This is a genomic window from Streptomyces sp. NPDC021093, assembly GCF_044333135.1.
Classification (GTDB): domain Bacteria; phylum Actinomycetota; class Actinomycetes; order Streptomycetales; family Streptomycetaceae; genus Streptomyces.
Window position 1 is genome coordinate 509,796 of sequence record NZ_JBIRQJ010000004.1, and the last position, 110,093, is coordinate 619,888.

A 110,093-nucleotide genomic window follows, 5' to 3' on the forward strand; every position below is an offset into this window, starting at 1 on the left:
CCTCGGTCGACGAGGCTGACTTTAAAACGCTCCGCGACACCATCGAGATCACGGACTCGGCCCTGTCCAAGCAGATCGCCCTCTTGGAGCAGGCCGGGTATGTGAAGGTCCGCAAAGCCTTCGTCGGCAAGCGCGCGCGTACCTGGCTTTCCCTGACAAATAAGGGCCGTGTGGCTTTCACTCGTCACTTGTATGCCCTCCGCGACATTGCCGCGTGGGAGCCTGAGCAGGAAAATGGTCTCGGGCACTCTGCAACGTGAGGCAAGGGCGCGGCACTGCCCAGAGGACTTCGTCCCTGGGCTATGTCAACAGAGTGCTTCACTCTAGGGCCGCCGGCGGGTGGACGCGTTCAGCGCCGGTGGTTGGGCGCGTCCTGCGTGTGCCGGAACGCTGCCTTGACCGAGAGCATGTCGATGTCGCCGAAATTCCACGTCCTTGACGTGGAGTCAGAACTGACCCCCACCGATTGGGGCGCTCGCAAGTACTTCTTCCCCGTGGCCAGTTCGACGTCTGAGACGGCACCCAGGTAGCGTGGCAGAATGGTGGTATCCAGGTACTGCACATTGCCGGAGACGTTCTCCCTCCGGATCTCCTCGAACCGCCGGTACGCGGCTTCGGCCTCACCCCGCAGACCTTGTACAACCGGATCGGGGCCCGCGGTCCGTGACTCTGTTCTGGACGGCACCCTCGTCCGATGCGATCGCACAGGGGGAGAAACAGCGCGCGGCACCGATCTTTGGTACGCGATCCGGATCAAGCACTTCGCCGGCAACGTGCAGTTCCTGGCCACGTCCGACGGAACACCCCTGTGGGTCTCCGAGGTCGAGCCCGGCAGTACCCACGATTTGGTGGCGACCCGCATCCATGCGCTGCCCGACCTCTACCGGGCGGCCCGCGACGGCCTGCCCACACTGGCCGACATCGGCTACCTCGGCGCGGGCGGCGGCATACACGTTCCCGTCCGCAAGCACCCCGACCTGCCCGGAGATATCGGATTCGGCAATCAGACCTACAACAAGCTTCTCCGCGGGCTGTGCTTCCCCGGCGAACGCGCCATGGCCGTACTCAAACAACGCTGGCGCACTCTCCAGCACGTCACCCTCAGCCCCAGCCGGATCGGTGCCATCACCCAAGCCGCCCTCGTCCTCAACAATGCCTGGCGATGATCCCTGAGATCACCTCACTGAGCCTCACGGTGTCTACCCGGTGAGCGCGCGGACACTTTCACACTGCTCAACTTTGAAGATCCAGTTAGGCTGCAACGCCAAATTTGGGCACGGCCTATTTCAGTCCCCCACGCCGAAGTAGCGAACGGCATTAGAGTCTCTTTTTAGGACTGAAATATGGATCCTATTTATCTCCGGGGAAGGGTCCAGTCCGAGAGAATTCTTGAAGGTTTCCGTAGCTGTTTTGAAAGCTTCCAGGGATTTTGTTATATTTCCACTGAGGTAGTATGCCCGAATTAAATTCACCCAGGACTTCTCTCTGTGCGGATCGGTGTCGAGGATGGCGAGGATTTCGGGAAGGAGTTCGGTCGATTGTCCAAGGGATAGGAGTGATTCGATCTGACCTTCTTGGGAGGCGAGCTGTAGTTGCTCAAGGGCGTCAAATTTTATCCGGACCTCGTTTGAGATCCTGCAACCCTGGCCGATGGGGCCGCGCCATAGGCTCAGTGCTTGAGCGAAAAACGCACTGGCTTGCGCAGGGTGGCCAGTTCTTAACTCCTGGAACCCCTTGTTTGCCAGCATCTTGAATCGGGTGAAATCTATTTCTTCTGGGCAGGTTCTGAGGTGGTACCCTCCCGCCTCGCCTTCACTCCCTCGGACTGTGGAAATCCTGTTGCTAAGACAGGGGTCGATTGAACTGAGTTGATTTCGTAGGCGCGAAATGTGAAGTCTTAGGTTGTTGGTGGCTGAGTAGGTTGGGTCATCCCACATTCTTCGCAGCAGGGTGGAGGTATTTACTGGCTTTCCTTCATCGATGAGCAGAGAGAGGAGAGTTGTCCTTACCGGGGCTCTCTCTATGGTGAATACCTGATCGTTGTTTTGGATTTGGAGGGGGCCGAGTATCGAAAAGAGCATTTACTCCTCCGGCAGGGCAGGGCAGGGCAGGGCAGGGCGGGACGTGAGAGGGGAAATTTGCTCGCGCGGTTGGTGCGGTTCGTCGCCTGAATGCAGCCTGCACCTAGTGTCTCGGGGCACAGTTTGTGTCACTTTGAATTGTTTGCCACGAGTTATGTGATGTTTGTCTGGGTGAGTCGGATCTTCGACAGGATCTCTTCGGGGGCGGTCCACGTGAACGGTTTGGCCTCGGAGCTCCAGTGGCCGATGCAGGCGCGTGGAATCACGGACAGGCGACACGCTTAGGGCAGCCGACTCCGCCGGAGCCACACCCCAATTGACATCTCGAGCACTAGCAGCAGCGGTGCCTGCTACATCCACAGCGCCAATGCCAGCCAGCAGCACGCCGGGGGTAACCCCGGGGCAATCCATGTCTTGAACATGCCGTTCCCTCCCGGTGGGCCCCAGGTATCCACCGATACAGCGAATGGAGAATCCGACTACCTGGCACGACGGCAGAGTTGACCCATACAGCCCACAAGGCGCGAGTGCCCCAGTACGGCACTCATTCCGTTGCATGACGCCTTGCTGTCGTCACACTCAGTAGGCTGTCCCAACTGGTTAAGTCCAGACAAGCACTTGCCGGGGTCGCATCTGCGCATGCGCAAAAAATCAGGGGGCAAAGGGTGATGAAAAAGGACATCAAGGTTGAATCGGGGAGGTCCTTCGGGCCGGGTCGGCTGTCGCCGGCTGCGAGGGAGGCTCTGGAACTCATCCGCACCCATCGGTACCCCGACCCCTCCCACCCTGGAGTAGCCGAGCTCCAGGAGCGCAGGATCATTGAGGCGGTTCTGGTAGAGGGCCCCGAAGGGGTTCCTTGGATCATCGCAGATCCCCGGACACTCGAACGGTGCCATCTCGGGAGTGCGCTTGAGTCGCTGATTTCCCAGGCTCAGACCATCGCAGCAATCCCCGATGCATACGAAGAGCTTGAGCAGTTAATTAGAGGCAGGGATGGAAACATCAAGGGTATTCAATACCTTGCTAGCGAAGGCGAGGCGAATGCCTCAATAACTAAGGCGATGGCCTACGCCTCAAAGAGAGTCCTTACGGTCCACCCCGGCAGAACTCCCCGCAAGAGGGCGGATCTAGAGGCGCGCCTGCCTCAGGACCTCATTCATGCAGCAGTTGTCGGTGAATGGAAAGAAATCTATAGCAGAAACCACCGCGCGGATGAAAAGCTCAAGTGGTGGGCTGCTCAGGTATCAGAGAAGGGAGTGCAGATACGTACCACTCATGAAGACGTAGAGCGGGTCTATATAATTGATGACGCGGCTATGATATTGGATACAACCAAGCCCACTGAGGATAGGTCTGCGTGGCTCATTCAGATTCCCGCGCTAGTCTCGTGGATGGAAATCTACTTCCGGCACCTCTGGAAGAGGTCAGAACGCTGGATCGGTGAGGGTCCAGCGGCGCGTGAGGGGGCCCTCACTACGGAGCACTCCCGTCGTATCCTGCGCCTCTACACAGATGACCTTAGAAAAACAGAAGTGGCAAAGGCTTTGGGTGTCTCATCACGGTACATAGATAAACACTTGGAAGAGTTGTACAGGGGGACGGGTATTAAGACTCTTCACGGTCTTGTCCTGTGGTTCTCGCAGAGCGAAGAACGGCACATCAACCCGTAGTAATCTACGAGCATCATCCAAACGGGTGCATAGCCCACCGCGGCGTCGGCGGGGTGGACTTCGGCGCTTTCGCGCCACTCTGCGATGACGGTCTCGTCGCCGTCGGAGGAGAAGTCGCCGAGGTGGGTGCCGTCGCGGGTGAGCCTGCTGCTCGGTACGGAGTCGGGCTCCAGCTGGTAGTGGGCCCCGTCGTGCTCCACGTCGATCCGGTACGTCTGCCTGCGCAGCTTGCCCTTGGCGGGGGTGATCTCGGCCTCGGTGCCGCCGACGGACATGGTCAGGGCGGCCGGGTCGCGGGTGCCGATGGCGATCAGCGGGTCGGTCTCGGAGGCGGGGTCGCGTTCCAGGACGACGGTGGGGATCTGCTCGCCCTCGACGGTCAGCCGGTCCTGTCCGTCCAGCCGGACGGCGATCTCGCCGAACAGGGTGTCCACGGTGGAGCCGGGTAGGGTGCGGGGCTGGTTGTCCTCGGTGCTGGCCTCGTGGTGTGCGGGGGCCCGGCGGTGTCGTTCATGGGTGGGTCCTTCGGCGCGGTCGGAACGGGCGGTCTGGTCAGAACCGGCGGGCCGGTCGGGGCGGGGGCCGGGGAGGTGCTGGGTGGCCCCCACCGTCAGGCGTTGAGGATGTCGGAGCGGGCGATCAGGTAACCGAGCTGCGCTCTGCTGCCACTGCCCAGGGCCGCGGCCAGCTTGGCGATGTGGGCGCGGCAGGTGCGGACGTTCATGCCCAGGCGGCGGGCGATGGCCTCGTCGACGTACCCCTCGATGAGGAGTTTGGCGATGGAGCGTTGGACGCCGGAGATGCCTTCGGGGGTGGGCTCGTAGGTGACGGGCTCGATGAGGGGGGTCGCGCGTCGCCAGAAGTGCTCGAAGACATTGGCCAGGTATTCGACGAGGCCGGGGTGGCGGAGCTCCAGGGCGATCCGCCGGTCGTCCTGGGCCGGGACGATGGCGACCGTGCGGTCGAAGATGAGCATGCGGTCCACGAGCTCTTCCAGGGTGCGTATCTCCACCTTGTCCCCGGCCATCATCTCCGCGTAGGCCAGGGTCCCCTGGCTGTGGCGTGCGGTGTGCTGGTAGAGGGTGCGGATGGAGCCGCCGCGGCCGTTGAGCGCCTGGCCGCGCGAGACCGCCGCGTTCAGGGCGTCCTCTCTGCGTCCGCCCCCCGGCTGAATCGTGAGCACCTCGAACTTGGTGTCCGCCAGGGCCAGATCGATGGCCTCGTTGATCCGGCGGTCGCCCTCAAGGACCGTGATGGCGTACGTGGGCGGCGGGCTCTGCGCGCTGATGGCCATGAACGGCTCAAAGGTGTCCGTGAGTTCCAGGCTCAGGCGACGGTTGACCTGAATGTCGTTCTCGATCGTGTGGAGCCTTTTGGCCAGAGCGGCGGCCGGCGGAACCGGCCGGAGCCAGAGCGCGTCATCCGGGTCGGGATGCAGCAGGGCGAGATCCATGAGGCATGGTGCGGGGACGACTTCGTCCCGCGGGATCCGTCCGGAGCGCAGGGCGCTCGCATAGAGCTGCTTGGCGGCATCACACATCTCGGTTATCGCGTGGGGATGTGCTGAGTTGGTGTCATTTGTAGGCATAGGTCCGTCCCCCAGGGTCCTGAACGTGCAAGAACATGATGCACCGCCCCTGTGGCGCTGACATGGCTCAATAAGCCATCGTCTTAACGGCGGGGGTGAGGAACCCATGGAAGTGAGGACAAAGCCGACTATGTATCAGCGAATGCTTCGTTCAGGTCTTGCGGTGGCCTTCTCCGCCGGGGTGATTCTCGGTGCGGTTGCGTCTCTCGACATCGCCTGGAACTTCGCGCCGGCAGGGGTGGACACCGCGGCGGCGCAGCCGTCGGACATCGCCTGGAACCTCGCGTCGGCGGAGGTGGACAAGGCGGCCCTGCCGGCGGACATCGCCTGGAACGTCGCGAAGTCGGGGGCGGACAAGGCGGCGATCCAGCCGTCGGACATCGCGTGGAACGTCGCGTCAGTCTCCAAGGGTGCTTGATCATGCCGTCGGACGACCCCTCCTTCAGACGTGAAATGGCCAAGGTGATCCGTGGCGGGTGGCACCTCATCGATCTCGTCTCCGCGATCCCCGAGCGTGGCGATTCGTTGATGGTGACCCTCTTCGGCGATCCGATCCTGGTCGTGCGCGAGCAGGACGAGGACGTCCGGGCCTACCGGTGTCTTCGCCGGCCCCGGGGCGCCCCGCAGCCGATCCGGTGCGAGATCCGGTACGGCAACATCTTCGTCAACCTCGAAAAGTCCGACCACCAGCTCTTCGAGGCGGAGAGCGTTCCTCGCTCCGCCTCGCGCATGACCACCCCCCGCAGTGCCTGATGCGATTCCCCCGTCGTACCTGATCGCTCAGGCGCTTCCCCCACACAGCGGCGTCCTCGTGAACCTGAACACGAGGGCGCCGCTGTGCTGCGCGGACGCAGGGGGCACGAGAGTTACGCGTTGCCCATGGCCCGGTCGAGGGTGATCTCGATGACGACCCGTTCCGGGTTCTCCCGGGGGGTGCGCCCGTAGCGCTCCTTGTAGCGCTGTTCCGCGTACGCGATCTCGGCCGGATCCGTACGTACGCGTGCGACGCCCTCCAGCGTGGCCCACTTGCCGCGCTCCACCTGGCACACCGCCACCCGCGCCCCCGCCTCGCCCGCCGCCCGCACGTTCGCCGCCTTGCGACTGCTGCCCGAGCAGATCACCCGGGCGACGCCCCGGTCCGGGTCGTAGGTGACTCCCACCGGCACGACGTGTGGCGAGCCGTCCGCCCTCGGGGTAGTCAGGGTGCAGTAGTGGTGTGCGTCCCAGAAGGCGCGGTACTCGGGACTCGGGTTGCGTATGTCGATGGGCATGGAGGCAGGTTAGCCCGGCGGCCTCACGCAAACCTGAGTGGAATAGACTCAACTTTGTGCAGGTTGGAAAAGTCATGGAGAGCGTGTCGTAGAAGCGCGCAGTAGAGCCGCCGACGGTGTTCAGGAGGAGAGAGCAGACGTGGAAGCCGAGCTGACCAACAGGAGCCGGGACGCGATCAACGCGGCCACCCAGCGGGCCGTCACCGACGGCCACCCCGATCTGACCCCCGCGCACCTGCTGCTCGCCCTGCTGGAGGGCCAGGACAACGCGAACATCGTCGATCTGCTGGCCGCCGTCGAGGCGGACCAGGTGGTGGTACGGGCCGGGGCCGAGCGTCTGCTGGCGGCGCTGCCCAGCGTGACCGGGTCCACCGTCTCGCCGCCGCAGCCCAACCGCGAGATGCTGGCCGTCGTCGCCGACGCCGCGCAGCGCGCGAAGGAGCTGGGGGACGAGTTCCTCTCGACCGAGCACCTGCTGATCGGTCTCGCCGCCAAGGGCGGGCAGGCCGCCGACGTACTGAAGAACCAGGGCGCGAGCGCGGACAGGCTGCTCGACGCATTCGAGAAGAGCAGGGGAGGGCGCCGGGTGACCACTCCGGACCCGGAGGGCCAGTACAAGGCCCTGGAGAAGTTCGGCACCGACTTCACGGCCGCCGCGCGCGAGGGCAAGCTGGACCCGGTCATCGGCCGTGACCAGGAGATCCGGCGGGTGGTGCAGGTGCTGTCGCGCCGCACCAAGAACAACCCGGTGCTGATCGGTGAGCCGGGCGTCGGCAAGACCGCCGTCGTCGAGGGGCTGGCGCAGCGGATCGTGAAGGGCGACGTCCCCGAGTCGCTGAGGAACAAGAAGCTGGTCTCCCTCGACCTCGGCGCGATGGTCGCAGGGGCCAAGTACCGCGGCGAGTTCGAGGAGCGGCTGAAGACCGTCCTCTCCGAGATCAAGGAGAGCGACGGCCAGATCATCACCTTCATCGACGAGCTGCACACCGTGGTGGGTGCGGGCGCCGGTGGGGATTCGGCCATGGACGCGGGCAACATGCTCAAGCCCATGCTGGCGCGCGGCGAGCTGCGGATGGTCGGCGCGACCACCCTCGACGAGTACCGCGAGCGCATCGAGAAGGACCCGGCGCTGGAGCGGCGCTTCCAGCAGGTGCTGGTCGCCGAGCCGAGCGTGGAGGACACCATCGCGATCCTGCGCGGGCTCAAGGGTCGGTACGAGGCGCACCACAAGGTGCAGATCGCGGACTCCTCGCTGGTCGCGGCGGCGACGCTGTCGGACCGGTACATCACCTCCCGCTTCCTTCCCGACAAGGCGATCGACCTCGTCGACGAGGCCGCTTCCCGGCTCCGGATGGAGATCGACTCCTCGCCCGTCGAGATCGACGAGCTCCAGCGGTCGGTGGACCGGCTCAAGATGGAGGAGCTGGCCCTCAAGAACGAGACCGACGCCGGTTCCGTACAGCGCCTGGAGAAGCTGCGCCGCGACCTCGCCGACAAGGAGGAGGAACTCCGTGGTCTCAACGCACGTTGGGAGAAGGAGAAGCAGGGTCTCAACCGGGTGGGTGAGCTGAAGGAGAAGCTGGACGAGCTGAGGGGCACGGCGGAGCGGGCTCAGCGGGACGGCGACTTCGACACCGCTTCCAAGCTTCTGTACGGGGAGATCCCGGGCCTGGAAAGGGAGTTGGAGGAGGCCGCGGCCGCCGAGGCCGAGGTGCGCGAGGTCGACACCATGGTCAAGGAGGAGGTCGGTCCGGACGACATCGCGGACGTGGTCGGCTCCTGGACCGGGATTCCGGCGGGGCGCCTCCTGGAGGGCGAGACGCAGAAGCTGCTGCGGATGGAGCAGGAGCTCGGCAGGCGGCTGATCGGGCAGAGCGAGGCCGTGCAGGCGGTCTCGGACGCGGTCCGGCGCACGCGCGCCGGGATCGCCGACCCCGACCGCCCCACCGGGTCGTTCCTCTTCCTCGGCCCGACCGGTGTCGGCAAGACCGAGCTGGCGAAGGCACTCGCGGACTTCCTCTTCGACGACGAGCGGGCCATGGTCCGGATCGACATGAGTGAGTACGGCGAGAAGCACAGCGTCGCCAGGCTGGTCGGGGCCCCGCCCGGCTACGTCGGGTACGAGGAGGGCGGCCAGCTCACCGAGGCCGTGCGCCGGCGCCCGTACAGCGTCGTGCTCCTCGACGAGGTCGAGAAGGCGCACCCGGAGGTCTTCGACGTCCTGCTCCAGGTCCTCGACGACGGCCGCCTCACGGACGGCCAGGGCCGGACGGTGGACTTCCGCAACGCCATCCTGATCCTGACGTCGAACCTCGGCAGCCAGTACCTGATGGACCCGGCGACGGCGGAGGACGTCAAGAAGCAGCAGGTCCTGGATGTCGTACGGGCCTCCTTCAAGCCCGAGTTCCTCAACCGGCTGGACGACCTGGTGGTCTTCTCCGCCCTCAGCAAGGAAGAGCTGGCGCACATCGCCGAGCTCCAGGTCGGCCGTCTCGCCAAGCGTCTCGCCGACCGCCGGCTGACCCTGGACGTCACCCCCGAGGCCCTGGCCTGGCTGGCCGAGGAGGGCAACGACCCGGCGTACGGCGCCCGGCCGCTGCGCCGTCTCATCCAGACCGCGATCGGCGACCGCCTCGCCAAGGAGATCCTGGCCGGCGAGGTCAAGGACGGCGACACGGTGCGCGTCGAGCGGGTCGGCGACGAACTGCTCGTCGGTCCGGTGACGGGCGGTGGGCCCGCGGCGGGCGGGCCGAAGGTCTCCACGGAGAAGAAGCCGTAGAAGAACCTGTAAGGGGTACTTAGGGGTCTCAAGGGGTGCGATTTGCGGCGTTCTTTCAGCGCGCAGCGGATCGCGCCCCGGTGGGCTTGCCATCACCCTCCCGGGATGGGAGAGGATGACCGGAACCGTACGAAGGGAAATCACGGTGTCCATCGACCCCTCCTCGATCCCCAATTTCGGGGGTCAGCCCGAACCGCAGGCCGAAGGTCCGGCGGGCCCCGTCGTCCCCGACCAGGACCTGGTCAAGCAGCTGCTCGACCAGATGGAGCTCAAGTACGTCGTCGACGACGAGGGTGACCTCGCCGCGCCGTGGGAAGAGTTCCGCACGTACTTCATGTTCCGTGGCGAGGACGACCAGCAGGTCTTCTCGGTGCGTACGTTCTACGACCGGCCGCACAGCATCGAGGACAAGCTCCAGCTCCTGGAGCTCCTCGACGACTGGAACCGCCGCACCCTGTGGCCGAAGGTCTACAGCCACACCCACGACGACGGTTCCGTCCGCCTCATCGGCGAGGCGCAGATGCTGATCGGGACGGGTGTCTCGCTGGAGCACTTCGTCTCGTCCACGGTCAGCTGGGTCCGTGCCTCCATCGAGTTCGACAAGTGGGTCGTCGAGCAGCTCGGCCTGGAGAAGGACGTCGACTCCGCCGAGGGCGCCGCCGACAAGGGCGACTCCTCGGACAAGGGCGAGAGCAACGGCGAGGCCTGAGGCTCCGGCCGCAGACAGCACAGGACGGAAGCCCGGCCGCCGCGGCGGCCGGGCTTCCGTCCTGTCCGGGCTTCCGTCCTGTCCGGGTTTGTGTGCGATGACGCACGTTGTGGGCGCGTGGGCGAACCAAACGGGCGAAAGTCGCCTCTCTCTGTGCGCCCACCCCGCGCCCACCCCGCGCTCGGCCGAACGGAGTTCACATGAGTCACACTGGCGGACCCGCCCCGCGCCGGCGGCGGAGGTCCCGAATATGGCTGGTGCTGCTGGTCGTGGTCAGCATGCTGTTCGGCGTCGGCCTCGGGGTCGCGGGCTCCTGGGCGTACCGGACCGGCTGGTTCGAACAGGGCGATCCGGTCTCCTTCGACACGGCGGGCGGGCCGATGGGTACGGCGCCCGAGGGGGGCTCCGCTGCGAAGAACCCCGAGCCGGGCGCGCCCCTCTCGGAAGCCGCCGCCAAGACGCTCCTGCCGACCGGTCCGAAGGCCGAGTTCACCACCCAGAACTCGATATCCGACGGCACCAAGATCGCGGTGACCACCCTGGCCGGGAAGAAGTCCGGATTCACCGGCAAGGTCTGGGTGTGGGCGCCCAAGGAGTACTTCGACCCCAAGTACGCGCAGAGCGGTTTCCCGGTGCTGATCGCGCTGCCCGGCGGCAACGGCTATCCCAACAACTACTGGATGGGCACCGACCTCAAGCTCCAGAGCTCCATCGCCGCCTGGTCGAAGGAGAGGAAGAGCCTCCCCTTCGTCGTGGTGATGCCGGTGCTGAACCCGGACGCGAAGTACTACTACGACGGCAGTGACATTCCCGGGCAGCCCAGGATGGGCACCTGGATGACCGAGGACGTCCCCGATTTCGTACGGGCCAACTTCCGCACCTTCAAGTCCCGCGACGGCTGGGCGTTCATGGGTTCCTCGTCCGGCGCCTTCGTGGGGCTGAAGTCGGTGCTGAAGCACCCGGACAGGTTCAAGGCCGTCATCGCCTCCGGCCCCGACACCGTCCCGGACTCCCCGCTCTGGAAGGGCCACGAGGCCGAGCGCGCGGCCAACGCCCCGGAGAAGCTGGCCGCCGCACTGTCCAAGCAGCCCTCGGCACCGGACAAGGACGTCTATCTGGCCTTCCAGGTCGGGACCAGGGAGCCGGGCGTCGAGAACGTCCGCCGCTTCACCGAGAAGTACGGAAAGGGCCGGGTGAAGACCCGGCTGAACGTCATCGAGAACGGCAGCCACAACGCCAAGACCTATGTGGGCAGCATGGCCGAGGGCTCGATCCAGTGGCTGAGCGAGCACATGCAGGGTCCGATCGCGGGGCCGTGAGGACGGGACCGGGGCCGGTAGGCCGCGTCACATGGACGAACCGGGGCCGGTACGCCTTCACCTCGCCGGACCCGGGCCGGTACGCCTTCACCTTGCCGGACCGGGCCGGTAGGCCGTCACATCGGCATCGGGGCGACCGTCACCAGGTACGTTCCGTAGCCCATCGAGAGCCCGGCCAGGGCGGCGGTCACCATGACCGCGGCCCGCGGCCGGGCTTTCGCCATGGCGCAGGCGAGCGGCAGCAGCAGCGGGAAGGCGGGCAGCAGGAAGCGCGGCTTGGACTCGAAGAAGCCGGCGCCGCCGACCGTGATGAGCACGAGCACGCCCGCGTACACGAGGAGCGGGAGCGGCGGCCTGCGCTCCATCCCGTACGCCATGAGGGCGAGCAGCAGCACCGCGGCGACCACGATGACCAGCGCGATCGGGAAGCCGAACTTCTCCGGGGTGCTGACCAGGTGGCGGATGAAGCGCAGCGTGCCCATCCCGAAGTCGAACCGGGACGACCAGCCGGCCTGCACCGCGAAGTAGCCGCCGAGCGGATCGCCGGTGCGGATCCCGACGTGCAGGACGTACCCGGCCCAGCCGAGCGGTGCGAGGGCCGCGCCCGCCCACACCCGCCAGCCGCGCTGCCGCTTGCGCAGGAGCTCGTACGCGGCGGTGAGGACGACGGCGGCGACCAGGGCGACCGCGTTGGGGCGGGACAGCCCGGCGAACAGGGCGAGGGTCCCCGCCAGCAGCCACCGGCGGGCCAGGACCGCGTACAGCGCCCAGGCGGACAGCGCGACGAGCACCGGCTCGGTGTACGCCATGGACAGCACGACCGAGTGCGGGAGCAGGCCCCAGAGCAGGACGGTCAGGGTGGCGGTGCGGCGCCCGTACAGCCGGTCGGTGACGGCGAAGACGCCCCAGGCGGCGGCCAGCGCGGCGGCCCAGGAGATCAGCAGCCCGGCGCCGCCCGGCGTGACCGGGAGGACCGCCGACACCGCGCGGATCAGCCCGGGGTAGAGCGGGAAGAAGGCCAGATCGCTCTGGACGACGTCGCCGCCCGCGAAGGTGACCGTGTGGCCGTAGCCGTGCTCGGCGATCCGGGTGTACCAGAGGGAGTCCCAGGACTGGCCGAGCAGATGCAGCGGCGAGTCACCGATGCGCCAGGCCCACACCGCCATCAGCAGCATCCCGGTCAGCCGCGCCGCCGCGAAGAGACCGAGCGCGGGCGCCGCCCGGCGCAGCGCGGCGCGTAGGGCGTCGCGCGCGGGCGCGGGGGAGGGCTTGCGGGCTGCCTGGGCGGGGACGACGGTGTCGGCGGTGGCGGTGCCGGCGGACACGGGGGACACGGGGCTACCTCCGGCGCGGGGTCGGTCGCGGGACGACCGGGGCGGTCATCCCGACCTTGATCGGCCCCGGCGCGGGCCGCGACTGCTGAACGGCCGACCGGGTGTACGGGAAGCGTACGGGTTGTCAGGACGGGTGTACGCGCTGTCAGTACGGTCTGTCAGACCCGTTTCCGGGGGAACGGGTTGCCCCGGTGGCCGAGACGTGCAGGATGCTGCGGTCCGGCGTGCAGGAAGCTGCGCGGCGGAGCGGCGGGGTGGCGCGGGCGCCGGTGGGAGGCTGGGGGAGCGGAGTTTCCGCACGTCAGACACGTCAGACGCGTCAGATACGTCAGACGCGTCAGACACGTCAGATACGTCAGACACGGCAAGCAAGCTTTTCTCGGGGAGAACGTCATGTCCGCAGCCGGAAGCAACCAGGACGTCAGCAAGCCCGCGATGATCGCCGTGGCACTGGTCATCGCCCTGGGTGTCGGGCTGACGGTCTTCGACGGTGCGCTGCGCACCACGGTGACCGTCGCGCTCGGCGTCGCGATCATCGTGTGCGCGGGGTTCGTGGGCGCCGCGGTGAAGCGGGGCAAGCAGTAGTGGAATTACGTCTTGGCCGGCCGTCCCCCCTGCCCGTCCGGGCAGGGGGGACGGCCTCTGTGCGTGGTTCCGTGGGTGCTCTGTGCGGACCGGCTCTGTGCGGACCGGGCCTAGAGCCAGCCCCGCTCGCGGGCCAGCAGCGCCACCTGGAAGCGGTTCGTCGCCTCCAGGCGGTGCATCAGCGAGGCCACGTGCTTGCGGTACGTACGGACCGAGATGCACAGGTCGCGGGCGCCGGTCTCGTCCTTCTCGGCGGAGTAGAGGGATTCGAGCACCCTCAGTTCCATGCCGGTGGGCCGGCCGGGCCCCTCGTTAGCGCCGTCGGTGGCCGCGGGCAGTTCCTGCGCCGTGCTCCACATCCGCTCGAAGAGCGAGACCAGGGCGGAGACCAGGCCGGATTCGCGGATGAGGAGTGCGCCCCTGCTGCTGTCGGCCGGGTCGAGCGGGGTCAGCGCGGCGGTCCGATCGCAGACGATCATGCGTTCCAGGGGCTGCTGGGAGATGCGTATCTCCGCGCCCTTGTCGACGAGCTCGCGCAGGTACGCCATGGTGGGCGCGTCGTCGAGAGCGGGTGCGGCCATCAACGTCCGCATCCGTATGCCGCGCCGCAGCACACGCATGTCGTTGGGCCGGGACCGCTCGATGGCCTGCGGGCTGAGGATGCCCCGGGTGTTGGTGGTCAGGTTCTCGGTGCGGGCGAAGAACGTCATCTCGTCGATGGCCGCCATCACGTCGTCGAGGGCCTCCAGCCGCTGGATGGGGCCTCCGGCGCCCTGGCCGGCCCCGGAAGGACCCGATCCCGCGCCTGCCGCCAGCGCGGACTCCCGCTCGGCGAGCAGGGAGTCGACGATTCCGGTACGGACCGCGGCCGTCTCCAGCTCGTCCTGAAGCCGGGCGACCCGCCGTGCGACGAGCAGGTCCACCAGCTTCGCGGGTGGCGTCGGCCGCAGTCGGCCGCCTGCCCCGGACGCGGCGAGCCCCAGTTCGACCAGCTGCGGGTCGGAACCGTCCGCGCCACCCGTGCGCAGCAGCATCCGGTACGCGTCCTCGACCCCTGGATCTATCCCCAGGAACTCCAGATTCGGTTGTGGTCGCGACTGCGACATGACGTCCCCCCACAGGCAATGCACCACTTCGACAGAACCGCTGGTTCCTGCGGAATCGCTAAGCGGAATTTCACGATCCATACAGTCCCTTCATAGAAGTACCCCGCCGCGATCCCCTCGCGCTACTGCTGACCTGCATCGGAGTACGGGCCGACGGCCGTGGGGGTGCGCAGCAAGCGGCAGGGCGGAGCGCAGGAAGCTGCACGTTTTTCGCCCGCTGAGGAGGGGCCAGGGGCGGCAGAGTTGTCCTCGTCAGGGAGAGACCGGGACTACGGCTCACCGGACGCACAGAGACTCGTCACATCAGGGGGAACACCATGAACCGCGCAACCACCACATCCCAGAACGCAGTTGGCAACCGCGCCGCCCGTACCGCCCGCGCCGCCCGGCGTGCCGCCGCTGTCGCACTGCTCGCCGCTGCCGCACTCGGCCTGGCCGGTCAGGGTGGGGCACAGGCCGTCGAGACGGGTGGCGCGGGACACGGTGCGACCACTGGGCGAGTGACCGTGGGAGCCGGTTCGCTTTCCGCCTCCGTCTCATCGCCCGTCTCGGGATTCGGAACGAAGGCCGCCCTGATCGACACGAACCAGTGGGACGTGCCCGGACTCCGCTCCATCGGTACGAACCAGTGGGACGGGCCCTCCGCCAAGTAGTCCGCCCGCGGAACCGCGCCCCGAGCAAGGAGAGGAGCTCCCGTGAGCAGTACCGACAGCAGTACCGACAGCAGTGCCGACAGCAGTTCAGGCCGCAGCACCGAATACTCCATTCTTGTCCCGTTCGTTCCGCGTCGTCCGGAACAGCTCCTCCCCTTTGCCGGGCTGGTCCACTGGACCGGTGCGAGCCGGCTCTGGCAGGGGCAGGGCATGACCACCGAGCCCTACCAGGGCTTCGCCCACGCGGCGGGAGCCGGCTTCCGGGTCCCGACCGGGCTCGGTGTGACGCTGATGCCGATGCGCCACCCGTACGAAGCGGCCCTCCAGGCCAAGTCGCTCTCCCTCATCACCGGCGAGTCGGTGGTGGCGGGGTTCGGCCCCGGCTCGAAGGACATGCAGCGGGCCATGCGCGGCGAGCCGTACCGCAGTCCGCTGACGGCGGCGCGGGAGTATCTGACCGCCGTGCGCGGGGCGTTGACCGGCACCCCGGAAGTCATGGCGGGCGAGTACTGGCACCAGGCCGGACGTCTCGCACCGCTGCCGGGGCCGCAGGTGGAACTCGGGCTCGGCGTGCTGCGGCCCGGCATGGCGAAGGTCGCAGGGGAACTGGCCGACGTGGCCATCACCTGGCTCACTCCGGCGCGCTATCTCTCCGAGGTCATCGTGCCTGCGCTGGCCGCGGGGGCGGGTGCGGCGGAACGTGCGGTTCCGCGGATCGCCGCGATCGTGCCGGTCGCGCTGGCCGCGGACGGCCGCGACCCGGCGAAACTGGCCCTCGCCTCCAACGGTGCGCACCTGTCGCTGCCGCACTACCGGGACATGCTGCGAAGGGGCGGAATCGCCCTGCCCGAGGGGGAGTTCGACGCTGCCGACGCGGAGGCGCAGGCGCTGGCTCTGGTCAAGGGGGATGCGTTTGTGTACGGGGCGGCGGAGGAGGTGCTCGACAAGCTGGGCGCTTATCGGGATGCCGGGGTCGATGAGATCGTCCTGAACGTCACGGGCGTGGCGTCTTTGGAGGGGCCTTCGGCGGCTTCTCATGAGCTGAAGCGGCTCCTTCAGCTTCTCGGTAGGTCCTGACCCGACTGGCGTCTGCTGGCCACCGCACGCTGTTCTGCGGGTGGTCCGCCACTCCTGCGGGTGGGTGCGCCGCTCCTGCGGGTGGTCCGCCGCCCCTGCGGGTGGGTGCGCCGCTTCGCGGATTGGGCCCCTCCCCGCCCCTCCACCTAAACCGCTGGCCGCGGGGCTGGGGGATGCTTCGTGCGGGTGCGTCGTGGCTGATCGCGCAGTTCCCCGCGCCCCTAAATGCCTGCCCCTAGCCCCGTTGGCGGCTGACGCCGCCGACCCCCTAGCCCCCTTGGGCAGCGGGGCCGCCCCCCGGGGGCGGGACGGGTGGGCAAGGGGGCGGCCCCCGCGCGGAGCGCACCCCCTCCGCGACCGCACGCGCTCGCCACCGCTCACCCCCCCCAAGGAGGTCCCCCATGTCCACACCCCTGCTCCCCGACATCCGGCTCTACGCCATGGAATGGGGCACCGGCCGCCCCCGCACCCCCCGCACCCCCGCCCCCGCCGTCATCGTCCTCGCCGTCCCCGGCCTCCTCCCCGGCCTCCTCCGATCCCCCCTCCCCGCCCCCGGCACCACCGTCCTCGTCCCCGGCGACGAACCCGGTGAGCGGGTCGATCACCACGGCGTCACCGTCCTCACGTACGAAGGAAAGCTCGACACCCCGGGTGAGGACGTCGGGCTCCACCCCGACTTCTACCTCCGGGTGGACGGGTACCGGGCAGCCGCCCGGACCGTCCTCCTCGGGCCCACCCTCGTCCGCCTCACCGACGACGCCGACCTCGACGCCTACCTCGCCGATGCCGAACTCGCCCTGGGAGAAGGTGAGTTCCGGGACTTTCTGACCCACCCCGCCGTCCAGCTCGCCGACCTCTCCGATCTCGGCGCGCCGGACACCGGCGACGGGCCCGCGCTCCGGCTGTACGTCGCCGCCGACGGCAGCGTCTCGCACGCCCCCGGCGGACCCGTCCTCGGCGATCTCCGTTCGACACCGGACGAGCTGGCCGCCGCCTGGCGGGACGCCCGTACGGTACGTACCGAGATCGGTCAACGGCCCGCGCTCGCCCGCTACTTGGCCGCCGTCGGCGCGGTACGGGCGGCGCGTGCCCGGGGCGTCTCCCGCCCCCGGGTGTCCGGCTTCGGCGGACGGCTCGTCGCCCGCCTCCCGGAGGTGGAGGAGGTGGCGGACGCTCCGCTCCTCCTGTGGAGCGACGGGGGCGAAGGCGTCAAAGCCACCGTCCACGACCCCCGCACCGGTCGCGAGATCTCCCTCTCCGCCGATGCCGCCCGCGCCGCCGACGCCCTGCTCGTCACCGGTGACCGCGACACCGCGTCCCGGTACGCCGACCCGCAGACCGTCCACGCCGTGGACGCCTACTTCGCGGGCATCGGCCTGCCGCTCACCCCAGGAACCACACCACTCGCTCCGGACACCAAGGAGACCGCCCGATGAGTACCCTCCTCAGCCCCGCCCGCGCGGGCACCGCCGTCACCGGCCGTGCCGGCGGCGAGATCGAAGCCCTCGGCGACCGCGCCAGGATCTGCGACCTGTACGACGCCGACGGCACCCCCGTCTACCACGACATCGCCGGGACCACGACACACGAGATCCGTGAAATCCTTGACGCGGTAAGGCCGTTCGAGGGTCCGGTGCTGGATCTGGCGGCCGGGTCCGGGCGGCTCACCTTCCCGCTGCTCGCCGCCGGCCGCGACGTCACCGCCCTCGAACTCTCCCCCGACATGCTCGCTCTGCTCCGCCGTCGGCTCGGCCGCGCCCCGGCCGACGTCCTGGAGCGCGCCCACTCCGTCGAGGCCGACATGAGCGACTTCCGCATCGAGGGGCGCGAGCACGGCTTCGGGGTGGTGCTGCTCGGCACGACGACCATTTCGCTGCTGCCCGCCGACGACCGGCCGGGACTGTACCGCTGCGTCCGTGAACACCTCGCCCCCGGCGGCCGGTTCTTCCTCACCACCGTCGACGTCGACGCCGCCGATGACGGCTCGGACGAGTCCGAGATCGTCGTCACCGGGCACAGCGGGCGCACGTACCGCATGTTCGAGCAGTGGACCGTGGGGGACAGCTCGCGGACCGTCACCGTGATTCCGGGTGAGGTGCCGGAGGACGACAGCCCCGTCACCGTCTGCACCACCACCATCGGCGTCCTCCCGCAGCAGCAGCTCGTCGCCGAGCTCGAAGCCGCCGGGTACGCCATCCGCTCCGTCACCCCGATCGACGGCGGTGGCGGCCGGCACCACGATGTACTCATCGAAGCCGAGTTCACCGCGGGAGAAGCCGAGTTCACTGCGGGAGAAGCCGAGTTCACCGCTGGAGACCTCGCATGACGTACCAAGCCCTCTGGACCTGCCTCGTCCCCCCGTCCCAGCACGGCCGCGACGAACTCTGCGCCACCTCCGCCCACGGCATGCGCATCCGCTTCTCCGACGGGCGCGAACTCCTCGACGGCGACAGCGGGTTGTGGAACGCCAACCTCGGCCACGGCAACACCGCGATCGCCGACGCCGTCTCCGCCGCCCTGCGCGACGCCTCGTACCTCTCGATCTTCCGGTTCGAGCACGACTACGCCCGGCGCGCCGCCCAGGCGCTCGTCGAGCTCGCCGGGTCCGACCACTACGGCCGGGTCCTGTTCTCCACCTCCGGCGGCAGCGCCAACGACGTCGTCATGAAGACGGCCCGGCACTACCACGCCCTCCGCGACGACCACGACCGCAAGATCGTCGTCGGTCTGCGCGGCAGCTACCACGGTCTGACGTACGGCTCCTTCGCCCTCACCGGCGAGAACCTCGGGCAGCGGATGTACGGAGTGGACGGGCGCTTCGTCCGGCACGTCCAGCCCAACGACCCTGCCGGGATGCGGGAGTTGATGGAGCGCTCCGGGTCGCAGATCGCCGCCGTCGTCATCGAGCCGGTGCTCGGCAGCGGGGCAGTGCCCCTGGAGAGCGAGTACGTCGACGAGCTGCTCAGGCTCCGGGACGAGTACGGCTTCCTGCTGGTCGCCGACGAGGTCGCCACCGGCTTCGGCCGTACGGGAACGATGTTCGCCTCGCAGTGCTGGAGTGCCAGGCCGGACCTTCTGGTCACCTCCAAGGGCCTCACCAACGGCACCTGCGCCGCCTCCGCGATCATCGTGTCCCGGGGCATCGCCGACACCTTCGAGACGCATGACGCCATGCTCACGCACGGCGAGACCCAGGCCGGCACTCCCGCCACCTGCGCCGCCATCCTCGCCACCATCGACGAGATGCGCCGCCTGGACGCCGTCGCCCAGGGGCAGCGGCAGGCCGACCGGCTCGACGCCGCCCTCGGCCACCTCGTCGCCACCCATCCGCTGATCGGCGACGCCACCGGACTCGGGCTGTTCCGCTCGGTGCGGGTGAGCGCCCCGGACGGGCAGCCGCTCCCGCAGAGCGAGGTCATGCCGCTGGTCGCCGCGATCCGCGAGGCCGGTGCCATCGTCCACCCCGGTGTCCGGGGCGTGCAGCTGCTCCCGCCGCTGACCTGCACGGACGCCGAACTGGACGAGCTGGTGGAGTGCGTGCTCGCCGGTGTCGAAGCGCACGCGGCGGCAGCCTCGGCGGCCACCGCAGCCGCAGGGGTACGGGCGTGAACCTGCCCTGGTCGGGGCGGACCCGGCTGCTGCTCGGCCCCGAAGGGCTCGCCGACTGGCTGTCGTACGCACCGCTCGGCCGCACCACCCTCCTCGTCGACCCCGCACTCACCGAATCCGCCATCACCGCACTCGTCGAGACCGAACTGGACCGGGCCGGGCACGCCGTCCGCCGCCTGGTCCCCGAAGGCCCCGGCGACGCGGACGAGATCCTCGACCTCACCCGCCGCACCGCCCGCACCGAACTCTTCGTCGCCGTCGGCGGCGGAACCTGCGTCGACCGCGCCAAGCTGGCGGTCGTGGCCGGTGACAGCGAAGAGGCCGCCACCGCCCTGCGCAGCCGCTCGCGCTGCGGACTGCTCGCCCTCGGACCCCAAGTCCGGCGCAGACGGCCCCTGTTGGCCGTGCCGACCACCGTCGGCCCCGGCTCGGAACTCAGCCGGGTGGCCTGCATGCCGCACCAGCAGGGCAAGCGGCTCGTGTCGGCCGAGGCACTGACCCCGGACGCCGCACTGCTCGACGCGGCGGCCACCGAGACCCTGCCGGGCGAGCTGCTCGCCGAGGGGATCCTGGAAGCGCTGTTCCGTACGGTCACCCCCTATGCCGGGGACCACAGGGAACGGCCCGTCGAGGACGCCTTCTGCGAGGCGGCCGCCGCCCAACTCGCCGTACTGGGCCACCGGTTCGGCGCACTGCGCAGAGCGGGCCGTCGGGCCGGCCCGGAACTGCGGCTGGACATCGCCCGGCTCAGCGGACTGACGCACTCCACGTGGATGAGGCTGGGCCGCTCGCCCTTCACCACGGAGGGCTGGATCATCGCCAACGAGCTGTCCACCGCACTGAACGTCCGCAAGATGACCGCGGTCGCCGCCCTCCTCCCGCCGCTGTGGCGGGCGGTGCTCGACGGCGACGAACGGTACGGCTCCGCCGCCCGGCTGCACCGGATCTGGGCCCGCATCCGGGAAGCGGCACCCACCGCCCTCCCCGAGGACCCGGCACACGGCATCACCGTACTGATCGACGACTGGGGCATCGGCCGCACCGTCACCGCCGACGCCGACCGCCTCGCGGTCGTCGCCCGCCGCACCACCAGGGCTTGGGGCGCAGGGCTGCCGATGCTGGGCGGCCTGCTCACCGCCGACGTACAGCGACTGCTGTACGAGGCCTGCGGCGCCGACCGCCGCGAGCCCGCCCTCGCGGGCAGCGCCGCCCCGCACCACCACTGACTTCCGTGCCGCCCGAGCGGCGCGGGGCACCACCAATCACCCTTCACCTCAAAGGAGTTCGCCATGGGCGAGCAGCAGAAGAAGAACGAGACCGCGCAGGTCGGCGCCGAGCCGACGGCTTCGCTGGAGCTGGGTCTGCAGGAGCTGGAGGCGCTTGAGGCGCCGGGTTTCTGGACCGGTTTCTCGGCCGGTACGGCGATCAGCGGTGCGGCCATCGCGTCGGCCGCCATCGCGACCTGAGTTCCACCCCCGTCCACGTACCCCCTTCACTTTCACAGGAGATCTGACATGTCCGAGCTGAAGAACAACGCCGCTGAGACCGCTGCCGTCCCCGTCGAGCAGGACCTGGAGCTGGGTCTGCAGGAGCTGGAGACGCTGGAGGCGCCGGGTTGGGCGACCATCGGCGGCTTCTCGGCCGGCGTGGCGTCCGCCGCCTCCGCCGCGGTCGTCTCGGCCACCATCATCACGTGATCCGCATCCCCTCCAACTTCCCTTCGTCACATAGGAGTTCGTCATGAGCGAGCAGCTGAAGAAGAACGAGACCGCGCAGGTCAACGCCGAGCCGACGGCTTCGCTGGAGCTGGGTCTGCAGGAGCTGGAGGCGCTTGAGGCGCCGGGTTTCTGGACCGGTTTCTCGGCCGGTACGGCGATCAGCGGTGCGGCCATCGCGTCGGCCGCCATCGCCACCTGAGCCGAACCGTCATCCGCACACGTACCCCCTTCACTTTCACAGGAGATCTGACATGTCCGAGCTGAAGAACAACGCCGCTGAGACCGCTGCCGTCCCCGTCGAGCAGGACCTGGAGCTGGGTCTGCAGGAGCTGGAGACGCTGGAGGCGCCGGGTTGGGCGACCATCGGCGGCTTCTCGGCCGGTGTCGCGTCCGCCGCCTCCGCCGCGGTCGTCTCGGCCACCATCATCACGTAATTCGCCCCACCTCAACTGTCCCTCCCTGCAAAGGAGTTCGCGATGAGCGAGCAGCAGCACAAGAACGAGGCGGCGCAGGTCAACACCGAGCCGACCGCCGCCCTGGAGCTCGGCCTCCAGGAGTTGGAAGCCCTTGAGGCCCCGGGCTTCTGGACCGGCTTCTCCGCCGCCGCCAGCGTCTCGGCCGCCGTCTCGGCGACCGCCGTCATCACCTGAGGAGTCCGTCATGAGCGAGCAGCAGCACAAGAACCCGGGTGCGCAGGTCGACACCGACCCCACCGCCTCCCTCGAACTCGGCCTGCAGGAGCTGGAGGCCCTTGAGGCCCCGGGCTTCTGGACCGGTTTCTCGGCCGGTACGGCCGTCAGCGGCGCGGCCATCGCGTCCGCCGCGATCGTCGCCACCTGATCCGCATTCCCTCAACTCACGTACCCGTAAAGGAAGTACCACGCCATGAGCGAGAAGAAGATCGAGACCGCTGCCCTTCCGGCGGCCGACAACGGTCAGGACCTGGAGTTGGGGCTCCAGGAGCTGGAGACCCTCGAAGCGCCGGGCTGGGGCACCATCGGCGGCATCTCCGCCGGAGCGAGCGTCTCGGCGATCGTGTCCGCCGGAATCATCATCACCTAGGGGCTGTCCGGCCGAGACCGGCCGAACACCGCACCACACCGGCACCGCGTGAGCCAGGGCCCCCGGCCGGAGCATCCGCGAGGCGCGACACCGCGCACGTACTGCGGCGGCAGACCGCGCGATCCGTCAGCGCCGAACGCGCACCCTCCGGCCGGGCCCCGGCCCCGGGCCCCCACTTCACAAGGAGCCGTGATGAGCACCACCCCGGCGATCCGCCTGGAACGACTCAGCAAGAAATTCAAGGACTTCACCGCAGTGGACGACCTCAGCGTCGACATCCGCGCGGGCCGCGTCACCGGCCTCCTCGGCCGCAACGGCGCGGGCAAGACCACCACCCTGCGCATGCTGCTCGGCCTGGCCCGCCCCACCGCGGGCAGCGCCACCCTCCTCGGCCACTCCTACGGCGACCTTCCCCGCGCGGCGCACCGCGTCGGTGTCGCCATGGACGCCCTGGGCCCGGTCACCGGAGCCACCGTCCGCGGTGAACTCCTCACCTGGGTCTCGTACTTGGGGCTCGGCAAGCACCGCGTCGAGGAGGTCGTCGGCCGCACCGGACTCGACGGCGCCGAGGCCAGGCCCGTCGCGGGCTGCTCCACCGGCATGAAGCAGCGGCTCGCCCTGGCGACCGCGCTCCTCGCCGACCCGGAGGTCCTGATCCTGGACGAGCCCGCCAACGGCCTCGACCCGGACGGCATCCGCTGGCTGCGCGACACCCTGCGCGCCCTGGCGGCCGAGGGCCGCACCGTACTCGTCTCCAGCCACCAGCTCGCCGAGGTCGAGCAGACCGTCGACGACGTGGTGGTCGTACAGCGCTCGCTGCGCTACTGCGGCACCCTCGCCGAGCTCACGAACAACGGCGAACACCGCCTGGAGGACCGGTTCTTCGAGCTGGTCGAGAACAGCACCGACCACAGCGGCTCGATAAGGACCCCCGCCCATGTCTGACTTCCGCAACGTCGTCCGCGGTGAGGTCCGCAAGGCCCTCACCGGCCGCCAGTGGTGGATCCTGCCGCTGGCCGGCACCTTCCTCTGCCTCCTGTCGACCTTCGGATTCGCCTCCGAGGGGCACAAGTCCATCGTGGCCGGAGGGTCCGCGGCCGACGTCACGAACAACATCGCCCGTGCCTGGATGATGATGTTCCTCTTCTCCTCCCTGTTCGGTGCGATCCTCGTCTCCCGCGAGTACGGCTCCGGCACCGTCGGCCGCTCCGTCCTCCTCGCCGGGTCCAGGAGCCGTCTGCTCGCCGCCAAGACCGCCGTGGCCACCCTCGCGGGTGGAGCCTTCGGTCTGCTCGCCCTCGCGCTCGGCGCGCTGAGCTGCGCCGTCGCGGGCAGCGCGTACGGCGACGCCCCCGCCTTTACCGGCGAGACCTGGCTGATCCTGCTCGGCTGCCTCGCCTGCTCCGTACTGGCGGCTCCCTGGGGCGCCCTGCTCGGCTGGATCGTCCGTAACCAGGTCGCGTCGGTCGCGCTGATCATCACGCTGACCCTGGTCGTCGACACCGGCATCCAGGCGCTCGCCCCGGAGTTCGCCAAGTACCTCCTGACCATCGCGATGAGTTCCGTCTACCGCGACGTGAAGCCGGACCTGCTGTCCGTACCGCTCGCGTTCGCCGTCATCGCCGCCTGGCTGGCCGCTGCGTACTACGCGGCCCACCGCCTGGTCCGTACCCGCGACATCGTCTGACCCCGCTCCCGTCCGGACGCACTCCCGTCCGGACCCACTCCCGCCCACCCGGCCCCGAGGTGCTCCCATGCCCGCACTCACCCTTACCAAGCCGCCCACGACCTCCGCCCCCGACCTGGAGCACCCGCGTACGGCCGGCCACGTCTCCGTCCACCCGCCCGCCGAGCCCGACCTCCCCTGGGTCGTCCAGCGCGGCGAGAGCCAGCACTTCCGGGTCGGCCCCGACCTCGCCAAGCTGCTCCAGGCCCTCGACGGCACCCGCGACCACCAGGGCATCGCCGACGAACTCGGTGCCCCCTGGACGCCGGGCGACGTCGACCACGCGGTCCGCTCGCTCGCCGACAAGAAGCTCCTCGACGACGGGACGCCGCCCCGCAAGACCCGGCGGGTGAAGCTCGTACCGCCGCTGACCATCCAGTTCACGGTCCTCAAGCCGGACAGGATCCTGCTGCGGATGCAGCCGCTGACCCGGCTGCTGTCCCACAAGGCCGTCTCCGTCGCCGCCACCGCGCTCGCCCTCGCCGGGCTGATGGCGCTGGCGATCTGCTCGCCGAACCTGACCGACGCGGTGTCGCGGCCGATGAACCCGTACGCCTACCTGGCGGTCGTCCTCGGCATCCTCGGCACCACCGCCGTCCACGAGTTCGCGCACGGCGCGGTCCTCACCCACCACGGCGGCCGGCCCACCCGCATGGGCTTCATGCTCTTCTACATGTCGCCCGCCTTCTTCTGCGACGTCTCCGACGGCTGGCGGCTCGGCAAGCCGCAGCAGCGGGTCCAGATCGCACTCGCCGGGATCTTCGTGCAGGCCGTCGCGGCGGGCGCCGCCGGAGTCGCGGGCCTCCTCGTCGGGGCGGACAGCGCCTGGTGCGGCCCGCTCCTGGTGACCGCCCTCGCCATCTACCTGACCTGCGCGATCAACCTCCTGCCGCTGGTCAAGCTGGACGGCTACATCGCGCTGATGAGCCACCTCGACATCTCCCACCTGCGGGAGAAGGCCATGACGGACGCGCTGTGCGCCATGTCCCGGGTCCTCTTCGGCGGTACGTACGTCCGCGAGCTGAGCCACAAGCCGTGGTCCGTGCCGTACGGCTTCGCCTGCCTGCTCTTCCCGCTGTACCTGGTCGCCACCGCGCTCACCCTGTGGTCCGGGATGCTCCAGCGGCTCGGCGTCACCGGCTCCGTGCTCTTCCTGACCGGCATCGGCTACCTGGTGTGGCGCCTCGCCAAGGGCTTCTGGAAGCTGTGCAGCAGTGCCCGCCTCGCCGGGGCCTCGTACACCCGCATCGTCGCCGTCTGCGTACTGGTCGCAGGTCTCCTCGGGTTCGCCGCCACCGCGATCAAGCTGCCCGCGAGCTTCGCCGCCGGATACACGGTGAGCGCCGACGGGCGGACCGCGCACGTGGTCGTCCCGGAGGGCACCAGCACCTCGCTGATCGCCGAGGGCGCCGACGTCCAGCTGCGCCGCAACGGGCTGCTGTCCCGGCCGCCGATCGGCACCGGCACCCTCACCTCCTCGGACTCCACCGCGCGGAACGCGCCGCTGTCCGCGCTGATCCCGGTGTCCGGCGGTTCCGACCTGCTGCCGGTGCGCGCCTACCCGCTCGCCCTGGACGCCGTACCCGCGGAGCGCTCCGGAGTCGCCGAGGTGAAGGCCGGAACCCACCCGCTGTGGAAGTGGCTCGCGGTCACCTACCTGAGCCCGCTGCTGCCGAACTAGCGCACAGCGCACACGACTTGATCACCCTGACCATCACCACTGGAGAGTCTGAGAGACCGTCATGAGCCTGCGACACATCGCCTACTGCCCGCCCGGAACCGTCTACTTCGACAAGCCCACCTCGGGCCCGGCCTCCGGCGAGGACTACCCCCTCGCGGGCGCCGAACTGCCCGACGGCTGGACCCGTACCGCCCTCGGCGAGTGGACCTGCATCGGGCCGCCGGAGCCCGAGATCCCGCTCCAGGGCTGGAAGGTGCACGTCTCGGCGACGCTCGACTCGGCCGACGAGGTCCTCGACATCGTCCGCGACTACTGCTTCGCGCACCCGATGATGTTCAAGTTCCTCACCAGTCCGACGATGCTGATGCTGCGCAACAGCAAGTACGGCGACCGGGGCAGCAGCGGCAAGTTCATCACCATGTACCCGCGCGACGACGCCCATCTCGCCGTCGTGCTGCGGGAGTTGGGTGCGCTGCTCGAAGGCCGCGAGGGCCCGTACATCCTCAGTGACCTGCGCTGGAAGGAGGGCCCGCTGTACGTCCGCTACGGCGGCTTCGCGGCCCGCCTGTCCCGCCAGCCCAACGGTGAGACCGTGCACTGCATCGAGGACCCGGAGGGCCGTCTGGTCCCGGACGTCCGCGGCCCGTCCTTCAAGCCGCCGGCCTGGGTGGACCTGCCGCCCGTCGTCGCCGAGGCGCTCGCCGAGCGCAACAGCGGCGGCGGCCTCGGCGCCTTCCCCTTCAAGATCACCCAGGCGCTGCACTTCTCCAACGGCGGCGGCGTCTACCGCGCCGTCGACACCCGCGACCAGGCCGAGGTCCTGGTCAAGGAGGGCCGCCCGCACGCCGGGCTCGACCAGTCCGGCGACGACGCCGTCACCCGCCTCCAGCGCGAGCACGACGCGATGATCGCCCTCGAAGGGCTCGCCGCGTTCCCGAAGGTCCTCGACTACCGCAAGGGCAGCCAGCACTGGTTCCTCACCCGTGAGTACGTCGACGGCAAGCAGCTCGGCGGCGAGATGGTCCGCCTCAACCCGGTCGTGCACTCCGCGACCGACCAGTCCGAGACCCTCGACCCGGCCGCGTACACCGCCTGGGCGCTCGACGTCCTGGACCGCATCGAGGCCGCCGTCGCCACCATGCACGAGCGCGGCCTCGTCTTCGGCGACCTGCACCCCAACAACGTCCTCATCCGCCCCGACGGCACCGTCGCCTTCATCGACCTGGAGACCACCCGCCCCGTCGACGGCCACAGCGGCCAGGCGATGGGCGCCCCCGGCTACTGCGCCCCGGCCGGTACCACCGGCACCGCCGTCGACCGCTACGCGCTGGGCTGCCTGCGGCTCAGCGTCTTCCTGCCGCTGACCACCCTCATGCCGTGGGACCCGACCAAGGCGGAGCAGCTGATCGAGCTGGTCCAGGAGCGCTTCCCGGTCCCGGCCGACTTCGCGTCCCGGGTACGCGGCGAACTCGGCCTCGCCGACGGCGAGTCCGCGGAGCGCACCTGGCCGAAGCCGGCCGTCCCCGCCGACGGTTCCCTCGCCGAAGGCGACGAGCTGGCGGCCCTCACCGCCCGCGTCGCCGAGGGCATCCTCGCCACCGCCACCCCGGAGCGCGAGGACCGCCTCTACCCCGGCGACATCGAGCAGTTCTCCCACCCGGGCGGCGGCCTGTCCGTCGCGCACGGCGCGGCGGGCGTGCTCTGGGCACTGCACCGGGCGGGCGGCGACGTCCCGGCCGCGCACGTCGACTGGCTCGTCTCGGCCGCCCGCACCGTCGACCAGCCGCGCCCCGGCCTCTACGACGGCCTGTCCGGCATCGCCTGCGTCCTGCACGCACTCGGCCGCACCGACGAGGCAGCCGAGCTCATCGACCGGGCCGTCGCCCTGCCCCGCGACGAGGCGGGCGACAGCCTCAACTCCGGTACGGCGGGCCTGGGCCTGGCCCTCCTCGCCCTCGACCGCACCGCCGAGGCGGGCGTCCTGGCCGGATCCCTCGCCCAGCGCATCCAGCTCGGCGCCGCCGACGTGCCCAGCGGCGCGGAGCCCGCCGAACGCCGGGACAAGCGCCACCTGCCGGGACTGCTCTACGGCGGCGCGGGCCAGGCGCTCTTCCTGCTGCGCATGCACGCCGCCGTCGACTCCCACACCGACTCGCTGGTGGACGCGGCGGCCGAGATGCTCCGGCACGACCTCGTGGAGGCGGGGCGGCTGCCCGGCGGCCCCGAGGTGCTGGAGCAGGCCCCGTGGCGCGGACCGCACGTCGCGTGCGGCAGCGCGGGCCAGATCATCGCGCTGCACGAGTTGCTGACGTACCGGCAGGACCCGGAGCTGGTCGCGGTGTACGAGGCGATGCGCACCGACCTGGCGACCGACTACCACCCCGGCATCGGCCTGTTCACCGGCCGCGCGGGCGCCATGGCGGCGCTCCTGCACACGTACGACGACAGTGCGGCGGCCCGCCGCACCCTCCGTGCCCAGCTGGCGGGACTCGGCTGGCACGCGGTCCCGCACGACGGCCGTCTGGCCTTCCTCGGCGAGCACGCGCTGCGGCTCTCCTCGGACCTGGCGACGGGCTCGGCGGGTGTCCTCGCGGTGCTGGCCGCACTGGGCGGGAGCGGCGGGCCCGCCCTGCCGTTCCTGGACCCGGCGGCCGCAGTGGCCCTCGCGTCCGCCCGCTGAACCACCCGCCACCTCCCTTTCCACCCCTCCGCAGGAGCACTCCGATGAGCACCGCGTCCGCCGCCCGCCCGCCGTACGAGGTACGGATCGAGGCCACCGACCGGGCGCCGGCGGGGGCCGCCCCGGAGACCGCGGCGGTACGTCTGATCGTCCAGCTCCCTGCGGGCTGGACGGCGGAACTGGGGCACTGCGAGAGCCTGCGCGCCACCCTCTCCGTCACCGGCGCGGACAGCGCGCGGGACCTGGCGGAGGTGCTGGACGGACTGCTGGGAACGGGCGCGCTGCTGGGCTGGGTGCGGGTCTGAGCCGACAGAAGGGGCCGCCGCCGTACGGGACTTCGTACGGCGGCGGCCCCTTTCTGTCCTCTCCTGGGCTACAGCTCTGTCCTTTCCTGCGGCTACAGCGCCTTCAGTCGGCCCACCGCGTCCTGGAGGACCTCGGTCCGCTTGCAGAAGGCGAAGCGTACGAACGGGGCGCCTGCCTCCCGGTCGTCGTAGAACACCGCGTTCGGGATCGCGACAACCCCGCACCGCTCGGGCAGCGCCCGGCAGAACGCGAAGCCGTCGCCGCCCTCCGGAGCGTCCAGCGGCCGGATGTCCGTGGTCACGAAGTACGTGCCGGCCGGCCGATACACCCCGAAGCCCGCGTCCGCGAGACCGGCGCTCAACAGGTCGCGCTTGGCGCCCAGTTCTGCCCGCAGCCCGTCGAAGTACGAGTCGGGCAGCGCGAGCGCCTCGGCGACCGCGTACTGGAAGGGCCCCGACGAGACGTACGTCAGGAACTGCTTCGCGGAGCGTACGGCCGCCACCAGTGCCGCCGACGCCGTGATCCAGCCGACCTTCCACCCGGTGAACGAGAAGGTCTTGCCCGCCGACGAGATCGTCACCGTCCGCTCCCGCATCCCGGGGAACGAGGAGAGCGGGATGTGCTCGCCGTCGAACACCAGGTGCTCGTACACCTCGTCCGTGATCACCAGCAGATCGCGCTCCACGGCGAGTGCGGCGATCGCGGCCAGCTCCTCGCGGGTGAGGACGGTGCCGGTCGGGTTGTGCGGGGTGTTGAGCAGCAGCAGCCGGGTGCGCGGGGTGATCGCGTCGCGCAGCTCGTCGAGGTCGAGGTGGTACGCCCCGTCGCGCGGCCGGAGCGTGACCGGGACGCGGCGGCCGCCCGCCATCGCGATGCACGCGGCGTACGAGTCGTAGTACGGCTCCAGCGCGATCACCTCGTCGCCCGGCTCCACCAGGGCGAGCAGGGAAGCGGCGATGGCCTCGGTGGCGCCCGCGGTGACCAGGACCTCGGTGTCCGGGTCGTACGGCAGCCCGTAACGGCGCTGCTGGTGCGCGCTGACCGCCTGCCGCAGCTCGGGGACGCCGGGGCCCGGCGGGTACTGGTTGCCGCGGCCGTCGCGCAGCGCCCGCACCGCGGCCTCGCGCACCTCCTCGGGGCCGTCCTCGTCGGGGAAGCCCTGCCCGAGGTTGATCGATCCTGTACGGACGGCCAGCGCCGACATCTCGGCGAAGATCGTCGTCCCGAACTCGGCGAGACGGCGGTTGAGGAGGGGACGTGGGGTGCCGGGCGCGCCGGGGGCGCTGGAGGTCGCGGGGGTGTTCATGGCAGCCATCCTGCGCGGAACCTCTGGACTTGCTCAAGTGTGCTTTGGCCGACAAGGCGTCCGGGAATCACCGCTGCACGTGCGGGCGACCTGCCGCCCGACGGGGGAACGGAAAGGACGGTGAGGGCCATGACCGGTCTCTTCATCGCACTGGGCGTGTCGGTGGCCGTGATCTTCGCCATCACGGTGAAGGTCCTGCGCACGCCCAACCCGCGCAGGTCCAGGCGCGTGCCGGCGGGGCGGCCGTACCGGATCACCAACAAGTCCCGCCGGCCGGGCCGGAGCAGCTCGGGCGGGGGCGGCGGCGGTTGGCTGGGGGGTGACGGCGGCTCGTCCTCCTGCGGCGGCTCGTCGTCCTGCGGCGGGGGTTCGTCCTGCGGGGGAGGAGGGGGCGGCGGCGGTGGCGGATGCGGCGGAGGCAGCTGACACGGGGCAGCTGGTCCGGTCGTGATCCGGCACTGCGCGCCGGTGGCGCCCGGTGGGAGAGGGACGGCTCGAACGCCGTCCCGAACTCCCCCCGGGCGCCGTTTTGTTGGACAGTTGAACCGTGTGGCCCCCGAGGGGGTGGAAACCACGCCAAGTTGGGTAAAAGCGCGATGAGCGCCGCGCACTTCATGATTCCCTCGCTGTTGAAAATCCGTCATTGGAATCCCGCGGTCCCCTGCGGACCCGAACGGGCGGTCCCCCCAGCTCCACCCCGTATCCCTCCGGCGTGCCCCTGGTCCACCCCCCACTGCGTGTTTGCGGAGCCCCCACATGCTCACGACCCTCAAGACCGACTACACCGACACGTGTGCCTCCGACCTGGCCTGGGCACTCGGCCGGGAGCCGTTGTCGGCACTCGCCGTGCTGGACCTCGAACTGTTCGGTGCCAGGCTGCAGTTGCGTCTGCTCGGTGCCTCGCACCAGGTGCTCCTGGAGGAGGGGGACGGCTACTGCTCGGAGACCGTGGCCTGCATCCCGGGCAGCAGGACCCCGCTGCCGCTGGGCGTCTCCAAGCAGGTCGGCGACTGGGACTACGAATTCGCGGCCAGAGTCGAGACGCTCTCCGACGTCGCGTTCGCGGGGCGCGCGCAGGAGCTGCTCGCGCTGGTCGCCGACCACCCCAACGGACTCGCAGGTACGTTCCCCGGCAGCCCGTACGCCTTCACGGCGCTGCTCGCCCAGCGCGAGGGCGAGGCGCAGGTCAGCTGGCGCACCTGGCACGCGTACCCGCAGGAGGGACAACTGGTGGTGACCAGGACGCGGGTGGGGATCAGGGTGCCCGCGGCGGTGTGACGGGAGGTGCGCGGCGGTGTGAAGGGAGGCGTACGGCGGTGTGAGGGGAGGTGTGCGGCGGTGTGACGGCAGGTATGCCTGGCGCGCCTCAGTTGCACCCTTGTGGGTGACAAGTCGCGAGCAAGTGGTGACGTAGCGTTGCCGACATGATCCATCCGGCCTCCGCCTCAGCCGGCCCCAACGCCCCTGGCCCGTCCGTCCCTTCCGGCGCTTCCTGCGCGTCCGGTGGCCCCGGGCCCTCAGGACCGCGCGTTCCGGCGCCCGCCTCGCGTGCGACGGGTGCCTCCTTGCGCATGCCGTCCGGGCGGGTGCGCAGAGCGATGGCGCCGCTTCCGGTGAGGCCGCGGACGGCCCGGTACCTGGTGCTCGGAGTGGTCTTCATCTGCGCCGCCTGCGGGCTGGTGTACGAGCTGGAACTGGTCGCCCTCGCCTCGTACTTGATCGGCGACTCGGTCACCCAGGCGTCCGTGGTGCTGTCCACGATGGTCTTCGCCATGGGCATCGGCTCGCTGCTGGCGAAGCGGCTGCGCTGCCGGGCGGCCGTCGGGTTCGGGCTGCTCGAAGCGGGGCTCGCGGCGGTCGGCGGGAGCTCGGCGCTGGTGCTGTACGCGTCGTTCGCCTGGTTCGGCGGCGCGCGGTACGTCCTGGTGGGCTTCTCGCTGGCCATCGGCATCCTCATCGGCGCGGAGATCCCGCTGCTGATGACCCTGATCCAGCGGATCGGCCGGCAGGAGAGGGCGGTCGGCCGGCAGGGCATGGCGGTTGCCGGTGCCGTCACCGTGGGGGCGGTCGTCGCCGCTGCCGCCGACGACGAGGACGACACGAGCGGTGACGTGGCCGACCTGTTCGCCGCGGACTACGTGGGCGCCCTGGTCGGCGGCCTCGCCTTCCCGTTCTTCCTGCTCCCGATGCTGGGCCAGCTGACCGGCGCCCTGGTCACCGGCGCCGTCAACACGGCCGCGGGCGGGTCCCTCGTGCTCTGGCTGTTCCGCCGCGAGCTCACCCGCCGCTCGCGCTGGCTGCTGATCGCGGTCAACCTGGCGGTGCTGGTCGCGCTCGCCACCGCGACCGTCCTCGTCGACGACTTCGAACGGGCCGCCAGGCGTGCCGTGTACGGGGACCGGGTGCGGGTCGCCGTACAGACCGACGTCCAGGAGGTCGTCATCACCGGGAGCCCGGCCGGCCCGCCCGACCTCTTCCTCGACGGCCGCCTGCGCGTCTCGGGCCGCGACGAGTACCGGTACCACGAGGCGCTGGTGCACCCCGCGATGCGCGGCCCCCACTCCCGTGTCCTGATCCTCGGCGGCGGCGACGGAATGGCCGCCCGCGAGGTCCTCCGCTACCCGGACGTCACCTCGGTGACCCTGGTCGACCTGGACTCCGAGGTGGTCCGGCTGGCCCGCACCGACCCGGCCCTGGTCGCGCTCAACGGCGGCGCCCACCGGGACCCCCGGCTGCACGTCGTGCACGCGGACGCGTTCGGCTGGCTGCGCTCGGCACCGCTCGGCGACCCCCCGTACGACGTGGTGGTCTCGGACCTGCCGGACCCCGGCATCACCGCCTCCACGAAGCTCTACTCCCAGGAGTTCTACGGGCTGGCCGCCGACGTGCTCGCCCCGGACGGCCGGATCGCCGTCCACGCGGGCCCGATCGGGGCCCGCCCCTTCGTCTACTGGACCGTCGAGGCGACCCTGCGCGCGGCGGGCCTGCACACCCGCCCGTACCGCGCGACCGGCCGCCTCTCCGGGTTCAGCGCCGGACCCGACCGCTCGTCGGGCGACTCCCGCGCACCCCGCGACTGGGGCCTCCTCCTCGCCGCCCGCGTCCCTCCCGGCCTGGCCCTCTCCCCGCAGGTCCCGCAGCTGCGCTCCCTCACGGTCCCGCTGCTGCTCTCCGGCGCCCGGTCGGCGGAAGCGTCCCGGATGCGGGGGCTGCCCGCCTCGACCCTGGTCCACCCGCGCTACACGCCGTGACGGCGACCGTCCATCTTCCGTCTTCTGCTTCCGTACTTCTGCTGCTTCGGTACTTCTGCGCAGAGTTTCGGGTGTGAACGCGGTCCGCGTGAGTAGGCTCAAGAACCATGGAGCATGAGGTGTTCGTTCCGGTTCTGCCCGAGTCCGTACGGCGGACGCTCGCCGACCCCGCCCGGGTCGCGCGCTGCGTGCCAGGACTCCAGCAGGACGCCGACAAGACGTCCCCGCCGCTGACCGGCCGGCTGAAGGTCCGGGCCGGCGGCCACACCATCACCTACCGGGGTGCGCTGGCCGTCACCGGCAGCGCCGACGGCGCCACCTTCACCGTGGCGGGCGAGGGCACCGAGGCCCGCGGCAACGGCTCGGTCAAGATCGCCCTGACCGTACGGACGGAAGAGTCCGACGGCGGTACGACCCTGCGCTTCACCGGCACCGCGCACGGCGACGGCCGCATCGCCGAACTCGACGCCCCCGCGGTGGAGTCCGCGGTGCAGCGGCTCCTGGAGCGCTTCGGCACCCGGCTCGGCGCCGAAGCCGCCCCGCCGTCGGCGCCGGACGCGCCCGCTTCCGTCTTCGACACCGCCGTGCCGCCGCCGTCCCTCGACCGCCTCAGCGACGACGAGCTGGACTTCGAGGACAAGCTGCCGGCCCCGCCCACGCGCGAGGACGAGAACGAAGCACTGCGCGAAGCCCTCGAAGGGCTGCCGGGCGAACTCCCCGACGCCTTCCCCGAAGAGCCGCCCGCCGAAGCCGCGCACGCCCGCCGCACCATGATCGGCCGCAGCGCCGAGGAGGTCGACCACGCGCCGCCGCGCGGCCGGTACGCCCCCGTCATGGCACCCGCCCCCGCGTCCGGCACGTTCACGCTGCGCCGCCTCGCCCCGGCCGCCGCCCTCGCGGTCGCCTCGGCCGTGGTCGTCGGACGGGTACTTCGACGGCGCAGATAGCGCTTCGGGCCGGGCGGTGCCCCGGGCTGGGTAGTGTCCGGAGCGTGAGTAGCGAACAGAACAAGGATTCCGGCGTCCTGCTGAGCGCCGGTGACGTCGAGCTGACCGTCGACCCGGCCGACGGCTGTCGCGTCGAGAGCCTGCGCATCGGCTCCACCGAGGTGCTCCGGCAGCCGGAGAACGGCAAGCACTTCGGCAGCTTCCCGATGGTGCCCTGGTGCGGGCGGACCGAGAACGGGCGGTTCCGCGACGGCGACAAGGTCCACCAGCTGCCGGTGAACTCCCCGCCGCACGCCATCCACGGCACCGGCCGCGACACCCGCTGGCGCACCGCAGCCCGCAGCGCCGCGGCTGCTTCGTTCACGTACGACCTCAGCAGCCCGTGGCCGTACGCGGGCCGGGTCACCCAGACCTTCGAGCTGACGCCGGACGCGCTCACGCTCACCATGGGCGTCGAGACGTACGACAACTCCTTCCCGGCGCAGCTCGGCTGGCACCCCTGGTTCCGGCGCAACCTGGGCTCCGGCGCGGACGTCGAGCTCGCCTTCGACGCCGCCTGGCAGGAGGAGCGCGGCGACGACCACCTCCCCACGGGCCGCCGCATCGACCCCACCCCCAGCCCCTGGGACGACTGCTTCGGCATGCCCGACGGCGTCGACGTCACCCTGACCTGGCCCGGACAGCTGGAGATCAAGGTGACCAGCCGCGAGGAGTGGGTGGTCGTCTACGACGAGCAGGAGGCGGCCGTCTGCGTCGAGCCGCAGACCGGCCCGCCGAACGGGCTCAACACCCTGCCGAGGCTGGTCACGCCCGTCGACCCGCTGGAGGCGTCGACGACGTGGGCGTGGCGGCGGCTGGGCTGAGGCCGTGCGTGGGTGTGGCGGCGGCTCTCCCGACCGCCACTTAAGCTCATTCCCATGACTGACGTACGCGCCGATCTGCTCCAGCAGATCAAGGACAAGGCCGTGGTGCACGGCAAGGTGACCCTCTCCTCGGGTCTGGAGGCCGACTACTACATCGACCTGCGCCGGATCACCCTGGACGGGGAGGCCGCGCCGCTGGTCGGTCAGGTCATGCTCGACCTGACCGCGGACCTGGACTTCGACTGCGTCGGCGGTCTGACGCTGGGCGCCGACCCGGTCGCCACCTCGATGCTGCACGCCTCCGCCGCGCGCGGGCAGCGCCTCGACGCGTTCGTCGTGCGCAAGGCGCAGAAGGCGCACGGCATGCAGCGCCGTATCGAGGGCACCGAGGTCAAGGGCCGCCGCTGCCTGGTCGTCGAGGACACCTCGACCACCGGCGGCTCGCCGCTGACCGCCGTCGAGGCGGTCCGTGAGGCGGGCGGCGAGGTCGTCGCGGTCGCCACGATCGTCGACCGGGGCGCCGCGAAGGCCATCGCGGACGCGGGAGTGCCGTACCTCACCGGCTACCAGCTGGTGGACCTGGATCTCGCCTGAAGTGGTGACCTAGGTCCCGGACCTGCTGCTGCACGGCTGTGACCTGGTGTTTTGTCCGAGCTCGGCGTGTTTCACGTGAAACACGCCGAGCTCTGTGCATTCCGGGACGGGGTCGGCGCGCGTCCGCCGGGTGGAGCCGAGTGAAGAGTCTGGAAAGATGGGGGCGACGATGACGTCGCCCCCAGGTCAGGGACCAGCACGCACACCCGCATATCCCAAGGAGCGGACAGATGCCCATCGCAACCCCCGAGGTCTACGCCCAGATGCTCGACCGGGCGAAGGCGGAGAAGTTCGCCTACCCGGCGATCAACGTGACCTCGTCCCAGACTCTGCACGCCGCGCTCCGTGGCTTCGCCGAGGCCGAGAGCGACGGCATCATCCAGATCTCCACCGGTGGTGCGGAGTTCCTGGGTGGCCAGCACAACAAGGACATGGTGACCGGTGCGGTCGCCCTGGCCGAGTTCGCGCACATCGTCGCCGCGAAGTACGACATCACGGTGGCGCTGCACACGGACCACTGCCCCAAGGACAAGCTGGACGGCTACGTCCGCCCGCTCCTTGAGGTCTCCGCCGAGCGTGTCGCGCGTGGTCTGAACCCGCTCTTCCAGTCCCACATGTGGGACGGCTCCGCCGAGACGCTGGCCGACAACCTGGCCATCGGCCAGGAGCTGCTCGCCAAGGCCGCCGCCGCCAAGATCATCCTTGAGGTCGAGATCACCCCGACCGGCGGCGAGGAGGACGGCGTCAGCCACGAGATCAACGACGAGCTGTACACGACCGTCGACGACGCGCTGCGTACCGCCGAGGCGCTGGGTCTGGGCGAGAAGGGCCGCTACCTGCTGGCCGCCTCGTTCGGCAACGTGCACGGCGTGTACAAGCCGGGCAACGTCGTGCTGCGTCCGGAGCTCCTGAAGGACCTCCAGGAGGGTGTGGGTTCCAAGTACGGGAAGTCCTCTCCCTTCGACTTCGTCTTCCACGGCGGGTCGGGCTCGACCGCCGAGGAGATCGCCACCGCGCTGGAGAACGGCGTCGTGAAGATGAACCTCGACACGGACACGCAGTACGCCTTCACGCGTCCGGTCGTGGACCACATGTTCCGCAACTACGACGCGGTGCTGAAGGTCGACGGCGAGGTCGGCACGAAGTCGAAGTACGACCCGCGGACGTGGGGCAAGGCGGCCGAGGCGGGCATGGCTGCACGGGTCACTGAGGCGTGTGCGGCGCTGCGGTCGACGGGCACGCGACTGAAGTAGTCCTGCGGACTGGGCTTGACGAAACGGGCTTGGCCCTCGGAGCATCCGAGGGGCCAAGCCCGTTTCGCGTACGGAGGGTGGGGTGTGCGTCGTGCGGGCTGCTTGGCGCAGGGCGGCGGGTGGTGGGTGGGCTTCGTGCGGGTGCGTCGTGGCTGGTCGCGCAGTTCCCCGCGCCCCTAAATGCCTGCCCCCGAGCCCCTGAGCCCCCTAGCCCCCTTGGGCACGCCGATACCGCCGTCTCCTTGGGCAGCGGGGCCGCCCCCCGGGGGCGGGACGGGTGGGCAAGGGGGCGGCCCCCACCGCGGCACGCCCCTCCACGACCGCACGCGCTCGCTGCCGCCCCTCCCCGCGACCGCCCCGCGACCGATTCGCCCCCGCGGGATGGCCCCGGCGCACATTTGCGGCGACGATCCCCCTATGGCCGCAAGTGACAGTTCCGGAGGACTCCGCGTCGGCAGCCCCACCGGCCGCTGGGTCCTGCTGACCACCGTCCTCGGTTCCAGCATGGCGATGCTCGACTCGACCGTGGTCAACGTCGCCCTGCCCCGGATCGGCAGCGACCTCGGGGCCGACCTCGCCGGGCTCCAGTGGACCGTCAACGCCTACATGCTGACGCTGGCGGGACTGATCCTGCTCGGTGGCGCGCTCGGCGACCGCTACGGCCGGCGCAAGGTGTTCGTCGTCGGGGTGGTGTGGTTCGCCGCCGCCTCCCTGCTCTGCGGCCTCGCGCCGAACGCGACGGTGCTGGTGGCGGCCCGCGCCCTGCAGGGCATCGGCGGGGCGCTGCTCACACCGGGCTCGCTCGCCCTGATCCAGGCGTCCTTCCACCCGGACGACCGGGCCCGCGCCGTCGGCCTGTGGTCTGGGCTCGGCGGCATCGGGGCCGCCGTCGGCCCGTTCCTCGGCGGGTGGCTGGTGGACGGTCCCGGGTGGCGGTGGGCGTTCCTGATCAACGTGCCGCTGGCGGCGCTCTGCGTGCCGGTCGCGCTCCGGCACGTACCCGAGTCGAAGGATCCGCAGGCGCACGGCCGGTTCGACGTGCTGGGGGCCGTGCTCGCCGCCGTCGCGCTGGGGCTGGTGACGTACGCGCTGATCGAGGCGCCGGGGAGCGGGGCGTCGGCCCTCGTGCTCGGGTGCGCGGTGGGCGGGGTGCTCGTGGCGGGCGCGTTCCTGTACGTGGAGCGGACCCGGGCGGACCCGATGATGCCGCTGACGCTCTTCGCCTCGCGGCAGTTCACCGCGATCAACGTCGTGACGCTGTGCGTGTACGCGGCGTTCAGCGGGTTCTTCTTCCTGACCGCGCTGCAGCTGCAGGTGGTGGTCGGGTACTCGGCGCTCCAGGCGGGCACCGCGATGCTGCCGACGACCGTGCTGATGCTGTTCCTGTCGGCCCGTTCGGGGGCGCTCGCCCAGCGCATCGGGCCGCGCCTCCCGCTGACCGTGGGGCCGCTGCTGTGCGCGGCGGGGATGCTGCTGATGCTGCGGGTCGGGGCGGGGTCCTCGTACGTGACGGACGTGCTGCCCGCGATCGTGGTGATGGGAATGGGGATGGTGACGCTGGTCGCGCCGCTCACCGCCACCGTGCTGGCCTCCGTCGACACCGGGCGGGCCGGGCTCGCGTCCGGCATCAACAATGCCGCCGCCCGCGCCGCGGGCCTCGTCGCGGTGGCCGCGCTGCCGCTGCTCGCGGGCATGGGCCCGGAGGCGTACCGCTCGGCGGCGGAGTTCGGCGCCACCTTCGACCGGGCCATGCCGATGTGCGCGGGGGTGCTGGTGCTGGGCGCGCTGATCGCCCTCCTCACCGTACGGAACCCGGGTCCGGACGCGCACGTGCCCCAGTGCCGTACGAACTGCTCGGTCGCGGCCCCGCCGCTGGAAGCCGCTCCGCCGCCGGAGGCCGCCCCGCCGCTCGAACGGGACCGCGGTCCCGGCAACTCCGCCTGACTGCCCCGGTCGCGCCCGCGGGCAGGCAGACTAGGGGCATGGCTATTCACCAGGACCTCCTCGGGGGACCGCCCCCGACCCACCTGCCCGACGACCCGGAGCCCCGCGAGCTGCTCGCGTCCGGTGCGGCGCCCGCCGACGTCGCCGCGAAGTACCCCGCGTCCTCGCTGGCGTGGGCGCAGCTGGCCGACGACGCCTTCGAGAAGGGCGGCGTCGTCGAGTCGTACGCGTACGCGCGCACCGGCTACCACCGCGGCCTGGACTCGCTGCGCAGGGCCGGCTGGAAGGGCCACGGCCCGGTGCCGTGGGAGCACGAGCCGAACCGCGGCTTCCTGCGCGCCCTGCACGCGCTGGCCCGTGCCGCGCAGTCGATCGGCGAGCAGGCGGAGTACGACCGCTGCTCAACCTTCCTGCGCGACTCCTCCGCGCTGGCTGCCGACACGCTGGGCTGAGCCCGAGCCCGAGCCCGCTGCCCGAGCCCGCCCCTGAGCCCGAGCCCGCTGCCCCCACAGCCTGTGGAAAACAGGCCGTGGGGGCAGCGTCGCGTCCGGGCAGTGGTGCGTACGGGCAGCACGCCCGGCGACACGCGCCCCGGGAGCGCATCCCGGCGGCTTCCCGGTCGGACGCCTGTACGATCGGCGAACCGCAGCGAAGATCGTCACCGGCACTCGGGGCAACCCGCCCCGCTCCCCCCACCCGCCGGTCACGCAGACCAGGGGAGGGCTCCGCCGTGGGCCAGCGCGACGACCGCCGGGAGTACGCCCGGCCCGACCGCCGCAGCCGTAGCAGTAGCCGCAGCAGTAACAACCGCCCGCAGGGCACTCGCCTCACCCGGCGCGGACGGGTCCTCGTGGCCCTGTTCTGCGTGGCCGCGGCCGTCGGCGGTGGCGGGCTCGCCGTCGCCGCCTGGCAGAACGGCGCCGACAAGCAGGGCACCCCGCGGTCGGCCGACGGGAGCCCCGGTGCGGCGGACGGGAGCCCCGGTGCGGACGGGCGGCCGGAAGCAGCGGCCGGTGGATCCGGGACCCCCGCGACCCCCGGCGCCTCCGACCCCGACCCCGCCTCCGACCCCGCCCCCGGCGAAGTCTCCTCCGACCCCCCGAGCCGCGAGCGCGTCCCCGACGCCTCCGGCTCCCGCGTCCCCAGGACCGGTTCCGGCGCTTTCTCCACCGCCCGCGTCTCCGGCCGGCCCGTCGGCTCCGGCAGCACGCTGCGCCGCTACCAGGTGCAGGTCGAGAACGGCAGCGGCATCGCCCCCGACAAGGCCGCCGCCGAGATCGAGGCGATCGTCGCCCACCCGCGCGGCTGGGCCAAGCACGGCCGGGGCCGGTTCCAGCTGGTCGCGGGCCATGCCGACATCGTGATCCGGATCGCCACCCCCGACACCGCCGACCGCCTCTGCGGCGAGGCGGGCCTCGACACCGGTGGCGAGCTCAACTGCGAGACAGGCAAGGGAGTTGTGGTGAACCTGCGCCGCTGGGTGCAGGGCTCGCCCCAGTTCAAGGGCCCGCCCGCCGAGTACCGGCACCTGATCATCAACCACGAACTGGGCCACGCCCTCGGCCTCGGACACCTCGGCTGCCCCGGTGCGGGCCGGGCGGCGCCCGTGATGATGCAGCAGATCAAGGGCCTGGAGGGATGCCGCTCCAACGCCTGGCCGTATGCCGCGAACGGGACGTATCTGACCGGCCCCACCCTCTGAGGGGCACCCTGTCGGGGCCCGGCCTATGATGCCGAGCAGGGGACCGGGGCCCGAGAATCCTTCTGAGGGAGGGGCGGACCGCTACCTGGAAGTTCGTGTCGAGGAGCATGCGATGACGCACACCCCCGAGGCGCCCGGAGCCGAAGGTTCGGAGACCCCGAACCTCGATTTCGCGGGCACCACACCGTATGAGGACTACGTCCAGGCGGACGTCCTCACCCACCTCCAGCACCCTCTCTCCGACGACCCCGGCGAGATGGTCTTCCTGGTCACCACCCAGGTCATGGAGCTGTGGTTCACGGTCATAGTCCACGAGTGGGAGACGGCGGCGGCCGCGCTGCGCGAGGAGCGGATCCCCGTCGCGCTGGACGCCCTGAAGCGTTCCACCCGCGAGCTGGAGGCCCTGAACGCCTCCTGGAAGCCGCTCGCCAACCTCACCCCCGCCCAGTTCAACTCGTACCGCAGCGCGCTCGGTGAGGGCTCCGGGTTCCAGTCGGCGATGTACCGGCGGATGGAGTTCCTGCTCGGCGACAAGGCCGCCTCGATGCTCGTGCCGCACCGGGGAGCGCCCCGCGTGCACGACGAGCTGGAGAAGGCGCTGCACCAACCCAGCCTGTACGACGAGGTGTTGAGGCTCCTGGCCCGGCGCGGGCTGCCCGTGCCGCAGGAGGTCCTGGACCGCGACCTCTCGCAGAAGTACGTACCGTCGCCCGAGGTCGAGTCGGTCTGGGCGCAGGTGTACGGGGCCGAGGAGATCGGCACCGGGCGGTCCGAACTCGTCGTGCTCGGCGAGGCGTTGACCGAGGTCGGCGAGCTCGTGTGGCGATGGCGCAACGACCACCTGGTGGCGACGCGCCGCGCGATGGGATCGAAGGTCGGCACCGGCGGCTCCGCCGGGGTGGCGTGGCTGGAGAAGCGCGCCCAGAAGAACGTCTTCCCCGAGCTGTGGACGGCGCGCAGCCATGTCTGAGGGGAGCGGAGCCATGTTCGAAGTCGGCGCGTTTCACGTGAAACAAGCCGCCGCTCTCGACGCCGCCGATGAACTCGCCGAGTGCCGCGAGCTGTTCGCCCTCCCCGAGGGTGTCGTCTACCTCGACGGGAACTCGCTCGGCGCACTGCCCCGCGCCGTCCCCGGCCGCGTCCAGGACGTGATGGCCAGGGAGTGGGGCGAGCTGCTGATCCGCTCCTGGGACGAGAGCGGCTGGTGGACCGCGCCCGAGCGGATCGGCGACCGCATCGCCCCGCTCGTCGGTGCGGCGGCAGGGCAGATCGTGGTCGGCGACTCGACCAGCGTCAACGTCTTCAAGGCGCTGGTGGGGGCCGTACGGCTGGCAGCCGACGAGCGCGACGAGATCCTCGTCGACGCGACGACCTTCCCCACCGACGGCTACATCGCCGAGTCCGCGGCCCGGATGACCGGCCGCACCCTGCGCCCGGTGCGCCCGGAGGAGGTGCGGGACGCCCTCGGGCCCCGTACCGCCGCCGTGCTCCTCAACCACGTCGACTACCGGAGCGGCCGCCTGCACGACCTGCCGGGGCTGACCGCGGCGGTCCACGACGCGGGCGCGCTCGCCGTCTGGGACCTCTGCCACAGTGCGGGCGCGCTCCCGGTCGGGCTCGACGCGCACGGCGTGGACCTGGCGATCGGCTGCACGTACAAGTACCTGAACGGCGGCCCCGGTTCGCCCGCGTACCTGTACGTCGCCGCCCGCCACCAGGACCGCTTCGACTCGCCGCTGCCGGGCTGGACCGGGCACGCGGACCCGTTCGGGATGGCCCCGGCCTTCGCCCCCGCCGACGGTGCGGTGCGCGGCCGGGTCGGCACCCCCGACATCCTCTCGATGCTGGCGCTCGAAGCGGCGCTCGGCGTCTGGGACGGCGTCGACATCGACTCCGTACGAGCGAAGTCGCTGGCCCTCACGGACTTCTTCGTGGAGTGCGTACGGGCCTACGTACCGGAGGGCCGCGTGGAGGTGGTGACGCCCCTCGCGCACGCCGAACGGGGCAGCCAGATCGCCCTGCGCTGTGACGACGCGGGCGACGTGATGCGGGCGCTGATCGCACGGGGCGTGGTCGGGGACTTCCGTCACCCGGACGTGCTGCGGTTCGGCTTCACTCCGCTGTACGTCGGATTCGGTGACGTGGAGCGGGCGGCACGGATCCTCACCGAGGTGCTGTAGGCCGTGCACGGAGGGTGGCCACGTCGGAGGGAACGGTCTCCGGCGTGGCCACGCGTGCGCAAAGTGCCTGGTAGCGTCCGCGCTTAATGATCGACAAGGGTGTACGAACGTCCCGCCAGTGCCCGGAGGTTGAAGCCGTCATGCCGAGCGTCCCCCTGCCGGACGAGCCGTCCGGGCTCCCGCTCGACGAGCCGCCGACGCTCCCCGCCGTCGCACCTGACGCCAGTGCTCCGTACGGCGACCATCCCGACCAGGTGATCGACTTCTACGCACCCCGCGGTGAACACGGCGGGGCCGTACCGCTGGTGGTGGTCCTGCACGGCGGGGCGTGGCGGGCTCCGTACGACAGGCAGCACATCACCCCGTTCGCCGACTTCCTCGCCCGGCGCGGCTTCGCGGTCGCCAACGTCGAGTACCGGCGCGGGAGTTCGCTGCCGCACCAGAACGCGGACGGGCCGCTGGCCGGCCGCTGGCCGGAGACCTTCGACGACGTGGCGGCCGCCCTCGACGCGCTGCCGCACCTGGCCAAGGAGGCGCTGCCCGAGGCGGACCTCCGGCGCACCGTGCTGACCGGACACTCCGCGGGCGGGCACCTGGCGCTGTGGGCGGCAGCCCGGCACGTGCTCCCGGAGGGCTCGCCGTGGCGCCTCTCCTCGCCGCCGCCGCTGCGGGGAGTGGTCGCGCTCGCCCCGATCGCGGACTTCGCGACGGCGGTACGGATGGGGGTGTGCGGCGACGCTGTCCCCCAACTCCTCGGCGGGGAAGGGTCGTACGAGGAGCGGCAGCCGTACGCGGACCCGGCCGCGCTCCTCCCCACCGGCATCGCCACGGCCGTCGTGCAGGGCCGCACCGACACGACGGTCCCGCACGAGGTGTCGGAGGCGTACACGGAGGCGGCGGCCCTGGCGGGCGAGGTCGTCGGGCTGACGCTCCTCGAAGACGTGGGGCACTTCCCGCTGATCGACCCGGCGGCGGACGCGTGCGCGGTGGTCGCGGAGGAGATCGCGCAACTCGCCTACTAGGCAGTGGGCTTGCTTAGGTAACCGGCTTGCGGACGGAAGCTGTCCGCAAGCCTTCCTAACGTGTCCCTCATGACGAACACGGAGAACGTGCAGAAGGTACTCGTCACGGGTGCCACCGGAACGGTCGGCCGTCAGGTAGTCGCCGAGCTCCTCGCCCGCGGCGCCTCGGTCCGCGCCCTCACCCGCGACCCTGCGAAGGCCGACTTCCCGGCGGAGGTCGAGGTCGTACGGGGCGACCTGACCGACCCGGCGTCGCTCGCCCCCGCGCTGGAGGGCGTCGAAGCGGCCCATCTGATCGTCTTCGGCGAGGGGTACGCCCCGCTGGACACCGGCGAGGAGATCGTGGCGCTGGCCGCGAAGGCGGGCGTACGGCGGCTGACGGTCCTGCACGGCGGCGGCGAGTCACCTCTTGAGGACGCGGTGCGCGGCAATGGACTCGGCCTCCGGTGGACCGTGCTGATGCCGGTGGAGTTCATGGCCAACGCACTGGGCTGGGCCGACGGCATCCGCAGCCACGGCCGCATCGAGGAGCCGTACGCGGACCGGCTCAGCTCGATGGTGCACGAGGCGGACATCGGTGCGGTCGCCGCGGTGGCGCTGCTGGACGAGGCACGGGACGCCCGCCACCACGGCAGGGCGTACGTCATCACCGGCCCGGATGTGCTGACCCTCCACGACAAGGTGCGCGTCATCGGCGCTGCGCGCGGCGAGCCCGTCGGCCTCGTCGAGCTCACCGAGGGGCAGGCAGTGGAGCGGATGCGGGCGGCCGGAATGCCGCAGGAGACCATCGATTTCATGCTGTACGTGTACGGGAACACCCCGGTGGAGGGGCGCACGGTCGCGACCACGGTCCAGGACGTCACGAGACGCCCGGCGCGGACCTTCGAGGAATGGGCGGCGGACCACGCGGCGGCGTTCCGCACGAAGCAGCAGGGGAAGCGGGCGCAGGAGAAGTAGGCGCGGCGGAGCGGGGCGGGCGCCGCGTAGTACCTGGGACGGACGCGGAAGGTAGGCGTACGGGCGGACGACCGGGCCCCTTGCGCGCCTTACCTTGGGAAACGTGACCCAGACGCCCCGCACCCGCAGCCGCAGTCCCGAGTTCCGCCTTGCCCTCCGCGCGTGGCAGGGGCTGCGCGAAGATCTCCTGCGCGCGCCCTTCGCCGTCCGTCCGCTGCCGCCGCTGCGGACGGACGGGCCGGTCCTGGGGAGGCTTCCCGAGCGGATACGGGAGCCCGCACGCTGGTCCGTGCACGCACTCGTCCTCGGCTGGGCGCTCATCACCTTCGCCATCGGCTACGAGGCGGCGGACGACGGGATCGAGGGCGTGATCTACGGCCTCTGCAGCGCGGTCCCGGTCGCACTGACGCTCATCCGCCCCGTGCTCGCCTGGTGGACCTGTCTGCTGGCGGCCCTCCTCACGGGAGGCATCGGAGGCTTCCAGGGCGGCTGGCCCTGGCAGCCGGGCAGCATCGCCGCGGTGCTCGTCGTGATGACGGTCGTCGCCGCCAGGACCCGGCCGAGGACCGCCGCCTGGATGTGGGTGCTCGCCACGGCCTACAGCCTGCTGGTCGTCGCCCAGGGGCGAGTGTCGAATTACACCTACAACGCTCCGCAGGTGCTCATCGCCGCGGCATTCCTCCTCTTCGTCGTGTCCCTCGTCCACACCCGCAGGGCCGGCCAGCGCGAGGTCGTCGCCCAGATGTCCGTCACCGCCGTCGAGCGCGACCGCCGCACCCTGCTCGAAGAGCGCACCACCATCGCCCGCGAGCTGCACGACGTCGTCGCGCACCACATGTCGGTGGTCGCCATCCAGGCGGAGGCAGCCCCCTACCGGGTGGAGAACCCGCCGCCCGAACTGGAGCAGGCCTTCGCCACGATCCGGGAGAACGCGGTGGCGGCCCTCACCGAGCTCCGCCGCGTCCTGGGTGTCGTACGGGCGTCGGACTACGAGGCCCCCGACGCCCCGCAGCCCCGGCTCGCCGACCTCACCCGCCTCCTGGACAACGTCCGCGACACGGGCCTGGACGTCGAACACGCCACCACGGGCGCGGTCCGCGAGCTGCCGCAGGGCGTCGAGCTGTCCGCGTACCGGATCGTGCAGGAAGCGCTGAGCAATGTGCTGCGGCACGCGCCGGGGGCGTCCGCCCGCGTCGAGGTCGGGTACGTGCTCGGCGGCCTCGGCCTCCGGGTGGTGAACGGCCCGGGTACGGCCGACGCCCCGCCGTCGCCCGGCGCGGGGCACGGCGTGACCGGCATGCGGGAGCGGGTCGCCATGCTGGACGGCGAGATGACGGCGGAGCCGACGGCGGAAGGGGGCTTCGAGGTGACGGTGTTCGTACCGGTGGCGACGACCGCGCCGGAGACGGTGCGGGACGCGGTGCCGGAGACGGTGCGGGACGCGGTGCCTGGGCCGGTGGAGGTGCCCGTGCAGGTGCCCCCGCAGGGACCTGCACCGGCGGCCGAGGACACCGCCCCGCAGCTCCGAAAGGCCACCCCGTGACGCTCACCCCCGCCCCTGCCTCCACCATCCGCGTACTGATCGTCGACGACCAGATGATGGTCCGCGAGGGCTTCTCCGTCCTCCTCAACGCGATGCCCGACATCGAGGTCGTCGGCGAGGCGGTCGACGGCCGGCAGGCGATCGCCCAGGTCGCGGCCCTGCACCCGGACGTCGTCCTGATGGACATCCGGATGCCCGAGCTGAACGGCATCGAGGCGACCCGCGAGATCGTCGCCGCGAACGCGGACGCGAAGGTGCTCGTCCTGACCACCTTCGACCTCGACGAGTACGTCTACCAGGCCCTGCGCGCCGGAGCGTCCGGCTTCCTCCTCAAGGACGCGTCCGCCCGCCAACTCGCCGAGGGCGTAAGGGTGGTGGCGGGCGGTGATGCGCTGCTCGCCCCCGCCGTCACCAAGCGCCTGATCGCCGAGTTCTCGAAGATCTCCGAACCGACCGGCGCCCGGCAGCCCGTGGCCCTCGCCCAGATCGGCGACCTCACCGACCGCGAGACCGAGGTCCTCGTCCTCATCGCCCACGGCCTCTCCAACGGCGAGATCGCCTCCCGCCTGGTCGTCGCCGAGTCCACGATCAAGACCCACGTGAGCCGGATCCTGGTGAAACTGGGCCTGCGGGACCGCACCCAGGCGGCGGTCTTCGCGTACGAGGCGCGGCTGGTGAGGCCGGGGTAGGGGGTGATCACCCGTTCGGGCGAACCGACAGGAATCGGGCCCGACTCCTGTACGGGCTCGCCACACTGGTGCTCACCTGGCAGGAGGGGCACCATGACAACCATGGCTGAACGCATGGCGCACATGACGGTCGACGAGTTCGAGAAGTTCGCCGCCGTGGAGTCCGAAACCGTCAGGCTGGAATTCATCGCCGGGCGGATCGGGGCCAAGAAGGTGACAGACGGGGACCACGGTGCGATCACCATGTGGTTGTTGCGCCATTGCATGCAGATGCGGCCCGACCTCGACCTCAACCCCACGCAGGGGCTGAAGGTCGAGACGTACCGCAACGGCCGTGCTCGCCCGGACGGAACCCTGGCTCCGGTCGCACACTTCGCGGGGCAACCGGACTGGGCCGATCCGGAAGGCGTGCTGATGACGGTCGAGATCACCTCGTACGACTCGGACACCGATCACCGGGACCGTGTCGAGAAGCCCCCGGCCTACGCGGCAGCAGGCATCCCGGTGTACCTGCTCATCGACCGGGACAGCTGCGAGGTGACGGTCTTCAGCCAGCCGGACCGGGAGAGTGGCAAGTACGTGGACGCCCACAAAGTGGCCTTCGGCTCCATGATCACGTTGCCGGACCCGGTGGGCATCGAGTTGGACACGGAGATCCTGAAGAACTTCGTTCGCTGACCCACCACCCCCTGCGATCATGCCCGCATGACCCCTCCCCAGGACCGCGACACCCTCCTCGCCGAAGCCGTCGCCCTGCGCACGGCAGACCGTACCGAGGAGGCCCGCCAGTGCTTGCTCACGCTGGGGGAGCGCTTCCCCGACGACGCGGAGATCGCCTACCAGACGGCGTGGGCGCACGACAGGCTCGGCCTGGAGACGGAGGCTGCGCCCTTCTACGAGAAGGCCCTGACCGGGCAGCTCTCCTCCACCGACCGGCGCGGCGCACTGCTGGGCCTCGGCAGTACGTACCGAATCCTCGGCCGGTACGAGGAAGCGGTACGGACCCTCCGCACCGGGACGGAGGAATTCCCGGCCGACGGAGCACTGCGCACCTTCCTGGCGATGGCCCTCTACAACGTGGGCGAGGCCCACGAGGGAATGCAGCTCCTGCTCCACCTGCTCACGGAGAGCAGCGAGGACCCGGGCGTACGGCAGTACCGAGCAGCGATCAACCACTACGCAAAGGACCTCACGGAAACCCTGTAACCAGCGAACCACCGCCACCGCCACCGCCACCGCCGTCTCCTTGGGCAGCGGGGCCGCCCCCCCCGGGGGCGGGGCGGGACGGGTGGGCAAGGGGGCGGCCCCCACGCGGAGCGCACCCTCCCCCGACCGCACGCCCTCGCCACCGCACCCCGTGACCCGCGACCGCGTCCCGTGCGGGCCGGTGGGCCGCTTCGCGGATTCGGCCCCTCCCCGCCCCTCCACCTAAACCGCTCGCCGCGGGGCGGGTGGGTGGGTTGTACGTGCGGGTGCGTCGTGGCTGGTCGCGCTCGCGCGGCGGAGCCGCATGTCCAGTACAGCCCCGCGCCCCTAAAGGGGCCGGTGGGCAGTGTGCGGGTGCGTCGTGGCTGGTCGCGCTCGCGCGGCGGAGCCGCATGTCCAGTACAGCCCCGCGCCCCTGAAGGGGCACGGCTGCGCCGCGCGTCCTCAAGCGCCGGCCGCACCGAGCGGACGCGGTCCGTACACCGCCGCCCTCGCCCCCGTCCCCAGCGCCCAGTACCTGTCCCCGTACGACCAGTGCCACCACTCCGTCGGGTAGTTGACCAGGCCCGCAGCCGTCAGTGCCGTTCCCAGTACCGCCCGGTTCGCCCGGCCCTCCGGGGAGACGCCCGGTCCCTCCGTGTAGCAGGCCCCCGCGCTCTCCTCCGGGCTCGCGTTCATCCGCGTCCCCATGTCCAGTTCGCGGCCGTCCGCGTCCGCGAGCGTCAGGTCCACCGCTCCGCCCGCGCTGTGCGGAGCGATCTCCGGCGGCGATACGTAGCGGCTCGCCGCACTGCGTAGTTCCGCCGCGTTCCAGTCCGGGTTCAGGGCCCGCAGTTCCGCCGCGTACTCCTCGAAGTACTCCCGCTGGAGCTCCGGCGGCCGGTATCCCTCCACGATCACCAGCCGCAGGCCGTCCGGAAGCAACTCCTGGGCGTGGAGCAGGCGTTGGACGACACCTTCCCTCAGGTGCGCGTACGCCCCCGCCGCGTCCAACCGTTCGCCCCCCGTCCGCAGCCCGCTCTTCCGTACGTCCACGAGCGGCTCGCCGCACTCCTCCACCGGTATGGCGGCGATCTTCGGGTCGGCCATCAGCACGATCTCAGCAGTCATCGAACGATGATCTCGTACGCCCCACCGTGCGCTCCCGGCGCACCTCCGCGCCCCCGCCGCCATTCGGGTATCAGCAACGCACCGCCCGTCGTGGGTGGAACAGGGTGTGACGGGGGGCTGCCAACCCGCCGCCCCTTCCACCAAGTTGGCCAGTTGGGCCAGTTGCCACCGGAAGGTCCCATGCCCCGCATCCGCCGCGCACTCTCCGCCGCCCTTGCCACGGCCGCCCTGCTCGCGGCCCCTGCGCTCGTCCCCACCGCAGCGGCCGTCCCCGTCCCCGCCCCGGAATGCGGGGGTGCCGTGCTCGACTGGACCGAGCCGGGGGATGCCGGAGCCCTGTACCAGGGCCTGGTCCACTCCGAGCAGCACGGCAGCTCCGCAGCAGCCGCCGGTTTCCTCGTGCACCTCACGCTCGACAGGTTCCGTCTGGAGACCGACGCGGCCCACGGCACCGAACAGTGGGAGATCCGCCGCTACTTCGACGATCCCGCCCCGTCGGTCTTCTTCCGGTCCCCGTCGGGCGACACCGTCCTCAGCCATCCCCGGTGCGAGGACCCCGACCGCCCCACCCGCGTCACCAGCACCACGGCCACCGTCGAGGGCAACGAGACGGGCCGCTTGACCCGCGCCGCGTTCTGACCTTCTCCGCTGCCAGGGGTGGGGCCCGGCTCGCACCCGGGCCCCACCCCTGTTCCACTCGTCAGTCGTCGAGACGAATGGCTCGCACGCCGGTGTCCTTGTAGCGCTCAGGGGTACGGGTCAGAACCGGCCGTCCCCGTGGCCACTCGAGCGACGGCAGGGCGAGGTGCAACGCGTGTGCACCGCTCCAGTCGCCGTGCTCAGCCACCGCCCTCGCTCCGCGCAGCAGCTTCCCGACCGCAGCCGCCCCCGCGAGATCGAGTTCCGTGATGTCCACCGACAACAGTGCGCCCACGTGCTCGGCGACCCCCGCCCGTTCCGCTTCCGCGGATGCCAGGCAGCACGCCGGTACGTAGACCCTGAGCGACGGGTCCTTCTCGGCCTGCACCACGAGCCGGGACGCCATCCTGTTTCCCGCACCGAGCGCGAGCGTCGCGGTGTCGTCCAGGACGACTGCACGCGGCGGCGGGTACTCCGCCCGCCCCGTCACTGGACCTCACCGATCCGTCCGGCCACGATGTCGGCCCACAGGGCCTCTCCGGCCTTCTCGTCCTCTTCGGTGTACGGGCCGCCAAGGAAATGCTCTTCCACGTACGCCTTCGCCGCCTCGTACCGCTGCTGCTGCTCCTCCTTGGTGGGGGTGGCTCCGGCGAGCTGGCCCACCAGGTCCCGCATCGACATGCCTCGCTCGCGTGCGAGTTCCAGCAGCCGGTCTCGGACGGCGGGGGCAACCTTGATCGTGGTGTCGGGCATGCGCTCAGTATACCGCTGGTATACCCGCTCAGGGCGTTCCAGTAGGACGGTCATGACACTCCATTTCTTCGGTGGAACCGGCCTGGGTTTTCCCGGGCCGGAGGTCTATGCGGTGGCCGGGGCCACCGGTGGGCGCATTGCCGCGCGTACCGCTTCCGCGCCCCGTCGGGTCGCCTCGGCGAAGGCCTCGACGACCTCGCCGAGGGCGACCGGCTCACCCGGTTCCCGTGGCGTACGGGAGGCCGCCCGCGCCTTCTCTGCCGCGCAGGCCGAGCAGCGGCCCGGCCGGACCAGGCCCGCCCCGCACCCCTCGCACTTCTCCCGCAGCACCGGCTGTACGGGCGCCTTCGGCGGCGGCAGCCGGTCGCACTTGTTGTTCAGCCGGTACTGGAACATCGCGTACGTCGACTGAACCTGCTCCGGCAGCCCGCGCGTCAGCAGGTGCCGCAATGCCGGCTCCGTCACCCCCGCCTCCCAGCAGTGCATGACCTGTGGTGCGAGCCGAAACGCCTCGGGGATGGAGAGGGACAGCTCGGCCGGGCCGTTCTTGCAGAGCGCGTGCAGGAACCGGGCCGCCTTGCCCTTGAGGGCGGCGGCGGTGGAGTCGGAGTCGTCGCCGTCCGACGGCGGGGGTGGGGCCGGGCTCGGAACCTCTGAGGTTGGTTCTTTCAGAGAGGTATTGGAAACCGAAGGTTTGCCTCCCGTGTCCCCGGACGGTGCCGCACCGGAGGCCAGGTTTCGGCCATCTTGGGGATTGTTCCGCCCGGCCCCGTCTTCACCCTCCTCGCGACCCCGGTCGTACGGGGTGTCGAACACCTCATAGTGCGTGGCGAGTTGGCCCGTCACCGGGTCGCTGGCCGTCGGGCGACGCAGGTATCCGGCTTCTTCCAGCTCACGGAGGGCGCCCGCGATCCGGTCGCGCCCTTCCTTCCGCTGTTTCGCCAGGTCCCGCACGTTGGCGGTGGCGCACTCGGGGAGGCTGAGGAGGTACATCAGTACGCCTGCCGCGCACCACGAAATGCGGCGATCGCGAAGGAGTTCGTTCGTGAAGATGGAAAACGCGCGCGTGGGCACGGTACGGTGAATCCGCATTGGGAGGTGCTTCTCCTGTTGCCGGGCCCCCAGGTGTTGCTAGCACCGTGGGGGCCGTCTTGTGCATATGCCTTTGTGTGGACCATCGGAGCGGTTCAACTTCGCGATGTGCAAGTTGAGTTGAGGTTCTTCACCCGTGTGAGTGACTCCATTCCTCGAACATCGCCGCTGCCGTCGCACACAGCAGCATCGGATGTACGAACCTCCCCGCCTCCAGTGGCGAACAGCGCCACGAGAGCGGCCAGGTGGGGCCGTGGAGTGCGGGCACAGGGACGTAACTGACCGTCCCAGGCGTCGAGTTGAAGCACTCCGCCTCGCGCGGCCAGGCGCGGCCTGCGGTGCTGTCGGGCGCGCAGAGGAAGTAGACGCCGCGCCGGCCGTTCGCCTCCAGAACGATCGGACCGGGTGCGCCGCCGGTGAGCAGCTCCAGGCGGTCGGCGAGCGCGCGGCCGGGTTCGTCGTCGACGCGAACGGCGTCGAAATGCACGCCTGCTTTGCGGAGTTGGAAGCCGGAAGCGGGAATCCAGGACAGGTTTAGTTCTCTTGTTTGTGCATCCACGGGGACATTGTGTGGTCGCCTCGTTACGGTTTTCTCAGGCGCGCCAGAAGGGTTGAACTGCCTTTGTGGCGAGTTGAATTCGGCGGGGAACAGTTGAGACCGGTTGAGTCCGGTTGAGGCGGAGTGGTGGTCGCGATGGCAAGTTCCGAGAACAAGGAATCCGCAGGTCCGACGGCGAGGTACGTGGCCAAGGTGGCCAAGAGGATGCGTGAGAAGAGGGGGTGGAGCCAGGTAAAGCTCGGAAAGGAGTTGGGGTTTACGGGGGCGGCCGTGAGCGCTATGGAGACGCTGGCCCAGCCGGTGAGCGACGAGATGTTGGTCGCGCTGGAGCGGGTGATGGGGGATGGGACCGGGGTCTTCGAGGAGGCACGGGAGGGGGTTCGGATGGAGAAGTATCCGGTGTACTTCCGGGATTACGCGCTACTGGAGGAGAAGGCGCGCAGCCTGATGACGTACGCAACCATGGCGATCCCCGGGCTGTTCCAGACGGAGGCCTACGCGCGCGCCCTGATCGGTATGGACTTCCCTCCTCTGGCAGCGGCCAGGGTGACGGAACTGACCGACGCACGGATGGCTCGCACCAGCATCTTCGATCGTGAGCCGTCCCCGCTGATCGAAGCCGTCATCGATGAGGCGGCACTCCGTCGGCCGTTCGGTACCCGCGAAATCATGCACGGCCAGCTCCTCCATCTGGTGGAGCTCGGAAAGCGCCGCAATGTCACACTCCAAGTCATGCCCTTGAACAGGGGACTCTCCGGAGAACACGCGGGCGGGCGAGGCGAGTTGCAGCTCATCGAAACGGCCGACCTTCTTCGCTTCGCCTACCTTGAAGCACAGGGCGAGAGCATGCTGATCGGCGATCCCGCAAAGGTAAGTCTGCTCACCCAGCGATATGCGAAGATCCGGGCACAGGCCCTCAGCTCGGAGGATTCACTGGGCCTCATCGAACGGTTGGCAGGAGAGTACAGATGAGCAACACCCTCCGGTGGTTCAAGTCGAGCTACAGCGACGGCGGCGGCGGGGAATGCCTCGAAGTCGCCTACGACTGGCGGAAGTCGAGCTACAGCGACAGCGGCGGCGGCAACTGCGTCGAGGTCGCCACCTGCCCCCACACCATCCACATCCGCGACTCCAAGAACCCCACCGGTCCCACCCTCACCGTCGCCCCCGCCGACTGGTCCGCGTTCGTCGCGTGGGCCGCGTAGTCACGTGCCGCACCTCGGCCTCGTGGCCCTGGTCGTGCGCGACTACGACGAGGCCATCGCCTTCTACACCAACGCCCTCGGCTTCGACCTGCTGGAAGACACCCGGATCGACGACGAGAAGCGGTGGGTCGTCGTCGCGCCGCCGGGAGCGCGGGAGACGGCCGTGCTCTTGGCGAAGGCCTCAACTCCCGCGCAGGAAGCCGCGATTGGTGACCAGACCGGCGGTCGTGTCGGCTGGTTCCTGAACACCGACGCGTTCGGCCGCGACTACGCGCGCATGCGGGCGGCCGGTGTCGTCTTCGAGGAAGAGCCCCGGCACGAGCCGTACGGCACGGTCGCCGTCTTCCAGGACCTCTACGGAAACCGCTGGGACCTCCTCCAGCTGAACCGCAGCAGCTGACACTGCGGAAGGCTGAACTCCCCGAGAACATCCCCTAGCTCTCTCGCCCCCGCCGAACCACCCCCATACCGTGGCCCTCCGCTCAACGAGCAACCCGCTCGACGATCAACCCGAGCAAGCCGCAGAGGCAGGGGCAGTAGGCCGTGGAATGGGTCAGTGCGGAGAACGTCATTGCGGTGTGCACCGCCGTCCTCGGCATCATCGCGTCCGCCGCCGCGCTCTGGTACGAGCGCCGGGTGCCGCGTCGCAAGCGCGTCGGGTATCGGGTGCAGATGGATACGCCGATAGGCAGCGACGTGGGGACCGGGCGGGCGAACGTACGGCTCGGGCTGTTCCGCGAGACGCCCGGGGTGGACATGTCCGACGCCACCCTCGTCCTGCTGCGGATCGAGAATGACGGTTCGCAGAGCATCGCCGACAACGACTACACGGGCATCGACCTGCACGGGCTGACCGTCGAGTTCGAGGACCGGACGATCCGGGGTGTGGCCGTCACCCAGCCCACCGGCTCCGAGCACCTGATGGACCACTTCACCCCGTCAGGGGGCATGCGCAACACCGAGAACCTGCTCCATCTGCCGCGCGTTCCGCTCAACAGGGGTCAGCACTTCAAGCTGCTGGTGCTGCTCACCGGCGCCCCCGTGGGCAGTGCGGTACGGGTCAGCGGCGGGATCAGGGACGGAGAGGTGATGCCCAACCGCAGCACCACGCCGGACGACAAGCCGCCGCTCTTCAGCAGATCCGCGCGCATCATCACCGTACTGATGACGGCCTGTGTGATGACGCTGGCCACGATCATCGTCGTACGGGAGGACGCGCCGCCCATCGGGTGCGAGCGCGGCACGCTCAGGGTCGTGGGATCGACCGCGTTCGCGCCGGTGGCAAGGGAGTTGGCGCAGAAGTACACCTCGGACTGCCCGGGTTCCACGATCCGCGTCGAGACTCACGGCAGCAACGCGGGCCTGGACGAACTCGTCCGGGAGGGCGCCCGGGTGGGGGCGAAGGGCGGTTCGCCGGGGGTGATCGCCCTGTCGGACGGGCCCCGGCCCAAGCGGTACACGCAGCTGCGGGAGGACCGGGTCGCGGTGTCCGTGTTCGCCGTGGTCGTCAACGACGCCCTGCCGGTGCGCGACCTCTCAGCCGCCGACCTGCGGAAGATCTACCGGGGCGAGATCCGCGACTGGAACCACTTCGCGGGAGTGCCGCGTTCGCCCCGCCGCCCCATTCTCCTCGTCAGCAGGAACGCCAGCTCCGGCACCCGCGAGGTGTTCCAGCGCCGCGTCCTGAACGGCCTGGAGCCCGCCAACTCCTCCCGCGACTGCGAGAGTCCCGACTTCCCGAGTGCGCCGGTCGTACGGTGCGAACTCACCAGCACCGAGGAGGTGCTGGACACCGTGGCCCGCCTCCCCGGAGCCATCGGCTACAGCGAACTGCGCTCCGGCACCCCCCTCAAGGGCATCCGCCGGCTGAGCATCGACGGCGCGGCCCCCTCGGTGGACGACATCGGCGACACGTCGTACCCGTACCGCGAGATCGAGTACGCCTATACGTACGGCCGCCCGCCTGCCGACTCGCTCGCCTCCAGCTTCCTCACGTACATGGGCCGGGGCGGAGGTCAGGAGATCATCCGCACCCACGGACATCTGCCGTGCGCGACGCCGAAGGGGCTGCGGGTGTGCGGAGAGGGGTGAGCGCCCGTCTCCGCCGTGCGGCGGAGACGGATGGTCAACAAGCTTGATCCGCCGCTCCGTTGGGCCGAGAACGATGAAGCCATGAACACGACATGGGCCCCCGTCGCCCCGCCCCTGCCGGCTCCCCTGCCGGCTTCCCCGCCCCGGCAGACCGCCCGGCCCGTCCCCCGCTGGGCCGAGCTCGTCGCCCACGCCATCCCGCTCGTCGGGCTGCCGGTCTGCATCTGGCGGCTGCCGTTCGCGTTCGGCTTCACCATGGGCAGCACCCAGGAGGACGCCCCATGGGGCTGGTGGATGATCCCGTACGTGTTCGGGCTCAGCATCCTCTCGGAGGCGTTCGCCCTGCTCAGCTTCGGGCTGGTGCGCAGCTGGGGCGAGGTGGTCCCGGCCTGGGTGCCCCGCCTCGGCGGACGCCGCATCAGCCCGTGGGTGGCCGTCGTCCCCGCCACGATCGGCGGCCTGATCATGACCGCGCTGCTCGTGGACTGGGTACTGAGCGTCACGCTGGGCCTCGGCGGCGGCTTCCCGTACGAGGACGGCTGGCGGCAGCTCGCCATGACGATGAGCGGTCTGCTCAACCTGTGGGGCCCGCTGGTGCTGATCCTGACGTACGGGTACTGGCGCCGTCGGCGTGGCGAGCCGACCGCGTAAGTCCTCGTGCCGGACGGCCCGCCCCGCCCCCACTACCCCGCCGTCGGAACCTCCGGCTCCAGCGAGTTGCCCGCCGGGATGCGGCCGCAGTCCGAGGGGGCCTTCTTGCCCGCGAACCGGTCGTTCAGCCAGCCCAGGGCGGTCGGCGCCCACGGCACGGCGGCCCCGACGTGGCTCAGCAGCTCGAACTGCTGGTACTTGATCGCCGTGTTGCCCTTGTCGCAGTACTGCCGCGCCAGCGCCCGCACGTCCCCGGAGACCATCACCCCGTCGCCCCTTCCGATGCCCGGAAGGTTGCTGAGGGTCCCCTCGAAGACGCCTCCGTTGCCCTGTGCGATGTAGCCGGGGATCTGCGGGGTGGCGGCCGAGCCGAGGTTGAGCTTGTTCACGGCCTCGATGAAGGGGCCCACCGAGTTGGGGTTCTCGTACTGCGGCTTCACCAGCTTCTTCCAGGTCAGCCCCGGGTACTGGCCCAGCGCGTTGGCGATCGACGCTTTCTCCAGCTTCTTGAAGACCTTCAGGCCGTAGTCGTTCAGATAGGGCTTGAAGTCGATGTCGTACGCGCGGGCGGCCCCGATGACGGCCATGGGTGCGACGCCCGCCCAGATCGAACTGCCGCTGATGTACTTGAGGTTGTGGGACGGGTTCACGAGCAGCCCGCCCTCGGCGTACCCGACCAGCCTCCTGTTGACGTCCGGCGCGTAGTTCGGGGCGAGGACGGCGGCCCAGTGGGTGGCGATGGCCCCGCCGGAGTATCCGGCGAGCCCGAACCGGGTGGTGGAGTTCAGCCCGGTCTCCGGGGCCTTGCTCGCGGCCCGGATCGAGTCGAGGGTGTTCGTCCCGTACTCGGGACCGGCCGCGAAGTTGGCGGTCTGCCCCTCGGTGTCCGGGATGACGACGTTGTAGCCCGACAGCAGCAGGGGGGCGAGGAGGAGCGACTCGCCGTTGGCGATCGCCCCGCCGAGGGAGACGTCGCCGGCGATCGCCCGGGAGGGCCCGTGCTCGGGGTCGAGGGAATCGTAGAACGACTGGTACGACACCGCCTTGCTGCTGTCGCCGTTCGGACTGCGCACGACCGAGGTCACCCCGGCGGACGGCCGCCCCTGGGCGTCGACCGTGCGGAACAGCAGCTGAACCGCCTTGACCGGCGTCGCGATGCCGAGGACGTGGTAGTTCAGCGTCCGTGTCTTCAGCACGTCGCCCGGGGCGTACGAGGCCAGGGGCTTGCTGCCGTCGTAGGTGTAGAAGGAGTCCGTCGCGGCGGCCGACGAGGCAGCGGGAACAGTGGAGGGGGCAGCCGAGGCGGTGGCCGCCATGGGGACGGCGGTGACGGCCAGAACGGTGACGACGGCGGTGGCCAGCTTGCCCAGTGCGATGCGGTGCATGGTTCCCTCGGATTCGTCTCGTGGAACACGGGGATGACGTGGGGGTGTTACCTAGCGGTAACAGCGCCGCAAGTTACCAAGTGGTACGCCTGCTGACCAGAGTTCTCACAAAGAGGGGTGGGGCGGACCTGCCCAGGGGGGCGCCCCGGCCGTGGTCCAGGCATGCCGAAGGGGGTGCCCCGGCCGTGGTCAGGACATGGCGAAGGGGGCGCCCGGACCGTGGTCCGGACGCCCCCTTCTGGTGCCGCTCGCTCCTGGGACAGGTCCTAGATGAAGGAGTTGATCTCGATCGTCTCGGTGCGGCCGGGGCCGACGCCGATCGCGGAGATCGGGGCGCCGGACATCTCCTCCAGGGCCTTCACGTAACGCTGCGCGTTCTTCGGCAGGTCGGCGAAGGTCTGGGCCTTGGTGATGTCCTCGGACCAGCCGGGGAGCTTCTCGTAGATCGGCTTCGCGTGGTGGAAGTCGGTCTGCGAGTACGGGAGCTCCTCGACGCGCTTGCCGTCGATCTCGTACGCGACGCAGACGGGGATCTCCTCCCAGCCGGTCAGCACGTCCAGCTTGGTGAGGAAGAAGTCCGTCAGGCCGTTCACGCGGGTCGCGTAGCGGGCGATCGGGGCGTCGAACCAGCCGCAGCGGCGGTCACGGCCGGTGGTCACACCGCGCTCGCCACCGATGCGGCGCAGCGCCTCGCCGTCCTCGTCGAACAGCTCGGTCGGGAACGGGCCCGCGCCGACTCGCGTCGTGTAGGCCTTCAGGATGCCGATGACGCGGCTGATCTTCGTCGGGCCCACGCCCGCACCCGTGCAGGCGCCGCCCGCGGTCGGGTTCGAGGAGGTGACGAAGGGGTACGTGCCGTGGTCGACGTCGAGCAGGGTGCCCTGGCCGCCCTCGAAGAGGACCACCTTGTCGTCGTCCAGCGCCTTGTTCAGGATGAGCGTGGTGTCGGCGACGAAGGGCTTGATCTGCTCCGCGTACTGGAGCATCTCCTCGACGATCCGCTCGGCCTCGATGGCGCGGCGGTTGTAGAGCTTGGTGAGCAGCTGGTTCTTGGTCTCCAGCGCCGCTTCGACCTTCTGGATGAGGATCGACTCGTCGTAGAGGTCCTGAACGCGGATGCCGGTGCGGTTGATCTTGTCCGCGTACGTCGGGCCGATGCCACGGCCGGTCGTACCGATCTTCCGCTTACCGAGGAACCGTTCCGTCACCTTGTCGACAGTGACGTTGTACGGCGTGATCAGGTGTGCGTTTCCGCTGACCAGAAGCTTGGACGTGTCGACGCCGCGGTCGTTCAGACCACTCAGCTCGGAGAGCAGGACGGCGGGATCGACGACGACACCGTTTCCGATGACCGGCGTGCACTCAGGAGAGAGGATTCCGGAAGGGAGAAGATGCAGCGCGTACTTCTGGTCGCCTACGACAACCGTGTGGCCGGCGTTGTTGCCGCCCTGGTAGCGCACTACATAATCGACGGATCCACCGAGCAGGTCGGTGGCCTTTCCCTTGCCTTCGTCACCCCACTGAGCACCGAGCAGCACAAGTGCGGGCACAGGCGTACACCCCTTCCGGGCGGGGCATGTCCAAGGTCAGGGGCGTACGCGATGACGTGCGTCGACGATGCGTCGATGCGTGCATCACGTGCCTTGACCGCTGAACCGCTGCCCCGGAATAGACGAAGCCCCTGGCGCAATAGCGCAAGGGGCTCTTGCACAAAGATGCTACCCGAGGAAGGACCGAGGTGTCGGCTCCCGACCAGCTCATGGTGGTCATCGACCCGGTCGCCCGGCGCATGGACGGCGAGTCCGTGCGTATCGCGAAAGATGTGTTGTGCGCCGGGGCGCGCGCCAAAATTTGTCTTCCCGAGACCCCCGAGGAGTTCGCGCGGGCGCTCTCCCGCCGGGGCAGCCGGCGGCCGGTGGTGATCGGCGACGACCGGGCGCTGCTGCGGACGGTGGGCCTGCTGCACCGGGAGAGGGAGCTGGCGGACGGCGGCCCGGTGGGGGTGATTCCGGTGGGCCAGGCCGTCTCCCTCGCCCGCTCCCTGGGTGTTCCGGCGGACACGGTGGCGGCGGCGCGCGCGGTCCTGGACGGAACGGTTCGCCGCCTCGACCTGCTGGTCGACGACAGCGACGGGGTGGTGCTCGGCGGGCTGCGGGTGCCGGGGGCGGTCGCCGCCGCCCCGCCGTCGGCGTGGTCGGCCTGGTCCCCGTGGACCGCCTGCCGGTCGTTCGTACGGACGCTGGTGCGGCCCGCGCCCCTGCACCGGCTGCGGACGTACCCGCTGCGGGTGGAGGCGGACGGGGTGCTGCTCAGCGACCTGGACGAGCCTGTGGAAGGGGTTTCGGTACGGGCGCGGGGCGGCCGGGCGGAGGTCGTGGTGGTCCGGGACTCCGCCGCCGACGGTGTCGATGGTGCCTGTGGCGCCGATGGTGCCTGTGATGCGGACAGAGCCAACGGCGCCGTCGGCTCCCACCGCAACGGCCGGGTGACGGCGGAGGCCCTGACCGTGACCATCTCGGGCCCGGACTTCCGCTACCGGGCGGACGAGGTGGTGGGCGGCCCGGTGCGGACCCGGACCTGGACGGTGCGGGAGGGGGCCTGGGGGCTGGTGGTGCCGAGGGCCCCATAGGGGCGCGGGGCTTTTCCGGCCATGCGGAAGCGCTAGGACCCGTTCTGGTCCAGTTCCGCCCGGTGCTCGCGCCAGCGGTCCATCATCAGCGGGATCTCCTTCTGGACGAAGGCGAAGAAGTCCGCCGATTCCGCTATCCGGCGGCCCGCCGGGCTGTCCGGGCCGAGGAGTTCGGCGCCCTCCAGGAGGACCGCCTCCCAGCGGACCAGGATCTGGTCGCGGCGGCCGAAGGCCTCGTACCAGAGCTGGTCGTGCAGGAGGTAGCGGTCACGGCGGGTGCCCGGTTCGCGTTCCCGGCGGACCATGCTGACGTGGGTGAGGTAGCGGACGGCGCCCGAGACCGCGGCCGGGCTGATCTGCAGCTGTTCGGAGAGTTCCTGCGAGGTCAGTGAGCCGGTGTCCGAGGCGAGCAGGGCGGCGAACACGCGGGACGCCATCCGCTGCATGCCCGCGTCCGTCATCTCGCCGGCGAAGCGCTCGACGAAGCGAGACACGGCCTGCTCGTGAGGGCCCGCCGCGGTGGCTCCGGTGTGTTCGGGGCGTTCGGTGTTGTTGTCGCTGGTCACTGGCACATCGTCTCCCCTGCTCGGCCGTTCACCGGAGTTTATACGGTTCCTTAACTTCACAAGTTTGTGAAGTGCGCGTACGTTCAGAAACATGACCAACGCAATCAGCGTGGCCGAACTGCACAAGTCGTTCGGCCGGACGCATGCACTGGACGGCCTGGACCTCGAAGTCCGGGCGGGCGAGGTTCACGGCTTCCTCGGGCCCAACGGGTCGGGGAAGTCCACCACCATCCGGGTCCTCCTCGGTCTGCTGCGCGCCGACTCGGGTGCGGCGCAGCTCCTGGGCGGCGACCCCTGGCGGCACGCGGTCGCACTGCACCGGCGGATCGCGTACGTACCGGGCGACGTCACCCTCTGGCGGAACCTCTCGGGCGGTGAGGTCATCGATCTGTACGGGAAGTTGAGGGGCGGCCTCGATCCGGCGCGCCGCGCCGAACTGATCGCGCGCTTCGAGCTGGACCCGACCAAGAAGGGGCGTACGTACTCCAAGGGCAACCGGCAGAAGGTCGCCCTGGTCGCGGCCTTCGCGGCGCGGGACGTGGACCTGCTGATCCTGGACGAGCCGACCAGCGGCCTCGATCCGCTGATGGAGTCGGTCTTCCAGCGGTGCGTGGCCCAGGCCAGGGAGGACGGCCGGACCGTGCTGCTGTCCTCGCACATCCTGAGCGAGGTGGAGACCCTCTGCGACCGGGTCAGCATCATCCGGCAGGGGCGGACCGTGGAGACGGGCTCGCTGACGGAGCTGCGGCACCTCACCCGTACGTCGATCACGGCCGAGCTGGCGTCCGCGCCGAACGGGGTGGCCGCGCTGCCCGGCGTGCACGACGTCGACGTGCAGGGCAACCGGATCCGCCTCCAGGTCGACACCGACAAGCTGGACGCGGTGCTCGGCGCGCTCACCGCGTCGGGGGTGCGGTCGCTGACGAGCACGCCGCCGACGCTGGAGGAGCTGTTCCTGCGGCACTACAGCGACGACCGCGAGGAGGAGGTGGCGGCGCGATGAGCACGCTGACGGCCACTTCGGCAGCCGCTTCGGCGGGTGGGCAGGCCGGGCGTCAACTCGCCGGTACCGGAACCCTGTTGAGGCTCGCACTGCGCCGGGACCGGCTCATGATGCCGGTGTGGGTGCTGGTGCTCGGGCTGACCATGAGCAGCGGGGCGGGGACCGTCGAGGGCCTGTACGGAACGGCCGCCCAGCGTGCCGAGGTGGCCGGGTCGATGGCCGCGAGCGGATCGCTGCGCGCACTGTACGGGCCGGTCTTCGACCCCTCGGTGGGCGGCCTGGTGGCCTGGCGGCTCGGCGGGTTCGTGGCGCTGATGGCGGGCGCGATGAGCCTGGTCGTCGTCGTACGGCACACCAGGGAGGAAGAGGAGACCGGGCGGCAGGAGATGCTCTCGGCCGCCATGGTCGGCCGCCGGGCCCCGCTGGCGGCGGCGCTCCTCGCCGCGCTGATCGCCAACGCGGCGCTGGTGCTGATCACCGTGGGCGGGCTCGCGTCGTCCACGGGGGACGCGCGCGGGGCGCTCGCGCTGGGGCTCGCGATCGGCGCGACGGGGATGTTCTTCGCGGGGGTCGCCGCGGTGACGGCGCAGCTCAGCGAGAGCGCACGGCTCGCGAAGGGCCTCGCGGTGGCGGTGCTGGGCGCTTCCTTCGTACTGCGCGCGGCGGGCGACGCGGCGACCACCGACGCCTCCTCCGTACTGAACTGGATCTCACCGCTCGGCTGGACGGAGAACGTCCGGCCGTACGGCGACGAACGCTGGTGGGTCCTCGCCCTGCTGGTGGCGGGCGCGGTGGCCCTCGCACTGGGCGCGCAGTCGCTCGCCGGGCGGCGCGACGTCGGCATGAGCTTCCTGCCCGCACGGCCGGGCCCCGCCGACGGGCGGCTGTCGTCCGCGTACGGGCTGGCCTGGCGGCTGCAGCGGGGGAGCGTGGCGGCGTGGGCGTGCGGGTTCCTGCTGTGCGGGCTGCTGTTCGGCGGGATGACGGAAGGTGTGACGGACCTCGTCGGAGGCAATGCGCAGACCGCAGAAATCTTCCAACGAATGGGCGGCAAGCAGGAATTGAGCGAGGCGTTCCTGGCGGCGATGGTCGGAATGCTGGGGATGGTCGCCGCCCTGTACGTGGTCTCCTCAGTCCTGCGCCTGCACGGCGAGGAGACGTCCCAGCGGGCGGAACCGGTGCTGGCGGGGGCGGTGGGACGGCTGCGGTGGGCGGCCGGCCATCTGCTCATCGCGTTCGGCGGAGCGGTGGTGGTACTGCTCGCGGGCGGCCTGGGACTCGCGCTCGGACACGGGCAGGACGTCGGGGCGGTGCTCGGGGCGTGCCTGGTGCAGGTGCCGGCGGTGTGGGTGCTGGGCGGACTGGCGGTACTGCTGTACGGCTTCCTGCCGCAGGCGGCTCCGGCCGCTTGGGGGTTGACCGGGCTGTGCCTGGCCGTCGGGTGGATCGGCCCGGTCCTCGACCTGCCGTCGACGCTGATGAACCTCTCGCCGTTCGGCCACTTGCCGAAGCTGCCGGGCGGGGAGCTGGGCTGGACCCCGGTCCTGGTACTGGGGGCGCTGGCGGTGGGTCTGGTGGGTGCGGGACTGGCGGGGCTGAGGAGGAGGGACGTGGGTTCTTAGGGGCACGGGGCTGTGCTGGACGTGCGGCTCCGCCGCGTGGGCGCGCCCACCGGCCCCGTTAGGGGCGCGGGGAACTGCGCGGCCAGCCACGACGCACCCGCACGATGATCTCCAGCCCCGCGGCGAGCGGTTTAGGTGGAGGGGCGGGGAGGGGCCCATCCGCGAAGCGGCCCACCGGCCCGCACGGGGCGCGGTCGCGGGGGCGTGCGGTCGCGGAGGGGGCGTGCCGCAGTGGGGGCCGCCCCCTTGCCCACCCGTTCCGCCCCCGGGGGGCGGCCCCGCTGCCCAAGGAGGCTGGGGGTCGGCGGCGGCAGCCGCCCACGGGGGCGGGCATTTAGGGGCGCGGGGAACTGCGCGGCCAGCCACGACGCACCCGCAGGTGACCACCCGCCGCCCCACGCCAAGCGTCCCTCACTGCGACTTTGTGTAGGTCACCGATTTGTTGTCGGCTGTCGTGCGGCGCATGCGGCCGTCCGGTAGCAGTACCAGTTCCGATTCCCGGCCCGGCGTGCACGTCGCCGCGGGGCCGATGACGACGCGTGACGGGCCCAGGTGGATCGGCCCGTCCGGCGGGGTCGCCGAGGTCAGCTCCGCCTCGAAGAGGCAGTGGTAACTCCCGTTCCCCGTCGGCCCGTCGGCCGTGAGCGACATGACGGTGTCGCCGTTCTCGCCCTGCCGGAGGGTGAGACCGCGGCTGCTCGTACCGGCGTCACCGCCCACCGTGCCCTGCCAGGTGCCGAGGAAGCCGCTCGGTACGGTGCCGGACGTGGTGGGCGTGCCGCTGCCCGGGCCGGAGGGGGTGTCGGAGACGGTCGGCCCGCCGGACGGAGACGTGGAGCCCTGGGTGGAGGGCTGGTTGCTGGGTGCCCCGGCCCCGACGGGCTGCTTGTCCCCGTCACCGCCCTGCATGATCGCGTAGACCGAACCGCCCGCGCCGATCGCGACGACGAGCGCCACGGCGATCAGCGCGAGCGTGGAACGGCTGCTGCGGGGCGGCGGCTCGGGCGCCCCTGACCCGGGGGGACCGCCCTGGTACGGGTAGCCGTAGCTGCCCGGCGGGGTGGAGTAGCCGTACGGATCGGGGGCGCGGGGCCCGTAACTCCCGTACTGCGCCTGCGGATTGGGGTATCCGTACGGGCCGGGCACGGCGGGGGCGCCGCGCGGCGTACCGGGCGCGGGCGGCCCGTCGGGGCTGCTGGGTACGTCCGGCGTGCCGGACTGGGGCCCGACGACGAGGGTGGGCAGGGAGTGCACACCGGCCCCGTTGCCGGGAGCGCCGGGCCCGGGCGGAGCGCTGGGGGAGCCGGAACCGGAGCCGGAGTCGGAGTCGGTGCCGGAGCCAGGGCCGGGGCCGGGGCCCGAGTCGGAGCCGCCGGGGGGATCCACCGCTTCCGGGGGATCTGCCTTGCTCAGCAGCACGGTCCCGCCGGTCGCGGGCGGCAGAGCTCCCGTCGGCAGCGACGTCGTCGGGTTCTCCAGATCCAGCAACTGCACCGCGTGGATGCCCAGTTGGGCGACCAGGGCCGCCGGGAGCCACGGATCGCCCGGCGTGCCGGCCGGGCCCGTACGAGCCAGGATCTGGGGGAGAGTGGGGCGCGCGGCGGGCGGCTTCTGGAGACAGTCGCGGATCAGGTCGTGCAGGGACTCCGGTACGTCCGTGAGGTCCGGCGGCTCCTGCGCGATGCGGAACATCAGCGCGTGCACGCCGCTGTGGGACGTACCGAAGGGGAGGCGGCCGGTGGCGGCGAAGGCCAGGACCGAGCCGAGGCAGAAGATGTCGCAGGCCGCGGTGACCCGGTCGCCGCGGATCTGCTCCGGGGCCATGAAGCCGGGGGAGCCGACCAGCGCGCCGGTGCGGGTCAGCCCGCTGTCGGTGACCGTTTCGAGGGCGCGGGCGATGCCGAAGTCGATGACGCGCGGGCCGTCGATGGTGACCAGGACGTTGGAGGGCTTGAGGTCGCGGTGGATCAGCCCCGCGGCGTGGATGTCCTTCAGGGCGCGGGCGAGGCCGGCGGCCAGGACGAGGACCGAGCGTTCGGGGAGCGGGCCGTGGCCGCCGGAGACGACCTGCTGGAGGGTGGGGCCCGCCACGTAACCCGTGGCCACCCACGGGACCTCGGCCTCCGTGTCCGCGTCGAGGACCGGCGCGGTCCACCGGCCGCCGACCCGGCGTGCCGCCTGCACCTCCTGGCGGAAGCGCGAGCGGAACTCCTCCTGCTCGGCGAGTTCGCGCCGTACGAGCTTCACCGCGACGGTGCGGCCGCGGTCCGAGCGGGCCAGGTAGACCTGGCCCATCCCGCCCGCGCCGAGGCGCGCCAACAGGCGGTAGGCGCCGATGCGTTGGGGGTCCGAGGGCCCCAGTTTCTCCATGGCCATGACTGCTGCGCCACCCTCCCCCGATGTGCTCGCGATGGGCCGAGGATAGTGCGGCCGTACGACAATCAGGTCCGCCGATCGCTACCGTTCGGTCACCGTCGGTTGCATCTAGGGGCGCGGGGCAGCATCGATCTGCGGCTTCGCCGCGTGGGCGCGACCAGCCACGACGCACCCGCACGTAATCACTCGCCCCGAGGGCCCGGCTCGCCCCGAGGGCCCGGCTCGCCCCGAGGGCCCGGCTGGGCCCGGGGGCCCGCAGGGGGCCCAGGGGGTCGACACCCTGCCGACCCCCGCGCCCCAACCCGTACAAGATGGTCATGGTGCCCAACACCCCCGACTCCCTACCCTCCCCCCATGACCCCTCACCTCGCCCCCGACCCGGAACGTGGCGCAGCCGTCAAGGCCGCCGACCGGGCGCACGTGTTCCACTCCTGGTCCGCCCAGGGCCTGATCGACCCCCTGGCTGTCGCCGGCGCGGAGGGTTCGTACTTCTGGGACTACGAGGGCAACCGCTACCTCGACTTCACCAGTGGCCTCGTCTTCACCAACATCGGCTACCAGCACCCCAAGGTCGTCGCGGCGATCCAGGAGCAGGCCGCCACGATGACGACCTTCGCCCCCGCCTTCGCCGTCGAGGCGCGCTCGGAGGCGGCGCGGCTGATCGCCTCGCACACCCCCGGTGACCTCGACAAGATCTTCTTCACCAACGGCGGCGCGGAGGCGATCGAGAACGCCGTCCGCATGGCCCGCCTGCACACCGGCCGCCACAAGGTGCTCGCCGCCTACCGCTCGTACCACGGTGCGACGAACACGGCGATCAACCTCACCGGCGACCCGCGCCGCTGGGCCTCCGACAACGGGTCCTCGGGGACCGTCCACTTCTGGGCGCCGTTCCTCTACCGGTCCGCGTTCTACGCGTCGACCGAGGAGGAGGAGTGCGCACGCGCACTCCAGCACCTGGAGGACACGATCGCCTTCGAGGGGCCGGGCACCGTCGCGGCGATCGTTCTCGAAACGGTTCCCGGCACGGCCGGGATCATGACCCCGCCCCCGGGCTACCTCAAGGGCGTCCGCGAGATCTGCGACCGGTACGGGATCGTGTTCGTCCTGGACGAGGTCATGGCGGGCTTCGGGCGTACGGGCAAGTGGTTCGCGGCCGATCACCACGACGTCGTACCGGACCTGATGACCTTCGCGAAGGGCGTCAACTCGGGTTATGTGCCGCTCGGCGGCGTCGCGATCTCGGCGGCGATCGCGGAGACCTTCGAGAAGCGCCCCTTCCCGGGCGGGCTCACCTACTCAGGCCACCCGCTCGCCTGCGCCGCCGCCGTCGCCACCATCAAGGTGATGGAGGACGAGAAGGTCGTCGAGAACGCCGCCCACATCGGCGCCACCGTCATCGAGCCCGGCCTGCGCGACCTCGCCGAGCGCCACCCGAGCATCGGCGAGATCCGCGGCACGGGCATGTTCTGGGCGCTGGAGCTGGTCAGGAACCGCGAGACCCGCGAGCCGCTGGTCCCGTACAACGCGACCGGTGCGGACGCCGCCCCGATGGCCGCCTTCGGCGCCGCGTGCAAGAAGAACGGCCTGTGGCCCTTCATCAACATGAACCGCACGCACGTCGTACCGCCGTGCAACGTCACCGGGGCCGAGGCCAAGGAGGGCCTGGCGGCACTGGACGAGGCGCTGACGGTGGCGGACGAGTACGCGGGGTAGCGAGACGTAACGATACGTAACGAGATGTAGCGAGGCGTGGCGAGGCGTAGTGATACGCCGGGTAACCCACCTCTTGTACCGCTCCGGGCGCCCCATAGGGTGTCCGGAGCGGACGAAGGGGGAGCGCGATGCCCGCTGGCCGGACGGTGAACCGCAGCACCCTGCGGCAGCAGCTGACCGACGCACTGCGCGACGAGGTTCTCGCCGGGCGGCTCGAACCGGGCCGGGAGTTCACGGTCCGGCAGATCGCCGAGCAGTACGAAGTGTCCGCGACCCCCGTGCGCGAGGCGCTCGTGGACCTCGCGGCGCAGGGGCTGCTCGACTCCGACCAGCACAAGGGATTCAAGGTCCGCGAGTACTCGGTCGCCGAGTTCCGCGGCATGGTCGAGGCGCGCGGGCTCGTCGTCGACGGTATCCACCACCGGCTCGCGGTGGCCGCGGGCGACCTGCCGCCCGACCGGCTCGCGGTGATGCGCCGCCGGGCGGAGGAGGCGTCGCGGGCCGCGAGGGCGGGCGACCTGGACGTACTCATCGGGTACGACCTCCGGTTCTGGCAGGAGCTCGCCGCGATGGTCGGCAACCCGCACATCGCGGCCTTCCTGCACCAACTGCGCGTCCGCTGCTGGGTGTTCTCCGTCCCGCACCTGCGCGCGGAGAGCGATCTGAGCGGGTCCGGCTGTCTGTGGAGCGGCCACGAGGAGGTCGTCGCGGCGCTCGCCCGCTGTGACGAGGAGGCGGTGTACGAGGTGCTGGCCGCGCACGACGTGGCGGCGCTGGCGTGGGCGGACCGGCTGGCGGCCGCTGCTTCCGCAGCTGCTTCTGTCGCTGCCTCCTCCGCCGCTTCCGTACGAGAGGTCTGACCGGCGGTCTTCGCGCCGCGTACACATGGCATTACGCTGCCTGGACCGGCCGCCGACCACGGGGGCCGGCCTTTGTTGACGCCTCGTTGAGACGCCTCGGACCGTGGAGGAGCCCCCTTGGCCTGTGACCTGTGGCTGGTGCCCCTTGTCGACGTACTGTGCCAGAGCCCCGACAACCCCTTCGCCGAAGAGATCGCGGCATACGACAAGGCACTCACCGATGCCGGTCTGCCGACGGTCCCGATCTTCCCGTACATGCCGGGCCTGTCCGGCGACGTCGCCCCGGTCGCGGGCTTCGACTACGACGCGCTGCACTTCCTGCGGCGGGCCTACCTGCTCCAGGCGCGCGGCCTCGCGGTGACCCCGGTCGACGAACTGGGCGGAGACTACGAGCAGTTGCTCGAAATCTTCGAGGAGACGGCGCTGCGGTCGCACCTGGTCTGGCACTTCGACCACGCGGGGGCGTACGTCCCGGTGGACTTCCTGACTCCGCTCACCAGCGACGAACTCCTGGCCGGGAGCGGGCCGTTGGGGTCGGCGCAGGGGCTGCTCCGTGAACTGGAGTACGTCGCGCCGTCGATCGGCATCGACCCGGCGAATCCGCCGGCCCCGCCGCTTCCGCCGAGCGGGCCCACTTCTCTGGAGGAACCGGCTCCCGGTCCCTCCGATCCGTCCCCGTTCGCACGCGAACGGCATGTCTGGCTCGGGCTGCATGCGGCCGCCACCCGGAGCCTGGGCCAAGGCTCCATGATCGTCTTCAGCTGACCCCCGCAGGCCCTAAAAGCCTGCCCCCTTAGCCCCTAGCCCTCTTGGGCAGCGGGGCCGCCCCCCGGGGGCGGGACGGGTGGGCAAGGGGGCGGCCCCCACTGCGGCACGCCCCCTCACGACCGCCCGCCCCGCTCCCGCCCCGCCCACCGGCTACCTCGGCGACTCCGGCGGGCGCTGGCGCGGCATGTTCGGCCGCGTCCCCGGCGGCAACGGCACCCTGCTCGGGTGCCCGGAGCCCCCCTCCGGCCGGGCCGCCGCCGACGTCGCGCCCAGCGTCTGCATGACCAGCGGCGCGGGCCCCGAGCGGAATTCCACCATCCAGTCCGTCGTCTCGACGCGGATCAGCTCCGTGACGTCCTCCGTGAAGCGCCGAAGCACCCCCAGACACCGCTCCGCCGCCTCGCTCGCCGTCCCGTCCGTCGGCCCGAGGATCTCCCGTACGCTCTCCGACGCCCAGTCGAACTGGAGGGCGGTGAGTCGTCTCTGCACCGCCTGCGCGGTCGCCATGTCCCGCATCCACCCCGACGTCAGCCCGAAGTACCGGTCGCAGGCCATGCACGCGGCGCCCACCAGCAGCGCGAGGTAGCCCCAGCCCGCCCCGCCCGGTACGGCCCCCGTCAGATCCAGCAGCGGCAGCGCCGCACCGACCACGACCCCCGTCGCCGTACCGATCCGCAGCGCCCGTGCCCCGCGCCGCTTCCAGCCCCGGTCGGCCAGGTACCAGCGGGCCGTGCGCAGCGCCCCCGCCTCCACCCACCGGTACAGCTCGTCCAGCCGCTCCGCGGGCTCGCCCCAGTCGCCGAGCGGGAAGGGCCGCCCGGCCAGGTCCTCGGCGTCCCAGCCCCACTCGTCGCTGCCGCCGGCACCGCAACTGTGACCGGTACCGGAATCGTGACCGGAACAGGACCCGGAACCGGCGTCGTGCCGGGCCGGCGGCCCCTCGGGCTGCATCTCCGGCTGACTCACCGGGCACTCCTCTGCTCTGAGAACTCTGCTCTGAGAACGTTCCTGCGGCGTACCGCCAAACTGCGTCCGTACGGGTGCGCTCGCCCTTCCTACCGGCGAATGGGGGGCCATGGGGCCGTTGTCCCGGTATTTCCCCCCGTAGGGGGGCCGTGATCAGGAGGGGAGTGCGGGCCCTCTCACTCGAAAGAGTCACTTCATACGGTGCGGGGCAGGCCGTCGGGCGACCACGTAGGCTCGGATTGACGACCGTATTGACCGACCCGTAGGAGACATGCCGTGATCCCCGGTGGTGGCCAGCCCAACATGCAGCAGCTGCTTCAGCAGGCCCAGAAGATGCAGCAGGACCTCGCCCAGGCGCAGGAGGAGCTCGCCAGGACCGAGGTCGACGGCACCGCGGGCGGTGGCCTGGTCAAGGCGACCGTCAACGGCTCGGGCGAGCTGCGCGGCCTGGTGATCGACCCGAAGGCCGTCGACCCGGACGACACGGAGACCCTCGCGGACCTCGTCGTCGCCGCCGTCCAGGCCGCGAACGAGAACGCGCAGACCCTCCAGCAGCAGAAGCTCGGCCCGCTCACCCAGGGCCTCGGTGGCATGCCGGGCCTGCCGTTCTGAGGTACGGGCGCCAAGCCCTTCTGCACAGACCTCCGCACCAACTACCGTACGTACCAAGCAGCACCGGGCAAGAAGCAGGGAAGGCAATCCGTTGTACGAAGGCGTGGTCCAGGACCTCATCGACGAGTTGGGCAGGCTGCCCGGCGTCGGTCCCAAGAGCGCGCAGCGGATCGCCTTCCACATCCTCCAGGCCGAGCCGACGGACGTCCGCAGGCTCGCGCACGCACTGCTGGAAGTGAAGGACAAGGTCCGCTTCTGCGCGGTGTGCGGGAACGTGGCGCAGGAGGAGCGGTGCAACATCTGCCGCGACCCGCGCCGCGACCTGACCGTCATCTGCGTCGTGGAAGAGCCCAAGGACGTGGTCGCGATCGAGCGGACGCGTGAGTTCCGGGGGCGCTACCACGTGCTGGGCGGTGCGATCAGCCCCATCGAGGGCGTCGGCCCGGACGATCTGCGGATCAGGGAACTGCTCGCCCGTCTCGCCGACGGCTCCGTCACCGAACTCATTCTGGCGACGGACCCGAACCTGGAGGGCGAGGCCACGGCCACGTACCTGGCACGAATGATCAAGCCGATGGGTTTGAAGGTCACTCGGCTGGCCAGTGGTCTTCCTGTAGGGGGAGACCTTGAGTACGCCGACGAGGTCACGCTCGGGCGTGCCTTCGAGGGGAGACGATTGCTGGATGTCTGACGTCACCGAAACCGCGCACGCGGCCGTGCGGCAGCACGCGGCCGCACCGGAGCACACGGCCTCGCAGGAGCGGCTGCCGGACCACGAACCCGATTCGTTCGCGGTCCAGATCGCCGACCAGATCGAGAGCTTCATCCTCACCGTCACGGAAGTGGCGAAGGGTGACGAGCCGGACAGCGCCGTACCGTTCCTGCTCCTGGAGGTGTCCCAACTCCTCCTCGCGGGCGGCCGGTTGGGCGCGCACGAGGACATCGTCCCGGACGAACGGTACGAGCCCGACCTCGGCCCCGAGCCGGACGTGGACGACCTGCGCATAAGGTTCGCGCGCATGCTGGAGCCCATCGACGTCTACTCCGAGGTCTTCGACCCGTACGAGCCGCGCAAGGCGCCCGTCGCCTGCCGCATCTCGGACGACCTCGCCGACGTGGTGACCGACCTGCGGCACGGCCTCGCCCACTACCGGGCGGGCCGCACCAGCGAGGCCCTGTGGTGGTGGCAGTTCTCGTACTTCTCCAACTGGGGCTCCACCGCATCGGCCACCCTCCGCGCCCTCCAGTCCCTCGTCGCCCACGTCCGCCTCGACCAGCCCCTCCAGGAGCTGGACGGCCTCGACACCGACGAGGACCTGGGCGAGAAGGACCTGGAGGAGGCGGCGGGCCAGGTGATGCTGGAGGAGATCGCGGGGCCGCTGGGGCTCAGGACGACGTAGTACGGAGTACGCAGGTGTACGGGAGGGGGCGCGCCGCAGCGAGCGGCGCGCCCCCGTCGCGTTCTCCCGTCGCCGTCAGCCGACCAGGGCCTCGACCGGGTCCTGCACGACCACCTTCACCGGCACCCCCGCCGCCTTGGCCAGCCGCTCCCGGAACTCCTTCGAGGCCGCGCCCGCCGCGTCGCTGCCGACCTCGATCCAGTCCCCGCCGTGGCCGGTGCCCATCGTGCGGATCGGGTGGCCGTAGTCGGTCTTCGGCTTCGGGCCCATGCCGTCGGTCAACCTGTCGCGGCCGGCGTTGAGCTGACGGCGCGAGTAGAGGCTCGTACGGAGTACGACGCGTGAGATGTCCGCCTTCGGGTGGGTGCGGCCGGCCTCGGCCACCAGTGCGCGCCCCCGGGCCGGATCGGTGACGCACAGGGTGACGCCGCCGACGGGCAGGTCCGTGGTGAGGCTTGCGTAGACGTCCGCGTACGCACCCCGGACCAGCGGGCCGAGGGCCTCGGTCAGGGCGCGGGCCTCCGGGGTGTGGGAGGGGGTGCCGTCGACGAGGGTCGGCGGTGCGGCCGGGGCCGCTTCGGCGGTGGGGCAGGTGGCCGTGGCGGGCCGGTCGGGCCGTGCGGTGTCCGCCCGGCCGCCCGGGTCGGTCCCGCAGGCCGTGGCGAGCGCGAGGAGGGCGAGGACGGCGCAGGCCGGGGTGCGTCTGTGCATGGTTCCTCCGGGGCGTGGGGCGGTGCGTGGAGTTCCGACAGAGCGTGGGCGGTGCGTGGAGTTCCGATGGCTGCGGTGTGACGCCGCCTTCTCGCGTACGGTTCCCGTGTGACCCGGCACACCTTCCGCGTACGTGTCCGGGACCGGGGCAGCATCCCCGTCGAGCAGGCAGGACGGCGCGGGGCGGACCACCGTGTGAGCGAGACGTCTCACGATGCGGTACCCGCCCGGTGTGACCGGCCCGCTCGTTAAACTGACCCGAGCGCAGTAATGAACTGCCGCAATGGACTAACGAGGAGCGCACGTGGGCCTTGTCGTGCAGAAGTACGGAGGCTCCTCCGTCGCCGATGCCGAAGGCATCAAGCGTGTCGCCAAGCGGATCGTGGATGCCAAGAAGAACGGCCATCAGGTCGTTGTCGTGGTTTCCGCGATGGGCGACACCACGGATGAGCTGATCGACCTCGCCGGGCAGGTATCTCCGATCCCTGCCGGGCGCGAATTCGACATGCTGCTGACCGCAGGAGAGCGGATCTCCATGGCACTGCTGGCCATGGCGATCAAAAACCTGGGCCACGAGGCCCAGTCCTTCACGGGCAGCCAGGCCGGTGTCATCACCGACTCGGTCCACAACAAAGCGCGCATCATCGACGTCACGCCGGGGCGGATCCGCACCGCGCTCGACGAGGGCAACATCGCGATCGTCGCCGGCTTCCAGGGTGTGTCCCAGGACAAGAAGGACATCACCACGCTGGGCCGCGGCGGCTCGGACACGACCGCCGTCGCGCTGGCGGCGGCCCTCGACGCCGAGGTCTGCGAGATCTACACCGACGTGGACGGCGTGTTCACCGCCGACCCGCGCGTGGTGACGAAGGCGAAGAAGATCGACTGGATCTCCTTCGAGGACATGCTGGAGCTCGCCGCCTCCGGCTCCAAGGTGCTTCTGCACCGGTGCGTGGAGTACGCACGCCGATACAACATCCCGATCCACGTCCGCTCGTCCTTCTCCGGACTGCGCGGCACCTGGGTCAGCAACGAGCCGCAGGGAGACCAGCAGGTGGAGCAGGCCATCATCTCCGGAGTCGCCCACGACGTCTCCGAGGCCAAGGTCACGGTCGTCGGAGTGCCGGACAAGCCGGGCGAGGCCGCGGCGATCTTCCGCGCCATCGCGGACGCCGAGATCAACATCGACATGATCGTGCAGAACGTGTCGGCGGCGTCGACCGGTCTGACCGACATCTCCTTCACGCTGCCCAAGACCGAGGGCCGCAAGGCCACGGACGCGCTGGAGAAGGCGCGCGCGCTCGTCGGTTACGACTCGCTGCGCTACGACGACCAGATCGGCAAGATCTCCCTGGTCGGGGCCGGTATGAAGACCAACCCCGGTGTCACGGCGGGCTTCTTCGAGGCCCTGTCCGACGCGGGCGTGAACATCGAGCTGATCTCGACCTCCGAGATCCGCATCTCGGTCGTCACCCGCGCCGACGACGTCAACGAGGCCGTGCGCGCCGTGCACACGGCCTTCGGACTCGACTCGGAATCCGACGAGGCCGTGGTCTACGGAGGCACCGGAAGGTGACCGACAAGCCGACGCTCGCGGTCGTCGGGGCGACCGGGGCGGTCGGCCGGGTCATGCTCCAGATCCTGTCGCAGCACGCCGACGTCTGGGGCGAGATCCGACTCCTCTCCTCCCCGCGCTCGGCCGGCTCCGTGCTGGCCGTGCGCGGGGAGCAGGTCGAGGTCGTACGGCTCTGTGAGGAGGCGCTGGAGGGCGTCGACGTCGCGGTGTTCGACGTGCCCGACGAGGTGGCCGCGCAGTGGGCGCCGATCGCCGTCGCCAAGGGCGCCGTCGTGGTGGACAACTCGGCCGCCTTCCGGTCGGAGGACGACGTGCCCCTGGTCGTCCCCGAGGTCAACCCGCACTGCGCGCGGGTGCGCCCGCGCGGCATCGTCGCGACCCCCAACTGCACCACCCTGTCGATGATCGTGGCGCTCGGCGCCCTGCACGCCGAGTTCGGTCTCACCGAGCTCGTCGTCTCCTCGTACCAGGCGGCCAGCGGTGCGGGCCAGCGCGGCATCGACACCCTGCGGGCCCAGCTCTCGCTGCTGGCGGGGGAGCCCGACGCGGGCACCACGCCCGGTGGCGTACGGCGGACCGTCGGCGACGACCTCGGTCCCTTCCCGGCGCCGCTGGCGCTCAACGTGGTGCCGTGGGTGGGCACCCCGGCGGACGGCGGGTGGTCGTCCGAGGAGCTGAAGATCCGGGACGAGTCCCGCAAGATCCTCGGCCTGCCCGAACTGCGGGTCACCGCGACCTGCGTACGGGTCCCCGTCATCAGCGTCCACTCCGCCTCCGTGCACGCCCGCTTCGAGTCCGAGGTGACGGTCGGGCGGGCCGAGGAGATCCTTGCCACCGCCCCCGGCGTGGTCCTCTTCGACGACCCGGCAGCGGGCGACTTCCCCACCCCCGCGGACGTGGTCGGCACCGACCCGACGTGGGTCGGCCGGGTGCGCCGCTCGATGGATGATCCCCAAGCGCTGGAACTCTTTGTCTGCGGCGACAATCTGCGGAAGGGATCTGCCCTGAATACGGTGCAGATCGCCGAATTGGTCGCTTCGGAACTCGCGCAGAACTGATCGGAATTCTTTGTAGGATCTGTGAACACCCTGTGCGTGACCAACAGGTCTGGACCACATGGGGTGGACTTGCGGCGGGTATGGCGACGGTGTGACCGGCACCGCCGGTGGATCGGGGAAAATGCCTCTGGCCTTGTGGGAACCGGCAGTTGGGCGAGGGGCGTCTCTCCTGTCGCCCTCGAAAGAGGCCGCAGCGATCCCTTCTGCTGGGGGAAAATTGGGGCAATGGGGAGGGGCGGTTACGCATGGGGCGAATCGGTGCATTGCATTCACCGGCGAGTACACCGCCAAAAGCGGAGCCCTGTGCGTACAACCCTGACGGGGAGAAGCGTGTCCAACAGGCGTGGCAGCAGAGGTTCTCGACATCACGGCGGTCGCGCTGCGCGGTGCACCTGTGCGCCCGCGGCGTACGTCCCGCGCGCCCGGCGGCATGCCGGTGATCGCCCCCATGCCTGCGGCGCGGCCCGCGCGCGTTCCGACGCAGGCGCAGGCGGCCGGGCCCGCTTCCCCGACCGCGCCCGCCGGCACACCGGATCAGTCTGCTCCGGTACTGGACTCCGCGACGTACGGGCCCGCGCTCGTGGCCGCTGACGAGAAGACCCTGGCAGAGGGCACCACCGTCGACCACCTGACCGAGACCTACCGCGCGCACTACCGCTCGCTGCTGGGTCTCGCCGCCCTGCTCCTCGACGACATCGCGTCCTGCGAGGACGTCGTGCAGGAGGCGTTCATCCGGGTGCACTCCGCGCGCGGGCGGGTCCGCGAGCCGGAGAAGACCCTCGCCTACCTCCGTCAGACGGTCGTCAACCTCTCCCGCTCCGCGCTGCGCCGCCGCATCCTCGGGCTCAAGCTGCTCTCCAAGCCGATGCCGGACATGGCGAGCGCGGAGGAGGGCGCGTACGTCAGCCTGGAGCGGGACGCGCTGATCAAGGCGATGCGCGGACTGCAGCGGCGCCAGCGCGAGGTGCTGAGCCTGCGCTACTTCGCGGACATGACGGAGGCGCAGGTCGCCGAGGTGCTCGGAATATCGCTGGGGTCGGTGAAGGCGTACGGTTCACGCGGGATCGCGGCGCTGCGCGTCGCGATGGAGGCGACCGCATGAACGGGAGCAACGGCGGGAGTACGGATGGGCCGGGCAGGCCGGGCGGTCCTGGCGGGAACGGAAACGACCGCCGCGACCACCATGCGCGGTACGGGCCGGACGGGCCGAGATACGACCGGACTGGGAAAAAGACTGTGAACGACGGGCGCGACGGGCGCGAAGAGCGCCACGGGCGAGAGAACCCGCCGACGACGGACGGCAGCGACTTCAGCGGCTTCGGTGGCTCCAGTGGCTCCAGTGGCTCCAGTGGCTTCGGCGGCTCCGGCGGCGGCACCTTCGGGGCCGACACCCGCGGAGCGCACCCGGGCCACGGCTTCGGCACCGGCCACGGCAGCCAGGACCCCGGCACCCGCGGCGCCCCCGGCACCCCCGCCCTGAGCCCCGACGAGCTCGCCGTCCGCCGGCTGATGCACGGTGCGGTGGAGGGCCTGGCCCCCTCCGACGGCGCCCTCGACCACCTGCGCCGAGCCGTCCCGCTCCGCCGCGCCAGGCGCCGTCAGGCGGTGGTCGGGGTGGCTGCCGCGGCCCTGCTGATAGGCACCGCGGTCCCGGCGTTCCTGCACGTGTCCAGGTCCGGCGGCTCCGCCACCGCCAACTCCGCGAACGCGGGACACTCCGAGAGCACCCAGGGCATCGAGTCCGGCGGTACGGACGCGGGCTCCGGCGGCGGTGGCGAGCGGAGCACGGAAGGCCCACAGAGCAAGGACCCGGGCAAGGGCCCCGGCGGCAAGGACCCCGACGGCAAGCAGAAGGAGTCCGAGGCGGGCAACCCGGACACCGGCGAGAGCGGCACCGACAGCGGCACCGACGGAGCGGGTGCGTACGAACAGGACACCACGGAGCCCGAGAAGCCCGCCTGCGACGGCAAGCAGCTGGAGGTCGTCAAGGCGACCACCGGCGCCCCGGACGCCCAGGGCAAGGTCTACGGCACCTTCCGGATCGCCAACAAGTCCGGCGCCGAGTGCGCCGTGCCCGGCGGGGGCAGCATGAACTTCCAGGCGATGGGCGCCGCCGACGAGTCCCGCATCAAGGTCGTCGAGCACACCTCGGGGGACCCGGCGGCCGGCCTGCCCGACCCCGCGAAGGAGGCCCGCAGCCTGGTGCTTCCGCCGGAGGCCGCGTACGAGGTGAAGTTCGCCTGGGTCCCGCAGGACACCTGTCCCTCGACGGGCGTGTCCCCGGACCCCACCCCCACCAACGGCGGCGGCGACAAGCCGGGCCAGGACGCCGGCGGCACCGCCGCGGGCGCGAGCGGGGGCGAGACGGGCGGCAAGGTCCCCGAGACCGGCCAGAACGATACGGATCCCACGGGCGGCGGCGCGACCACTCAACTGGGCACGGGCGAGGGTGAACCGAAGGACGGCAAGGTCGCCGTGACGCACACGGCGGAACCGGGCGCTCCGAGCGCGGAGGCGACGATCCCCAACGCGTGCGCGGGAACGATCTACCGGACGGGCGTGCTGGACGCGCCCTGACCGGCTTCGTCCCCGGCGGTCTCTTCTGCGGGAGCCCCGGCGGCGGTCTCCCCCGCAGCGGTCTTCCCGGCAGCTGCCGCCCCGGCGGCAGGGGCGTCCTCCGTCGGGATCCCCAGTGCGAGGTCCCGCACGGTCTCCGCCTCCCGGCGCACCAGCCGGAACCACATGAAGAGCACGAACCCGGCGAAGACGAACCACTCGCCGGTGTACCCGAGGTTCTGGAACGCCTTCAGGTCGAGCCCGCTGCCCTGCGGGGCCACGGCGGGCACGGCCTTCAGCCCGCCCTCGCTCGCGCTCTGCGTGATCCACGCGTCGTACACCCCGTACGGCACGAGGTTGACGAGCGTCGAGGAGCTGATCATCCCGACCTGGCCGCCCGGCAGACCGCCGGAGGCGTCGACCCCGTCCGTCTGCGAGTTCTCGGAGGCCTGCAGGGCCCCCGTCACGGTGACCTCACCGGCGGGCGCGGGCGGCGCGGTGGCCCCGCGCGCGTCCCCGGCGACCCAGCCCCGTACGACGGGAAGGCCCTTGCCCCCGCCCCCGTCGGTCTTCAGCATCGCCAGGACGTAGTACCCGGCCTTCTCGTCGAGGGTCCGTCCGGGCACGAGGAACTGCTCGGCGTACCGCCCGGTCACCCTGGCCTGCTTGCCCGACGTCTCCGTCGAGACGGGCAGCAGCTCCGCCAGCGGCACGGCGGCCTGCTTCGCGGGATCGGGGGCCGTCTCCGCACTGCGGTGCGAGTCGACCCGGTCCTCGAATCGGCCGAGCTGCCAGGACCCCATGAAGATGCAGAAGGGGATGGCGAGCACGACGAAGAGGTTGATCCCCCACCAGCGCGGAGTCAGCAGAAACCGGTACACGCTTCTACGGTACGTTCCCGGGCCGCCCCGCCGGAGGGCGGGGGCGCCCGCAATCCCGTGCCCGACAGGGCCGGGACTCCGAACGCCCCGCTTCCGACCCCGGAACCGGTGCTACCCCTTCAAGTGCCGCTGCACGAAGTCGATCTCCAGCCGCACCTGCTTGATCCGCTCCTCGACGACGAGCGAGCCGTGCCCGGCGTCGTACCGGTACACCTCGTGGACGGCCCCGCGGTCCGCCAGCCGGTCCACGTAGTTGTCGATCTGCTTGATCGGGCAGCGCGGGTCGTTCATCCCCGCCGAGATGTAGACGGGCGCCTTCACCTCGTCGACGTACGTCAGCGGCGACGACACGGAGAACCGCTCCGGCACCTCCTCGGGCGTCCCCCCGAACAGCGTCCGGTCCAGCGCCTTGAGGGCCTCCATCTCGTCCTCGTACGCCGTCACGTAGTCGGCGACCGGCACGGCGGCCAGGCCGAGCGCCCAGGCGTCCGGCTGCGTACCGAGCCCGAGCAGCGTCAGGTAACCGCCCCACGAACCCCCGGACAGCACGATCCGCGCGGGGTCGGCGAGCCCGGACTCCACGGCCCAGGCGCGTACGGCCGCGATGTCCTCCAGCTCGATGAGACCCACCCGGTGCTTGAGGGCGTCGGTCCACTCCCGTCCGTACCCGGTCGAACCGCGGTAGTTGACGCGTACGACGGCGAACCCGTGGTCGACCCAGGCGGCAGGCCCGGCAGCGAACGAGTCGCTGTCGTGCCACGTGGGCCCACCGTGCACCTCAAAGACGGTCGGGAACGGCCCGTCCCCCGCACCGTCGGCGGGCCGCTGCACGAGCGCGTGGATCCGCCCGCCGGGCCCGTCCACCCACACCGTCTCGACCGGCACGGACACCGGCGCCCTGGCCCCCGGCGGATCGAGCACCACGCCACCGCCGGTCGACCGTACGACCGACGGCTCGGCGGCCGACGACCACATGTACTCGACGGACCCGTCGGGCCGCGCGGTCGCCCCGGAGACCGACCCGGCGGGCGTCGGGACCCGGGTCAGCTCCCGGCTCCCGATCTCGTACCGCCACAGCTCCCCGCGCGCCTCGAAGCTGTGCCCGATGATCAGCGCCGACCCGTCCGGGTACCAGTCCGCGCTCACGTCGCCCGGCAGATCGATGCCCAGCTCGGTCTCGGTCCCCGTCACCGGGTCCCAGATCATCGGCTCCCAGCGCCCCCGCCGCTGGTGCCCCACCAGCAGCCGGCTGTCCCCGTCCACCGGCGCGAACCCGAGCACCTCAAGGCCGAGCTCCCTGGTCCCGCCCTCGCTGTCGTCCAGCTCCGCGACGACGCTCCCGTCCGCCACCCGCAGCACCCGCAGCGACGAATGCATGGCATCCCCGTGCTCGGTGTGCTCGATGGCGAGCAGCGCGGAGTCATGGCTCAGATCCCCGACCCCGGCGGACTCCCGGTGCCGATAGACCTCCACGGGCTCCGCACCCGCACCGTCCCCCACCCGCCGTACGACATGAACGGTCGACCCGTCCTCATCGGTCGACCGCCCCACGACCACGGTCCCGTCGACGCCCAGCGCGAGCCCCGCCGGATAGGAGGCCTCCAGCCCGTCCACGGCGAGCACGTCCGCCCCGCCCCCGAACGGCTGCCGCCGCCACACCCCGAACTCGTCGCCGTCGGTGTCGTCGAACCACCAGATGCTTTCGCCGTCCGGCGACAGCACCCCGTCGGTCGTCCCATTGGCCCGATCCGTCACCTGCCGCTGCGCGCCGGTCTTCCGGTCCCACGCGTACAACTCGTACGTCCCCGTCGCGTTGGACACGAACAACGCCCGCTCAGGAGCCTGCTCCGCCCACTCGGGCAACGACACCCGAGCCGCCCGGAACCGCTGCTCCCACCGGGGAACGTCCACCACACCACTGCTCTCGTCACGACTCATCCCCCCATCAAACAGGACCCGCCGCGGACCCCCACCGGAATCCCGTCACCGCACCGGAATCCCGCCGCCCCCTCGCAAAGCGGAATCCCATCCATCCATTTGTCAGACCCCGCACCCACACTCGAACCATGACCCAAGACACCCCGCACACAGACCTGCACGCCACCGTCCACACCTACTGGACGTCCGCCGAGGCCCGCGACTGGGACACCTTCGAGGCGACCCTCGCCGACGACGTCGTCTACGACCTCCCCCAGACCAGGGAACGCATCCACGGCAAACCCGCCTACTCCCGCTTCAACCGCGAGTACCCGGACACCTGGCACGTCCAGGTCCTGCGCACGGTCGTCGAAACCACGCACGCGGTCACCTGGCTCCACGTCACGGTCGGCCTGGAGGAACTCCACGCCGTCACCTTCTTCACCGCCGACCCCACCACCGGCCTGCTCACCACCATCACCGACTTCTGGCCCGAGCCCTACGAACCTCCGCGCGGCCGCGAACACCTGGTGGAGCGCTACTGACCCGGCCCTTGCGCCGGTTGCGGGGTGGGTGCTCCGCGGAGGGATGTAACGCTTCCGGGTGCTGCGACCAAGTAGAGGTGTACGGCACCACACGCCCGACCTGCCCCAGGGAGCCATCCGTGCCAGCGGAGCATCCAACAGCACCACCCGTGCGGGACCCCGCCGGGTTCGCCGCCTTCTACGAGCAGCAGTTCGACACCGTGCTCGGCTTCGTCACCCGACGGGTCGACAGCCCGCACCTGGCGGCCGACCTCACCGCGGACATCTTCGTGGCCGCGCTGGAGAACGCGCACACCTATGACGCCCGGCGCGGCGCGCCCGTCGCCTGGCTGTACGGCATAGCCCGCAACGTCATCTCCGCGCACTTCCGGGGCAGCACCCGCGAACAGCACGCGGTCGCCCGGATAGCCGGCCGACGGCTGCTGGACGACCAGGACGTCAGTGCCATCGAGGAACGGATCGATGCCACCCGCGCCGCCCGGCAGCTGGCAGCCGTCCACGCCGCCCTGTCCGAACCACTGCGCGAGGTGCTGGATCTGGTCGCCCTGGACGGGCTGACCACCCGCGAGGCCGCGCAGGCGCTGGGCATCAGCTCGGCCGCCGCCCGGGTCAGGCTGCACCGGGCCCGCAAGGCCCTGAGAGCCACCGAACAGACCCGCACCGCCCACCGCGAAGCCGTTCTGGAGGCCACTCAGTGAACACCCCCCTGCACTTCAAGCAGCAGCTCGCGGACGAGCTCCACGCCCGCGCGAACACCCTCAACGCCTCGACGGGCCACCGCACTCGGGCCCGCGCCGCGCGCCCTCGGCTCACCTTCGCGCTGGGGGCCGTCGCGGCTGCCGCGGTCGTGGCGGTCGCCGTGCCGGTGGCCCTCTCCGGCCCGTCGGCCGAACCGGCGCCGCACCGTACCGGAAGCAGCAGCGGCGGCAGCATCGACATCGTCACCGCCAACTACACGGTGAAGTCCGTCCCGGACGGCACCATCGCCGTGAAGCTGATGAACCGCAAGGGCATCCCCGGTCTGCAGGCCGCCCTGCGCGAGGCGGGCGTTCCCGCGGTGGTGATGGACTTCTCGGCCTCGTGCCGGACCAAGGTCGACCGCGACAACAGCGTCGACATCCAGAAGGTGTTCCCTGACGGCGCCGACGGGCGCGACACGCTGATCAGACTCAGCGCAGTCCCGAAGGGGGAGCACCTGCTGTTCACGCCGACGCCGGCGCCGAACGGGGCCATCGGCGGCCTGGAGATGTCGGTGGTGCGCCAGGTGCCAGGCTGCGTCCCGCAGTCCGACAACGGAATCGGCGCGGGCTACGTCGCCCCGGGCACCAACCCGTAGAGAAGCAGCACTCGTCGGGGCCTGATCCGCACGGGGATCAGGCCCATGAGCCGCTACCGACCTGCTCATTCACAGGTGCATCATCGACATGAGGTCGGCGCTCCGGACACCGGTCGACACCTCGGGAAGCTGTTCGCCGGGCTTCACCCACCCCGCTGCGACAGCGGCGGCCACGGCCGCTTCCTCGTCCGCGTCCGCCGCTGCGTTGAGCGCCTCGTCCTCGCCCTTGGCCGCTGCCGTGGCGGCGGCGCCCGCGGACTGGGAGGCCTTGATGGCCGCACGGCAGGCCGCAGCAGAAGGCTCACTGCTGCTGCCGTCGCTGTTGCTGTCGCCGTCGCCGTCGCAGAGCTGACCCGCCTGGGCGGCCTGGGCCGCGGAAGCCGCGGCGTTCCTCGCGCAGCGGGAGTCCGCCGCCGGATCGGGAGCGGACTCGGCGAGAACGGCGAGGGCCTGGGCGGACACCCGCGCCGCGTTGCCGGCCTTCCAGACGATCTGCTCGTTCGTCATCCCGCCTTCGCGGGGCTCACGCGGCACGTGCCGCTCGACGTAGTGGCACACGGCGGTCGCCCTGGCGGCAGCGCTCGCGGCGCGAGCGGCATGCTGCTTCCTGAGGGCTGCCTCCGGGGCGATCGCGCCCGAATCCCCGGAAGAGGGCTCCGGAGCCCGTGAGTTGTCCTGCTGGGCACCGGTGCCGACGTGTTCGCTCATGGCCATCTCCTTGCCTGACAGGGTGATGGAGCGCCCATCGTTGTGGGCGTCGGGCAGGGTGACACGTCGGGCGCCAACAGGCCAGAGCAATCGCTCGGAGACCTCGATGCGGGCGCCCGCGGACAGGCCCTAGGTGAACAACCCCAGGGCGCTGTCGAGCGACCAGCTCTGCCAGCACATCGCGAACAGCCCCACCGCCGAGATCAGCGCCATCATCAGGTTCTGCCCCTGCTCGCCCCAGTCGTGGATCATCAGCACCAGATAGATCAGGTTGAGGATCAGACCGCAGACGAGCGCGATCGGTGTCAGGAAGCCGGCGATCAGGCCGAGTCCGAGGGCGAGTTCCGCGTACGCGACGAGGTAGGCCATCGGGCGCGGGCGCGGCTTCACGATCCGGTCGAACCCATGGCGTACGAACGGCCAGCGGTGGTCGGCCGCGATGCCCTCCGCCCATGCGATGCCTCCGCCGGTGAACCAGGTCTTCTTGTCCTTGTGCCGCCAGCTCTCCAGCCACCACAGGCCGAGGCCAATGCGAAGGACCGCCAGCCACTCGGCCCCGCTGAGCCAGATCGTCTCCACCTCGTACCCCTCACTCCCGCCAGAACTGATGGTGCGTCAGTTCAGCGGAGGTTGTGCGATCTCGCAAGGGGGCAAGTTGCCTGCTCCTCCTTGTCGCTTGGAGGGGGAACCCCTAACCTCCAACTGATGGGTCGTCAGATTCGAGTCGGTTGAACCGGCGAGCAACTGGGGGTACAGCGTGGTTGGCAACGAGAGCGGCACAAGGGAGATCCCCAAGGTCATCAGCGTGGACGACCACGTGATCGAGCCCGCGCACCTCTTCGACACATGGCTGCCGAAGAAGTACCGCGACAAGGGCCCGAAGCCCTTCACCGCCGGCATCGGCGAGCTGGAGTACGTCGGTGGGAGGTACCGGTTCCACACCGACCCGAACGGCCAGACCACCGACTGGTGGGAGTACGAGGGCCTGTTCTTCCCGTACAAGCGCATCATCGCGGCCGTCGGCTTCTCCCGCGACGAGATGACGCTCGACGGCATCACGCGGGAGCAGATGCGGCGCGGCTGCTGGGATCCGAAGGCCCGCCTGGCGGACATGGACCTCAACCACGTCGAGGCCTCGCTCTGTTTCCCCACCTTCCCGCGCTTCTGTGGGCAGACCTTCGCCGAGGCCAAGGACAAGGAGGTGGGGCTGGCCTGCGTCCGGGCGTACAACGACTGGATGGTCGAGGAGTGGTGCGGCGACAGCGGCGGCCGGCTGATCCCGCTGTGCCTGATCCCGCTCTGGGACATCGACCTCGCCGTTGCCGAGATCAAGCGCAACGCCGCCCGCGGCGTCCGCGCGGTCACCTTCAGCGAGATCCCGACCCACCTCGGGCTGCCGTCGATCCACTCCGGCTACTGGGACCCGTTCTTCGCCGCGTGCGAGGAGACGGGCACGGTCGTCAACATGCACATCGGCTCGTCGTCACAGATGCCCGCCGCCTCCCCCGACGCCCCGCCGGCGGTCCAGGCCTCGCTCTCCTTCAACAACGCGATGGCGTCGATGATGGACTTCCTCTTCTCCGGCGTCCTGGTGAAGTTCCCGCGGCTCAAACTGGCGTACAGCGAGGGGCAGATGGGCTGGATCCCGTACGCCCTGGAGCGCGCGGACGACGTGTGGGAGGAGCACCGCGCGTGGGGCGGGGTCAAGGACCTGATCCCGGAGCCGCCGTCCCTGTACTACTACCGGCAGATCTTCTGCTGCTTCTTCCGGGACAAGCACGGGATCGAGGCGATCGAGACGGTCGGCGTGAACAACGCGACCTTCGAGACCGACTACCCGCACGTCGACTCGACCTGGCCGCACACGAAGCAGGTGGCCGAGGACCATGTCGGACATCTGCCGGAGGACGTGGCGTACAAGCTGCTGCGCGGCAACGCCATTCGGATGCTGGACCTGTCGTTCGACCGCGATCGGAAGGTGGAGACCGGGGCGGCGTGAGCGGTCGGGGAACGGCGCTCGTCCGTCGGTGGGAGGCGGCGGCGCGGGAGAAGGGCGGAAGCGCATCGCGCCGGACGGGCAGCCGTCCGACGTCAGGCCAACCACCCGACGTCAGGCCAGCCGTCCGACGTCAGGTCAACTCCTCCGCGTCGATGCGCGAGAAGACCAGCTCGCACTCGCCGACGATCGGCCCCCGCCACCGCACGGGAGCGACGGGGTGACGCAGGGCGAGCGGATAGCTCTCGGGCTTGTAGTCGCTGGGCAGCCGGTACGTGTGGAAGCCGTGCTCCCGCATCGTCTCCAGCAACTCCTCCACGGAGTCACCCACCTTGGCCATCCGCTCGGGCGTGACCTCCACCGCGATCTCCACGTCCTGACGCAGCCTGCCGAGCGCGAGGGCCGGGGCGAGCCCGCGTACGACACCGCCTTCCGCGCCTTCGACGTCGATCTTGATGACGCGGGCCCGGGAGAGCTCGTCCGGCTCCAGGAGCTCGGGCAGCGGGTGCGCCTCCATGTCGAAGGACGACTCGGCGGGCCCGTCGTACGGGACGATGCTGTTGGCGCCCATGTTGTGCGAGCTCGCGAGCACGAAGGTCAGGGTCCTGCGGCTGTCGGCGACGGCGCTGTTGACTGCGCGGACGTTCTCGCAGCCATTGAGCTCGATGTGCTGCAGCACCCTGCGGTGGAAGGCGGGAGAGGCCTCGATGGCGACCACTCGGCCGGAGCTGCCGACGAGACGTGAACCGAGGACGGCGAAGTAGCCCACGTTGGCGCCGACGTCCACCAGCACGTCGCCGGGCTTCAGACGGCCCTGCAGCCACCGGGTCATGTGCGGCTCCCACACCCCGAAGAGGTGGAGGAAGCGCTGAATGAGGTCGCGGGTGTCGACCGCGAACCGGGCATCGGTCCGGGCGTCGAAGCGGGCCGCTACGACCCGCTGCCGGGGACGGTCGCGCAGATGAGGATTGAGGTACCTGGCCGTGATCAGCCCTTTGAGCAGCGACCCAGGGGCGTTGCGTACGTAACCGCGGCCGAGGGTGACCATCAGCTCCGAGATCGACGGAGCGGCAGCAGGAAGCATGCTCGTGACCGTACGGGCCCGCCCCGGCAGCGGCAAGATCCCCCGGTCCCGCTCCACCTCGCTCGTTCCTCCGTGCTCCCGCCCGCCGACTTCCGCAGCGCACCGGCCGACCGGGCTTCCCGCGCCTCCTGCGTGAGCGCCTGGAGGAGCGGGAGGATCAGCTGGTACCGCCCCGTCCTGTCCAACGCCTCGAACGCCGCCAGAACTGATCGGTACGGTCAGTCGGTCGGGCCGACCGGGTAACGCCACTGGAAGGAGCCCAGTGAACGGGCGCGGGCTTCCACGACAGCCATGCGCGCATCGCGCTCGGCAGCGTCGACGTGGGCGGCCTGGCCGGTCACCTGCCCCTCCCACTTGCGGTAGTGGAGCCCCACCTCGGCGGAGAACCAGCCGCGGGCAACGGAGTTGAGGGCGAGCAGCAGTCCCGTGTCCTCCGAGGCCGGCAGTGCCATCCAGCCGCCCAGCGCGACCAGGAGGTCACGGCGGACGAAGAGCGTCGCCGGGTGGACCGAAGCGCGGAAGCCGTTGGCCCGCCAGAAGTCGAGTACTTCGCCCCGCTCGATGGGTCCTGGCCCGGGGTCGCCGGGGAAGCCGGCGGTCGAGCCGTCGGGCAGCAGGTCGAGCACGCGCGACGTCGCCCAGCCGATGCTCCGGTCCGTTTCGAGCGCCGCCAGGTCGCGGGCCAGGACGCCGGGTGCCAGCCGGTCGTCGGCGTCCAGGACCTTGACGTACTCGCCGTCCGCGTGGGCGAGGGCGATGGTGCGTGCCACTCCGGGCCCGCCCCGTCGTCCCTGTCGGAAGGTCACCCGTTCGTCCCGGGGGACGTGGGGGGCGACCTGGTCGCCCTCGCCGTCCTCCTGGACGAGCCAGTGCCACTCCCAGCCCTCGGGCAACTCCTGGTCGCGGAGCGACTTGTACGCGTCCGGCAGGAAGTGCGCCGAGGGCGCGTGCACGGCCGTGACGACGATGATGCGCCGGGTCACGGCTCACCACCTTTCCGCGGGAGTCGTGAACAGCATTTCCGTGCGGTCGCCGGGGAGCATGAGGTCGGACAGCTCAACCACCCGGTCGCTCGTCCCGTACGCCACTGCCATGCGAGAGTCCACCGTCCTGTCGTCCGCCGCCGATCAGCGTACGACCCATCAAACGGAGTGCCGTGTCCGGCAGGGGGCATCGCCCTCTTCGAGGAACGCCAGGCCCGGGGCCCGGCTGCCGGACCGCATTCGGGGAGCGGCCCGACTCGCCGAATAGGAAAAGGAGTGGGGATACGGCGAATGCCGCGGCGTTCAACTCACGGTGGCCGCGTGCCGTGCTGAAAAGCACCGTGCGACGGAATGCCCTGTTGAGCGAAGGGCTCGCGCCGGCCACCGTACGACGAGGGCATGAGAACGCCCGGTCGCTGGCGACGGGGGATGCACCAGCGACCGGGCTGTATCCAACCGTAACAAGGCCACCTGTGCAGGGATAGTCAACTCCCCTGTCGTAATGAGGGGTTGTGATCGGGATCACGTACCGCGATCCGCGGGGGAGAGACGGTGCAGCGTTACTCGCCGCAGGGCGACTCGTACGAAATGCGGGGAAGATAGTCGAGCCACCTTTCCCGTGTCAGAACGCTCCGAGTGGTGGAGCAAATGCGGCGGATGGCCTCGTCGGTGTCCAAGTTCCACAGCCGGACGGTATCGGTGCCGCTCGAAACGCCGAGCAAGCGGCCCTGGGGGCTGAACGACAGGAAGCTGCCCGTCTTGGCGTTGGGGCTCATCGACTGGCCGATGGGAGAGGCGCTGGACGGGTGGGTGACGTCCCAGAGACGGACCGTGTTGTCGTTGCCGCCGCTGGCCAGGGTGCGACCGTCCTGGCTGAACGTCAGGGACACGATGGCATCGGTGTGGCCGGTGAGGGAGGTCTCCGGCCGGTCGGTCCTGAGGGGGTTGGTGATGTTCCAGAGCTGGACCGTGCCGTCGTCACTGCCGCTGGCCAGGGTGCGGCTGTCCGAGCTGAAGGCGAGCGTGTTGACGGGGCCCAGGTGCCCCGCCAGAGGAGTGCCGAGCCGGGCGGCGCGACCGGGGTCGGTCACGTCCCAGAGCCGGATGGTGCCGTCCGCGCTGCCACTGGCGAGAGCCCGCCCGTCCGTGCTGAAGACGAGGGAGTTGACGTAGCCCTTGTGCCCGGTGAGCGGCGCGGCGAGCGGAACCAGACGGGCCGGGTCGCTGACGTCCCACAACTGGATGGTGCGGTCGGCATGGGCGGTTGCCAGCGTGCGTCCGTCCGGGCTGAAGGCCAGAGCGTGGGGGCCCGCGAATCGTGTCAGCAGCGCGACGGGCGGCCCGTGGGGGACGGGCCTGGCCGGATCGGTGACGTTCCACAGCTGTACGGCACGGCGTCCCGTCAGTACGGCGAGCGTGCGGCCGTCGGGGGAGAACACCAGCGAGCGCACGTCCCCCTCCCCGGGTCTGAACGGTTTGCCCAGCGACACGGGCCGGTGGGGACGCTCTACGTTCCACAGCCGGACCTGCTCGTCGCGCGCGGCGGTGGCGAGCACCCTCCCGTCGGGGCGGAACGCTCCGATCCGCCCGATCATGTCCGCCGTCGGCATCGACCACAGGCGGACCTTGTTGTCGCCGGTGCCGGTGGCGAGGGTGCGTCCGTCGGGGCTGAAGCCGAGGGCGTACATCTCCCCGCTGCTGCCTGCGAGAGGCTCGCCGACCTGCGAGGGATGCGCCGGGTCGCTGACGTTCCACAGACTCGCCGTACTGTCCGCGCTGGCGGCCGCGAGCATGGTTCCGTCGGGGTTGAAGGCCACCGACCAGATGGGTCCCGTGTGGTCGGTGAGCGGCGCGCCGAGCGGTTTCGCGCGACGTGGGTCGGCCACGTTCCAGAGCCGGACGGTGTCGTCCGAGCCCCCGCTGGCGAGAGTGCGTCCGTCGGGGCCGAAGGCCACGGAGTGCACCGTGCTCGTGTGGCCGGTCAGCACCCTGTCCAGCGGCTCCGGGCGACGTGGATCGGCCATGTCCCACAGCCTGATCGTCCCGTCGTCACCCCCGGCGGCCAGCGTCCGCCCGTCACGGCTGAAGGCCACGGAACGTACCGCGGCGGTGTGTCCCGTCAGTGCGCCGAGCGCCGTCGGCCGGCCCGGGTCCGCCACGTTCCACAGGCGGACGCTGTGGTCGTCGTTGGCGGTGGCCAGAGTGCGCCCGTCCGGGCTGAAGGCGACCAGATAGATCGTCCCGCCGCGGCCGGCCAGGGGCTGGCCCAGCGGGCGCGGGTGGCGGGGATCCCGAACGTCCCACAGCCTGATCGTGCCGTCGTCCGAAGCGCTGGCGAGAGTGCTGCCGTCCGGACTGAAGACCGCGCTGCTCACCCAGCTCGTGTGGCTGGTGAGGGGGTTGCCCAGGCGTCTGGGCCGCGACGGCTCCGTGACGTCCCACAGCCGAACGGTCCGGTCGTAGCTGGCAGTGGCCAGAGTGCGCCCGTCCGGGCTGAACGAGGTGAGGTAGACGGCACCGGTGTGGCCGAGTATCGGCGTGGCCAGCGGCGCGTTCACGATCGAGATCAGCCGGTTCTTGGTCGCCTCGTCGTCCGGCCGCAAGCGGTGTGCCACCAGGCCGAGTTGGGCGGACAGCGACGGATCCGTGTACTGGGCGCGGTCGGCCTCCGCGACCACCTGCTGGAACACCGCGTCGTCCCGCTGCTTCCACGCGACCACCGCCGAGGACACGGCCACCATCGCCAGGACGACCAGAGCCGCCACCGCCCCGCGGGCGATCCAGACCGTGCGCCTGCGCAGCCTGGCCGAGGCGGCCAGGAAATCCACCGCGCCCCGGGTCAGGAAGGTGTCACCCGCCGACTTCGCCCATGCCCTGGCCTGCTCCAGCCGGGAACCCCGGTAGAGCAGTGCCGTGTCGCGGGCGGACTCCTCCCACGACTTGCCGTCCTCCTCGATGCGCTGGCGCAGCAGGTGCCCGGCCCTGTCCTCGTCGATCCAGTCGCGCAGGCGTGGCCAGGCGTGCAGCAGCGCTTCATGCGTGATCTCCACGGTGTCCGCGTCGAGCGTCACCAGGCGGGCGTGCACCAGCGCTTCGAGAGATTCCTCCGTCTTGTCGGGTGCCGTTGACTCCTCTGTGAGCTGGCGCCGAGTCCCCCGCCTACGGGTGGCCCGGGTGTCTTCGCCCAGCCGGACCAGCCTGAGCAGGAGCAGCCTCGCGGCCGTGCGCGCCGCCGGATCGAGGCCGGACCAGGCACGCTCGGCGGTCGCCGCCACCGCTCCCTGGATGCCGCCCGCCGCGCGGTAGCCGGCCAGCGTCAGCCGTCCCGTCTTCCGCCGCTGCCAGGTGGCCAGCAGGGCGTGGGAGAGGAGCGGCAGCACCCCCGCGTCGTGTGCGCCGTGGGGACCGTCCGTGCTCACCTCCCGGACGATCAGCTCCGCGAGGCCGGGTTCGAGTTCCAGCCCCACGGCCTTGGCAGGGCCGGTCATCGCGTCGCGCAACTCGGAGTGGGTCAGCGGCCCGAGCACCATGTGCCGGTGCTGCAACGCGTCGGCCAGCTCGGGGTGCCGGAGGCACTGCTCGTAGAAGTCGGCCCGCAGACCGAGGACCACGAGCGCGGGAGCGGGAGCGGGGTCGGAGTCGGGGTCGGGGTCGGGGTCGGCGGAGTCGGCGGGGGAGCACGCGGCGTGGAGGAGCTGGATGAAGGTACGCCTGTCCGCCTCGTCGGAGCAGAGGGTGAGCGCTTCCTCGAACTGGTCCACGATGATGACCGGACGGGTGGTGGAGGACGTCGCGCGCCGCGCCCATGCGGTGACGGACTCCCGCACCGCGTGCGCGAATTGCGGAGTACCCGGCTCCTGTGCCGTGTGCGCGAATCGCGGCGTACCCGGCTCCCGCACCGCGTGCGCGAACTGCGGCGTACCTGGCTCCTGCGCCCCGTGCCCGAATCGCGGCGTTCCTGGCTCCTGCGCCGCCGGTGCCTCCGGTGCCGCCACGGCGGAGACGGCCTGCGCAAGCTCGGGTATGTGGCGGGTCAGCTCCGCGAGCGGATCGCCTCCCGGTACGAACTGCAGCACCGGACCTGCCTGCCCGCTCTCGTCGCTCAGCACGCCGTTCCGCAGCGTGGGCACCAGACCGGCGTTCAGGAGCGAGGACTTCCCCGCCCCTGAGGCGCCCACGAGCATGACCAGGCCACCCGTCTTCTCCGCCGCACGGAGCTGGGCCACGAGGGCCTCCGTGCTCCGCTCGCGGCCGAAGAACCATCGGGCGTCCTGCTGCCGGTACGAAGCCAGCCCCCGGTACGGGCAGACACCGGGGGCGGTCGCGGCTTCGGCCTGCAGCCGTTCCTCGTCCTCCGCGGACGCCGCGGCGGCGCGGCCGGCGACCGGGTCGGCCACCGCGCGGTCCCACAGGAGCTGCCACTGGGCCATCTCGTACAGCCCCGGGGACACCGGCGCGGGACGTTCTCGCCGTGCTTCGGGGATCAGGATGTGCAGCACCGCCGCGAGGGCGGCGAACTGGGCGGGTACGTTCTTGGCCCGTCGCCAGTCGCTGATCCGTTGGGCGGACACCCGCACGGGCCGCCCTCGTTCGTCGACCCGCTGAAGTCGGACGACCGCCTCGGCCACGCGCTGGAGGGGAGGGTTACCGGCTTCCTTGTACAACAGCGCGAGCCGTTCCGCGAAGGCTCTGCGCGCCCCTGGGTCGGAACTCAAGGCCTCCACCCCTTACTTCCTTTTACTTCCCTCACACCCGGACATCCGGACCGGAAAACTCACTCTGCGCCTCTGACCTGCGGTTATGTCATCCGGATGAAGGTGGAGCTTCCTCGCTGGGAGGTCCTACTGGCAGGATCGCCTTCCGGTAGTGATCCGACCGCGCAGCGTCAGAGTAGGCCACCAGTGCGAAGCCCGGAGGGGTGCCTCTATGAGGCTGCACTTCCTCGAACCGCGCTGACGCCGATCCGGCGCGGATTGACGCCGCCGCCACATCGTTCGGTACCGGTCCCCACAGGGGAGGGACCGGTACCGAACGATGTGGCGCGTGCACAACGATGTGGCGCGTGCAGGTGGGCGTGTGTGCGGCCGCGTGCAGATGACTCGTCCCGAGCGGCTCCGGAATACAAATCAGGCCCGGCCTTCCCAGAAGGAAGACCAGGCCTGATCTTGTATTTCAGCTGTCGGGGTGGCGGGATTTGAACCCACGACCTCTTCGTCCCGAACGAAGCGCGCTGCCAAGCTGCGCTACACCCCGATGTCCACCGCGTTGCCGTGGCGACATCGATTACTTTAGCCCACCGGCGCGCGTAGGCGAAATCCGGTTTTCGCGGCCTCTCAGGTGGGGGCGGACGTGGTCCAGCGCGACCAGGGCCAGGGCGAGGGAGTAGAAGACCAGGCCGAGGACCAGGGCATTCGTGGCGATGCCGGCGTAGCCGTGGCGGGCGGCGTCCAGGAAGGGGTACGGGTAGCGGGCCTCGGCGCCGGGGTCGAGGGCGGCGCCTCGGACCAGGGCGAAGGCCAGGTAGGCGGCGGGGTAGAGGAGCCACTGGGCCGCGTACCGGAAGAGAAGGCCGCCGGGGGCGGTGAACAGGAGCCACTCCAGGACCGCGCCGATCGGGGTGACGGTGTGGAGCAGCTGGTTGGAGACGGTGCGCCAGCCGGTGATCGTGTGCTCGGGGTCGCCGGTCATGGAGAAGCCGCTGGAGTCGTTGGCCAGGATCAGGTGGTAGACGAGGCCGGTGATGACGATGAAGAGGAGCGCGCCACCGGTCAGGCGGGGGGAGAGGGGCGGGCGGCCTTTCCAGGCGCGGACCGCCGACCAGCCGAGGGTGAGCGCGAGCAGGGCGTTGGACTGGATCGTGAAGTAGACCGGGACGACCAGGGGGTCGCCGATGGTCAGGTCGATCACGATGCCGGTGACGGCCGCCGCGCACAGGAGCGCGCGGAAGACGGCGGCGTACGGGCGGCGGCGGGGCGGCACGACTGCTGAGGCGGGCACGCCCGTGGGGGTCGGGGCGGTCATGATCCCCACGGTAGGCCAGTTCGTCCGGATATGGGGGCGGCCCAAGGGGCGGTCCCGGTCCCCGGGTCCCGGCCCTTGGAGGTCAGGCTCCGAGGGCCGGTGCGGAGCTCAGGCCCGGAGGGTCAGGCGCGGGGGCCAGGTCCCGGGGTCAGAGTCAGGAGGGTGGCCTCCGGAGGGCACGCGAAGCGGACCGGCGTGTAGCGGTTGGTGCCGCAACCCGCCGAGACGTGGAGGTACGAGCGGTGGCCGCCGGCCAGGTGTGTGGAGAGGCCCTTGACGCGGTCGGTGTCCAGGTCGCAGTTGGTGACCAGGGCGCCGTAGAAGGGGATGCAGAGCTGGCCGCCGTGGGTGTGACCGGCGAGGACGAGCGGGTAGCCGTCCGCGGTGAAGGCGTCCAGGGCGCGCAGGTACGGGGCGTGGACCACGGCGATCGAGAAGTCGGCGGAGGCGTCCGGGCCGCCCTCGACCTCGGCGTACCGGTCGCGCTTGATGTGCGGGTCGTCGAGGCCGGTGAAGGCGAGGTCGAAGCCGTCCGCGGTGGGGAGCTTGAGGTTGCCGCGGGTGTTGGTGAGGTTGACCCAGCCGGCGGCGTCGAAGCCGTCGCGGAGGTCTTCCCAGGGGTTGTGGACGGCGCCGACGACGGGCGGGTTGCCGTTGAGGCCGTGCTTGCCCTGGATCTTTTCGAGCAGGTAGCGGGCGGGGTTGCGCGGCTTCGGGCCGTAGTAGTCGTTGGAGCCGAAGACGTACACGCCGGGGAACTGCATGAGCGGACCGAGTGCGTCCAGCACCTCCGGCACGCCCTCCGGGTCGGAGAGGTTGTCGCCGGTGTTGACGACGAAGTCGGGGCGCAGACCGGCGAGGGACTGGAGCCAGCGCTGCTTCTTGCGCTGCCCGCTCACCATGTGGATGTCCGAGACCTGGAGTACCCGCAGGGGCTTCGCGCCCGGTGGCAGGACGGGGACCGTCACCCGTCGGAGCCGGAAGGAGCGTGCCTCGAACCCTGCTGCGTAGGCGAGTCCGGCCGCCCCAACGGCCGTGATTCCCAGGGGTACTCCGTAACGTGCGCGCATAAGCCCATCGTCGCAGACCGGTACGGGGCCGGGCGCCGAGCAGGGCCGCCGGTGGAAATGTGCGGGCGGCGAGGCCGTACGACCTGCCACACTTGCGCCATGACCACGCCCAAGTCCCAGCTCAAGTCCCAGCTGAAGGAAGACCTCACCGCCGCGATCCGGGCGCGTGACGAGCTCCGCTCCTCCACGCTCCGGCTCACCCTCGCCGCCGTTCAGGTCGAGGAGGTGTCGGGCAAGGAGGCCCGTGAGCTCTCCGACGCCGAGGTCGAGAAGGTGATCGCCAAGGAGGCGAAGAAGCGCCGCGAGGCGGCCGACGCCTTCGCCAAGGGCGACCGGCCGGAGCAGGCCGCGCGGGAGAAGGCCGAGGGCGAGATCCTCGCGACGTACCTGCCGCAGCAGCTGAGCGACGACGAGCTGACCGCGATCGTGGCGGGGGCCGTCGAGGAGGCGAAGGCGCAGGGCGCCGAGGGGCCGCGCGCGATGGGTGCGGTCATGAAGATCGTCAACCCGAAGGTCGCGGGCCGCGCCGAGGGCGGCCGGGTCGCCGCGACGGTGAAGCAGCTCCTGGCGGGCTGAGGCGGGCGGCTGCTCGCGGCACGTGGCTCGCAGCCGTGGCTCGCAGCACGTAGCCCGTAGCTCGCGGCTGTACGAGGAGAGGGTTCCACCCGACACCGGGTGGAACCCTCTCCTTCTGTGCGGCCTGTGCGGCCTGTGCGGTATGCCTACCGGCTCACCGGCTCACCGGCTTCCCTCGGCCCACCGGCTCCCCCGGCTCACGGCCAGTTGCCGCCGAGGATGTCGTCCCAGCCGCCGCCGCCACCGCCGTCGCCGTTGTCCCCACCGTGGTCGCCGCCGTTGTCGCCACCGGAGTCCTGGCCCGGGTCGCCCTTCGGGGGCTTGTTGTCGCCGCCGGGCCGGTTCTTGTCCTTGTCCTTGTTCTTGTCTTTGTCCTTCTTGTCCTTCTCGGGGTCCGGGATGTCGACGGTCTTGAAGTCCGGTGACCCCTTGCCGTCCAGGGCGCCGGTCATCGCGTCCTTCCAGATGGGGCCGGGGACCTGGCCTCCGTACACCTTCGGCTGGTAGCGGCCGCCGATGGTGATGTCCTCCATCTCCACCTGCTGGGAGGGGCTGCCGACCCAGACCGCGCCGGACAGGTTCGAGGTGTAGCCGACGAACCAGGCGTTCTTGCGGGCGTCGGTCGTACCGGTCTTGCCCGCGTTGTCGCGGCCGTCCTTGAGCCCGGCTTCCTTACCCGTACCGGAGTCGACCACTCCGCGCAGCAGCGTGTTGATGGTGTCCGCGGTCTGCTCGGCCATCGCCAGCGAGCACGAGGTCTTCGGGACCGGGAGGGCCTTGCCGCCGGGACCGGTGATCGACTGGATGGCGATCGGCGTGCAGTACGTGCCCCGGTTGGCGAAGGCCGCGTAGGAGCTGGCCATCCGCAGCGGCGAGACACCGGTGGAACCGAGGGTCAGCGAGGACGGCACCTCGGGGATCTTCGTGCCGTTGCCCTGGAGCAGGCCGATCTTCTCGCTCAGCTGCGAGATCGGGCACATCCCGATGTCCTGGAGCATCTGGACGAAGTACGTGTTGACGGACTTGCCCATCGCCTCCTTGAGCGCGTACGGGCCGACCTCGCTCTCGTCCTCGTTCTCCAGCTTGGCCCCGTCGGTGTTGAGCCACGGTTTGCCGCTGCACGTCGTCAGACGGTCGGGGTACGGCATCTGGTACGGCGCCGAATAGACCTGCGTCGGCGGCCTGCCCTGCTCCAGCGCGGCCGCCGCGAGGAACGGCTTGAAGGTCGAGCCGGTCGGGAAGCCGAAGTTCGAGCCGCCCATTCCCTTGTCGACCGAGTAGTTGATCTGGGTCTCGTTGGTGCCGAAGCCGTACGGCTTGGACTGACCCATCGCGAGGATCTTGCCGGAGCCCGGCTCGACCAGCGTGACGGCCGTCGCGACCTTGTCGCTCTTGTAGACGTGATCCTTGATGGAGGCCTGCGTGGACTCCTGGGCCTTCGGGTCCATGGTCGTACGGACGGTCAGTCCGCCCTGGTTCCAGACCTTGGCCCGGTCCTCCTTGGTCTTGCCGAAGACCGGGTCGTTGAGGAAGACCTCGCGGACGTAGTCGCAGAAGAACCCGGCGCCGCTGACGGCGGTGATGCAGCCGTTCTTGGGCTTGCTCACCTTGAGCTTCAGCGGGGCGGCCTTGGCCTTGGCCGCCTCCGCGGGCGAGATCTCGCGGATGTCGGCCATCCGCTGGATCACGATGTTGCGGCGCTTGGTGGCCTCGGCGGAGTCGTTGACCGGGTCGTACCGGGTCGGCGACTGGACGAGGCCGGCCAGCACCGCTGCCTCTTCGAGCTTGAGGTCCTTGGCGTGCTTGCTGAAGTACCGCTGCGACGCCGCCTCGACGCCGTACGCCTGCTGCCCGAAGAAGGTGATGTTGAGGTAGTTCTCCAGGATCTTCTTCTTGCCCAGCTCCTCCTCGACCTGGATCGCGTACTTGAGCTCGCGGATCTTGCGGCCGAGGGTCTGCTGGGTGGCCTGGGCGACCTTGTCCGGGTCGTCGCCCGCCTCTTCGACGAAGACGTTCTTCACGTACTGCTGGGTCAGGGTGGAGGCGCCCTGCGCCGTGCCGCCCGACTGCACGTTCCGGTTGAGCGCGCGCAGGATGCCCTTGAGGTCGACCGCGCCGTGCTCGTAGAACCGGTTGTCCTCGATCGCGACGATCGCCTTCTGCATGTACGGCGAGATGTCCTTCAGCGGGACAACCGTCCGGTCGCGCGAGTACACCGTGGCGATCTTGCCGCCCTGGCTGTCGAGGATGGTGGTGCGCTGGCTCAGCGGCGGGCGCTTGAGGTTCGCCGGGATCGTGTCGAATCCCTCGACCGTGCCCTTGGCCGCGAGACCGAGCGCGCCGGCGGCCGGCAGGGCGATGCCTGCCAGCACGGCTCCGGAGAGCACGCTGACACCGAGGAATTTGGCGGCCTGCTGGGTCCGTGTGAGACCCCCGCCCGAGCGCGTTTTTGCCATGAGGGGCAGCCTACGTTCTCATTCGCCGGACACATGTAAAGGCTCTGGCCTAAGCTGCTCTCAACTGTCACAGCAGTGCGGTTCCGCATCAAGGTGCGGGAGCCGGTCCGAGTGCTCCCGCGGTAGGTGCCCGAGACCGCCGCGACCCAGCTGAACCGTCCCGTTTTGTCGGGAAGACGACGCATGTCCTTGGCTCACTCCGTTGGGTGATCTGCCGCATACGCATAGTCCGTTCGGGCCATTCAAGATTGGGCCCGAAGGGGGTGTTGCGCTGTGCCCACCTTCCGTAACGTCCTCAACTGGCAGCGGTGAATATGCCGCTACCGCCGTGGGGGAGCCTCGATTCGGGAGAGGACGGCGCCGGGATGGGCTGGGTAACCGACTGGAGTGCGCAGGCAGCCTGCCGCACTACCGATCCGGATGAACTGTTCGTACAAGGAGCGGCGCAGAACCGGGCCAAGGCGGTGTGCACCGGATGTCCGGTGCGGACCGAGTGCCTGGCGGACGCGCTGGACAACCGCGTCGAGTTCGGCGTGTGGGGTGGCATGACGGAGCGGGAACGCCGCGCACTGCTGCGCAGGCGTCCGACGGTCACCTCGTGGCGCAGGCTCCTGGAGACCGCGCGCACGGAGTACGAGCGCAGTGCGGGAATCCTGCCCGCGGTGCTCGAAGAGGACGAGGTCTACGAGGAGACGTACGCCGCGGTGGGCTAGCCCAATCGTGGCGGACTAGGCCGAAGGTGACGGCGCGGAAGGTGACGGATCGGGCGGGGATGCCTGACCGGTCGCCAGTCGCTCGCCGATGGCCCGCAGTCCGGCCAGATCGTGCACGTCCCCGGGAAGGGCGGCGACCTCGGTCACTGCCACTTCGGGGTGGAGCGCGGTGAAGCGGTCGCGCGTTCGCTGTTCACGCGCGAGCACCTGCATGCGTTCGGCGTGCAGCCGCAGCAGACCCGCGGTCAACTGCCCGACGCCGTCGACTGCGTCCGGATGCTGGGGGGTTCGGGGTGTCTCGGGAGAGGCGGCCGTGGAGCCACGAACTCCAGCATTCCCGTCCCCCTGATCCACAATGCCGCGCTCACCAAGATTTTCTGCGGCGGCGAGCGCCCGCTCGGCCGACAGCTGGGGGGCGCCGCTGCCGTGCACCCGGTTCAGTACGAGGCCGGCCAGCGGCATCTCCTCCGCCGCGAGCCGCTCGACGAAGTACGCCGCCTCGCGCAGCGCGTCCCGCTCCGGGGCGGCAACCACCAGGAATGCCGTGCCCGGCGCCTGGAGCAGCCGGTACGTGGCGTCCGCCCGCGTCCGGAACCCCCCGAACATCGTGTCCATCGCTGCCACGAACGTCTGGACGTCGCGCAGCAGTTGACCGCCCATCAGCTTGCTGAGCGTGCCCGTCATCATGGACATGCCGACGTTGAGGAACTTCATCCCGGCCCGGCCGCCCACCTTCGCCGGCGCCATCAGCACCCGGATGAACTTTCCGTCCAGGAACGACCCCAGCCGCTTCGGCGCGTCCAGGAAGTCCAGCGCCGACCGGCTCGGCGGGGTGTCCACGACGATCAGGTCCCACTCGTCCCGCGACCTGAGCTGCCCCAGCTTCTCCATCGCCATGTACTCCTGCGTACCGGCGAACCCGGCCGACAGGGACTGGTAGAAGGGGTTCTCCAGGATGGCGCGGGCCCGGTCCGCGTCCGCGTGCGCCTCGACGATCTCGTCGAAGGTGCGCTTCATGTCGAGCATCATGGCGTGCAGCTCGCCACCGGCCGAGTCGTCGACGCCCTTCACCCGGCGCGGCACGTTGTCGAGCGAGTCGATGCCCATCGACTGCGCGAGCCTGCGGGCCGGGTCGATGGTCAGCACCACCGCGCGCCGCCCGCGCTCCGCGGCCCGTACCCCCAGGGCGGCCGCCGTGGTCGTCTTGCCGACCCCGCCGGACCCGCAGCACACGATGATGCGGGTCGCCGGGTCGTCCAGCAGCGGGTCGACGTCCAGCATCGGCGCCGTGTCCATCCCCGGAGCCGCGTCCGCCACCGGCGTCGGCTCCTTGCCCGGTGCCGCGTCCGTCCCCGGCGACCTGTCCGTGCTCATGCCGTCCTCCCTGCCCGGTCCGTACCCAGGTGGGTGCGGAGTGCCGCCGCCAGCCGGTAGAGCCCGGCCAGGTCCAACCCCTCGCCCAGCAGCGGGAGTTCGTACGTGTCCAGGCCCAGCCCGGCCAGCGCCGCCCGCTGCTCCCGCTCCAGCTCGACCCGCTGCGCGTGCTCCGCCGCCTGCTCCAGGAGCGGGTCCACCAGGCGCTCCGCGAGCCCGCCGCGCCGTGCTCCGCCCAGACCGGCCCGGGACAGCGCCTGTGCCACCGCGGTGCGCTGCTCGCCCGCCGCCGAGCGCAGGGCGTCCTCGTCCACGAGGTGCGGGCGGACCATGTTCACGATGACCTTGCCGACGGGCAGTTCGGCGGCCCGCAGTTCGGCGATGCCGTCGGCGGTCTCCTGGACCGGCATCTCCTCCAGGAGGGTCACGAAGTGCACCGCCGTCTCGGGGGATTTGAGCACCCGCATCACGGCCTGCGCCTGGTTGTGTATCGGGCCGAACTTCGCCAGCCCCGCGACCTCGTCGTTCACGTTCAGGAAGCGGGTGATGCGGCCGGTCGGCGGGGCGTCCATGACGACGTAGTCGTAGACGTACGCGTTCTTCTTGTCCCGTCGGCGGACCGCCTCGCAGGCCTTGCCGGTCAGCAGGACGTCCCGCAGCCCCGGCGCGATGGTCGTCGCGAAGTCGATCGCGCCGAGCTTCTTCAGCGCGCGTCCCGCGCCCCCCAGTTTGTAGAACATCTGGAGGTAGTCCAGCAGCGCGCGTTCGGCGTCGATCGCGAGGGCGTACACCTCCCCGCCGCCCGACGCGACAGCGATCTTGCGCTCCTCGTACGGAAGGGCTTCCGTCTCGAAGAGCTGCGCGATGCCCTGTCTGCCCTCGACCTCCACCAGGAGGGTGCGTTTGCCCTCGGTGGCGAGGGCGAGCGCGAGTGCTGCGGCGACCGTGGTCTTGCCGGTACCGCCCTTGCCGCTGACGACCTGGAGCCTGCTCACGCCATCGAGCCTAACCAGTCGCCCGGCGGCGCAATCAGGAGGCCGTCCTTCCGTCGCGCTCGTACCGACTACAGTCGGCCGCATGACCAAGTGGGAATACGCGACCGTGCCCCTTCTCGTGCACGCGACGAAGCAGATTCTGGACACCTGGGGCGAGGACGGCTGGGAGCTCGTCCAGGTCGTGCCCGGGCCGAACAACCCCGAGCAGTTGGTGGCCTACCTCAAGCGGGAGAAGGCCGCATGAGCGCCGTCGAGGAGAAGCTCGCCTCGCTCGGCCTGACCCTCCCGGCAGTGGTTCCGCCGCTCGCCGCGTACCAGCCGGCCGTGCAGTCCGGCGTGTACGTCTACACGGCGGGCCAGCTCCCGATGGTGGACGGCTCGCTGCCGGTCACCGGCAAGGTCGGTGCCGAGGTCACCCCCGAGGAGGCCAAGGACCTGGCGCGGATCTGCGCGCTGAACGCCCTGGCAGCCGTGAAGTCCGTCGCCGGTGACCTGGACCGCATCGCGCGCGTCGTGAAGGTCGTCGGCTTCGTCGCCTCGGCCCCCGACTTCACCGGCCAGCCCGCGGTGATCAACGGCACGAGCGAGCTGCTCGGCGAGGTCCTCGGCGACAAGGGCGTGCACGCCCGCAGCGCCGTCGGCGTGACCGTCCTGCCGCTGGACGCTCCGGTCGAGGTCGAGATCCAGGTGGAGCTCGTCAGCGCCTGACCCTCGGGCCTGACCCTCGGCACGTGAACAGCCGGTTGCAGGTGAGTGCGGGATACAACTTCCTCTCGAACATCGAGGCGGTTGGCCGTAGCATCCGGCCATGTCCAATGGTCAGTGGTACCCGCCCGAATGGCCCGACCGGATTCGCGCACTGGCGAGCGGCGAGCTCACCGCCGCGGCCCCGAAGCGGGCCGCGACCGTGCTGCTGCTGAGCGACGGTGCAGCCGAAGGCACCGCCCCGGTCGGCGCCGGACTGTCCGTACACATGCTGCGCAGACGCGCCTCCATGGCTTTCGCCGGAGGCGCGTACGCGTATCCGGGCGGCGGCGTCGACCCCCGGGACGACGACTCGCTGGTGCGCTGGGCCGGGCCCTCCCTGGCGCAGTGGGGCGAGCGGCTGGGCCTGCCCGACGACCTGGGCGCGGCCCAGGCGGTGGTCTGCGCGGCGGTCCGCGAGACCTTCGAGGAGGCGGGCGTCCTCCTTGCAGGGCCCACCGAGGACACCGTGGTCGACGACACCACGGGCGAGGACTGGGAGGCGGACCGGCAGGCCCTGGTCGCCCGTGAACTGGCCTTCGCCGAGTTCCTCGACCGGCGGAAGCTGGTGCTGCGCTCCGACCTGCTGGGTGCGTGGGCGCGCTGGATCACCCCGGAGTTCGAGCCCAGGCGGTACGACACCTGGTTCTTCGTGGCCGCGCTGCCGGCCGGACAGCGGACCCGCAACGCCTCCACGGAGGCGGACCGCACGGTGTGGATCGCCCCCGCCGAGGCGGCCGCCGGATACGACAGGGGCGAGCTCCTGATGATGCCGCCCACCGTCTCCACGCTGCGGCAGCTCCAGCCGTACGGGACGGTGGCAGAGGTCCTGACGGGCGCAGCCGGTCAGGACATGACCCCCGTGCTCGCCCAGGCACGGCTCGTGGGCGGTGAGCTGGTGCTGAGCTGGCCCGGCCACGACGAGTTCACCAAGCACATTCCGGCGGGGGAGACCCCGGCCGCAGGAGGTGCCCAGTGACGGACGCAGCCGCGCTGCCGGGCCAGCCGAGGGGCGGGGTGCTGTCGGGGCGGGCCACCGCGCGTGCGGTCAACGTGCTCGCCCCCAACCCGTCGGCGATGACGCTCGACGGAACCAACACCTGGATCGTCTCCGAGCCGGACTCCGACCTGGCCGTCGTCGTGGACCCGGGTCCCTTGGACGACGTACACCTGCGGGCGGTGATCGATACGGCGGAGAAGGCGGGCAAGCGGGTCGCGCTGACCCTGCTGACGCACGGGCACCCCGACCACGCGGAGGGTGCCGCGCGGTTCGCGGAGCTGACCCGGACCTCGGTGCGGGCGCTGGATCCCGCGCTGCGGCTGGGGGACGAGGGGCTGGGCGCCGGTGATGTCATCACCACCGGCGGAGTCGAGATGCGGGTGGTGCCCACGCCGGGGCACACCGCCGACTCTCTGAGCTTCCATCTGCCGGCCGACCGGGCCGTGCTGACGGGGGACACGGTCCTGGGCCGCGGCACGACGGTGGTGGCGCACCCGGACGGGCGGCTCGGGGACTATCTCGACTCGCTGCGGCGGCTGCGGTCGCTGACGGTCGACGACGGGGTGCACCTCGTCCTGCCGGGGCACGGCCCCGTCCTCGAAGACGCCCAGGGCGCGATCGAGTTCTACCTGGCGCACCGGGCGCACCGGCTGGCGCAGGTGGAGACGGCCGTGGAGAGCGGGCAGGTGAGTGCGTCCGAGGTGGTGGCGCGGGTGTATGCGGACGTGGACCGGTCCCTGTGGCCGGCGGCCGAGCTCTCGGTGCGGGCGCAGCTGGTGTATCTGCGCGAGCACGGCTTGATCTGAACCGCCGTCCGGGCGGCCTCTGTTCGAGGCGCCCGGATCTTCCTTCACTGCTTCTTCCCTGTGCAGTTCACAAGCTGCGGGGGCGCGACGGCCCTGGGTCCTGCGGTACTTCAGTACGGCCGGGGATTCTTGCGGCCGTGGACTGCGACGTATTCGCTCGCCAGCCACGGGCCGAGATCATTGGCGTACGACTGGAGAACGGCCGGGTCGGCCGTGGGGTTCCCGGCGACGTGCGCGACTTTCCGCATCTCCTCGCCGCGGTCCGGGTAGTAGCGGGCGAACACCTCGGCGGATTCGGTGAGTTCGCTGGTGAAGCGGCCCCACCGGGGCATGACGAGGGTCAGCCCGGTACGGACGAGACGGCGGGCGAAGACGCGGCTGAGCCGCCGCCGTTCGTCGTCCGTGTCCGTTTCTGCGATCAGCCGCCGCCATCTCGGCAGCGCGTCGATCAGGTCCCCGTTGGTCTCGCGGGCCAGCAGCGTGTCCGGCCGGTAGCGGGGCAGTCGCTCCGCCAGGTCGGGGCCGAGCAGGGGCGTGCAGAGGCAGGCGACGAACCAGCCCATGTCGTACCGCTCCAGCTCGCTCAGCAGCACGGCCTCGCTGAAGATCAGCGTGCCCACACCGTCGATCTGCCCGAACTCGGCGTCGAGCGCGTCGCCGATGTGCCGCGCGTCCGTCCGGTCGGCCTCGGTCGGCTCCGCACGCAGGGCGAGCAGCACGTCCAGGTCGGACCGGCCGGGCCGGGCGGTGCCGCGCGGCACCGAACCGTACAGATAGGCGCTGTGCAGCCGGTCCTCGCCGAAGACCGCCGCCACGCGCGCGTGCAGCGCCTCCACGACGGGCCGGAACTCCTCCTGGACCCGGTCCAGGGACCCCTCGCGCTCGATGTACGGGTGACCGGCGCCCGGGTGACTCGTCATTGCCCACCGTCCCTGTTCCGCCCCACGGCGCGGCCGTGGGAGCGCAGTGACGAGGACGGGGCGCCCCCTCCGCAAAGGGGGCGCCCCGTCCTCGTACGTACGAGAAGCAGCCGCGTCAGCGCGAGCGCTTCGCGAGGCGCTCCACGTCCAGCAGGATCACGGCCCGCGCCTCCAGGCGCAGCCAGCCGCGGCCCGCGAAGTCCGCGAGGGCCTTGTTGACCGTCTCGCGGGACGCGCCGACCAGCTGGGCCAGCTCTTCCTGCGTGAGGTCGTGCACGACGTGGATGCCCTCCTCGGACTGCACGCCGAAGCGGCGCGACAGGTCCAGGAGCGCACGGGCCACACGGCCGGGCACGTCGGAGAAGACCAGGTCGGACATCTGGTCGTTGGTCTTGCGCAGCCGGCGGGCCACCGCACGCAGCAGTGCGGTCGCGACCTCCGGGCGTACGTTCAGCCAGGGCTGGAGGTCGCCGTGGCCGAGGCCCAGCAGCTTGACCTCGGTCAGGGCCGTCGAGGTGGCGGTGCGCGGGCCCGGGTCGAACAGCGAAAGCTCGCCGATCAGCTCACCGGGGCCGAGGACGGCCAGCATGTTCTCCCGGCCGTCGGGGGAGGTGCGGTGAAGCTTCACCTTGCCCTCGGTCACCACATAGAGGCGGTCACCGGGGTCGCCCTCGTGGAACAGGGCGTCACCGCGTGCGAGGGTCACCTCGCTCATGGAGGCGCGCAGCTCCGCGGCCTGCTCGTCATCGAGCGCCGCGAAGAGCGGGGCGCGCCGCAGAACGTCGTCCACGTGTTCTCTCCTTGTCGACCTGCTCAGGGGACCGTGGTCCCCATGATGCCGGACGGTAAAACAGTGCGATCAATCACTAAGGATGACTTACCGCAGGGCCTGGTCGTGCTTCAGGGGGCCGATTGGGTAGGCATCAGGCCGTGACCAAGGCGGATGTCGGTGCCTGCCTCTAGGCTGGACGGGTGTCCAACAAGCCGGTGAGAGCGCAGGTCAAGGGGGCTGGACAGGTGACAGCAGGCCGTAATTCCGCCGTGGGCGAACAGGCTGCGGCGAAGCCCAAGAAAGTTGCAGCGAAGCCCAAGAAATCTGCGGCGGCGCCGAAAAAAGCCGTGAAAACGGCCGGAGCGGCGCCGGCCACGACCGAGGCGGCCACGACCAAGCCGTCCACGACCAAGCCGGCCAGGACCAGGTCGGCCAAGCCCGAGTCGCACCTCGCCATGGTCCGGCGCGCCCGCAGGATCAATCGGGAGCTGGCCGAGGTCTATCCGTACGCACATCCCGAGCTGGACTTCGAGAACCCCTTCCAGCTGCTGGTCGCCACGGTCCTCTCCGCCCAGACCACCGACCTGCGGGTCAACCAGACCACCCCGGCCCTCTTTGAGGCCTACCCGACGCCCGAGGACATGGCGGCGGCGGTACCGGAGGAGCTGGAGCAGATCATCCGGCCGACGGGCTTCTTCCGCGCCAAGGCGAGGTCCCTGCTCGGGCTGTCCGCTGCGCTGCGGGACACCTTCGGCGGGGAGGTGCCCGGCCGGATCGAGGACCTGGTGACGCTGCCCGGAGTGGGCCGCAAGACGGCGAACGTCGTCCTCGGGAACTATTTCGGGGTCCCCGGCATTACTGTCGACACGCACTTCGGCCGCCTGGTGCGCCGCTGGAAGTGGACCGACGAGGAGGACCCGGTGAAGGTCGAGGCGGTGGTCGCCGAGATCTTCCCGAAGAGCGAGTGGACGATGCTCTCGCACCGCGTCGTCTTCCACGGCCGCCGGATCTGCCACTCCCGCAAGCCCGCCTGCGGCGCCTGCCCGATCGCCGCGCTCTGCCCTTCGTACGGTGAGGGCGAGACGGACCCGGAGAAGGCCGAGAAGCTGCTCAAGTACGAGAAGGGCGGCTACCCGGGGCAGCGGCTGAACCCGCCGCAGTCCTTCCTGGACGCCGGCGGCAAGCCCGCGCAGCCGATGGGAGCGGGACCGGCCGGAAAGTGACCTCGGCCGGGTTCCGGATTCCGAGAACGGCGGCGGAGTCCGGAACGATCGTGGCGGGGGCGGACGTTGGGAACGTACGGGGGTGGCCATGAGACGTACAGGCGCGGCAAGTACCGCGGCGGTGAGCGCGGTGAGCGCGGCGAGCGAGGCGTACAGGAGCACCGGGACGTACGAGCGCAGGGGGACGTACGAGAACAGTGAGACGCACAAGAGCAGCGGGACGTACGAGAGCAGGGCGGCGACCGGAGTGACGGCAGAGGCAGCACAGGACACCGTCAGCGACCGGGGCCTGCCCGCCTGGCTGGACCCGGTGGCGGCGGTCGCCCGCAGCGTCCGCCCCGAGCAGCTCAGCAGCTTCCTGCCGCCGGAGAGCGGGACCGGTCGGCAGTCCGCCGTCCTCGTGCTCTTCGGCGAAGGGGCGGAGGGGCCCGAGCTGCTCCTGATGGAGCGGGCGAGCAGCCTCCGCTCGCACGCGGGGCAGATTTCCTTCCCCGGCGGGGCCCTCGATCCCGAGGACGGCGATCCGGAAACCACCGGTCCGCTCCGGGCCGCGCTCCGGGAGGCCGAGGAGGAGACCGGACTGGATCCCTCCGGTGTGCAGGTCTTCGGTGTGCTGCCCCGGCTCTACATCCCCGTCAGCAGCTTCGTGGTGACGCCGGTGCTGGGCTGGTGGCGCGAGCCGAGCCCGGTCGGAGCCGTCGACCAGGGCGAGACCGCGAGCGTCTTCACGGTCCCCCTGGCGCACCTCACGGACCCGGCGCACCGGGCGACGAGCGTGCACCCGCGCGGCCACCGCGGCCCCGCCTTCCTCCTGGAGACCGGGCTGCTGTGGGGATTCACCGCAGGGGTGGTCGACAAGGTCCTGCACTTCGCGGGCTGGGAGCGGCCCTGGGACCGCTCCCGCGAGGTCCCGCTCGACTGGCACGCATGACGGACATGACAGGGTGGCGGGCGTGAACGTCCTGGACATTGTGTTGCTGGTCGCGGCGGTGTGGTTCGCGATCATCGGGTACCGCCAGGGATTCGTCGTCGGCGTGCTGTCGGTGATCGGATTCCTCGGCGGCGGACTCGTCGCGGTCTATCTGCTGCCCCTGATCTGGGAGTGGTTCTCCGACGGCTCGTCCCTCGGCGACTCCACGACCGGAATCCTGGTGGCGGTGGTGATCGTGATCGTCTGTGCCTCGGTGGGCCAGGCCTTCACCACCCACCTCGGCAACAAGCTGCGCAGACACATCACCTGGTCCCCGGCGCGCGCCCTGGACGCGACCGGCGGCTCACTGGTCAACGTCGTCGCGATGCTGCTGGTGGCCTGGCTGATCGGCTCGGCCCTCGCGGGCACCTCGCTGCCCACCGTCGGCAAGGAGGTGCGCAGCTCCAAGGTGCTGCTCGGGGTGTCCCGGGTGGTGCCGGGCGAGGCCAGCACCTGGTTCGCCGACTTCAGCTCCGTCCTCGCGCAGAACGGCTTCCCGCAGGTCTTCAGCCCGTTCTCCAACGAGCCGATCACCGAGGTCAAGCCCCCGGACCCGAAGCTCGCGGGCAGCCCGGTCGCGGCCCGCGCCAAGAAGTCGATCGTCAAGGTCGTCGGTACGGCGCCGGGCTGCGGCAAGGTCCTGGAGGGCACCGGCTTCGTGTTCTCCGAGCGCCGCGTGATGACCAATGCGCACGTCGTCGGTGGAGTCAGCGAGCCGACCGTCCAGATCGGCGGCGAGGGCAAGCTGTACGACGCGAAGGTCGTGCTCTACGACTGGAAGCGCGACATCGCGGTGCTGGACGTGCCGGACCTGCGGGCCGAGCCGCTCCGGTTCACCGAGGGCGACGCCCGCAGCGGCGACGGCGCGATCGTCGCCGGCTTCCCGGAGAACGGTTCGTACGACGTCAGGTCCGCCCGCGTCCGCGGCCGGATCAACGCCAAGGGCCCCGACATCTACCACCGGGACACGGTCCGCCGCGATGTGTACTCCCTGTACGCGACGGTCCGCCAGGGCAACTCCGGCGGCCCGCTGCTGACCCCCGACGGCAAGGTGTACGGCGTCGTCTTCGCCAAGTCCCTGGACGACCCGCAGACGGGGTACGCGCTGACCGTCGACGAGATCCGCAACGACATCAAGGCGGGCCGCGCCGCCAACCAGCAGGTGGACAGCCAGGGCTGCGCGCTCTGAGACGTTCTTCCGGAGACTGCCGATCAACCCGTGGGTGGAGGGCGAAAGCCAACCCACGGGTTGATCCGTACCGGCACCCCGAACTGAGAGGCTGAAGCATGCGACTGACGATCCTGGGCGGCGGCGGATTCCGCGTCCCTCTGGTGTACGGAGCACTGCTGAGCGACCGTGCCGAGGGCCGCGTCACCCATGTCACCCTGCACGACCTCGACCCGGCCCGCCTGGCCGCCATCGCCCGGGTCCTGACCGACCAGGCGGCCCGTGCCAGGGCCGAGGGCGTCCCCGACGCGCCCCCGGCACCCGAGGTCAGGGTCACCACCGACCTGGACGAGGCGCTGCGCGGCGCCGACTTCGTCTTCTCGGCGATCCGGGTCGGCGGGCTGGCGGGCCGCGCGGCCGACGAGCGGGTCGCCCTGGACGAGGGCGTGCTCGGCCAGGAGACCGTCGGCGCGGGCGGCATCGCCTACGGCCTGCGTACGGTCCCGGTCGCCGTCGACATCGCCCGCAGGGTGGCCCGGCTGGCTCCCGACGCCTGGGTCATCAACTTCACCAACCCGGCCGGTCTGGTCACCGAGGCGATGTCCCGCCACCTCGGGAGTCGCGTCATCGGCATCTGCGACTCCCCGGTGGGCCTGGCCCGCCGGGTCGCCCGCACCCTGGGCGTGGCGGACCCCGCCGCCGCGCGCGCCGACTACGTGGGCCTCAACCACCTGGGCTGGCTGCGCGGGCTGTACGTCGACGACCGCGACGTGCTCCCGGAGCTGTTCGCCGACCCGGACCGGCTGGCCTCCTTCGAGGAGGGCAGGCTCTTCGGCACCGACTGGCTGCGCTCGCTCGGCTCGGTGCCCAACGAGTACCTGCACTACTACTACTTCAACCGCGAGGCCGTGACCGCCTACCGGCAGGCGAAGCAGACCCGCGGCGCCTTCCTCCACGACCAGCAGGCGCGCTTCTACGACGAGTTGGCGGCCGGCCAGGACCCCGCCGACCCTGCTGCCCCAGCAGTGCGGGAAGGCGCCGCCTGGGACGCCTGGGACCGTACGAGGGCCGAGCGCGAGGCGACGTACATGGCGGAGAACCGGGAGGCGGCGGGCGCGGGCGAGCGCACCGCCGACGACCTGGAGTCCGGCGGGTACGAGTACGTGGCCCTGGCCCTGATGCGAGCCATCGCGCGCGACGAACGTACGACGCTGATCCTCAACGTCCGTAACCGCGGTGTGCTGAGCATCCTCGACGAGGCAGCCGTCATCGAAGTCCCGTGCGTGGTCGACGCGACCGGCGCCCGCCCCGTCGCGGTGTCGCAGCTCAGCGGTCACGAGGCGGGCCTGGTGGCCGCCGTGAAGGCCGTGGAGCGCTGCGTGCTGGCAGCGGGGGAGAGCGGGTCGGCGCAGGAAGCGGTCAAGGCCTTCGCCCTGCATCCGCTCGTCGACTCGGTCCAGGTGGCGCGCAGGCTGCTGGAGGGCTACCGGGGCGCACACCCGGGACTTGGCTACCTCAGG

110 protein-coding genes and 1 tRNA gene (2 of these 111 cut by a window edge) are annotated in these 110,093 nt (G+C 70.8%); 78 read left to right on the forward strand and 33 right to left on the reverse strand.

The features are described 5' to 3' along the window. A protein-coding gene (locus ACH4SP_RS14870) for a winged helix-turn-helix domain-containing protein (RefSeq protein WP_398414573.1) crosses the window boundary here: on the forward strand, positions 1-260 show its 3' portion. Its footprint begins 73 nt before the window's first position; 260 of the gene's 333 nt are visible here — the last part of the coding sequence; its start codon lies beyond the left edge, outside the window; the stop codon is at positions 258-260. Positions 261-539: 279 nt separating this feature from the next. After that, on the forward strand, positions 540-1,166 hold the full coding sequence (locus tag ACH4SP_RS14875; protein WP_398414575.1) for a transposase family protein: 627 nt from the start codon (positions 540-542) through the stop codon (positions 1,164-1,166). A 120-nt stretch (positions 1,167-1,286) separates the two neighbouring features. Here the strand turns inward: ACH4SP_RS14875 and ACH4SP_RS14880 are convergent, their stop codons facing one another. Beyond that, positions 1,287-2,081 (reverse strand): BTAD domain-containing putative transcriptional regulator, encoded by a 795-nt coding sequence (locus ACH4SP_RS14880; RefSeq protein ID WP_398414577.1) that lies wholly within the window; start codon positions 2,079-2,081, stop codon positions 1,287-1,289. A 668-nt stretch (positions 2,082-2,749) separates the two neighbouring features. Between ACH4SP_RS14880 and ACH4SP_RS14885 the strand changes: the two genes are divergently transcribed. Continuing rightward, complete coding sequence (locus ACH4SP_RS14885; protein ID WP_398414579.1) at positions 2,750-3,751, forward strand: hypothetical protein; 1,002 nt, start codon at positions 2,750-2,752, stop codon at positions 3,749-3,751. Here the strand turns inward: ACH4SP_RS14885 and ACH4SP_RS14890 are convergent. After that, positions 3,697-4,359: a hypothetical protein gene (locus ACH4SP_RS14890; RefSeq protein WP_398414581.1), complete on the reverse strand. Its 663-nt coding sequence runs from the start codon at positions 4,357-4,359 to the stop codon at positions 3,697-3,699. The two genes, ACH4SP_RS14885 and ACH4SP_RS14890, sit on opposite strands and share 55 nt — an antisense overlap. 2 nt (positions 4,360-4,361) lie before the next feature. Continuing rightward, positions 4,362-5,339 (reverse strand): helix-turn-helix transcriptional regulator, encoded by a 978-nt coding sequence (locus ACH4SP_RS14895; protein ID WP_398414583.1) that lies wholly within the window; start codon positions 5,337-5,339, stop codon positions 4,362-4,364. Positions 5,340-5,481: 142 nt separating this feature from the next. On the opposite strand from ACH4SP_RS14895, the gene ACH4SP_RS14900 reads away from it, so the two are divergent. Continuing rightward, positions 5,482-5,757 (forward strand): hypothetical protein, encoded by a 276-nt coding sequence (locus ACH4SP_RS14900; RefSeq protein WP_398414585.1) that lies wholly within the window; start codon positions 5,482-5,484, stop codon positions 5,755-5,757. Next, entirely contained in the window at positions 5,754-6,092 is a 339-nt protein-coding gene (locus ACH4SP_RS14905) for a (2Fe-2S)-binding protein (protein ID WP_398414587.1), read from the forward strand. The genes ACH4SP_RS14900 and ACH4SP_RS14905 overlap by 4 nt, the downstream gene beginning before the upstream one ends. Before the next feature lie 113 nt (positions 6,093-6,205). On the opposite strand, the gene ACH4SP_RS14910 is transcribed toward ACH4SP_RS14905, so the two are convergent. Further along, positions 6,206-6,610: a pyridoxamine 5'-phosphate oxidase family protein gene (locus ACH4SP_RS14910; RefSeq protein ID WP_398414589.1), complete on the reverse strand. Its 405-nt coding sequence runs from the start codon at positions 6,608-6,610 to the stop codon at positions 6,206-6,208. A gap of 139 nt (positions 6,611-6,749) precedes the next feature. On the opposite strand from ACH4SP_RS14910, the gene clpB reads away from it, so the two are divergent. From clpB to ACH4SP_RS14925, 3 genes are all read left to right on the forward strand, one after another. Further along, entirely contained in the window at positions 6,750-9,389 is a 2,640-nt protein-coding gene (gene clpB, locus ACH4SP_RS14915) for an ATP-dependent chaperone ClpB (protein ID WP_398414592.1), read from the forward strand. 145 nt (positions 9,390-9,534) lie between these two features. Continuing rightward, positions 9,535-10,098, forward strand: a complete 564-nt coding sequence (locus ACH4SP_RS14920) for a YbjN domain-containing protein (RefSeq protein ID WP_398414594.1) — start codon at positions 9,535-9,537, stop codon at positions 10,096-10,098. A 200-nt stretch (positions 10,099-10,298) separates the two neighbouring features. Further along, complete coding sequence (locus tag ACH4SP_RS14925; RefSeq protein WP_398414596.1) at positions 10,299-11,417, forward strand: alpha/beta hydrolase; 1,119 nt, start codon at positions 10,299-10,301, stop codon at positions 11,415-11,417. A 116-nt stretch (positions 11,418-11,533) separates the two neighbouring features. On the opposite strand, the gene ACH4SP_RS14930 is transcribed toward ACH4SP_RS14925, so the two are convergent. Continuing rightward, positions 11,534-12,751: a hypothetical protein gene (locus ACH4SP_RS14930; RefSeq protein WP_398414598.1), complete on the reverse strand. Its 1,218-nt coding sequence runs from the start codon at positions 12,749-12,751 to the stop codon at positions 11,534-11,536. 393 nt (positions 12,752-13,144) lie between these two features. Between ACH4SP_RS14930 and ACH4SP_RS14935 the strand changes: the two genes are divergently transcribed. Then, complete coding sequence (locus ACH4SP_RS14935) at positions 13,145-13,336, forward strand: hypothetical protein (protein WP_398414600.1); 192 nt, start codon at positions 13,145-13,147, stop codon at positions 13,334-13,336. A gap of 110 nt (positions 13,337-13,446) precedes the next feature. On the opposite strand, the gene ACH4SP_RS14940 is transcribed toward ACH4SP_RS14935, so the two are convergent. Beyond that, a complete protein-coding gene (locus ACH4SP_RS14940) occupies positions 13,447-14,442 on the reverse strand; it encodes a helix-turn-helix transcriptional regulator (RefSeq protein ID WP_398414602.1) in 996 nt (331 codons plus the stop codon). Positions 14,443-14,759: 317 nt separating this feature from the next. Between ACH4SP_RS14940 and ACH4SP_RS14945 the strand changes: the two genes are divergently transcribed. The 18 genes from ACH4SP_RS14945 to ACH4SP_RS15030 all read left to right on the forward strand — a co-directional run bounded on the left by ACH4SP_RS14945 (position 14,760) and on the right by ACH4SP_RS15030 (position 28,953). After that, positions 14,760-15,095, forward strand: coding sequence for a hypothetical protein (locus ACH4SP_RS14945; RefSeq protein WP_398414605.1), 336 nt, complete (start codon positions 14,760-14,762; stop codon positions 15,093-15,095). Between the two features lie 42 nt (positions 15,096-15,137). Then, positions 15,138-16,172 (forward strand): LLM class flavin-dependent oxidoreductase, encoded by a 1,035-nt coding sequence (locus ACH4SP_RS14950; protein WP_398414607.1) that lies wholly within the window; start codon positions 15,138-15,140, stop codon positions 16,170-16,172. 401 nt (positions 16,173-16,573) lie between these two features. Then, complete coding sequence (gene mpaB / locus ACH4SP_RS14955) at positions 16,574-17,608, forward strand: daptide biosynthesis RiPP recognition protein (RefSeq protein ID WP_398414610.1); 1,035 nt, start codon at positions 16,574-16,576, stop codon at positions 17,606-17,608. Then, positions 17,605-18,498: a daptide-type RiPP biosynthesis methyltransferase gene (gene mpaM, locus ACH4SP_RS14960; RefSeq protein WP_398414612.1), complete on the forward strand. Its 894-nt coding sequence runs from the start codon at positions 17,605-17,607 to the stop codon at positions 18,496-18,498. Before mpaB ends, mpaM begins: the two co-directional genes overlap by 4 nt. Then, positions 18,495-19,781 carry a daptide-type RiPP biosynthesis aminotransferase gene (mpaD, locus tag ACH4SP_RS14965; protein ID WP_398414614.1) on the forward strand — a complete coding sequence of 429 codons (1,287 nt, stop codon included), beginning with the start codon at positions 18,495-18,497 and terminating at the stop codon, positions 19,779-19,781. The genes mpaM and mpaD overlap by 4 nt, the downstream gene beginning before the upstream one ends. Then, positions 19,778-21,007 (forward strand): daptide-type RiPP biosynthesis dehydogenase, encoded by a 1,230-nt coding sequence (mpaC, locus tag ACH4SP_RS14970; RefSeq protein WP_398414617.1) that lies wholly within the window; start codon positions 19,778-19,780, stop codon positions 21,005-21,007. The genes mpaD and mpaC overlap by 4 nt, the downstream gene beginning before the upstream one ends. A gap of 63 nt (positions 21,008-21,070) precedes the next feature. Next, positions 21,071-21,247 (forward strand): daptide-type RiPP, encoded by a 177-nt coding sequence (locus ACH4SP_RS14975; RefSeq protein WP_398414619.1) that lies wholly within the window; start codon positions 21,071-21,073, stop codon positions 21,245-21,247. Positions 21,248-21,295: 48 nt separating this feature from the next. Then, complete coding sequence (locus ACH4SP_RS14980) at positions 21,296-21,478, forward strand: daptide-type RiPP (protein WP_398414622.1); 183 nt, start codon at positions 21,296-21,298, stop codon at positions 21,476-21,478. A gap of 43 nt (positions 21,479-21,521) precedes the next feature. Beyond that, positions 21,522-21,698, forward strand: a complete 177-nt coding sequence (locus tag ACH4SP_RS14985; protein ID WP_398414625.1) for a daptide-type RiPP — start codon at positions 21,522-21,524, stop codon at positions 21,696-21,698. Between the two features lie 52 nt (positions 21,699-21,750). Beyond that, a complete protein-coding gene (locus ACH4SP_RS14990) occupies positions 21,751-21,933 on the forward strand; it encodes a daptide-type RiPP (RefSeq protein WP_398414622.1) in 183 nt (60 codons plus the stop codon). Positions 21,934-21,975: 42 nt separating this feature from the next. Next, positions 21,976-22,149: a daptide-type RiPP gene (locus tag ACH4SP_RS14995; protein ID WP_398414628.1), complete on the forward strand. Its 174-nt coding sequence runs from the start codon at positions 21,976-21,978 to the stop codon at positions 22,147-22,149. 10 nt (positions 22,150-22,159) lie between these two features. Further along, positions 22,160-22,339, forward strand: coding sequence for a daptide-type RiPP (locus tag ACH4SP_RS15000; RefSeq protein WP_398414630.1), 180 nt, complete (start codon positions 22,160-22,162; stop codon positions 22,337-22,339). A gap of 45 nt (positions 22,340-22,384) precedes the next feature. Next, positions 22,385-22,561 (forward strand): daptide-type RiPP, encoded by a 177-nt coding sequence (locus ACH4SP_RS15005; RefSeq protein ID WP_398414632.1) that lies wholly within the window; start codon positions 22,385-22,387, stop codon positions 22,559-22,561. A gap of 192 nt (positions 22,562-22,753) precedes the next feature. Next, complete coding sequence (locus tag ACH4SP_RS15010) at positions 22,754-23,506, forward strand: ABC transporter ATP-binding protein (protein ID WP_398414634.1); 753 nt, start codon at positions 22,754-22,756, stop codon at positions 23,504-23,506. After that, positions 23,499-24,248 (forward strand): ABC transporter permease, encoded by a 750-nt coding sequence (locus tag ACH4SP_RS15015; RefSeq protein ID WP_398414637.1) that lies wholly within the window; start codon positions 23,499-23,501, stop codon positions 24,246-24,248. Before ACH4SP_RS15010 ends, ACH4SP_RS15015 begins: the two co-directional genes overlap by 8 nt. A 67-nt stretch (positions 24,249-24,315) precedes the next feature. After that, positions 24,316-25,968 carry a daptide biosynthesis intramembrane metalloprotease gene (gene mpaP / locus ACH4SP_RS15020; RefSeq protein ID WP_398414639.1) on the forward strand — a complete coding sequence of 551 codons (1,653 nt, stop codon included), beginning with the start codon at positions 24,316-24,318 and terminating at the stop codon, positions 25,966-25,968. 61 nt (positions 25,969-26,029) lie between these two features. Continuing rightward, complete coding sequence (gene lanKC / locus ACH4SP_RS15025) at positions 26,030-28,648, forward strand: class III lanthionine synthetase LanKC (RefSeq protein WP_398414641.1); 2,619 nt, start codon at positions 26,030-26,032, stop codon at positions 28,646-28,648. A gap of 44 nt (positions 28,649-28,692) precedes the next feature. Further along, the gene (locus ACH4SP_RS15030) at positions 28,693-28,953 is read left to right on the forward strand and encodes a hypothetical protein (protein ID WP_398414643.1); all 261 of its coding nucleotides are present in this window, start codon (positions 28,693-28,695) and stop codon (positions 28,951-28,953) included. Positions 28,954-29,045: 92 nt separating this feature from the next. Here the strand turns inward: ACH4SP_RS15030 and ACH4SP_RS15035 are convergent, their stop codons facing one another. Then, the gene (locus tag ACH4SP_RS15035) at positions 29,046-30,269 is read right to left on the reverse strand and encodes a pyridoxal phosphate-dependent aminotransferase (protein ID WP_398414645.1); all 1,224 of its coding nucleotides are present in this window, start codon (positions 30,267-30,269) and stop codon (positions 29,046-29,048) included. Positions 30,270-30,389: 120 nt separating this feature from the next. Between ACH4SP_RS15035 and ACH4SP_RS15040 the strand changes: the two genes are divergently transcribed. The 18 genes from ACH4SP_RS15040 (at position 30,390) to ACH4SP_RS15125 (ending at position 48,411) form a co-directional block, all read left to right on the forward strand. Beyond that, complete coding sequence (locus tag ACH4SP_RS15040; protein WP_398414647.1) at positions 30,390-30,686, forward strand: hypothetical protein; 297 nt, start codon at positions 30,390-30,392, stop codon at positions 30,684-30,686. Positions 30,687-31,016: 330 nt separating this feature from the next. Then, positions 31,017-31,538: a DUF2617 family protein gene (locus ACH4SP_RS15045; RefSeq protein ID WP_398414649.1), complete on the forward strand. Its 522-nt coding sequence runs from the start codon at positions 31,017-31,019 to the stop codon at positions 31,536-31,538. Positions 31,539-31,831: 293 nt separating this feature from the next. Next, a complete protein-coding gene (locus ACH4SP_RS15050) occupies positions 31,832-33,511 on the forward strand; it encodes a polyamine aminopropyltransferase (RefSeq protein ID WP_398415085.1) in 1,680 nt (559 codons plus the stop codon). A 107-nt stretch (positions 33,512-33,618) separates the two neighbouring features. Continuing rightward, entirely contained in the window at positions 33,619-34,458 is an 840-nt protein-coding gene (locus tag ACH4SP_RS15055) for a CoxG family protein (RefSeq protein ID WP_398414651.1), read from the forward strand. 44 nt (positions 34,459-34,502) lie between these two features. Beyond that, positions 34,503-35,321 (forward strand): aldose 1-epimerase, encoded by an 819-nt coding sequence (locus ACH4SP_RS15060; protein WP_398414653.1) that lies wholly within the window; start codon positions 34,503-34,505, stop codon positions 35,319-35,321. A gap of 54 nt (positions 35,322-35,375) precedes the next feature. Beyond that, positions 35,376-35,915, forward strand: a complete 540-nt coding sequence (pyrE, locus tag ACH4SP_RS15065) for an orotate phosphoribosyltransferase (protein ID WP_398414656.1) — start codon at positions 35,376-35,378, stop codon at positions 35,913-35,915. Between the two features lie 230 nt (positions 35,916-36,145). Then, a complete protein-coding gene (fbaA, locus tag ACH4SP_RS15070) occupies positions 36,146-37,168 on the forward strand; it encodes a class II fructose-bisphosphate aldolase (protein WP_398414658.1) in 1,023 nt (340 codons plus the stop codon). 417 nt (positions 37,169-37,585) lie between these two features. Further along, positions 37,586-39,112 carry a DHA2 family efflux MFS transporter permease subunit gene (locus ACH4SP_RS15075; protein ID WP_398414660.1) on the forward strand — a complete coding sequence of 509 codons (1,527 nt, stop codon included), beginning with the start codon at positions 37,586-37,588 and terminating at the stop codon, positions 39,110-39,112. Between the two features lie 38 nt (positions 39,113-39,150). Then, a complete protein-coding gene (locus ACH4SP_RS15080) occupies positions 39,151-39,564 on the forward strand; it encodes a DUF3151 domain-containing protein (RefSeq protein ID WP_398414662.1) in 414 nt (137 codons plus the stop codon). Positions 39,565-39,842: 278 nt separating this feature from the next. Further along, positions 39,843-40,814 (forward strand): DUF3152 domain-containing protein, encoded by a 972-nt coding sequence (locus tag ACH4SP_RS15085; RefSeq protein WP_398414665.1) that lies wholly within the window; start codon positions 39,843-39,845, stop codon positions 40,812-40,814. Positions 40,815-40,926: 112 nt separating this feature from the next. Further along, positions 40,927-41,784 carry a tryptophan 2,3-dioxygenase family protein gene (locus ACH4SP_RS15090; RefSeq protein WP_398414668.1) on the forward strand — a complete coding sequence of 286 codons (858 nt, stop codon included), beginning with the start codon at positions 40,927-40,929 and terminating at the stop codon, positions 41,782-41,784. Positions 41,785-41,797: 13 nt separating this feature from the next. Next, positions 41,798-42,994: a kynureninase gene (gene kynU, locus ACH4SP_RS15095; RefSeq protein WP_398414670.1), complete on the forward strand. Its 1,197-nt coding sequence runs from the start codon at positions 41,798-41,800 to the stop codon at positions 42,992-42,994. Positions 42,995-43,134: 140 nt separating this feature from the next. Continuing rightward, positions 43,135-44,016, forward strand: a complete 882-nt coding sequence (locus ACH4SP_RS15100; RefSeq protein WP_398414672.1) for an alpha/beta hydrolase family protein — start codon at positions 43,135-43,137, stop codon at positions 44,014-44,016. Between the two features lie 69 nt (positions 44,017-44,085). Next, on the forward strand, positions 44,086-44,973 hold the full coding sequence (locus tag ACH4SP_RS15105; RefSeq protein WP_398414675.1) for an SDR family oxidoreductase: 888 nt from the start codon (positions 44,086-44,088) through the stop codon (positions 44,971-44,973). Between the two features lie 103 nt (positions 44,974-45,076). Beyond that, positions 45,077-46,516: a sensor histidine kinase gene (locus tag ACH4SP_RS15110; protein ID WP_398414677.1), complete on the forward strand. Its 1,440-nt coding sequence runs from the start codon at positions 45,077-45,079 to the stop codon at positions 46,514-46,516. After that, positions 46,513-47,205, forward strand: a complete 693-nt coding sequence (locus tag ACH4SP_RS15115) for a response regulator (protein WP_398414679.1) — start codon at positions 46,513-46,515, stop codon at positions 47,203-47,205. Before ACH4SP_RS15110 ends, ACH4SP_RS15115 begins: the two co-directional genes overlap by 4 nt. A gap of 93 nt (positions 47,206-47,298) precedes the next feature. After that, entirely contained in the window at positions 47,299-47,883 is a 585-nt protein-coding gene (locus ACH4SP_RS15120) for a Uma2 family endonuclease (RefSeq protein ID WP_398414681.1), read from the forward strand. 27 nt (positions 47,884-47,910) lie between these two features. Then, positions 47,911-48,411, forward strand: coding sequence for a tetratricopeptide repeat protein (locus ACH4SP_RS15125; protein WP_398414683.1), 501 nt, complete (start codon positions 47,911-47,913; stop codon positions 48,409-48,411). Between the two features lie 444 nt (positions 48,412-48,855). Here ACH4SP_RS15125 and ACH4SP_RS15130 read toward each other — a convergent pair whose 3' ends face one another. After that, positions 48,856-49,521, reverse strand: a complete 666-nt coding sequence (locus ACH4SP_RS15130; protein ID WP_398414685.1) for a M15 family metallopeptidase — start codon at positions 49,519-49,521, stop codon at positions 48,856-48,858. A gap of 180 nt (positions 49,522-49,701) precedes the next feature. On the opposite strand from ACH4SP_RS15130, the gene ACH4SP_RS15135 reads away from it, so the two are divergent. Continuing rightward, entirely contained in the window at positions 49,702-50,160 is a 459-nt protein-coding gene (locus ACH4SP_RS15135; RefSeq protein ID WP_398414687.1) for a hypothetical protein, read from the forward strand. Positions 50,161-50,221: 61 nt separating this feature from the next. On the opposite strand, the gene ACH4SP_RS15140 is transcribed toward ACH4SP_RS15135, so the two are convergent. From ACH4SP_RS15140 to ACH4SP_RS15155, 4 genes are all read right to left on the reverse strand, one after another. Then, positions 50,222-50,650, reverse strand: coding sequence for a hypothetical protein (locus tag ACH4SP_RS15140; RefSeq protein ID WP_398414690.1), 429 nt, complete (start codon positions 50,648-50,650; stop codon positions 50,222-50,224). After that, positions 50,647-50,913: a hypothetical protein gene (locus tag ACH4SP_RS15145; protein ID WP_398414692.1), complete on the reverse strand. Its 267-nt coding sequence runs from the start codon at positions 50,911-50,913 to the stop codon at positions 50,647-50,649. The genes ACH4SP_RS15140 and ACH4SP_RS15145 overlap by 4 nt, the downstream gene beginning before the upstream one ends. A 105-nt stretch (positions 50,914-51,018) precedes the next feature. Next, on the reverse strand, positions 51,019-51,906 hold the full coding sequence (locus tag ACH4SP_RS15150) for a hypothetical protein (RefSeq protein WP_398414694.1): 888 nt from the start codon (positions 51,904-51,906) through the stop codon (positions 51,019-51,021). 229 nt (positions 51,907-52,135) lie between these two features. Further along, positions 52,136-52,564 carry a hypothetical protein gene (locus ACH4SP_RS15155; protein ID WP_398414696.1) on the reverse strand — a complete coding sequence of 143 codons (429 nt, stop codon included), beginning with the start codon at positions 52,562-52,564 and terminating at the stop codon, positions 52,136-52,138. A 135-nt stretch (positions 52,565-52,699) separates the two neighbouring features. Here ACH4SP_RS15155 and ACH4SP_RS15160 point away from each other — a divergent pair, with 135 nt between their 5' ends. The 5 genes from ACH4SP_RS15160 to ACH4SP_RS15180 all read left to right on the forward strand — a co-directional run bounded on the left by ACH4SP_RS15160 (position 52,700) and on the right by ACH4SP_RS15180 (position 56,511). Continuing rightward, positions 52,700-53,536, forward strand: coding sequence for a Scr1 family TA system antitoxin-like transcriptional regulator (locus ACH4SP_RS15160; protein WP_398414698.1), 837 nt, complete (start codon positions 52,700-52,702; stop codon positions 53,534-53,536). After that, entirely contained in the window at positions 53,533-53,769 is a 237-nt protein-coding gene (locus ACH4SP_RS15165; protein WP_398414699.1) for a DUF397 domain-containing protein, read from the forward strand. Before ACH4SP_RS15160 ends, ACH4SP_RS15165 begins: the two co-directional genes overlap by 4 nt. A gap of 4 nt (positions 53,770-53,773) precedes the next feature. Beyond that, entirely contained in the window at positions 53,774-54,169 is a 396-nt protein-coding gene (locus ACH4SP_RS15170; RefSeq protein ID WP_398414701.1) for a VOC family protein, read from the forward strand. Positions 54,170-54,312: 143 nt separating this feature from the next. Next, complete coding sequence (locus tag ACH4SP_RS15175) at positions 54,313-55,860, forward strand: substrate-binding domain-containing protein (protein ID WP_398414703.1); 1,548 nt, start codon at positions 54,313-54,315, stop codon at positions 55,858-55,860. 81 nt (positions 55,861-55,941) lie between these two features. Further along, positions 55,942-56,511, forward strand: coding sequence for a hypothetical protein (locus ACH4SP_RS15180; RefSeq protein WP_398414705.1), 570 nt, complete (start codon positions 55,942-55,944; stop codon positions 56,509-56,511). 32 nt (positions 56,512-56,543) lie between these two features. Here ACH4SP_RS15180 and ACH4SP_RS15185 read toward each other — a convergent pair whose 3' ends face one another. Both ACH4SP_RS15185 and ACH4SP_RS15190 read right to left on the reverse strand, forming a co-directional pair. Further along, positions 56,544-57,896, reverse strand: a complete 1,353-nt coding sequence (locus ACH4SP_RS15185; protein WP_398414707.1) for a lipase family protein — start codon at positions 57,894-57,896, stop codon at positions 56,544-56,546. Positions 57,897-58,162: 266 nt separating this feature from the next. After that, entirely contained in the window at positions 58,163-59,446 is a 1,284-nt protein-coding gene (locus ACH4SP_RS15190) for an adenylosuccinate synthase (RefSeq protein WP_398414709.1), read from the reverse strand. A 209-nt stretch (positions 59,447-59,655) separates the two neighbouring features. Between ACH4SP_RS15190 and ACH4SP_RS15195 the strand changes: the two genes are divergently transcribed. Beyond that, entirely contained in the window at positions 59,656-60,525 is an 870-nt protein-coding gene (locus ACH4SP_RS15195; protein ID WP_398415087.1) for a diacylglycerol kinase family protein, read from the forward strand. A 32-nt stretch (positions 60,526-60,557) separates the two neighbouring features. On the opposite strand, the gene ACH4SP_RS15200 is transcribed toward ACH4SP_RS15195, so the two are convergent. Then, on the reverse strand, positions 60,558-60,986 hold the full coding sequence (locus ACH4SP_RS15200) for a GbsR/MarR family transcriptional regulator (RefSeq protein ID WP_398415089.1): 429 nt from the start codon (positions 60,984-60,986) through the stop codon (positions 60,558-60,560). 196 nt (positions 60,987-61,182) lie between these two features. Here ACH4SP_RS15200 and ACH4SP_RS15205 point away from each other — a divergent pair, with 196 nt between their 5' ends. Both ACH4SP_RS15205 and ACH4SP_RS15210 read left to right on the forward strand, forming a co-directional pair. Then, positions 61,183-62,094 carry an ATP-binding cassette domain-containing protein gene (locus tag ACH4SP_RS15205; protein WP_398414712.1) on the forward strand — a complete coding sequence of 304 codons (912 nt, stop codon included), beginning with the start codon at positions 61,183-61,185 and terminating at the stop codon, positions 62,092-62,094. After that, positions 62,091-63,716, forward strand: a complete 1,626-nt coding sequence (locus tag ACH4SP_RS15210) for an ABC transporter permease (protein ID WP_398414714.1) — start codon at positions 62,091-62,093, stop codon at positions 63,714-63,716. The genes ACH4SP_RS15205 and ACH4SP_RS15210 overlap by 4 nt, the downstream gene beginning before the upstream one ends. 411 nt (positions 63,717-64,127) lie before the next feature. Here ACH4SP_RS15210 and ACH4SP_RS15215 read toward each other — a convergent pair whose 3' ends face one another. Then, positions 64,128-66,086 carry a protein kinase gene (locus tag ACH4SP_RS15215; protein ID WP_398415091.1) on the reverse strand — a complete coding sequence of 653 codons (1,959 nt, stop codon included), beginning with the start codon at positions 66,084-66,086 and terminating at the stop codon, positions 64,128-64,130. A gap of 360 nt (positions 66,087-66,446) precedes the next feature. Between ACH4SP_RS15215 and ACH4SP_RS15220 the strand changes: the two genes are divergently transcribed. From ACH4SP_RS15220 to ACH4SP_RS15230, 3 genes are all read left to right on the forward strand, one after another. Then, on the forward strand, positions 66,447-67,808 hold the full coding sequence (locus ACH4SP_RS15220; RefSeq protein WP_398414716.1) for an aspartate aminotransferase family protein: 1,362 nt from the start codon (positions 66,447-66,449) through the stop codon (positions 67,806-67,808). Between the two features lie 128 nt (positions 67,809-67,936). Next, positions 67,937-68,668 carry a GntR family transcriptional regulator gene (locus ACH4SP_RS15225; RefSeq protein ID WP_398414718.1) on the forward strand — a complete coding sequence of 244 codons (732 nt, stop codon included), beginning with the start codon at positions 67,937-67,939 and terminating at the stop codon, positions 68,666-68,668. 117 nt (positions 68,669-68,785) lie between these two features. Beyond that, entirely contained in the window at positions 68,786-69,433 is a 648-nt protein-coding gene (locus ACH4SP_RS15230) for a hypothetical protein (RefSeq protein ID WP_398414720.1), read from the forward strand. A gap of 153 nt (positions 69,434-69,586) precedes the next feature. Here the strand turns inward: ACH4SP_RS15230 and ACH4SP_RS15235 are convergent, their stop codons facing one another. Beyond that, a complete protein-coding gene (locus tag ACH4SP_RS15235) occupies positions 69,587-70,402 on the reverse strand; it encodes an SLATT domain-containing protein (protein WP_398414722.1) in 816 nt (271 codons plus the stop codon). Between the two features lie 276 nt (positions 70,403-70,678). Between ACH4SP_RS15235 and ACH4SP_RS15240 the strand changes: the two genes are divergently transcribed. The 3 genes from ACH4SP_RS15240 (at position 70,679) to ACH4SP_RS15250 (ending at position 72,414) form a co-directional block, all read left to right on the forward strand. Continuing rightward, positions 70,679-71,014: a YbaB/EbfC family nucleoid-associated protein gene (locus ACH4SP_RS15240; protein ID WP_362412255.1), complete on the forward strand. Its 336-nt coding sequence runs from the start codon at positions 70,679-70,681 to the stop codon at positions 71,012-71,014. A gap of 91 nt (positions 71,015-71,105) precedes the next feature. Further along, entirely contained in the window at positions 71,106-71,705 is a 600-nt protein-coding gene (recR, locus tag ACH4SP_RS15245) for a recombination mediator RecR (protein WP_398414725.1), read from the forward strand. Next, positions 71,698-72,414 (forward strand): DUF5063 domain-containing protein, encoded by a 717-nt coding sequence (locus ACH4SP_RS15250; protein ID WP_398414727.1) that lies wholly within the window; start codon positions 71,698-71,700, stop codon positions 72,412-72,414. The genes recR and ACH4SP_RS15250 overlap by 8 nt, the downstream gene beginning before the upstream one ends. Positions 72,415-72,489: 75 nt before the next feature. Here ACH4SP_RS15250 and ACH4SP_RS15255 read toward each other — a convergent pair whose 3' ends face one another. Further along, positions 72,490-73,125, reverse strand: a complete 636-nt coding sequence (locus ACH4SP_RS15255) for a hypothetical protein (RefSeq protein ID WP_398414729.1) — start codon at positions 73,123-73,125, stop codon at positions 72,490-72,492. 304 nt (positions 73,126-73,429) lie between these two features. Between ACH4SP_RS15255 and ACH4SP_RS15260 the strand changes: the two genes are divergently transcribed. From ACH4SP_RS15260 to ACH4SP_RS15275, 4 genes are all read left to right on the forward strand, one after another. Beyond that, positions 73,430-74,701, forward strand: a complete 1,272-nt coding sequence (locus tag ACH4SP_RS15260; protein WP_398414731.1) for an aspartate kinase — start codon at positions 73,430-73,432, stop codon at positions 74,699-74,701. Next, positions 74,698-75,759 (forward strand): aspartate-semialdehyde dehydrogenase, encoded by a 1,062-nt coding sequence (locus ACH4SP_RS15265; protein WP_398414733.1) that lies wholly within the window; start codon positions 74,698-74,700, stop codon positions 75,757-75,759. Before ACH4SP_RS15260 ends, ACH4SP_RS15265 begins: the two co-directional genes overlap by 4 nt. A 430-nt stretch (positions 75,760-76,189) precedes the next feature. Beyond that, complete coding sequence (locus ACH4SP_RS15270; protein ID WP_398415092.1) at positions 76,190-76,861, forward strand: SigE family RNA polymerase sigma factor; 672 nt, start codon at positions 76,190-76,192, stop codon at positions 76,859-76,861. Between the two features lie 134 nt (positions 76,862-76,995). Then, complete coding sequence (locus ACH4SP_RS15275; RefSeq protein ID WP_398414736.1) at positions 76,996-78,336, forward strand: hypothetical protein; 1,341 nt, start codon at positions 76,996-76,998, stop codon at positions 78,334-78,336. Here the strand turns inward: ACH4SP_RS15275 and ACH4SP_RS15280 are convergent. Continuing rightward, positions 78,306-79,196, reverse strand: coding sequence for an SURF1 family protein (locus ACH4SP_RS15280; RefSeq protein WP_398414738.1), 891 nt, complete (start codon positions 79,194-79,196; stop codon positions 78,306-78,308). The genes ACH4SP_RS15275 and ACH4SP_RS15280 overlap by 31 nt on opposite strands. Positions 79,197-79,307: 111 nt before the next feature. Further along, positions 79,308-81,134 (reverse strand): prolyl oligopeptidase family serine peptidase, encoded by a 1,827-nt coding sequence (locus ACH4SP_RS15285; protein WP_398414739.1) that lies wholly within the window; start codon positions 81,132-81,134, stop codon positions 79,308-79,310. Positions 81,135-81,262: 128 nt separating this feature from the next. On the opposite strand from ACH4SP_RS15285, the gene ACH4SP_RS15290 reads away from it, so the two are divergent. The 3 genes from ACH4SP_RS15290 (at position 81,263) to ACH4SP_RS15300 (ending at position 82,994) form a co-directional block, all read left to right on the forward strand. Then, positions 81,263-81,658, forward strand: a complete 396-nt coding sequence (locus tag ACH4SP_RS15290; RefSeq protein ID WP_398414741.1) for a nuclear transport factor 2 family protein — start codon at positions 81,263-81,265, stop codon at positions 81,656-81,658. 149 nt (positions 81,659-81,807) lie between these two features. Further along, positions 81,808-82,356, forward strand: a complete 549-nt coding sequence (locus ACH4SP_RS15295) for an RNA polymerase sigma factor (protein WP_398414743.1) — start codon at positions 81,808-81,810, stop codon at positions 82,354-82,356. Further along, positions 82,353-82,994 (forward strand): hypothetical protein, encoded by a 642-nt coding sequence (locus tag ACH4SP_RS15300; protein ID WP_398414745.1) that lies wholly within the window; start codon positions 82,353-82,355, stop codon positions 82,992-82,994. The genes ACH4SP_RS15295 and ACH4SP_RS15300 overlap by 4 nt, the downstream gene beginning before the upstream one ends. Positions 82,995-83,063: 69 nt before the next feature. Here ACH4SP_RS15300 and ACH4SP_RS15305 read toward each other — a convergent pair whose 3' ends face one another. Both ACH4SP_RS15305 and ACH4SP_RS15310 read right to left on the reverse strand, forming a co-directional pair. Then, entirely contained in the window at positions 83,064-83,702 is a 639-nt protein-coding gene (locus ACH4SP_RS15305; protein WP_398414746.1) for a hypothetical protein, read from the reverse strand. Positions 83,703-83,831: 129 nt separating this feature from the next. Next, complete coding sequence (locus ACH4SP_RS15310) at positions 83,832-84,281, reverse strand: DoxX family protein (RefSeq protein WP_398414748.1); 450 nt, start codon at positions 84,279-84,281, stop codon at positions 83,832-83,834. Positions 84,282-84,459: 178 nt separating this feature from the next. On the opposite strand from ACH4SP_RS15310, the gene ACH4SP_RS15315 reads away from it, so the two are divergent. Then, positions 84,460-85,701, forward strand: coding sequence for an amidohydrolase family protein (locus ACH4SP_RS15315; RefSeq protein WP_398414750.1), 1,242 nt, complete (start codon positions 84,460-84,462; stop codon positions 85,699-85,701). A 130-nt stretch (positions 85,702-85,831) separates the two neighbouring features. Here ACH4SP_RS15315 and ACH4SP_RS15320 read toward each other — a convergent pair whose 3' ends face one another. The 6 genes from ACH4SP_RS15320 to ACH4SP_RS15345 all read right to left on the reverse strand — a co-directional run bounded on the left by ACH4SP_RS15320 (position 85,832) and on the right by ACH4SP_RS15345 (position 94,856). After that, positions 85,832-86,782 (reverse strand): FkbM family methyltransferase, encoded by a 951-nt coding sequence (locus tag ACH4SP_RS15320; RefSeq protein ID WP_398414752.1) that lies wholly within the window; start codon positions 86,780-86,782, stop codon positions 85,832-85,834. A gap of 218 nt (positions 86,783-87,000) precedes the next feature. Then, positions 87,001-87,765, reverse strand: coding sequence for a glycosyltransferase family 2 protein (locus ACH4SP_RS15325; RefSeq protein ID WP_398414754.1), 765 nt, complete (start codon positions 87,763-87,765; stop codon positions 87,001-87,003). A 560-nt stretch (positions 87,766-88,325) separates the two neighbouring features. Further along, positions 88,326-92,489, reverse strand: coding sequence for an AAA family ATPase (locus ACH4SP_RS15330; protein ID WP_398414756.1), 4,164 nt, complete (start codon positions 92,487-92,489; stop codon positions 88,326-88,328). A gap of 455 nt (positions 92,490-92,944) precedes the next feature. Next, a tRNA-Pro gene (locus ACH4SP_RS15335) sits at positions 92,945-93,018 on the reverse strand. A gap of 30 nt (positions 93,019-93,048) precedes the next feature. Beyond that, positions 93,049-93,786, reverse strand: coding sequence for a Pr6Pr family membrane protein (locus ACH4SP_RS15340; RefSeq protein ID WP_398414758.1), 738 nt, complete (start codon positions 93,784-93,786; stop codon positions 93,049-93,051). A gap of 122 nt (positions 93,787-93,908) precedes the next feature. Then, positions 93,909-94,856: a metallophosphoesterase gene (locus ACH4SP_RS15345; protein WP_398414760.1), complete on the reverse strand. Its 948-nt coding sequence runs from the start codon at positions 94,854-94,856 to the stop codon at positions 93,909-93,911. Positions 94,857-94,955: 99 nt separating this feature from the next. Here ACH4SP_RS15345 and ACH4SP_RS15350 point away from each other — a divergent pair, with 99 nt between their 5' ends. Then, positions 94,956-95,432, forward strand: coding sequence for a GatB/YqeY domain-containing protein (locus ACH4SP_RS15350; protein ID WP_398414762.1), 477 nt, complete (start codon positions 94,956-94,958; stop codon positions 95,430-95,432). 197 nt (positions 95,433-95,629) lie between these two features. Here the strand turns inward: ACH4SP_RS15350 and ACH4SP_RS15355 are convergent, their stop codons facing one another. After that, entirely contained in the window at positions 95,630-97,888 is a 2,259-nt protein-coding gene (locus ACH4SP_RS15355) for a transglycosylase domain-containing protein (protein WP_398414764.1), read from the reverse strand. 365 nt (positions 97,889-98,253) lie between these two features. Here ACH4SP_RS15355 and ACH4SP_RS15360 point away from each other — a divergent pair, with 365 nt between their 5' ends. Then, entirely contained in the window at positions 98,254-98,601 is a 348-nt protein-coding gene (locus ACH4SP_RS15360; RefSeq protein ID WP_398414766.1) for a WhiB family transcriptional regulator, read from the forward strand. Between the two features lie 15 nt (positions 98,602-98,616). On the opposite strand, the gene ACH4SP_RS15365 is transcribed toward ACH4SP_RS15360, so the two are convergent. Together ACH4SP_RS15365 and ACH4SP_RS15370 are read right to left on the reverse strand one after the other, a co-directional pair. Further along, on the reverse strand, positions 98,617-99,975 hold the full coding sequence (locus tag ACH4SP_RS15365) for an ArsA family ATPase (protein WP_398414768.1): 1,359 nt from the start codon (positions 99,973-99,975) through the stop codon (positions 98,617-98,619). Further along, positions 99,972-100,970, reverse strand: coding sequence for an ArsA-related P-loop ATPase (locus ACH4SP_RS15370; RefSeq protein WP_362420637.1), 999 nt, complete (start codon positions 100,968-100,970; stop codon positions 99,972-99,974). Before ACH4SP_RS15370 ends, ACH4SP_RS15365 begins: the two co-directional genes overlap by 4 nt. 82 nt (positions 100,971-101,052) lie before the next feature. Between ACH4SP_RS15370 and ACH4SP_RS15375 the strand changes: the two genes are divergently transcribed. The 4 genes from ACH4SP_RS15375 to ACH4SP_RS15390 all read left to right on the forward strand — a co-directional run bounded on the left by ACH4SP_RS15375 (position 101,053) and on the right by ACH4SP_RS15390 (position 103,520). Beyond that, on the forward strand, positions 101,053-101,214 hold the full coding sequence (locus tag ACH4SP_RS15375; protein ID WP_014178397.1) for a DUF4177 domain-containing protein: 162 nt from the start codon (positions 101,053-101,055) through the stop codon (positions 101,212-101,214). Continuing rightward, the gene (locus tag ACH4SP_RS15380; RefSeq protein ID WP_398414771.1) at positions 101,211-101,678 is read left to right on the forward strand and encodes a RidA family protein; all 468 of its coding nucleotides are present in this window, start codon (positions 101,211-101,213) and stop codon (positions 101,676-101,678) included. The genes ACH4SP_RS15375 and ACH4SP_RS15380 overlap by 4 nt, the downstream gene beginning before the upstream one ends. Before the next feature lie 100 nt (positions 101,679-101,778). Continuing rightward, positions 101,779-102,693 (forward strand): NUDIX hydrolase, encoded by a 915-nt coding sequence (locus ACH4SP_RS15385; RefSeq protein WP_398414774.1) that lies wholly within the window; start codon positions 101,779-101,781, stop codon positions 102,691-102,693. Beyond that, a complete protein-coding gene (locus ACH4SP_RS15390; RefSeq protein ID WP_398414776.1) occupies positions 102,690-103,520 on the forward strand; it encodes an MBL fold metallo-hydrolase in 831 nt (276 codons plus the stop codon). Before ACH4SP_RS15385 ends, ACH4SP_RS15390 begins: the two co-directional genes overlap by 4 nt. A gap of 110 nt (positions 103,521-103,630) precedes the next feature. On the opposite strand, the gene ACH4SP_RS15395 is transcribed toward ACH4SP_RS15390, so the two are convergent. Continuing rightward, positions 103,631-104,440, reverse strand: a complete 810-nt coding sequence (locus ACH4SP_RS15395; protein WP_398414779.1) for a nucleotidyltransferase domain-containing protein — start codon at positions 104,438-104,440, stop codon at positions 103,631-103,633. Positions 104,441-104,555: 115 nt separating this feature from the next. After that, positions 104,556-105,230 (reverse strand): Crp/Fnr family transcriptional regulator, encoded by a 675-nt coding sequence (locus ACH4SP_RS15400; protein WP_185033934.1) that lies wholly within the window; start codon positions 105,228-105,230, stop codon positions 104,556-104,558. Between the two features lie 251 nt (positions 105,231-105,481). On the opposite strand from ACH4SP_RS15400, the gene nth reads away from it, so the two are divergent. The 4 genes from nth to ACH4SP_RS15420 form a co-directional block, all read left to right on the forward strand. Beyond that, positions 105,482-106,435, forward strand: a complete 954-nt coding sequence (gene nth, locus ACH4SP_RS15405; RefSeq protein WP_398415094.1) for an endonuclease III — start codon at positions 105,482-105,484, stop codon at positions 106,433-106,435. Between the two features lie 247 nt (positions 106,436-106,682). After that, a complete protein-coding gene (locus ACH4SP_RS15410; RefSeq protein WP_398415096.1) occupies positions 106,683-107,366 on the forward strand; it encodes an NUDIX hydrolase in 684 nt (227 codons plus the stop codon). A 22-nt stretch (positions 107,367-107,388) separates the two neighbouring features. After that, positions 107,389-108,594 carry a MarP family serine protease gene (locus ACH4SP_RS15415; RefSeq protein WP_398414782.1) on the forward strand — a complete coding sequence of 402 codons (1,206 nt, stop codon included), beginning with the start codon at positions 107,389-107,391 and terminating at the stop codon, positions 108,592-108,594. Positions 108,595-108,692: 98 nt separating this feature from the next. Beyond that, positions 108,693-110,093: the 5' portion of a 6-phospho-beta-glucosidase gene (locus ACH4SP_RS15420; protein ID WP_398414784.1), read on the forward strand. Its footprint extends 9 nt past the window's final position; 1,401 of the gene's 1,410 nt are visible here — the first part of the coding sequence; its start codon is at positions 108,693-108,695; its stop codon lies off the right edge, out of view.

What these genes read in the sequence shown, in the direction of transcription:
- ACH4SP_RS14875 (WP_398414575.1), top strand. Translation starts at nt 540, where the DNA reads ATGGTGGTATCCAGGTACTGCACATTGCCGGAGACGTTCTCCCTCCGG.
- ACH4SP_RS14880 (WP_398414577.1), bottom strand. Translation starts at nt 2,081, where the DNA reads ATGCTCTTTTCGATACTCGGCCCCCTCCAAATCCAAAACAACGATCAG.
- ACH4SP_RS14885 (WP_398414579.1), top strand. Translation starts at nt 2,750, where the DNA reads ATGAAAAAGGACATCAAGGTTGAATCGGGGAGGTCCTTCGGGCCGGGT.
- ACH4SP_RS14895 (WP_398414583.1), bottom strand. Translation starts at nt 5,339, where the DNA reads ATGCCTACAAATGACACCAACTCAGCACATCCCCACGCGATAACCGAG.
- ACH4SP_RS14900 (WP_398414585.1), top strand. Translation starts at nt 5,482, where the DNA reads ATGCTTCGTTCAGGTCTTGCGGTGGCCTTCTCCGCCGGGGTGATTCTC.
- ACH4SP_RS14910 (WP_398414589.1), bottom strand. Translation starts at nt 6,610, where the DNA reads ATGCCCATCGACATACGCAACCCGAGTCCCGAGTACCGCGCCTTCTGG.
- ACH4SP_RS14925 (WP_398414596.1), top strand. Translation starts at nt 10,299, where the DNA reads ATGAGTCACACTGGCGGACCCGCCCCGCGCCGGCGGCGGAGGTCCCGA.
- ACH4SP_RS14935 (WP_398414600.1), top strand. Translation starts at nt 13,145, where the DNA reads ATGTCCGCAGCCGGAAGCAACCAGGACGTCAGCAAGCCCGCGATGATC.
- ACH4SP_RS14940 (WP_398414602.1), bottom strand. Translation starts at nt 14,442, where the DNA reads ATGTCGCAGTCGCGACCACAACCGAATCTGGAGTTCCTGGGGATAGAT.
- ACH4SP_RS14945 (WP_398414605.1), top strand. Translation starts at nt 14,760, where the DNA reads ATGAACCGCGCAACCACCACATCCCAGAACGCAGTTGGCAACCGCGCC.
- mpaB (WP_398414610.1), top strand. Translation starts at nt 16,574, where the DNA reads ATGTCCACACCCCTGCTCCCCGACATCCGGCTCTACGCCATGGAATGG.
- mpaM (WP_398414612.1), top strand. Translation starts at nt 17,605, where the DNA reads ATGAGTACCCTCCTCAGCCCCGCCCGCGCGGGCACCGCCGTCACCGGC.
- mpaD (WP_398414614.1), top strand. Translation starts at nt 18,495, where the DNA reads ATGACGTACCAAGCCCTCTGGACCTGCCTCGTCCCCCCGTCCCAGCAC.
- ACH4SP_RS14975 (WP_398414619.1), top strand. Translation starts at nt 21,071, where the DNA reads ATGGGCGAGCAGCAGAAGAAGAACGAGACCGCGCAGGTCGGCGCCGAG.
- ACH4SP_RS14980 (WP_398414622.1), top strand. Translation starts at nt 21,296, where the DNA reads ATGTCCGAGCTGAAGAACAACGCCGCTGAGACCGCTGCCGTCCCCGTC.
- ACH4SP_RS14985 (WP_398414625.1), top strand. Translation starts at nt 21,522, where the DNA reads ATGAGCGAGCAGCTGAAGAAGAACGAGACCGCGCAGGTCAACGCCGAG.
- ACH4SP_RS14990 (WP_398414622.1), top strand. Translation starts at nt 21,751, where the DNA reads ATGTCCGAGCTGAAGAACAACGCCGCTGAGACCGCTGCCGTCCCCGTC.
- ACH4SP_RS14995 (WP_398414628.1), top strand. Translation starts at nt 21,976, where the DNA reads ATGAGCGAGCAGCAGCACAAGAACGAGGCGGCGCAGGTCAACACCGAG.
- ACH4SP_RS15000 (WP_398414630.1), top strand. Translation starts at nt 22,160, where the DNA reads ATGAGCGAGCAGCAGCACAAGAACCCGGGTGCGCAGGTCGACACCGAC.
- ACH4SP_RS15005 (WP_398414632.1), top strand. Translation starts at nt 22,385, where the DNA reads ATGAGCGAGAAGAAGATCGAGACCGCTGCCCTTCCGGCGGCCGACAAC.
- ACH4SP_RS15010 (WP_398414634.1), top strand. Translation starts at nt 22,754, where the DNA reads ATGAGCACCACCCCGGCGATCCGCCTGGAACGACTCAGCAAGAAATTC.
- ACH4SP_RS15015 (WP_398414637.1), top strand. Translation starts at nt 23,499, where the DNA reads ATGTCTGACTTCCGCAACGTCGTCCGCGGTGAGGTCCGCAAGGCCCTC.
- mpaP (WP_398414639.1), top strand. Translation starts at nt 24,316, where the DNA reads ATGCCCGCACTCACCCTTACCAAGCCGCCCACGACCTCCGCCCCCGAC.
- lanKC (WP_398414641.1), top strand. Translation starts at nt 26,030, where the DNA reads ATGAGCCTGCGACACATCGCCTACTGCCCGCCCGGAACCGTCTACTTC.
- ACH4SP_RS15030 (WP_398414643.1), top strand. Translation starts at nt 28,693, where the DNA reads ATGAGCACCGCGTCCGCCGCCCGCCCGCCGTACGAGGTACGGATCGAG.
- ACH4SP_RS15035 (WP_398414645.1), bottom strand. Translation starts at nt 30,269, where the DNA reads ATGGCTGCCATGAACACCCCCGCGACCTCCAGCGCCCCCGGCGCGCCC.
- ACH4SP_RS15040 (WP_398414647.1), top strand. Translation starts at nt 30,390, where the DNA reads ATGACCGGTCTCTTCATCGCACTGGGCGTGTCGGTGGCCGTGATCTTC.
- ACH4SP_RS15045 (WP_398414649.1), top strand. Translation starts at nt 31,017, where the DNA reads ATGCTCACGACCCTCAAGACCGACTACACCGACACGTGTGCCTCCGAC.
- ACH4SP_RS15050 (WP_398415085.1), top strand. Translation starts at nt 31,832, where the DNA reads ATGCCGTCCGGGCGGGTGCGCAGAGCGATGGCGCCGCTTCCGGTGAGG.
- ACH4SP_RS15055 (WP_398414651.1), top strand. Translation starts at nt 33,619, where the DNA reads ATGGAGCATGAGGTGTTCGTTCCGGTTCTGCCCGAGTCCGTACGGCGG.
- pyrE (WP_398414656.1), top strand. Translation starts at nt 35,376, where the DNA reads ATGACTGACGTACGCGCCGATCTGCTCCAGCAGATCAAGGACAAGGCC.
- fbaA (WP_398414658.1), top strand. Translation starts at nt 36,146, where the DNA reads ATGCCCATCGCAACCCCCGAGGTCTACGCCCAGATGCTCGACCGGGCG.
- ACH4SP_RS15075 (WP_398414660.1), top strand. Translation starts at nt 37,586, where the DNA reads ATGGCCGCAAGTGACAGTTCCGGAGGACTCCGCGTCGGCAGCCCCACC.
- ACH4SP_RS15080 (WP_398414662.1), top strand. Translation starts at nt 39,151, where the DNA reads ATGGCTATTCACCAGGACCTCCTCGGGGGACCGCCCCCGACCCACCTG.
- ACH4SP_RS15090 (WP_398414668.1), top strand. Translation starts at nt 40,927, where the DNA reads ATGACGCACACCCCCGAGGCGCCCGGAGCCGAAGGTTCGGAGACCCCG.
- kynU (WP_398414670.1), top strand. Translation starts at nt 41,798, where the DNA reads ATGTTCGAAGTCGGCGCGTTTCACGTGAAACAAGCCGCCGCTCTCGAC.
- ACH4SP_RS15100 (WP_398414672.1), top strand. Translation starts at nt 43,135, where the DNA reads ATGCCGAGCGTCCCCCTGCCGGACGAGCCGTCCGGGCTCCCGCTCGAC.
- ACH4SP_RS15105 (WP_398414675.1), top strand. Translation starts at nt 44,086, where the DNA reads ATGACGAACACGGAGAACGTGCAGAAGGTACTCGTCACGGGTGCCACC.
- ACH4SP_RS15120 (WP_398414681.1), top strand. Translation starts at nt 47,299, where the DNA reads ATGACAACCATGGCTGAACGCATGGCGCACATGACGGTCGACGAGTTC.
- ACH4SP_RS15125 (WP_398414683.1), top strand. Translation starts at nt 47,911, where the DNA reads ATGACCCCTCCCCAGGACCGCGACACCCTCCTCGCCGAAGCCGTCGCC.
- ACH4SP_RS15130 (WP_398414685.1), bottom strand. Translation starts at nt 49,521, where the DNA reads ATGACTGCTGAGATCGTGCTGATGGCCGACCCGAAGATCGCCGCCATA.
- ACH4SP_RS15135 (WP_398414687.1), top strand. Translation starts at nt 49,702, where the DNA reads ATGCCCCGCATCCGCCGCGCACTCTCCGCCGCCCTTGCCACGGCCGCC.
- ACH4SP_RS15145 (WP_398414692.1), bottom strand. Translation starts at nt 50,913, where the DNA reads ATGCCCGACACCACGATCAAGGTTGCCCCCGCCGTCCGAGACCGGCTG.
- ACH4SP_RS15150 (WP_398414694.1), bottom strand. Translation starts at nt 51,906, where the DNA reads ATGTACCTCCTCAGCCTCCCCGAGTGCGCCACCGCCAACGTGCGGGAC.
- ACH4SP_RS15160 (WP_398414698.1), top strand. Translation starts at nt 52,700, where the DNA reads ATGGCAAGTTCCGAGAACAAGGAATCCGCAGGTCCGACGGCGAGGTAC.
- ACH4SP_RS15165 (WP_398414699.1), top strand. Translation starts at nt 53,533, where the DNA reads ATGAGCAACACCCTCCGGTGGTTCAAGTCGAGCTACAGCGACGGCGGC.
- ACH4SP_RS15180 (WP_398414705.1), top strand. Translation starts at nt 55,942, where the DNA reads ATGAACACGACATGGGCCCCCGTCGCCCCGCCCCTGCCGGCTCCCCTG.
- ACH4SP_RS15185 (WP_398414707.1), bottom strand. Translation starts at nt 57,896, where the DNA reads ATGCACCGCATCGCACTGGGCAAGCTGGCCACCGCCGTCGTCACCGTT.
- ACH4SP_RS15195 (WP_398415087.1), top strand. Translation starts at nt 59,656, where the DNA reads ATGGTGGTCATCGACCCGGTCGCCCGGCGCATGGACGGCGAGTCCGTG.
- ACH4SP_RS15200 (WP_398415089.1), bottom strand. Translation starts at nt 60,986, where the DNA reads ATGACGGACGCGGGCATGCAGCGGATGGCGTCCCGCGTGTTCGCCGCC.
- ACH4SP_RS15205 (WP_398414712.1), top strand. Translation starts at nt 61,183, where the DNA reads ATGACCAACGCAATCAGCGTGGCCGAACTGCACAAGTCGTTCGGCCGG.
- ACH4SP_RS15210 (WP_398414714.1), top strand. Translation starts at nt 62,091, where the DNA reads ATGAGCACGCTGACGGCCACTTCGGCAGCCGCTTCGGCGGGTGGGCAG.
- ACH4SP_RS15215 (WP_398415091.1), bottom strand. Translation starts at nt 66,086, where the DNA reads ATGGAGAAACTGGGGCCCTCGGACCCCCAACGCATCGGCGCCTACCGC.
- ACH4SP_RS15220 (WP_398414716.1), top strand. Translation starts at nt 66,447, where the DNA reads ATGACCCCTCACCTCGCCCCCGACCCGGAACGTGGCGCAGCCGTCAAG.
- ACH4SP_RS15225 (WP_398414718.1), top strand. Translation starts at nt 67,937, where the DNA reads ATGCCCGCTGGCCGGACGGTGAACCGCAGCACCCTGCGGCAGCAGCTG.
- ACH4SP_RS15250 (WP_398414727.1), top strand. Translation starts at nt 71,698, where the DNA reads ATGTCTGACGTCACCGAAACCGCGCACGCGGCCGTGCGGCAGCACGCG.
- ACH4SP_RS15255 (WP_398414729.1), bottom strand. Translation starts at nt 73,125, where the DNA reads ATGCACAGACGCACCCCGGCCTGCGCCGTCCTCGCCCTCCTCGCGCTC.
- ACH4SP_RS15270 (WP_398415092.1), top strand. Translation starts at nt 76,190, where the DNA reads ATGCCGGTGATCGCCCCCATGCCTGCGGCGCGGCCCGCGCGCGTTCCG.
- ACH4SP_RS15285 (WP_398414739.1), bottom strand. Translation starts at nt 81,134, where the DNA reads ATGAGTCGTGACGAGAGCAGTGGTGTGGTGGACGTTCCCCGGTGGGAG.
- ACH4SP_RS15290 (WP_398414741.1), top strand. Translation starts at nt 81,263, where the DNA reads ATGACCCAAGACACCCCGCACACAGACCTGCACGCCACCGTCCACACC.
- ACH4SP_RS15305 (WP_398414746.1), bottom strand. Translation starts at nt 83,702, where the DNA reads ATGAGCGAACACGTCGGCACCGGTGCCCAGCAGGACAACTCACGGGCT.
- ACH4SP_RS15320 (WP_398414752.1), bottom strand. Translation starts at nt 86,782, where the DNA reads ATGCTTCCTGCTGCCGCTCCGTCGATCTCGGAGCTGATGGTCACCCTC.
- ACH4SP_RS15340 (WP_398414758.1), bottom strand. Translation starts at nt 93,786, where the DNA reads ATGACCGCCCCGACCCCCACGGGCGTGCCCGCCTCAGCAGTCGTGCCG.
- ACH4SP_RS15345 (WP_398414760.1), bottom strand. Translation starts at nt 94,856, where the DNA reads ATGCGCGCACGTTACGGAGTACCCCTGGGAATCACGGCCGTTGGGGCG.
- ACH4SP_RS15350 (WP_398414762.1), top strand. Translation starts at nt 94,956, where the DNA reads ATGACCACGCCCAAGTCCCAGCTCAAGTCCCAGCTGAAGGAAGACCTC.
- ACH4SP_RS15355 (WP_398414764.1), bottom strand. Translation starts at nt 97,888, where the DNA reads ATGGCAAAAACGCGCTCGGGCGGGGGTCTCACACGGACCCAGCAGGCC.
- ACH4SP_RS15360 (WP_398414766.1), top strand. Translation starts at nt 98,254, where the DNA reads ATGGGCTGGGTAACCGACTGGAGTGCGCAGGCAGCCTGCCGCACTACC.
- ACH4SP_RS15365 (WP_398414768.1), bottom strand. Translation starts at nt 99,975, where the DNA reads ATGAGCACGGACAGGTCGCCGGGGACGGACGCGGCACCGGGCAAGGAG.
- ACH4SP_RS15375 (WP_014178397.1), top strand. Translation starts at nt 101,053, where the DNA reads ATGACCAAGTGGGAATACGCGACCGTGCCCCTTCTCGTGCACGCGACG.
- ACH4SP_RS15380 (WP_398414771.1), top strand. Translation starts at nt 101,211, where the DNA reads ATGAGCGCCGTCGAGGAGAAGCTCGCCTCGCTCGGCCTGACCCTCCCG.
- ACH4SP_RS15385 (WP_398414774.1), top strand. Translation starts at nt 101,779, where the DNA reads ATGTCCAATGGTCAGTGGTACCCGCCCGAATGGCCCGACCGGATTCGC.
- ACH4SP_RS15395 (WP_398414779.1), bottom strand. Translation starts at nt 104,440, where the DNA reads ATGACGAGTCACCCGGGCGCCGGTCACCCGTACATCGAGCGCGAGGGG.